Consider the following 112,987-nt stretch of genomic DNA (forward strand, 5'->3'; position numbering starts at 1 on the left):
GCCTCTTCAGGACCGGCTTGTCGGGCTCGTAGCCGACGGCGCCGCCCTGGACAGCGACAATGGGCGAGGCCACCTGCTTTTCCGGGGCCGGGAAGATGAAACCCTGCACATGCTCCTCGATTACCGCCGCGACGGTGCCCATGCGCTCCAGCGCCTTGATGCGGCTTTGGGCCTGGCGTGCCTTCGTCGCCTTTGCTCTGAAGCGGTCGATGAAGCTCTGCAGGTGCTTGCGCGCGGCCTCGTTCTTGGCGCGCGCCTTCATCTGCAATTCGTTGGCCTCCGCCTTCTGCCGTTCGAACTGGTCGTAGGAGCCGCGGTAGAAGGTGAGTTTCTTCTGGTCGAGGTGCACGATCGCGTTGACCGCCGTATTCAGGAGATCGCGGTCGTGGCTGATGATGATGACCGTGTGCGGATAGCGGCGAATGTAGTCCTCGAGCCAGAGCGTGCCTTCGAGGTCGAGATAGTTGGTCGGCTCGTCGAGCAGGAGCAGGTCCGGCTCGGAAAAGAGCACGGACGCGAGTGCCACGCGCATCCGCCAGCCACCGGAGAAGGCTGAGGCCGGGCGCTTCTGTGCCTCGTGATCGAAGCCGAGGCCGGAGAGGATGCTCGCCGCGCGTGCTTCAGCCGAGTGGGCGCCGATATCGGCAAGCCGCGTCTGGATCTCGGCGATCCGATGGGCGTCCGTCGCCGTTTCCGCCTCGGCGAGAAGCGCCGTGCGCTCCCTGTCTGCCTTCAGAACGATCTCGATCAGTGGCTCGTCCGTGCCCGGCGCTTCCTGCGCCACCTGACCGATCCGCGCGTTCTTCGGCAACGAAACATTGCCGGTCTCGGCCGCAAGCTCGCCCGTGATGATGCGGAAAAGTGTCGACTTACCGGCGCCGTTTCGACCGACGAGTCCCGCCTTTGTGCCCGTCGGAAGCGTCACGGAAGCGTTGTCGATGAGAAGACGGCCCGCTATGCGGGCGGAAAGGCCGGTGATCTGGATCATGCCGGCCTTTTGCCCGGACTCTTTGAGGAAGGCAAGGGGCCGCAGATTCCGCTTCAGCGGGGTCCGATATGCCTGCGGCCGGCATTTTCAAGAGGGGATTGTTATCGGATCATGGACAACGTGTTCCGATAATCAATACTTCCAAACCTCATGATGAGGCCCCACATCTAAAACGAAGGGCTAACCGCTCTTCCGACCGCTTGGCATCGGATTGAACGCTACCGGCTCGGCCGCCGCGTTCGATTTGACCGGTCCGACCAATGTGGCCGTGAGAAAACCATCGTTCAAGCGAACGACCGATCTGGAGTGATTGATCATGAGGAATGCAATCCAAACTGCTCTTGCCGCCGCCCTCGTCGCCACCGCGGTCCTCGGCGGGGCCACCGCCGCCTTCGCGGGCGGCAGCTACTACGAAGGCGTCAGCCCGACCCCGCTCTACACCGGACGCACGGCCAAGGCGGGTGGCGAGACTGTCCGTTACAATGCGAACGGCACCATCGACCGGACCGCCACCGGCTCGGTCTACGGCTATGCACCGCAGCCGAAGGCGATCCCGGGCGGCGAAGGCGAATATTACCAGGGCCTTAGCCGCTGAACTGCCGCGGCGCGGGCATTCTGCCCGCGCTCGCCCGATCCTCCCAAGCACCTGGCTTCGCTCAGCGAAGCCGGGTTCGCTTATTCGGCGCATGGACGGCCCTGGTTCGGAGGTCGGGCGTTTTCGACCGCCGGAGAGTAGATGTGGTCGCTGCCGTCCTTTTCGGCATCTGCCAACGCCAAGGCGAGTTCGGCCGGCGCTGGAACTCCGCGCCAGCGGCTGCGCCATCACCATACTTGACTCTCAGAGTCATCAATAATATGCCGCCTCGCCAGAATGGAGGCGATATTGGGGCCTGGGGATACTTCGAATTTTCCGTTTCGCGTTTCGGCACTGGCGGCCAGGGGCGAGAAGCCGGCGCTCCTGTTTCCCGGCGGCCGGGTCGTCACGTATCGGGATTTGGCCGAGCGCGTCGACCGTCTCGCGAGGCTCTGGCGCGGCCGGCGCGGCCTGGTCATGGTCGAGGCGGACCTCTCGGAGCATGCGGTCGTCGGTTATCTGGCCGCGCTCGAGGCCGGTCACGCCGTCGCCATGCAGACGCCCTGCGGCGCAGAGACGGACTGCGCCGTCTTCAGGCCGGAATATCGCTACCGCCGTTTCGACGGGCGCTGGCGTATCGAGCGGCTCGAGGGCGACCCAGTGATGCCCCATCCTGATCTCGCCGTCCTCCTTTCGACATCCGGCAGCACCGGACAAGGCAAGAGCGTCCGCCTTTCCGCGGGCAATATTTGCTCCAATGCACAGGCCATAGCCGAATATCTCGGTCTCACGGCGGCGGACAGAGCCTGCCTTATTCTGCCGCTCCACTATTCCTATGGGCTTTCCGTGCTGAACGCCCATCTCTCTGTTGGCGCCAGTGTCTATTTGCCGGGCGGCTCCATTCTCGACGAGAGCTTCCTAGACGGGCTTGCCGGGAGCGTCAGTACCAATTTTTCGGGCGTTCCCTATTCCTTCGAACTCCTGGAGAAGGTGGGCTTTCGCGAGCGCGCCTTTGCGTCGTTGCGCTTCATGACGGTTGCCGGCGGGCGTTTGGCGTCCGAGACCATTCGCCTCTACAACGAACACCTCACCGCCCGCGACGCTTCCCTGTTCGTGATGTATGGTCAGACGGAGGCGACCGCCCGCGTGGCCTATATGCCGCCGGAGCATCTTCGCGGCCGGGAGGATCGCATCGGCATCGCGGTCCCCGGCGGCAGCCTGGCAATCGAGGATGAAGAAGGCCGGCTGATCTCCGGCGTGGATCAGCCGGGCGAGCTTGTCTATCGCGGTCCAAATGTGATGATGGGCTACGCCCAATCGCGGGAGGATCTCGCGCGCGGCGCCGACCTTCGCGAACTCAGGACCGGCGACCTCGCCATGCGGGATGCGGACGGATTTTTCCGCATCATCGGTCGAACCAGGCGCATGTCGAAAATTGCTGGCCTTCGTATCGGGCATGACAGCCTGGAAGCCGCGCTCGAACGTCACGGAATTGCCGCCGCCGTCACCGGCGACGATGCCGAGATCCATGCCCATTACGTCGGCGAATGCGGCTCGGAGGCCGTCCGCCGGCTCCTAGTCGCCGCAAGCGGCCTGACCCTGCTGCAGGTCAAAGCCTCGCGTGTCGCCGCATTGCCGCGCCTGCCGTCGGGCAAGATCGACTACCAGGCGCTACGCGATCGCGCGGGCAGGGCGGATGCAGTTGCTGAAAGCAAAGACGTACAGGGCCTGTTCGAACAGCTCTTCTTTCCGGCAAGGGTTCGGCCCGGGGACAGCTTTCTGTCGCTGGGCGGCGATTCCCTCCGTTTCGTGCAATTGTCGCTCGGCCTCGAGAAGATCCTCGGCGAAGCGCCGGAAAAATGGGAACGAATGTCGGTCCGGGACCTGGCGGCCATGGACCGAAGCGTGAGCAAACGCCCGCAGGTCGGCATCGATCTGGTCATCCGCGCGTTGGCGATCTTGCTGGTCGTGGTCCATCACGAAACCCTTTGGCCGATCCCGGGTGGGGCGGCCGCAATGGTCATTCTCGTTGGTTTCGGTTTCGCGCGGTTCCAGAGCGGATCGCTTATTTCCGGCTCGCTCAAGCAGCTGTTGCGGCCGCTCGTCCACATTCTCGTCCCCTATTATCTGATCGTCGCGGCCTACGCGCTTGCCTGGGGTGAAGTGCCCTGGGCTTCCGTCTTCCTCGTGGGCAATTTCGGCTTGGCCGACCCGGAGCGCCACAGCATGGTGCCCTATCTCTACTGGTTCATAGAGGCCTATTGCCAGATGCTGCTGGTGTTCGCAGCCCTGTTTGCCCTACCTTTCGCCCGGCGTTCGGCGGCCGCCCGGCCCTTCGAAACCGGCATGGTTTTCCTTGCCGCCGGTCTCGCGGCTCGGCTCGTGCTGCCGCAATTCTGGGATATCGGCAATCGTCAGATCTTCACCCTGCCGTGGATATTCTATCTTGCAGCTGTCGGCTGGTGTGCGGCGGTCGCCGAAACCCCGCGTCAGCGGCTCGCGTTGATGGTGGCAGGCGCGTCGATTTTCCTCTACTTCGGCATCTACAAGGGCGTCTGGGTCGGCACCAAGATCAAATATCTCCTGCAGATCGCCGTGCTCGCGGGGCTCCTGTTCCTGCCTCGCATCCGTCTGCCGCAATGGGGCACGCAACTGATCCTGCCCGTGTCCGCGGCAGGTTTTCATATCTACATCCTTCACCGCTTCGTGCCGGAGCTCCTGCTTCTGCCGGCGCAGCCGCTGCTGCCGCCCGCCGCCTATTCGCTCCTGGCAATTGCCGGCGGCATCCTGCTCGGCCTTGCGGCATGGGCGGCGCAGCGCCAGCTCTACGCATGGCTTTCACGCACCCGAAACCGCCTCCGTCCGATGGAATGGTCGAACGCGACCCGGCGCTGGACGATTTTTACCTCAGGCCGCCCACTTCTCGCCGTCGGTCCGCAGAAAGAAAACCAGGTCCAGCGTCAGTGAAGGGCGGCCGAGCGCGGTGAGGGTGGCGTGCGCCTGGCCGCGATGGTGGGTCTGGTGGTTGAAGAAGTGGGCAAGCGTCGGTCCGAGCTTCTGCCTGATCTCGCCCGGCATGGTGATGGGCGTGTAGGTGAAATGCGCGCCAAGTCGCGCCTCGTCGAGACCGTCGACATAGCTGATGATGCGCTCGTCTTCGATCCGGCGCGCCACCTCCAGGCCGGCGAGATCATCGTGCAGGATCTGGTCGAGCCGTGTTGGTGCGTCGCCTTCTCCGCAAAAGCGCCTCATCCAGATCCGGTCGGCGGCGAGGATATGGTTGAGCGTGGCATGCAGCGATCCGAAAAAGGCTCCCTTGTCCGTGCGGTATTCCGCATCGGATAACTCCGAAGCGGCGGCATAGAGCTGGCGGTTGGCCCAACGATTGTAATCGGCAAACATCCGGTAATGATCGAGCATCGGCTTCTCCGTGGACTGGCCCTGTTGGAGCAGCCTACAGCGAACAGGCATTTCCGTGTGGAATGCAATTCATGAAATTTACTGATTTGATCGGACGGCGTCGTTGACGTCCTATGGGCCGCCTACTGCATGTCCTTTGGCTCGAGGACACAATCGCTGATCTGGAGATGGAATGATCCGCAAACTTTATGCCCTCTGCGGCACCGACCGCACGCGCCCCTTCTCGCCCCATGTGTGGAAGACCAAGCTTTCCCTGATGCATAAGGGGCTCGATTTCGACGTGGCCCCCGTCGGCTTCACGCAGATCCCGAGGATTGAGCAGGGCGCAACGAAGATAGTGCCCCTGCTGCGCGATGGCGACAGGCTCGTCAGCGACAGTTTCGATATCGCTCTCCATCTCGAGGCAACCTATCCCGAACGCCCGCCGCTCTTCGGCGGCGAGGGCGGCAAGGCGGCCGCCCGCTTCGTCGAGGGCTGGTCGCAGATGACGCTGCACCCGATGATCGGGCGCATTGCCATCATGGATATCCACGACCGCCTTGATCCGGTCGACCGGGCCTATTTCCGGCAAAGCCGCGAGCAGCGCTTCGGCAAGCCGCTCGAGGCGGTGGCCGAAGCAGGGCAGGCCGATATCGAAACCTTTTCGGCCAAGCTCGAACCGCTCCGCCACATGCTGAAGTTCCAGCCCTTCCTCGGCGGAGACGGTCCGCTTTTCTCAGACTATATCGTCTTCGGCGCACTGCAATGGGCGCGGATCGTTTCGCGGCAGTGCCTGCTCGCGGACGGTGACTTGGTAACCGCCTGGTTCGAGCGCTGTCTCGACCTGCACGACGGTTTCGGCCGCTCCGTGACAGCGGCGTGAAACTACAGACGGCTGCGGCGAATCATCACCGCGCCCCCTTGTTTTGCGCGGCATTGGCGGCTAAGGGAACCGCCACTTTCTCCAGAAACGAGGATCTGTGCCAATGGCGATTGAACGTACCTTTTCGATGATCAAGCCGGATGCGACGAAGCGCAACCTGACCGGCGCCATCACCAAGATGCTCGAAGACGCCGGCCTGCGGGTCGTCGCTTCGAAGCGCGTGTGGATGAGCCGCCGCGAGGCTGAAGGCTTCTACGCCGTCCACAAGGAGCGCCCGTTCTTCGGCGAACTGGTCGAGTTCATGTCCTCCGGCCCGACGGTCGTTCAGGTTCTCGAAGGCGAGAACGCGATTGCCAAGAACCGCGAAATCATGGGCGCCACCAACCCGGCCAATGCCGACGAAGGCACCATCCGTAAGGTCTTCGCGCTGTCGATCGGCGAAAACTCCGTTCACGGTTCCGACGGTCCGGAAACGGCCGCCGAGGAAATCGCTTACTGGTTCGCCGGCACCGAGATCGTCGGCTGAATCAAAATCTTCGCTTCGGGCCGCAACGGCTTGAAACGATTCCATGAACGGGGCGGCGACGCCCCGTTTGCTTTATGCCGGGCAGGCGGCCATGTCGAACTGCATCGGCGCCAGACCGTCGCGGAAGACCTCCGGATTCTTGTCATAGGCCGGCCCCACCACCAGGGGCCTCGCCGGCAGGACATCCTGATCGACGTCGGACGTCACCGTCGTTTCCAATTTCTGCAGCGTTGCTCCGTCCGGCCCCTTGACCTCGATCGTCACGGCATAGGGCCTCTCTTTCCTGACGCAGGTGACATCGGGGCTTTCCAGCACGATTTTGTCGAGCTTGGGGAAGAGCTTGCGCGTGAGTGTCAGCGGCTCGCCGCCGGCGGGGTTCTCGAAACTCGCCACCACGACACTGCCGTCTGGGACGGGTTCGGTCTTGTTGAGTGTAATCATGTAGGTGGCGTAAGCCAGCCGGTAGTTGAACACGAATATCTTGCCGGTGAGCTTTAACGGGTCGGGCCCGGTCTCGCGCTGGCAGCCGATAAGAGCCACCGCGGCCAGGACGGCGCAAATAGCTATTCTCTTCATGGCTGCGTTTCCTCTCTGCGGCGATAGTGACGCCTGGCCTTGGAGCGGTTGCCGCAAACCGCCATGTCGCACCAGGTGCGGCTCCTGTTGCGGCTGCGGTCGAGAAACAGCCATTCGCAATTGGGGCAGATTTTCAGTCGGTCCGGCTCCGGATTGGAGACGAGGCTGAGCGCCGAATGCGCCGTCGCCGCGTCGAGGGCGATGTTGCCGCCGCGTTGCGGGGTCCGGCGCAGGACGGCGGCGATTGCTTCCAGAAGATCTGCGAGAAGATCGGGCCGGTCCTGGTCCAGTACCTTCGCCCGGAAATGACGGTCCGCTGCCTCGCGCAAGTCCAGAAATGATTTGCGGTGTTCGGGCCGCGCCCGACCGAGCGGCCCGAAGCGCTGCCGCTCGGCGCCGTAGAGATTGGCGGCGTCGGCGAAGGAGTCCATTGCCGCGAAATCGGCGAAACGGTCGATCCTGCGCTGCGGATCGAAGCGCAGGACGACGGAATTGGCGACGTCCAGCGCCAGGGCGCCCCCGGCGAATCGATGTGCAGTCCAGGTGAAGCTCATGTCGGAAATACTAACTGGCAAAACCAGGTTTGCAAGTTATATTGCATCTGTCGACGGGCCGTAATGGCAAAGCTTCGGGCGGGTTCCCGATCCGCCGCCGCAGTTCGCGATGTAAATTGAGCTTCTGTGAACCCGGATCATCTCGGGGGTGCGTTACGGGAGATGCCATGGCCTATTTTCTTCAGCAGATCGCCAACGCCGCACCCGTGGCCGCGCTGTATGCGGCGCTCGCCTTCGGCTATGCCATCGCCTTCGCCGTGACGAGGCGGGCCGATCTGACCTATGGCGCGCTCTTCGCCTTCGCCGGACAGATCTTTGTGCTCTTTGCCGACTTCGGCTGGAACCGCCTTTGGCTCGTGCTGCCTGCCGCCCTTGGGGTCGGGGCTGCTGCGGCCCTTGCATTCGGCCTTGGTGCCGGCCTCGTCGCAGGGCGCTACGTCATGCGTCCGCTCGCCTTTTCATCCGCAAACGCCGTGGTCGTCGCCTCTCTGGGTAGTCTGCTGGTGCTCATGGAAACGGCGCGTCTTGCGTCGGATACGCGCAGCCTCTGGCTGCCGCCGTTCCTGAACGAGGTCATCGTCTTTTGGCCGAACCCGCGGTTTCCCGTGACCCTGACCACCGTTCAACTGGTGAATACCGGGCTGATGACAGCGCTGGTTGCCGGAGGGCACTGGTTGCTCACCCATTCCTATGCCGGCCGTTACTGGCGCGCCGTCTCGGAAGATCGTGAGGCGGCCGCCCTTTGCGGTGTCGATCCATCGGCCGTCTATATCGCCGCCTATGGCGCGGCCGCACTGATTGCCATTGTCTGCGGAGTTCTTGCCGCATCCTACTACGGCAACATGGATTTCGGCATGGGCCTGAGCTTCGGGGTGAAGGTGCTCTTCATCGCCGCGATCGGCGGCCAGACGGCGCCTCTTCTTGCAGCCTGCGGCGCGGCCGGCGTGGGGCTCCTGGAGACGCTATGGAGCGCTTACGGACCGATCCTCTGGCGGGACTTTGCGATCTTCGGTTTTCTGGTCGTCGTCCTGGTCGTGACGCGTCGGGAGAAGACGATCCCATAGAAGCCGCCCACAGCCGAGTCTTCCTCCTCGCAGGGCCGGCTTCGGTGATCGGTGCGGACGTGGTGCGACTGACGCAATGGTGGGGTGAGTGGTGAAACGCGTTCCCCCTGCAACGTGGTCAGTCTTCCCACCGCTCGCGCGCCGCGTCGTCCACGTCCCTGGCGCTGACCCATTCGCCGGCGCTGCCGTCGGCGTGATGCTCTTTCTTCCAGAAGGGGGCCGAGGTCTTGAGGAAGTCCATGATGAAATTCGCGCCGTCGAAGGCCGCTTGCCTGTGCGGCGAGGCGGCAATCACCAGGACGATGTTCTCGCCGGGATTGATCCGGCCGAAGCGGTGAATGGCGGTCGCCGCCTGCAGGCCGAAGCGCGTCGTTGCCTCGTGGCAGATGCGACGGATCTCGGCCTCCGCCATGCCGGGGTAATGTTCGAGTTCAAGTGCATTGAGCGCGCCCGCCTCGTCGCGGCAGAGTCCGGAAAAGCTGACCACCGCGCCAATGTCCGTCCGCCCGCGGCGAAGCGCGGAGAGCTCGGCAGCGAGGTCGAAGTCCTCCAGCTGGACGCGCACGGTGACGGGCGCAGCCATGGTCCTAGCCGCCCGTCATCGGAGGAAAGAGAGCGATCTCGCGGGCGCCGGCGACCGGTTCGCCATGCGCGACATGTTCCCGGTCGATCGCCGCACGGATGACGTTCTCATGCTCCAGCGCCGCCTCATATTCTGCGCCGAGCGTCTTCAGATAAGCCAGCAGATCGGCGATCGTGACGACGTCCGCCGGCAGTTCCAGCGTTTCCTCACCCTTGCCGATCCGCTCGCGGACCCATGAGAAATAGACGAGATTGACGGTGCTCATTCGTTGACCACGTGTTTGAGTCCGGCGCGGAAATAATCATAGCCCGTATAGAGCGTGATCGCCGCCGCGATCCACAGAAGCAGGATACCCGCTTCCGTCGTATAGGGCACGATCTTGTCGCCGGCCGGACCGGCAAGCAGGAAGGCGATCGCCACCATCTGGATCGTCGTCTTCCATTTGGCGACCCGCGTCACCGGCACGCTGACCTTGAGCGCCGCGAGATATTCGCGCAGGCCGGAAACGAGGATCTCCCGGCAAAGAATAATGATCGCCGCCCAGATCGACCAGCCGGCAATCGTGCCGTCGGCGGCCACGAGCAGGAGGATCGAGGCGACCAGCAATTTGTCGGCGATCGGGTCCAGCATTCGGCCGATATTGGAGGTCTGCTTCCAGATGCGGGCGAGATAGCCGTCGAAGAAGTCCGTGATCGAGGCGGTGATGAAGAGCACGAGCGCCGTCCAGCGGGCGAAATCGGAGCTGTGCAGTCGGCCCTCGATGAAGAAGCAGAACACGATCAGCGGCACGATGAGGATGCGGAAATAGGTCAGCAGGTTCGGGATGCTGTAGGCTACGGGCGTTGGCATAGACTCGGTTTCTCTGGACACGACCTCCCCCATTTCCGCGATCTAGGGTTATCGGCGCTGGCTGTTCTGGTTGCGGGGCGAGCGGGACAAGCTTGACGACGGTTTTCCCGTCCCCCCAAGTTTGCACGTGTACAGAATGACTTTGCGACCGCAAGGTCAACAGGTCATTCGAACACCTCTGTCATATTTCCCGGATTCGGCTGAATGCAGGCTGAATTGCGCCACCCGGAAATTCATTTGGTGGCGTCCTCGTGAAAGTGCTCGTAGACGAGGCGGGCGACCGACTCGGAAATGCCGTTCACCGCCATCAGATCGTTGACGCCGGCGCGCGATACCGCCTTGGCGGTGCCGAAGTGGGTGAGAAGCGCGCGCTTGCGGGTCGGGCCGATGCCGGCGATTTCGTCGAGCGGGTTCTTGACCATCTCCTTCTTGCGCCGCGCCCGGTGCGAACCGATGGCAAAGCGGTGCGCCTCGTCGCGAAGCCGCTGGATGAAATAGAGGACCGGATCGCGCGGCGGCAGGGTGAAGCTTTCCCGGCCTTCAGCGAAGAAGCGCTCGCGTCCGGCATCGCGATCGACGCCCTTGGCGACGCCGATCGCCGCCACGCAATCCTCGATCTCGAGTTCCTCCAGAATGGCGCGAACGGCCGTCATCTGTCCCTGGCCGCCGTCGATCAGGATGACGTCGGGCCAGGCCGGAAAGCCGGTCTCCTCGCCTGGATCAGCCGAGCGGTCTGGCTTCCCTTCCTCCTTCAGGAGACGCGAAAAGCGGCGCGTCATAACCTCGCGCATCATGCCGAAATCGTCGCCGGGGGTGATGTCGGTCGATTTGATGTTGAACTTGCGATACTGGCCTTTGACGAAGCCTTCCGGGCCGGCCACCACCATGCCGCCGACCGCATTGGTGCCCATGATGTGCGAGTTGTCGTAGATCTCGATGCGGCGCGGCACGTAAGGGAGCTTGAAGGTGTCCGCAAAGCCCTCGAGCAGCCGCGACTGCGATGCCGTTTCTGCGAGCTTGCGGCCATGTGCCTCGCGCGCGTTGGCGAGGGCGTGGTCGACGAGGTCCTTCTTCTCGCCGCGCTGCGGCACGAGAATCGACACTTTGTAACCGGATTTCTCGGTAAGCGCCTGGGCGAGGAGCTCCTGTTCCGCGACAGCTTCGCAGAGCAGGATCTGCCGCGGGCAGGGCTTGTCGTCATAGAACTGCGCCAGAAAGGCACTGAGCACCTCGCTTGCCGGGAGCGCCGGGTCCGCCTTGGGGAAATAGGCGCGGTTGCCCCAGTTCTGCCCGGTGCGGAAGAAGAACACTTGAATGCAGGAGATCCCGCCTTCATGATGGATGGCGAAGACATCCGCCTCCTCGACGCCCGCCGGGTTGATGCCCTGATGGCTCTGGACGTGGCTGAGTGCTGCCAGCCGGTCGCGATAGAGCGCCGCGCGCTCGAAGTCGAGATTTTCGGAGGCTTCCGCCATGGCGGCGGCGATCGTCTGCTTCACCGCCTGGCTCTTGCCGGAGAGGAAATCCATCGCCTCCCGGACGAGCTCCGCATAATCTTCATCGCTGATCTCGCCCGTGCAGGGCGCCGCGCAGCGCTTGATCTGGTAAAGCAGGCAAGGACGCGTGCGCGTTTCGAAGACGCTGTCGGTGCAGGTCCGGAGCAGGAAGGCGCGCTGCAGCGAATTAATCGTTCGTCCGACGGCGCCGGCCGAGGCGAAGGGGCCGAAATACTCGCCCTTTCGGCTGCGCGCGCCGCGATGCTTGTAGAGTGCAGGGGCGCGGGTGTCGCCGGTGACGACGATATAGGGAAAGGACTTGTCGTCGCGCAGAAGCACGTTGAACCGCGGACGAAGGCGCTTGATCAGGTTCGCCTCGAGCAGCAGCGCCTCGATCTCCGTCCGTGTCGTGACGAATTCCATATTCGCGGTCTCGCGGACCATGCGCGCGATACGGTTGGAGTGGCCGCGCCCCTGCGCGTAGTTGCTCACCCGCTTTTTGAGGCTGCGCGCCTTGCCCACGTAAAGCACGTCGCCGGCCTCGTTGAGCATGCGATAGACACCCGGCCCGTTCGGCAAGCGCTTGACGAAAGCCTGGATCAATTCGGCGCCTTTGAGACCTTCCGTTTCCGGCGGGCCTTCCGCCCACGCGACCGCGCGGACGGGTCGCTCGCTCTCGCTTGCTTCGACGAGGTCTTCGTCGTCGTCCGTCTCGCTGCCGTCATAAAGAATGCCGCCATCCGTGGGCGTTCGCCCGTTCATTCGACTATCTCCCGAATATCCGGCGTCTCCCAGGCGAGGTGTTGCCCGCCGTCGAGCGCGATCATCTGTCCGGTAACCGAGGGCGTCTCGAAAAGGAAGCGGATCGCGCGTCCGAATTCGTCGAGCGTCGGGCCGCGCCTGAGGATCAACGCCTCGACCTGCGCCTCGAAATCCGCTCGGTCCTGCCGGTCGTTGGGCAGCGTCGGGCCCGGTCCAATGCCGTTGACGCGGATGTCGGGGGCAAGCGCCTGCGCCATCGTCCGGGTAGCCGTCCAGAGCGCCGACTTGGACAGCATATAGGAATAAAAGCGGGGATTGGGAGACCAGACACGCTGATCGATCACATTGATGATGAGGCCGGAGACTCCGCCTGGCCGCTGACGGGCGAAATCACCGGCAAGCAGGGACGGGGCCTTCACGTGGAGCGCGAAATGCCGCTCCCACACCGCTTCGTCGAACTGCTCGAGACTGTCCTTGCTGAAGACGGAAGCATTGTTGACGAGAAGATCAAGCGGGCCGATCCGGGCAACGGCCTCCGCAATCAGCCGGGATGCGGCTTCGGCATTGGTTAGGTCCGCCTTCAGCGCGACGGCCCTGACGCCCTCGGCGCCAAGCTCCGCCACCAATGTCTCCGCGTCGGAGAAGGAGCCGTTCGCATGAATGGCGACCGCAAAGCCGTGCGCCGCCAGATCCTTGACTATTGCCCTGCCTATCCGTCGGGCACCGCCCGTGACCAGTGCCGCCTTGAGTGCCCTTTTCAACGTGTCGTCCCGTTCCGCGAATCCTGTTCCAACAGCTCCAAGATATAGGCCGGAAGCAGGCGGCCGAAACACTCCCCGGACGATTCATTTCCAAAAATTTAACGGGATCGGCGCAAATTGAGTTATTTTCTGCGGTTAAAGTATAGTTTTCGTTAATCTCAAGATATAGTTAATAGATACCCTGTTGTGGGAAAGCAACACCGAATTTCCGCCGCGCTGGCGCCACTGAAATTCCATATTTTGGCTCTTGAGAATCCGCATTTGCTGTCCAATTTTCGGTCAACCGGGCGGGTTAATCACAGATGTCCGGAGCCCGCTAAGGGGCACATCGTGCTTGCTTCGGGGCGCCGGTTCGAAAAGGAGAATAGTATGCGTACACTCACCACCACCCTCATGGCTTCGGCCATGGTTCTCGTTGCCTTCCAGGCCGCCCACGCCGCTGATGCGATCTACGAGGTCCCCGCTGCTCCGGCTGCCGAATACACCGAGCCCGCGGTCAAGAACTGGTCGGGCGCCTATGTCGGCGGCACGGCGAACTGGCATCACGGCGAAGCCAATGCTACCGGCGGCAACACCTCGGCCGGTTTCGGCGGCGGCCTCTACGGCGGCTACAACGTCCAGGACGGGCAGATGGTCTATGGCGGTGAAGCCGATATCAACTATGCCGGCAATGATGCCACGCGGGGCGACCGCCGCGTCAAGCAGGGCGTCAACGGCTCGGTTCGCGGTCGCGTCGGCGTCGACGTGAACCCGGTTCTCGTTTATGGCACGGCCGGTGTCGCGCTCGGCAACGCCAAGCTGTCGACCTCGGCAGGCTCGGACGACAAGACGCTGGTCGGCTGGACCGCCGGCGTCGGCGCGGAGACCTTCGTCACCGATAACATCACCGCGCGTGCCGAATACCGCTACACGGACTACGCCTCGAAGGACTTCCGCCCGGGTGGTACGACTGTCTCGTCCGGCTATGACGAGCACAGCGTCCGCCTCGGCATGGGCGTGAAGTTCTGATCCTCCAAGACGGATTGCTAACGAGAAAGGCCGGGGCAACCCGGCCTTTTTAGCATGCGACCTATTCTGTCAGGCCTTGAATCTCGAATAGTCGGGGAAGTGCTTCTCGAATTTGGCGGGCCATTTTTCGAGTTTGCGCCGGCCTTTCTGCCACTCGCCGGTGAAGCGCAGCTCGATGTAGCGCAGCATGGCGGCGAGAGCGAAGTGGCCGGCATGCAGTTTGCCGCCGGTCTTCGGCAGATTGGCCTCGAGGGTGTCGAGGCCGCGCTCCACCTTTTCCCACTGCCGGTCGATCCAGGGCTGATGCACCTTTTCCGGCGGATGCGAGCGCTTTTCGTAGACGATGGCGAGCAGGCTGTCGCAGATGCCGTCACAAAGCGCTTCCAGCACTTCCACCTCCGTGCGTTTTGCGGGCTTCTTGGGGTAGAGCTTGCCTTTGGTCTCTCGGTCGATGAAGTGCATGATCGCGCGGCTGTCGTAAATCGCCTGGCCATCCGCGTCGACCAGGGTCGGAATCTTGCCGAGCGGATTGTTCGCAACGAGTTCCGGCGCATTGGCGTTGGTGTCCGTCAAGACGCTTTCCGCGGCCAGGCCGACGTGATGGGCCGCCATGCGGACCTTGTTCGAATAGGGGGAGGCGGGGGAGTAAAAGATCTTCATACGGCGTCTTTCTGTTTCATTGGGCGGAAGGCAGGACGACCGCGCTTCTTCTGCAGGCACGGCTATCCACTCCCGGGCAAGTCCTGAAGTTCAGCTCCTTGTCGAAGCAAATCCTGACCTCGTCGAGAAGCCGGCCCTCGCAGGTAACGGCGATCATCTGCTGCGTCATCCCCGGGTTTTTCTTTACAAAAGCCGATTCGATCGACGAGACGGACAGATTGCGCGATTGACCTGTGCTCAGAAGGTCGGGGGGAATGGTGAGCCTTTCGCGAGCCATCCGTGTGACGGCGAAATAATCGGCCTGGCCGAGCCCGGAGCAGGTGCCGTGCTTGCGCCACTGATGGCCGATCAGGCCCATGGACGGGATGAGATCGAGATATTGCCGTCCGAGCGCCTCGGGCACGCGCCGCGGCGCCTGGCTTGGGCAATTTTCCGGATAGTCGCGTTCGTATTGCGGCCACAGGCCATGGACGACAAGGCCCCGCCGCCGGCCACCGGTTTCGCATTGATCCGTCTTTCCCTGCGGGTCGTTGGCCTTGCACCAGCTCGGCGACCAGGAAAGTGACAGCACGTAGAAGTCAAAGCCCGTGCCGACTGGAATTGCTTCGGTATTCGCTGCAGGTGACGCCGCCATGCTGCCGTCGTCGCCGCTGCAGCCGGCGATCGCGAAGAGTGCGACGAACGCCGGCAAGAGCCTTTCTGCCGCGATCAACGCAACGAAGCGCAATGGGCGCCGTAGACATACCAGGGATCGAGCCCGCCAATGCAGAACTCGACATTGGAGCCGACGCCGGCAAAGCCCCATGGCCGCTCGATTACATACCACATTGAGCGGCGCAAGCCGTCGGTGGTAACCGCCGTTCCGTAGCAATATTCGCGCTCCACCAGATGGGTGTAATCACGCGGCTCGTACCGCGTGAGACCCATGTCGCGGATCTCGGAAATGGCGATATTCGCGTGGAGATAGTTTGCGGCCTTGTAGTCGAAGCGCCGGGTAATGAAGCCGAGAACGGAGGGATCGCCGCAAGCGCCGATATCGTAAGTCGGCTTGACGACGGGCGCCTCGGCAAAATCGGCAGCGGCGGCATGACCGACTGCTCCGGCGGCAATGGAAAGCGAGGTGAGAAGCATTGCGGCAAGCTTGCAAGTCATGGCTACCTCCCTGAATCACATGGAGAGATTGCGGCCGGCGGCTTGTCTCCGTCAAGTCCCTCGGTTGAGTGGCGTTTCCCCGCGCAGCCAGAAGCAGCGTGCCGAAGCGAACCGATCCTGTGTGAGATGCGCTTTCAGGAAGGGCAGCAGAATGTCGAGTTCGCCCTTGAGCGTGTAGGGCGGATTGACGATGACGAGACCCGATCCGGCGAGCCCCGTCGTGTTCCGGTCGCTTCGGACCGAGAGTTCGGCGACAAGCATTTTCGGGATGTCGAGCGCCTTCAATGCCTCATGAAATTCCTTGATCGGCGCGCCTTTCTTCAGCGGGTACCAGAGGCAGTAGATGCCTCCCGGGAAGCGGCGATAGGCCTTGGCGAGCCCATCGACCAGCCGCTCGTACTCGCCTTCGACCTCGAAGGGCGGATCGACGAGGACGAGACCGCGCTTCTCTTTCGGCGGCAGATGGGCACCGAGCGCTAGCCAGCCGTCGAGCCGCGTGATCCGGCTTTGGAAATCGCCGTCGAACAGCCGGTGCAGCGTTTCATAGTCGTCGGGATGCAATTCCATCGCCGAAAGCCTGTCCTTCGGGCGAAAGAGCATGCGCACGAGCTTCGGCGAACCGGGATAATGGGTGAGCCCGCCTTCCGGATTGAGGTCGCGCACGACCGAGAGGTAGGGCTCCAGGATAGCCGCGACCGTGGCGGGGAGTTCGGCATCGATCAACCGCCCGATGCCCTCGCGCCATTCGCCCGTCTTTTGCGCTTCCTCGCTCGAAAGATCGTAGAGTCCGATGCCGGCATGGGTGTCGAGCACCCGGAAGGCCTTGTCCTTCTGCTTCAGATAGGTGACGAGCCGCGCCAGCACCGCGTGCTTCAGGACATCGGCGAAATTGCCAGCATGGTAGATGTGCCGATAGTTCATGAGAGCCGCCGATGGCTACGATCAAATGTTTCGATGAATGGCGAAAGAGGCTTTGAGCGCCCGGACCCATGCCATATAGAAAAGCCATGAACGTTGCGACCCCCATCAACCCACAAAAATCCGTCCGCCATTCGGTCTGCCCCCACGATTGTCCCTCGGCCTGCGCGCTGGAAGTGGACCTGAGCGCCGACGGACGGATCGGGCGGCTGCGCGGTGCCGCCGACAACAGTTATACGGCCGGTGTTATCTGCGCCAAGGTGGCGCGCTACAGCGAGCGCATCTACCATCCCGGCCGGCTGATGGTGCCGCAGCGCCGCATCGGCGCCAAAGGCGAGGGCAAGTGGCAGGAAATCTCGTGGGAAGCCGCCCTCGACGAGATCGCCGATGAATTCGTGAAGGCCGAGCAGAGGTACGGCGCGGAAGCGGTCTGGCCCTATTTCTATGCCGGAACCATGGGGCAGGTCCAGCGCGACTCGATCGAGCGGCTACGTCACGCGAAGCGCTATTCGGGCTTCTTCGGCTCGATCTGTACCAACATGGCCTGGACAGGCTTCACCATGGCGACCGGAGCCCTGCGAGGTCCCGACCCGCGCGAAATGGCCAAGTCCGATTGCGTGGTGATCTGGGGCACCAATGCGGTGGCGACACAGGTCAATGTGATGACGCATGCCGTCAAGGCGCGGAAGGAGCGCGGCGCAAAGATCGTCGTCATCGACATCTACGACAATCCGACGATGAAGCAGGCCGATATGGGCATCGTGCTGAAACCGGGCACTGACGCTGCACTTGCCTGCGCCGTCATGCACGTGGCCTTCCGCGACGGCTATGCCGATCGGGCCTACATGGCGCAGTTCGCCGACGATCCCGCGGGTCTCGAGGCGCATCTTGAGACGCGAGGGCCGAAATGGGCATCCGGCATCACCGGCCTGTCGGTCGAGGAGATCGAGGCCTTCGCGAAGCTTGTCGGAACGACGCCGAGATCCTATTTTCGCCTCGGCTACGGCTTCACCCGACAGCGCAACGGCTCCGTCGCAATCCATGCGGCCGCCTCGGTCGCGACCGTGCTCGGCTCCTGGAAGCACGAGGGCGGCGGCGCTTTCCATTCGAACAACGACATCTTCAAGCTGGACAAGCGCGAACTTGTCGGCACGGCACTCAACGATCCCGACGTGCGCATGCTCGACCAGTCGCAGATCGGCCGCGTGCTGACGGGCGACGCAGAGGCGTTGCGCCGCCGCGGGCCGGTGACGGCGTTGCTCATCCAGAACACCAATCCGGTGAACGTCGCGCCGGAGCAGCGGCTGGTGAAGCGAGGCTTCCTGCGTAACGACCTGTTCGTCGCCGTGCACGAGCAGTTCATGACCGATACGGCGCAACTGGCCGACATCGTGCTGCCCGCGACCATGTTCCTGGAACACGACGACCTCTATCGTGGCGGCGGTCACCAGCACATCCTGATCGGTCCGAAACTGGTCGAGCCGCCGCCGACGGTGCGCACCAATCTCTTCGTTATCGAGGAACTGGCAAGGCGCCTCGGCGTCGACGACCGCCCCGGCTTCGGCATGTCGGAGCGGCAGCATATCGATCGGCTGCTCGCCAATTACGGGATCGGCTACGAGGAGATGAAAGTGAGGAAATGGCTCGATTGCCAGCCGCCCTTCGACGACGCGCATTTCCTGCACGGCTTCGGGCATCCGGATGGGAAGTTCCGCTTCAAGGCGGACTGGACGGGCACGCCCGCGCCGAACCGGCCGCCGAAATCCATGGGCCCACAGGGCCCGTTCGGCCAATTGCCGCAGTTTCCGGATCAGGTAGATCTGATCGAAATCGCCGACGCGCGCCATCCATTCCGGCTCGCGACCTCGCCGGCCCGCTCATTCCTGAACTCGACCTTCGCGGAAACGCCGTCCTCGATTGCCAAGGAAGGGCGGCCGGAGGTGATGATCCATGGCGGGGATGCCGCCGACCTCGGCATCGGCGATGGTGATATCGTCACGCTCGGCAACGAGCGCGGCGAAATCCGCCTGCATGCCAGGATCGGCGGCGGCGCGCGCCGCGGCGTCGTCATCGCCGAGGGGCTCTGGCCAAACGGCGCCCATCTCGACGGCGAGGGGATCAACGTGTTGACCGGCGCCGACGCGGTCGCGCCCTATGGCGGCGCGGCCTTTCACGACAATCGGGTCTGGTTGCGCCCGGCCTGAACAATATCGGGCCGAACAAGAGCCCGCTTCCGAAGAAGGACAGTCATGAAGGAACATTCCGACTCACGCGTCCGGATCATCGACCGGCGGCCGCTCTGGAACGGCTTCATCAGCCTTGAGCAGGTCACGCTAGAGCAGCAGATGTCCGATGGGACCACTGCGCGTCTTGTGCGCGAGGTGCATGACCACGGCCGTGCGGCGACAATCCTGCTTTTCGACCCGGAGCGGCAGGTGGTGGTGCTCGTGCGTCAACTTCGCATTCCGGTCTTCATGCAAGGTGAGTCGGCCTATCTGATCGAAACGCCGGCTGGCCTTCTCGATGGTGAGGAGCCGGAGGTGGCGATCTGCCGCGAGGCCATGGAAGAGACCGGTTACTGCATCGAAAGCGCCATGCATCTCTTCGACGCCTATATGAGTCCCGGCTCCATAACAGAGCGGACGAGCTTCTTCCTCGGCCGTATCGACACATCCCGGAAAGTGGCGGCAGGCGGAGGGCTTGCGCATGAGGGTGAGGACATCGAGGTCCTGGAAGTCCCTTTCGGAGAGGCCGTCCGGATGATCGGCAGCGGCGAGATCTGCGACGCCAAGACCATCATGCTTCTGCAATGGGCAATGTTGAACGGCGCAGCCCTGTCGGAATGAACGCCTAAAGAGCATACCTCGCCGGGAATTCACTGCCCGGCAGGGCAAAGGGGGTGTTTCGCTACCGCTCGAGCTGAACGGCAGGAGAAATCAGCGCGCCCGTTGCTTCGCTGGGGGCATGGCTGACGGCACAGCCATTCTTCATCTCGACCGTGCCTTCCGCAACCAGCCTCAAGGCCAGTGGATAGATCTGATGCTCGACGGTCAGGACGCGGGAGGCAAGGGTCTCCGGCGTGTCGCCGGCAAGGATCGGAACGGCGGCTTGGGCGATGATCGGGCCGTCATCCATGGCCTCGGTCACGAAATGGACCGTGCAGCCCGCAATCTTCATCCCCGCGTCGATCGCGCGCTGATGCGTATGGAGCCCCGGGAAAAGCGGCAGGAGCGAGGGGTGGATGTTGAGGATTTTGCCTTCATGGCGATGGATGAAGGCCGCCGAAAGCATCCGCATATAGCCGGCAAGGCAGATGACATCCGGCTGCAGCCGATCGAGTTCGGCAAGGATCGCCGCCTCATGTGCCTCCTTGCTGGAGAAGTCCTGTCGGACGAAGGTGGAGGTCCGGATGCCGAGTGCCGCCGCTTTGGCCAGCCCCCCTGCCTCCGCCTTGTCCGATATGACGGCGATGATCTCGGCCGGGAAATCGGGCTCGGCCGCGGCCGTCGCCAGCGACAGCATGTTCGAGCCCCCGCCGGAGATGAAGACAACGGCCTTTTTCTTGGCTGCGGATGGGCTCATAGGGCGAGATTGCCCTTGTAGATCGTGCCGGCGGCGCCTTCCTCGCGCGCGACCATGCGGCCGAGCGTGAAGACCGTTTCGCCTTCGCCGGCGAGCACTGCCGCGACACGGTCGGCTTCCGCCGCCGAGACGACGGCGATCATGCCGACGCCGCAATTGAAGGTACGCAGCATCTCGTTGGCGGCGACGCCGCCGGTCTTGGCGAGCCAGGAGAAGACGGCCGGCGGCTTGACGGCGTCGAGATCGATCTCGGCCGCGAGGTGTTTCGGCAGCACGCGCGGAATGTTTTCCGGAAAGCCGCCGCCGGTGATGTGGGCCAGCGCCTTGATCGCGCCGGTATCGCGGATCGCGCTGAGGAGCGGCTTTACGTAGATACGCGTCGGCGTCATCAGCAGGTCGGCGAGCGTACCCGCGCCGAAGGGCGCCGGCGCGTTCCAGGCGAGGCCCGAGAGCGACACGATCTTGCGCACCAGCGAGTAGCCGTTCGAGTGTACGCCGGAGGAGGAAAGCCCGAGGATGACATCGCCTTCGGCAATGTCGCCCGCCGGGAGAAGCTGCCCGCGCTCGGCGGCACCGACGGCGAAACCGGCAAGGTCGTAGTCGCCGCCGGAATACATGCCCGGCATTTCGGCCGTTTCCCCGCCGATCAGCGCACAGCCTGCCTCGCGGCAGCCGACGGCAATGCCGGCGACGATCGCCGCGCCCTGGTCCGGATCGAGCTTGCCGGTGGCGAAATAGTCGAGGAAGAACAGCGGTTCTGCACCTTGTACCACGAGGTCGTTGACGCACATGGCGACGAGGTCGATGCCGACGGTGTCGTGCTTGTCGGCGTCGATGGCGATCTTGAGCTTGGTCCCGACGCCGTCATTAGCCGCGACTAGGACCGGATCGTTAAAGCCGGCGGCCTTGAGATCGAAGAGCCCGCCGAACCCGCCGATTTCGCCGTCGGCACCCGGCCGCCGGGTCGAGCGCACATGCGGCTTGATTTTCTCGACCATCAGGTTGCCGGCATCGATATCCACCCCCGCGTCGCTATAGGTGAGGCCGTTCTTTCCCGACTGGCTCATGCTCGTTCTCCAAGGCTCGTCGCATTTTGCGGATGCGATTGGCACGGTCGGTCGAGGAGTGCAAGCGCAGAGGCCCACGGGAGCAGTGTTTTTTCACCTTTTTGCCGATCCCTCAACGGATTGAAGGGCGAGAGAGGCGAAACGGCGGGGCCCGGAGGATGCCGGACTTGACCTTGGCGTGCGCAGACCCCTATCTCGTCCTACGTCAAGGCGCGACATGTGCCGGAGGCGCGATGGGGAATATCATGATCAACCGAGTGAGCGGTTTGGGACTGCGGCGCCAGCTTTTCTTCTGGTTGCTCGTGCTCTCCGCGTTCATCCTCTTCCTGATGCTATTCAGGTCTATCCTGCTACCATTCCTCGCCGGCATGGCGCTCGCCTATTTTCTCGATCCGGTGGCGGATGGTTTGGAGCGCCTGGGCCTCAGCCGGCTGATGGCGACGATCGTCATCCTGGTGACCTTTATCTTCATCTTCGCGCTGTCGCTGATGATCATCATCCCGCTGATCTTCACGCAGGCCGCCGATTTCATCCAGAAGATGCCCGGCTATATCTCAAGGCTGCAGGATTTCCTGACAGACTCGCAGTCGACGCTGCTCCCGGACTGGCTCGCCGACGAGATGACGGTGATCAAGCAGAATTCGGCCAAGCTTCTGGAGCAGGGCGCAAGTTTCCTCGGCACGCTGTTCCAGCAGATCTGGAACTCCGGCATGGCGCTTTTGGACATCCTCTCGCTCTTCGTCATTACGCCGGTCGTCGCCTTTTACCTGCTGCTCGACTGGGACCGGATGATCGAGACCGTGGACAGCTGGATACCGCGCGACCATGTCGAGGTCGTCCGCCAGATCGCCCGTGACATGAACACGACGATTGCCGGTTTCGTTCGCGGGCAGGGATCGCTATGCGTCATCCTCGGCCTCTATTATGCCATCGGGCTTTCGCTGGTCGGGCTCAATTTCGGCATGCTGATAGGCCTCTTTGCCGGCATGATCAGTTTCATCCCCTATGTCGGGTCGCTGGTCGGCCTGGTGCTCGCCGTCGGCGTGGCGCTCGTCCAGTTCTGGCCGAACTATTTCTGGATCGTGCTCGTCCTTGTCATTTTCTTCACCGGTCAGTTCCTTGAAGGCAACATTCTCCAGCCGAAGCTGGTCGGCAAGAGCGTCGGTCTCCATCCCGTCTGGCTGATGTTCGCCCTGCTGGCCTTCGGCGCGCTGTTCGGCTTCGTCGGCCTGCTGGTGGCGGTGCCGGCCGCCGCCGCAATCGGCGTCCTTGTTCGCTTCGGAATCCAGCGATACCTTGAAAGCGACCTCTATCACGGGCATAGAACGGCCGCGAACCAGCCGTCGGAGGGCGAGGAGCCCCGCTGACGAAATTGTCCTGGGCCAGAGCATGACGAAACGTCCCTACGAACAACTGCCGCTCGTCTTCAGACACGATCCGGCCTCGGGCAGAGAAGATCTGCTCGTTTCCGACCGTTTGAGCGCGGCCATCGCCATCATCGATCATTGGCCCGACTGGCCGTCGCCTGTCGTCATCATCGCCGGACCGGTCGGTTCCGGGAAGTCGCATCTTGCCAGCATCTGGCGGCAGATGACGGGCGCCGAGGTGATCCACCCGACCGCGGGCTCGAATGCCGCCGACATCGCCTCCGCAGGTCCGGTCCTCTTCGAGGATGTCGATCGGCAGGGATTCGACGACACGGCGCTTTTCCACGTCATCAACAGCGTTCGCCAGAACGGCACGGGCCTTTTGATGACCTCGCGCCTGTGGCCGATGTCCTGGCCCGTGACGCTTCCGGATCTGCGGTCCCGTCTCAAAGCCGCCACGGTCGTCGAGATCGGCGAGCCGGACGACGAATTACTGACGCAGGTGCTCTTCAAGCTTTTTGCCGACCGACAGCTCCTCGTCGATGAGCGCCTCGTCGCCTACATCGTCAATCGGATGGAGCGCTCGCTGGCGACGGCACAGCTCGTCGTCGAACGGCTCGACCATTTGGCACTCTCGCGCGGCACGCGGCTGACCCGCGCGCTGGCGGCGGAAGTCTTGGATGAACTGGCAAATGCCCGTTGCGCCGATTGACTGTCACAGTTCCGTCGTCAAACTGAGATAGCCCGTTCATGCGGAGCAATGGGATTCGATAGGCATGGATAGCGCGACGTCTGCAATAACCGAAAAAAGGGTGGCTATGGAACAGAAGGCGCCGCCCGAGGCTGTCGACCTGTCCACGAGCCCGGAGCGCTTCGTCAATCGCGAATTTTCCTGGCTGCAGTTCAACCGCCGCGTTCTCGAGGAGACGCTGAACACGGCGCATCCGCTCCTTGAACGCGTCCGCTTCCTCTCCATCTCGGCCGCCAACCTCGACGAATTCTTCATGGTGCGCGTCGCCGGCCTCGAGGGCCAGGTCCGTTCGGGCGTTTCGCTGCGCAGCCCCGACGGCAAGACGCCGGCCGAACAGCTCGAGGATATCTTGAAGGAGATCGACAATCTGCAGATGGAGCAGCAGGCATCGCTTGCGGTTCTGCAGCAATATCTCGCCAAGGAAGATATCCTCATCGTCCGCCCGGCCGCCTTATCCGCCCAGGACAGAAGCTGGCTCGCCAACGAATTCGACCAATCGATCTTCCCGGTCCTAACGCCGCTTTCGATCGATCCGGCGCACCCGTTCCCCTTCATTCCGAATCTCGGTTTCTCGATCGGCCTCCAACTCGTCAGCAAGACCGGCCGCGAGCCGATGACGGCGCTCTTACGCCTGCCGGTTGCCCTCGATCGCTTCGTCCGGTTGCCCGACGTCAAGAACGTCATCCGCTACATCACGCTGGAAGACGTCGTAGGCCAGTTCATCGATCGTCTGTTCCCGGGCTACGAAGTCCAGGGCTCGGGAACGTTCCGCATCATCCGCGACAGCGATATCGAAGTCGAGGAAGAGGCCGAAGACCTTGTCCGCCTGTTCGAGACGGCACTGAAGCGCCGCCGCCGCGGTTCCGTGATCCGCATCGAAACCGATTCCGAAATGCCGGCCTCGCTGCGCCAGTTCGTCGTGCATGAACTCGGCGTGCCCGACAATCGCGTCGCCGTCCTGCCGGGGCTGCTGGCACTCAACACCTTTTCCGAAATCACCAAGGCGCCGCGCGAGGACTTGCGTTTCGAGCCCTACAACCCGCGCTTCCCGGAACGCGTCCGCGAACATGGTGGGGATTGCTTCGCAGCGATTCGCGAGAAGGACATGGTGGTCCACCATCCTTACGAGTCCTTCGACGTCGTGGTGCAGTTCCTGCTGCAGGCAGCGCGCGATCCGGACGTGCTCGCCATCAAGCAGACCCTTTACCGCACCTCGAACGACAGTCCGATCGTGCGCGCGCTGATCGACGCGGCGGATGCGGGCAAGTCGGTGACGGCGCTGGTCGAGCTCAAGGCCCGCTTCGACGAGGAGGCGAACATCCGCTGGGCGCGCGACCTCGAGCGCGCGGGCGTCCAGGTCGTCTTCGGCTTCATCGAGCTCAAGACGCATGCGAAAATGTCCATGGTCGTGCGCCGGGAGGAGGGCAAGCTCCGGACCTATTGCCACCTCGGAACCGGCAACTACCATCCTGTGACCGCAAAGATCTATACGGACCTGTCGTTCTTCACCTGTAACGCCGTGATCGCCCACGACATGGCGAACATCTTCAATTTCATCACCGGCTATGGCGAACCGGAGGCGGGCATGAAGCTCGCGGTGTCGCCGCACACGCTGCGCCCGCGCATCCTCCAGCATATCGACGAGGAGATCGCGCATGTGGAGGCCGGTCGGCCGGCGGCGATCTGGATGAAGATGAACTCGCTTGTCGACCCGGAGATTATCGACGCGCTCTACAGGGCAAGCCGCGCCGGCGTCGAGGTCGATCTCGTCGTGCGCGGCATCTGCTGCCTGCGTCCGCAGGTGCCGGGCCTCTCCGACAATATTCGTGTCAAGTCCATCGTCGGCCGTTTCCTCGAGCATTCCCGCATTTTCTGCTTCGGCAACGGCCATGGGCTTCCCTCAGAAAATGCGCTTGTCTATATCGGTTCGGCGGATATGATGCCGCGCAATCTGGACCGGCGGGTCGAGACGCTCGTGCCTCTCATCAACCGGACTGTGCACGAACAGGTTCTTTCGCAGATCATGCTGGGCAATCTCATCGACAACCAGCAGAGCTACGAGATTCTTCCGGACGGCACGTCGCGCCGCATGGAAGTCGGCAAGGATGCCGAGCCGTTCAACGCGCAGCATTATTTTATGACCAATCCCAGTCTTTCGGGCCGGGGTGAGGCCCTGAAGTCCAGTGCACCGAAGCTGATTGCCGGCTGGAAAAGCGGTTGGCGCAAGTAAACTGGAATTAAATGGTCGAGTCTGAAGCGCAGGGGCGTCTGCCCGGCATCCGCCCGGTTTCCGTTGTGGACATCGGCTCCAACTCCATTCGTCTGGTCATCTATGAGGGTCTGAGCCGCGCACCGGCGGTGCTGTTCAATGAAAAAGTGATGTGCGGTCTCGGCAAGGGCATCGACGCGACCGGCCGCATGGAGGAGGACAGCGTTGAACGGGCGCTGAAGGCGCTGCAACGCTTTCGCGCACTGTCGGATCAGGCGCGCGCCACCAGCATGTTCGTGCTGGCCACGGCCGCCGCCCGTGAGGCGTCGAACGGCCCCCCCTTCATCGAGAAGGCCGAAGCCATTCTCGGGCAGAAGGTACGAATCCTCACCGGAGAAGAGGAAGCCTATTTCTCCGCCATGGGCGTCCTCAGCGGATACCACGATCCCGATGGCATCGTTGGCGACCTCGGCGGTGGTTCGCTCGAGTTTGTCGATATCAGGGGCAAGGAGATCGGCAAGGGCATAACGCTACCGCTCGGAGGCATTCGTCTGTTCGAACACTCCGGCGGCTCACTGCCGAAAGCGAGGACTTGGGTTCGCAAGTTCATGAAGGAAGCGGAGGTCCTGAAGAAGGGGGCTGCGCGCACCTTCTACGCCGTCGGCGGCACCTGGCGTGCGATCGCCAAGCTTCACATGGAAATGCGCGACTATCCGCTCCACATGATGCAGGGCTACGAGATTTCATCGGACGAGGCGATGGCGGTCCTGGCGGAGGTGATCGAGCCGAAGCTCCTCAAGCCATCCGCCTTTTCGACGATTTCCAAGAGCCGCCGCAGCCTGCTGCCCTTCGGGGCGGTGACGATGCAGGAGGCAATTTCAAACATGAAGCCCGAACGCATCTCGTTTTCCGCCCTTGGCGTGCGCGAAGGCTATCTTTTCTCGCTGTTGTCGGAGGCGGAGCGCTCGCAGGATCCGTTGCTCACAGCCGCCGACGAGCTTGCGATATTGAGGGCTCGTTCGCCCGAACATGCGCGCGAGCTTGCCGAATGGACCGGCCGCATGGTGCCGTTCTTCGGCGTCGAGGAAACGCAGGAGGAAAGCCGCTACCGCCGGGCGGCATGCCTGCTGGCGGATATCAGCTGGCGCGCGCATCCCGACTATCGCGGCCTTCAGGCACTCAATGTCATCGCCCACTCGGCCTTTTCCGGCATCAGCCATGCGGGCCGCGCCTACATCGCCCTCGCGAATTACTACAGGCTCGAGGGGCTTAACGACGATGGCGCGACGGGGCCGCTCGCCCGGGTGACGACGCCGCGCCTGCTGGAGCTCGCTAAGCTGCTCGGCGGCCTGTTGCGCGTCGCCTATCTCTTCTCCGCGTCCATGCCCGGCGTTGCCCGTCACCTTACATTGCGGCCGTCGTCCCAGCCCGACACCGACCTCGAATTCGTTGTGCCCGCCGCCTATGCGAACTTCGCGGGCGAGCGGCTGGAAGGCCGTCTGCAGCAACTGGCCAAGCTGACGGGCAAGGGGCTCGCTTTCCGGTTCGAGAGCTGATCAGCGACCGCGCGTCCCCGCGGGCCCCACGCCCGCTGCTCGGTGCGCTCCTTCCTCCGCATCTCTTCAGGCGCGCAAGGGTCGCTGCGGCGCGTCGAATACCTGCCCGTCTCTTCGTGAGCCGTGGCCTGTCAGCCTGCCCCTGTGAAGCGCGAGCACTCCGAGCCTTTGGCCCCGGCCCTTGATCTCGTGCTCGCCGAGATCCTCCTCGCGGATGAATTCCGGCAGACGAATGCGCCGCAGCAGGTCGGCCGAGATCAGCACCTGCCGGTCGAGCGAGCGGCACAGGCCTTCGAGGCGCGACGTCGTGTTCACCGTATCTCCGAAATAGGTGATCTTGTGCTTGTCGACGCCGATTTCGGCGGCCACGATCGTTCCGCCGTGGATCGCCGCCCGCAGGCGCGGCACCTCACCATAGTCCTTTTTCCAGCGAGCGGCGTCCGCTTCGACCTCGTCCAGGATGTCGAAGATGCAGCGGATACAGGCGGCATCGGCCACGGCGCGGGCGAAGGGCCAACTGATGATCGCGGAATCGCCGACATAATCGTCGATCGTGCCGCGGTAGCGCAGCACCGGATCGGCCATAGTTGCAAACAGTTTCCCCAGAAATTCCTGCGCCTTGAGATCGCCGAAGCGTTCGGCAAAGGAGGTCGAGCCGACGAGATCGACGAAAAGAAACACGCGCTCTTCCTGTATCGGCTTACGATAGTGGCCAGTCAGCAGGCTTAAGAAAACATCGCGGCCGAGAAGTTCGCGCACGCGCAGCAGGAAGATGATCGGACCCGATACAACGAGTGCGTAGATGAGCGCATTGAAGGAGGGAACCAGCGCGTCGCTCCAGTCCTGTTGCAGCACGCCGGTCAGTTTCAGCGCCATGCCCGCCGCGGCAAAGCCGAAATTCTCTATTGTGAAATAGACGGCGACCGACGATAGCAAAAAGCCGGGAGTCGGAAGACTGTGGATTTTTCTGTAGAGACGCCGGAAAATGATGCGCCGTTCAAAGGCCAGCACCGGCATGCATATGAAAACGGCATAGGTTGCGCCGATGAGCGCGCCATCTCCATAGACGACCCAGGCGTAGGCCACGCCACTGCCCGCGACGACCAGCAACGCCAGGATGAATTCGAGCGTGGAAAACCTCCAGCGCATGCGTAAGGGCCTCGCAATCGGAGAACGCAGAACAGTCCGGCTCGTCCGAACCTATCCGATCCTCTGCGCTTTACCAGGATCCGTTGATCGATTCCCGTTGGCTATAGCATTTCGTAGTCAGGTGGAATCATCCGGTGTCGCACAAATGCCGCAAAAACAAACAGATAGAGCGGCAGCGACATTTATGTGAGCGCATTCCGCTCTAAAATCGGATTCGGGCGGAAAGTTGTTGTCCGGGCACGCTTTCAATCGCCGATCGTCATCGCCTCGATCTTCTTGTCGACGAAACGCAAGGCAACCTCGCCATTGATGAGCTTCAGCGCCATGTCGCCGAAAAGCTCGCGGCGCCAGCCCTTGAGGGCGGCGACATCGGCCTTCTCGCCGTCTGCGGCGATCCGGTCCAGGTCTTCGCTGTTCGCGATGATCTTGGCCGCAACGCCTTCCTTCTCGGAAATGAGCTTCAGCAGCACCTTCAGCATCTCGCCTGCCGCGCCCGCGCCCTCCGGCGCATGATTCTGTCGCGGCAGCCGAGGCAGTTCGGCCTTGGGAATCGCAAGTGCCTCGTTCACCGCCGCGACGACGGCGGCGCCGGCGCTGGAGCGTTCCCAGCCCTTTGGGACGGTCCGGAGCCGGCCGAGCGCCTCCGCGTCTTTCGGCTGCTGCTGGGCGACTTCGTAAATCGCGTCGTCCTTCAAAATCCGGCCGCGCGGCACGTTGCGCGTGCGTGCCTCGCGTTCGCGCCAGGCGGCCACCCTCTGCAGCACCGCAAGCTCGATCGGCTTTCTCACACGCATCTTCAGGCGCTGCCAGGCGTCGTCCGGATGCAGGTCGTAGGTCCCGCGGTTTTCGAGGATAGCCATTTCCTCTGCCAGCCAGGCGGAGCGCCCTTCACGCTCCAGCTCCTTCTTCAGGTACTGGTAGATGTCTCGGAGATGGGTGACGTCGGCCAGCGCATATTCGAGTTGCTTGTCCGTCAGCGGTCTGCGGCTCCAGTCGGTGAAACGCGAGGATTTGTCTATCTGTTCGTTCTTGATACGGTTGACGAGCTGATCGTAGGAGACGCTATCGCCGAAGCCGCACACCATGGCGGCCACCTGGGTGTCGAACAGGGGATGCGGGATGAGGTCGCCGAGATGATGGATGATTTCGATGTCCTGACGCGCGGCATGGAAGACCTTGACGACGTCTGGATTGGCCATCAGCGCGAAGAAGGGCGCGAGATCGATCCCCGGCGCCATCGGGTCGACGATGACCGCCATCTCGGGGTTGGCCATCTGGATCAGGCAGAGTTCCGGCCAGAAGGTGGTTTCACGCAGGAACTCGGTGTCGATTGTAATATAGCTCGAGCGGGCCAGCGCTTGGCAGGCGGCCTCCAAATCTGCGGTTGTTTGTATCATCGGAATTTTATTCACTGTGGCGAAAATGAGGCTTGTGCACCCCGTGTATCGTTTCGTAGCACCTGTCACAATCGAAAATGTCAGACGACCTTGAAATAACCGGTCATGCCGGTCTTTTGATGTTCGATGATATGGCAATGGATAACCCAGGCGCCGGCATTGTCGGCAACCAGTGCTAATTCCGCCCGCTCATCGGGCAGAAGCAGAATCGTATCCGTTGGCGGCGGCAGGACACGCCGTTTGTTGGAGCGCAGGATACGAAAGCTGAGGCCGTGCAGATGGATCGGATGCGCATGCGGTGTGCGGTTCGCGATTTCGAGCACATAGCTTTCGCCGAGCTTCAATTCCTCGATCGGGGCGATCGGGTCCGGCGTATCTCCGGACCACGGCACCTTGTTGAGCGCCCAGAAAGTGTAGCCGAGGGAACCGCAGATCGAAGGCATGGACTTGTGCTCGGCCGTCGCCGTCAGGTCGATCGGGATGCGCTTTGCCGTCGAAAGGTCCGCTTCGGCGATCGTATTGGCGGGGAGGGGCGTGACGTCGCCGAGGTCGCGTTTCAACGAAGCGCCGACCGAGCGGAAGCCGGCGATCGTCCAAGGCTGCGAGCCGCGGAAATTGCCGAGCGTGACCTCGGCGCCCTCGCTTTCTGGCATGCGCAGGACGAGGTCCAGGCGTTGCCCGGGGCCGAGATCGTAGCGTTGGAGCAGGAACGGGCGCTCGACGGAGTTGCCGTCGAGCGCGATGACTTTTGCATTGGCGCCTTCAAGGCCGAGGGTGTAGATGCGCGTGACGTCGGTTGCGGCGATGCGCACCCGAACGAGGCCGCCGGCGGGCGCGTCGTAGATGGGTTCGCGCTGCCAATTGGCCGTCCGGACCGTGCCGTATGTCCCACCGCGAGCGGCGTCGCGCGGCTTGAAGGGAGCGATGAACTTTCCGCCGGCGCCAAGCCGCCAGTCGCGGAGATTGAGGACGATTTCCCCGTCGAATTCGGGGTCTTCGGGATTCTCGACGACGAGCACGCCGGTCAGCCCCCGGCCCATCTGCGTCAGCGTATTGCAATGGGGGTGATACCAAAAGGTGCCGGCGTCCGGCGGCGTGAAGACGTAGTCGAAGTGGTCGTCCGGATAGACATAGGGCTGCGTCAGTTCCGGCACGCCGTCCATCGCATTGGCAATGCGCAAGCCATGCCAGTGGACGGTCGTCGGTTCGTCGAGCCTGTTGACGAGCCTCGCCGCGAAGGTCTCGCCCTTGCGCATCCGCAAGGTCGGCGGCATGCCTGAATGGGGCGCTTGGCCGAGCGCATAGGTCATGACGGGACTGGTGCCCTCGGCCGCGATCTGCGTCTCTGCCGTTTGCGCGGTCAGCATCTGCCGTTCGGGTGCAGCCCCGGCCCGTGCCGAGAGCCCTGCGCCGAGCGCAAAGGCGCCTCCGATCGCGGCCGAGCCGTGAAGAAAGGAGCGGCGGCTGAGCATCGGCGTCATGGTTTTCTAGATCCCGGATTCTGGACGGGAGGTCGCCTCCCTCACTACTCGATCGCTTCTAAAGCTGATTTTTACTTTCAGCAATTCGCAGCATTTGCACATCTTGACGCAGGCGATCACCGATCGCGTTTCGAGTTGCCGCCGACCAGCTTGTTGAAGAAGGAGGAAGTGCGTAGCAGGTTGCGAAACGGCATCGACCGTTCCTCCGCCGGGACCGGGGCGCGGGCCGTCATGCGTCGGATCGTATAGAGCATGAAGAGGGCGAGGATGCCGGCCGTATAGATAAAGAGTGCCTGGGGCCCGAAAAGATCGAGCAGGAAGGACGCGAAGAGCGGCCCGATGATGGCGCCGAGCGACCAGAAGAAGAGCATGCCGGCGGAAACGAGCGCATGCTGACCTTCTGCCGCGTGGTCGTTCGCATGGGCCGAACAGAGCGAGTAAAGCGGCATGGCGAAGGCGCCGAAGGCGAAGATGCCGGCAAAATTCAGCCACTCGTCGCTGCCGGCGCCGAAGGCGAGGAATAGCCCCGCCAACAGGGAGCCGAACGTGGCGATCAGGATGATCAGACGCCGGTCGAACTGGTCGGAATAGTGCCCGAGCGGATATTGCAATACGACGCCGCCGATGATTCCGGCGCTCATGAACGTGGCGATTGCCGTCACGGAAAGGCCGATCCCCTGCGCATAGATCGGCCCGAGCGAGCGGAAGGCGGCATTGGTGAGCCCGACCACGATGCACCCGATCGTGGCGAGCGGCGAGATGTTCCAGAGCGCCTTGACGTCGAAACGGATAGCTTCTGGCGCGATTGGACTGGAGCGATCGGCAAAAGAGATCGGCACCAGCGAAAGCGTCAGCGCCATGGAAATGATGGCGAAGAGCTCGAAACCGCCGATTCCGACGGCCGGTATCAGGTATTGCGCAGCGGTAACCGAACCGAGGTCGACGACACGATAGATCGACAGCGTACGCGCTCGGTTGGCATTGGTGACGCTGGCATTGAGCCAGCTTTCGACCGTCGCAAAGAGACTTGCGAAGCATATGCCGGCGACGAGCCGCATCAGGAACCAGAACCCCGGCTCGACGACGAGCACCATCGCGATCGCTGCGGCCGAGGCGATCGCCGCCATGGCGGAGAATGTGCGGATATGGCCGATCGAACGCAGGATGCGGGTTACGTAGACGCAGCCGATCGCGAAACCGACATTGTAGCCTGCGCCGATCACGCCGATGAGCGAGGTCGAAAACCCTTCTTCCAGTGCCCGAAGCGAAATGAAAGTGCCCTGCAGCCCGTTGCCGCCGATGAGGATGCCGGCGGTGGCGAGGAGGGGGATGAGCGGACGGATATTTGACATGGGTCGCATCCGGACCTGCAGTCGCGGCTTGAGAGGACGGGAGAGGCTCGGTCTATCTAGCGGTAGCAGGCGCTCGGGGACAGTAGCGATTTGTAGCCTCCCATCCGCTTTGTGTCGGTTCAGGCAGAATCGCGGCGGGAGGGGCACTCGCCGAGCCGATCTTGCCGGGATGGCGTCGCGGCCTTGACAAAAGCGGCGCATCATGCGCTTTTCCGCCCGATTTCGACCAGTGCCGCCGCGCGCCGCCTTTGCGAGCCTCACGCGGTCCTCTGCAATTTCCAGGACTAGACGATGCACCGTTACCGCAGCCACACCTGTGCCGCCCTCCGCAAGTCGGATGTCGGCTCCACCGTTCGCCTCTCCGGCTGGGTTCACCGCGTCCGCGACCATGGCGGCGTGCTCTTCATCGATCTGCGCGACCATTATGGCGTGACCCAGGTCGTCGCCGATCCCGATTCCCCGGCCTTCAAGATGGCGGAGACGGTGCGCGGCGAATGGGTGATCCGCGTCGATGGCACGGTCAAGGCCCGCACCGAGGATACGATCAACAGGAACATGCCGACCGGCGAGATCGAGCTCTATGCCGGCGAGATAGAGGTGTTGTCGGCCGCCAAGGAATTGCCGCTGCCGGTATTCGGCGAGCCGGATTATCCGGAAGACGTGCGCCTTAGGTACCGCTTTCTCGATCTGCGTCGCGAAACGCTGCACAAGAACATCGTCAAGCGCACCGAGATCATCGGTGCCATGCGCCGGCGCATGAACGAGATCGGCTTTACCGAATACACGACACCGATCCTGACCGCTTCCTCGCCTGAGGGCGCGCGCGACTTCCTGGTGCCGAGCCGTCTTCACCCCGGCAGCTTCTACGCGCTGCCGCAGGCGCCGCAGCAGTACAAGCAGCTACTGATGGTCGCCGGCTTCGACCGCTACTTCCAGATCGCCCCCTGTTTCCGCGATGAGGATCCGCGCGCCGACCGCCTGCCCGGCGAATTCTACCAACTCGACCTGGAGATGAGCTTCGTCGAGCAGGAGGACGTCTGGGACACGATGGAGCCGATGATCCGCTCGATCTTCGCGGATTTCGCAGGCGGCAAGCCGGTCACGGAGAAGTTCCCGCGCATCCCCTATGACACGGCGATCCGTAAATACGGCTCCGACAAGCCGGATCTCCGCAACCCGATCGAAATGCAGGAGGTCACCGAACACTTCGCCGGCTCCGGCTTCAAGGTCTTCGCCAATATGATCGCCTCCAACCCGAAGGTGGAGATCTGGGCCATTCCGGCAAAGACCGGCGGCAGCCGCGCCTTCTGCGACCGCATGAACGGCTGGGCGCAGAGCCAGGGCCAGCCAGGCCTCGGCTACATCTTCTGGCGCAAGGAAGGGGAGAAGCTGGAAGGCGCCGGCCCGCTTGCCAAGAATATCGGCGAGGAGCGCACGGACGCGATCCGCACGCAACTCGGGCTTGAGGATGGGGACGCGTGCTTCTTCGTCGCCGGTGAACCCGCCAAGTTCTACAAGTTCGCCGGAGAAGCCCGCAGCCGCGCCGGCGAGGAACTGAACCTCGTCGACCGCGACCGCTTCGAACTGTGCTGGATCGTCGACTTCCCGTTCTATGAATGGAACGAAGACGAAAAGCGCGTCGACTTCGCCCACAATCCTTTCTCTATGCCGCAGGGCGGCCTCGAGGCACTCTCTGGCGACGACCTGCTCTCGATCAAGGCGTTCCAGTACGACATGGTCTGCAACGGCTTTGAAATCGCGTCGGGCTCGATCCGTAACCAGTCGCCGGAGCTCATGGTCAAGGCTTTCGAAAACGTCGGCCTCAGTCAGGCGGATGTCGAAGAGCAGTTCGGCGGCCTCTACCGCGCTTTCCAGTACGGCGCGCCTCCGCATGGCGGCATGGCGTTTGGCATCGACCGCATCGTCATGCTGCTGGTCGGCGCCAAGAACCTGCGCGAAATCTCCCTCTTCCCGATGAACCAGCAGGCGGTCGACCTTCTCATGGGCGCGCCGTCGCCGGCGACGCCCGCGCAATTGCGTGAACTGGCGATCCGGCCGATCCCGCAGAAGAAGGACTGAGTTCCTTCCTTTAAAACAAAAAGGCCCGGCGATCGCCTCGCCGGGCTTTTCTTCGCGGCGCGCGCGTTCTCAGATATTGGCGAGCAACTCGTTGATGCGCGATTCCATGTCTGCCAGCGCCGCGTCGATTTCCTTCTGTCCGGTGATCGCTGCATTCATCTCCTGGCCGATGATGTCTTGAATGGCGAACTGGCGTTGCACGGTCGAGGGGAGCGGCGTGCCGAGCGTTGCGACGGCCGCGATCGTGTCGCGATGCGGCAGCGCCTTGAACTCCTCCGATTCCAGCACCGCCTTCACAGCCGGAAGATGGCCGGTGCGCGACCACTCGAAATCGTTGTCGTTGAAGAACTTCAGGAATTTGCCGATCGCCGCTTCTTCCTCTGGTGTGCGCTGCTTCTGCGAGACGGCCCAGCTGTGCCCGTCCGCATATTGCGCCTTTGTGCCGGGGAAGAGCTGCGGATAGGGATAGACGGCGTAGCCGCCTGCATTGAGCGCCGTTCCTGATGTTTCCGATGAGGCGGTGTAGTCGCCGATCACCCATGTGCCGTTCAAATGAACGCCGCCTTCGCCTGCGAGGAAGGCGTTGATGCCGGCGGCGTAATCCATGTCCTTCGTCGTGTAATCGTTGTCGTAGATCGCTTTGTACATTTCGAGCACGCGTCTTGCTTCCGGCGTATTGAGCTTCACCTGCTCGGGGTCGGCGAAGAAGTCGGAATCCTGCTGGAAGAGATAGGTGTAGAGGTTGCGCGTATAGAGTGCCACCTCATTGGCGAGGTTCTGAACGAAATAGGGTTTGCCGGTTTTCTCCTTGAACTGCTTGGCCTGTGCCATAAGCTCGTCGACGCTGGTCGGCAACTTCGGCGTGCCATCGGCATTGACGAGCCCGGCCTTCTTGAAGAGGTCCATGTTGATGTGGAACAGCATGGTCCAGTTGTCGATCGGCAGGCCATAGATACTACCGTCCTTGGTGACGCCGCTGAGGCTTGCTTCGGTGAAGTCGGAGGGCGCGATGCCGACTGATTTGAGGAGATCATCGAGCGGCATCAAGAGCCCCCTCGACTGGTAGTCTCCGAGTACGGAATGGTGGATGGTGACGATGTCCGGCGGATCGCCGGCCGCAAACTGCGCCGTCAGCTGGTCGTAACCCGGCCATTCGACCGTGGACACGCTTACGTGCACGTCCGGATTGTCGGCATTGAACTTGTTGATCAGCGACGTGATGATGCCGCATTCTCCGACGGCCTTGCCGACGTCGGTGTTGGTGCCGAACTCCGCGTCGCAGGCGCCGAAAAAGCGTTGCACGGTGAGCTCCGTTGCCGCAAGGGTAGGCGTCGCCGTTGCCAAGGCAAACGCAGAGGCGGCTGCCAGCATGTATTTGCGCAGGGTAAGCGTCATTTCCATCTCCTCCTCATCGGGTCGTCGACCCTTGCTGACTCTCCTCCCGAGAGCCGATTGCCAACGTTCATCGATGGGCTGCCTTCAGCGCACGGCGGCGCCGGAGACGGCCGTCACGATGTATTTCTGGAAGAACAGGTAGAGAATGAGGATCGGCGCGCCTGCGAAGACCGCCTGCGACATCAGGAAGCCAAGCCCCTCCGATTGCGCGAAGTTCGTCTGCGTCGAGGCGATGCCGATCGTCAGCGTGTACATTTCCTTCTTCGTGCCGGAGATCAATGGCCAGAAGTAGTCGTTCCAGGAAGACAGGAAGGTGAAGATGCCGAGCGTTGCCTGGGCAGGCAGTGTCAGCGGCAGCAGCACTTTCCAGAAGATCTTGAAGCGGCTGGCATTGTCGAGCAATGCGGCCTCGTCGAGCTCCTTCGGGATGGCGCGGAAATATTGCGTCATCAGGAACACGCCGAAGGGGGCGGCCAGGCCTGGCAGGATCAGCCCATGATAGGTGTTGTGGAATTTCAGCCAGCTGAAGAGCTGGTGGCGGGCGATCAGCACCGCCTGCTCCGGAACGGCGAGTCCGAGCAGAACAATGACGAACAGCGTATTCCGGAACGGAAAGTTCAATCGCGCAAAACCGTAGCCGGCGAGTGATGAGAGGACCAGCGTGAAGATCGTCAGCGTGCCCGAGACGATCATACTGTTCAGAATCCAGCGGAAGACCGAGGACGTCGCCAGGATATTGATGTAGTTGACGATCGTATACGGCGCATGGAAGACGGAGTTCATATCCGTCATCAGTTCCTTGTTGTCCTTGAGCGACATCGCGACGACCCACGCGATCGGCGCCATCATCAGAAGCGCAAGGCTGATCGCCAGGATAAGGATGATGCGATCGCCGGTCGAGCGCCCGACCATGCCGGAAGAAATGGAGCTCATCCTTCTACTCCCTTTCGACGCGAGATGAAGTACTGCGTGAGCGCTGCGATCATGATCAGAATGAAAAGGATTTCGGATGCTGCGGCGCCAAGCCCGAGATCCCATTTGGTGAAAGCCGCCTCGTAGATATAGAGCACGATCGGCTTCGAGACGTTGTTGGGACCGCCCTGCGTCATTAGCCGCGCCTGCCCGAAGAGCTGGAACTGCAGGACGATCTCGATGATTATCACCAGGACAAAGGTGCGCCGGATTGAGGGCAGGGTAATGTGCCAGAGGGTGCGCCAGCGGCTCGCATTGTCGAGCGCCGCAGCCTCGTAGATATCCTGAGGCACCTGCTGCAGGGCCGAGAGAAACAGCATCATCGGCAGACCGATGCACCACCAGACGGTCGCGATTGCAATCCCGATCATTGTCAGCTTCGGATCGGAGAGGAAAACGGGCGCGGTTGCGCCGAACCAGCCATAGATCGTGGCGAGCAGGCCGAAATTGCCGATGAAGACGATGCGCCAGATCAGCGTGACGATCGTCACCGACAGGACGGACGACGAGAAGTAGACGGTGCGCAACGCGGCGGCTGTTCTCGTCTTGCGATTGAGTGCCAGCGCCAGCAAGAGCCCGATGAGGGCAAGCGCGGGAACGGTTAGGAAAACGAAATAGAAGGTATTGCCGACCGCCTGGAGGAAGATCTTGTCCCTGAAGAGCCGAAGATAATTGTCGAGGCCGACGAACCGCCCGGTGCCGAAGGCATCGGCCTTGTGCAGGCTGAGCCAGACGCCCCAGAAGAGCGGTACGACGAGCAGCGTCACGAAAAAGATGAGGTAGGGCGCGACGAAAAGCGCGTTGCGCCAGAGCGGCGCGTTGATGTTCTGCGCCGCCTGCCGAGCGGCTGGCCTGGCGGTCGAGTTGCTGCCGGGGAGGGCCGCCTCAGCCATGGGCCGTCTCCTCATTGTGCCAGGCCCGGCCTGCGGCGTCGAAAAGGTGGGTGCGAGCGCCGTCGAGTGTCAGGGCAATTTCGTCGCCGATCGCGATGCGGCTGTTGCCGATATCCTCGGCGACGATGGCGCTTCCGTCCTTGAGGCGAGCATAGAGCAGCGTTCGGTCGCCGAGCCGTTCGATCACATCGACCTTGCCCGTGGTCGTCGCCGTCCCGCCATGCGCGAGCTTGACCGCCTCGGCGCGAATGCCGAGCGCGTGCTCGCTACCGTTGATCCCGGCAAGAGGGATCGCCGTCTGCAGTTCGGTCCCGTCCGGCAATCTTGCTCGAACAAAACCTCCCTGGATCGAAAGGCTGACGGGCAGGAAGTTCATCGTCGGCGAGCCGACGAAGGTCGCAACGAAGCGGCTTGCCGGGCGCGAATAGATCTCCATCGGCGTGCCGATCTGCTCGATCTTGCGATTGTTCATGACGACGATGCGATCGGCGAGCGTCATCGCCTCGATCTGGTCATGGGTGACGAAGACCATCGTCGATTTGACGCGGTTGCGAAGCTGGGCGAGTTCGACGCGGGTGCGCACACGCAGCGCCGCATCGAGATTGGAGAGCGGTTCATCGAACAGGAAGGCCTTCGGTTCCTTGACGATGGCCCGGCCGATCGCGACGCGCTGACGCTGGCCGCCGGAAAGCTGGCCGGGCTTGCGTTCGAGCAGGTGGCCGATTTCCAGCAGGCGCGCGGCTTCCGCGACGCGGGCGGAAATGACATCGGCCGGCACGTTGATGTTGCGCAGTCCAAACGCCATGTTATCGGCGACGGTCATGTGCGGATAGAGCGCATAGCTCTGGAACACCATGGCGATGTCGCGCTTGCCCGGTGGCAGGTTGTCGATGCGCTGGCCGTTGATCGCGATCGTTCCCTCGTCGACGCTTTCGAGGCCGGCGATCATGCGCAGAAGCGTTGACTTGCCGCAACCCGAGGGCCCCAGGAACACCATGAACTCATTGGCCTTGATCGACAGCGACAGGCCGTCGAGGACGGTCAGCGAGCCGTAGCGCTTGCTGACACTCTGAATGTCGATATGGGCGGTCATGCGGCTGCTCCGATCGGGCAGTCAGAATGGGGAAAGCTGATATACACATTTGGTCGGAACGCGCCGGACGCCATGGTTCTCGGGTGGCTCGGCGAGCCTCGACCGGTCAACGATAGTGCCAAAACAGAAGCGCTTGCTCCCATCTTCTCCTCCCAGCGGCACGTCGAGCCTGTGCCTAAACGATAAATCATACAATTGGAATGTCAACAATATTACGATATGTATCGGTTATCATGATATTAATCAACGCAGCCGGATCATGCGGTAGGAGAGGGGCGGAATCCTGGCGCCGAGTCTTCCATCCGAAGCCACAGCACCGTCTCCCTTCCTCGGGACCACATTGTCCGGTCTTTCGGCCGTGTTGGTGGCGTTGATGTCCGAATGAGCGAGCACCTGGTCATCGACAATCGTCAGCGCGCCGAAGTCGATCAGGCGGACGTTGAGATCGAGCGTTTCCGTGCCATGCCGGTTGACGATGAAGAAGGTGACGGCTTTTTGGTCGGTGTCATGGACGGCCGATACATCGAGATACGGCACGTCGCCGAGGCCCTCGACCCGATAGGTCGGGCTGTCGACATGCAGCTTGAGAGCCGTCCCGCGACCATAGGCCGAGGCGAAATAATAGGGATAGAAAATCGTCTGGCGCCAGGCCGGCCCGCCCGGCACCGTCATGATCGGGGCGATGACATTCACGAGTTGCGCCAGGCAGGCGATCTTCACGACGTCGGCGCGGTTGATAAAGGTGTTAAGGATGCAGCCGACCTGAAGCACGTCCTCGAAATTGTAATCGTCCTCGAGCAGGGCAGGCGCGTGCGGCCATCCATGGGCGCCCGCAAGTGTCTCCTTGTCGCGTTCCTTCGAATGATACCAGACATTCCATTCATCGAACGAGATATAGACGCTCTTGTCCGAGCGCTTCTTGGCCTTGACGTAAGCGATCACGCCGGCGACTGTGCCGATATAGTTGTCGAGTTCGATGCTGCGGGCGAGATAGTTGGCGGTGTTCTTGGCGCGGTTCTCGAAATACATGTGCAGCGAGATGTAGTCGACCTCGTTGTAGGTGTGATCGAGAACCGTCGCTTCCCACTCTGGATAGGTCGGCATGTGCGCATTGGAGGAACCGCAGACGACCAGCTCGAGCGAGCTGTCGAAGGCGCGCATTGCCTTGGCGGTCTCGTGCGCCAGCCTGCCATATTCATCAGCGGTCTTGTGGCCGATCTGCCAGGGGCCGTCCATCTCGTTGCCGAGGCACCAGACCTTGACGCCCCAAGGCTCGGCGCGGCCGTTGGCGCGGCGCTTATCGCTCCATACGCTGCCGCCTGGGTGATTGACGTATTCTAGGAAGTTGCGGGCCTCGTCGAGTCCGCGCGAGCCGAGATTCACGGCGAGCATCATCTCCGTGTCGACGGCCGCACACCATTCGGCGAATTCATGGATGCCGACCTGATTGCTTTCTGAGGTGTGCCAGGCGAGATCGAGGCGGACCGGCCGGCTCTCTTTCGGACCAATGCCGTCTTCCCAATTGTAGGCGGACACGAAATTCCCGCCCGGATAGCGGACGATCGGAACCTTGAGTTTCCTGACAAGATCGATCACATCCCGGCGCATGCCGTTCTCGTCGGCGGTTGGATGGTCGGGTTCGTAGATGCCGGTATAAACGGCGCGCCCGAGGTGTTCGATGAAGGAGCCGTAAAGGCGGGGATCGATATCCGAGATCGTATACTTGCTGTGTACCGTGACCGCAGCCTTCATGCATTCCTCCACTACATCATAATTCATGATTTATATCATAAATCAGGATGAATAAAGCGGAAGCCGCGGCGATGGTCAAGAGGCGATATTTGCCCCGCACAAGTCTCAGCGCGTTTTGAGGCGCAAGAGGATATCCTGGTCGTAGTTGCCGAAACCACGGCCGAAGATGTTGACCCCGCCGGGGTGGCGGGCATTGTCGCGCACGCCGACGCGAAGCCGGATCGAGTGATGCTCTTCGACCTTCAGGTCTGCGAGCTTGACATTGGAGATACGCAGGCCATCGACGAAGGCGCCGTCATCATTGACCCTGAAACTCTTGAGCTTGCCGTATTGCGAGCCCTTGAGCTTCCACCAATCCGGCGTGAAAACCCCGCGTTTGTCGCCGAAATCACCCGGAGACGTCCAGGTTCCGATGTCGACGCCATTGACCGTCAGCGTGATGTCGGAAGGCCAGTCGGCGCTGGTTCCAGGCACTTCCGAGCTCAACTCCATGACGAATTCGACCTCGCGAATAATGGTATTCGTCAGCCGCGCATTATTGGGAAACTGATACTCGACGTAGCCGCGCGTGAACCAGATGAGCGCCGCCTTCATGCGGTCGGGATCGAGGAACGTGTCGGGGACGTCGAGCAGGCCGATGATGCCGTCGACCGAGCAAAGCCCGCAAGGGGCGGTCACCTCGAAGCTCGTATAGAGCCCGAGCGGCATCGACACTTCGATCGCGTCCGGTTCGGTTTCCTTGATTTCATTCTTGAAGACGACGAGGACTTCGTCATAGACGCTATGGCAAACCTTCTGGTTTCCCTTGCGCGCCTTCTGCGTTTCGGTGCGGATGAGCCCGGCCTCCTCCAGCATCTGAACGTTGGTCGAGACGCTCGACTGCGGCAGCTTGAGGATGTCCGCAATTTCGTTGACGTTCAGCGGCCCCTTTTTGTGCAGGAGCTTCAACACAGAGACCCTTGCCGGTGAAGCGAGCCCCTTCAGAATGGGCATGCCTTCCTCCGGGTCGACGACAAGAAAATTGCGGCTCATGGGGCTCCGATAGACAGGGATGAAAATGCGTATCGATGTTCTATATCAAAGAAAGTGATTTATTCAATCGCGTCTTCGCTCGACAAGCGCTCGAAATGACAAGAAGAGATGGCCGGCGTTTCGCTCCGCCCCGCTGCGATTCGAGCTGACAATACGGGGTCGTACGACCGCCCTGCCAACGTGCGGGGCACACAACAGCCGCGCTGTGATCTGCGCTTGTTTCAGGGCTCGTTCCGTCGTTCTTAGAAATCCATGCCCGGTGCCGGCGGCATCGGTGACTGCCCGTCCTTCTTCGGTTTCTCGGCGATCATCGCTTCGGTCGTCACCAAAAGGCCGGCAACGGAGGCTGCATCCTGTAGCGCCGCGCGCACGACCTTGGCCGGGTCGATCACGCCCATTTCGAAGAGATCGCCGAATTCGTTCGTCTGGGCATTCCAGCCGTAGGAGAAGTCCGACTTCTCGCGCAGCTGCCCGACAATGATCGATCCTTCGGAACCGGCATTCTCGGCGATCTGGCGGACCGGCGCCTCGACCGCCCGGCGAACGATCTCGACGCCGACGCGCTGGTCGTCATTGGCCGTGGGCACGCTGCCGAGCGCCTTGACCACCCTGAGCAGCGCGACGCCGCCACCCGGCAGGATACCTTCTTCGACCGCCGCGCGTGTCGCGTGCAGCGCGTCGTCTACGCGGTCTTTCTTTTCCTTCACCTCGACCTCGGTCGAGCCGCCGACACGGATGACGGCAACGCCGCCGGCGAGCTTTGCCAGCCGCTCCTGCAGCTTTTCGCGATCGTAGTCGGAGGTCGTCTCCTCGATCTGTGCCTTGATCTGCGCGACGCGGCCGCTGATATCCTCCCTGCTGCCGGCGCCGTCGACGATGGTCGTGGTCTCCTTCTCGACCATGATGCGCTTCGCCCGTCCGAGCGTGTCCATGGTGACGTTCTCAAGTTTGATGCCGAGATCTTCGGAGACGACGGTGCCGCCGGTGAGAACCGCGATATCCTCCAGCATCGCCTTGCGGCGATCGCCGAATCCGGGTGCTTTGACGGCGGCGATCTTCAGTCCGCCGCGAAGCTTGTTGACGACGAGCGTGGCGAGCGCTTCGCCCTCGACGTCTTCAGCGATGATCAGGAGCGGCTTGCCGGCCTGGATGACCCCTTCGAGGATGGGGATCATCGCCTGCAGGTTCGAGAGCTTCTTCTCGTGAATCAGGATATAGGCATCTTCGAGTTCCGCCCGCATCTTCTCCTGATTGGTGATGAAGTAGGGCGAGAGATAGCCCCTATCGAATTGCATGCCCTCGACCACTTCGAGCTCGATCTCGGCGGTCTTGGCTTCCTCGACGGTGATCACCCCCTCATTGCCGACCTTTTCCATCGCTTCGGCGAGATAGCGGCCGATCTCCGCATCCCCATTGGCCGAGATCGTCGCGACTTGAGCGATTTCCTCGTTCTTCGAGACTTTGCGGGCGTGCCCCTGGAGTTCCTTGACGATCGCGTCGACGGCGAGGTCGATGCCGCGCTTCAAATCCATCGGGTTCATGCCGGAGGCTACGGCCTTGGCGCCTTCCCGAACGATCGCCTGGGCGAGCACGGTCGCCGTCGTCGTACCGTCGCCGGCGACATCGCTCGTCCGCGAGGCGACCTCACGCAGCATCTGCGCCCCCATGTTCTCGAACTTGTCCTCAAGCTCGATTTCCTTGGCGACGGAGACGCCGTCCTTGGTGATCCGCGGTGCGCCGAATGATTTGTCGATCACCACGTTTCGACCCTTGGGGCCAAGCGTCACCCGGACGGCATTGGCCATGATATCGACGCCGCGTAACATGCGGTCGCGAGCGTCGGTATTGAACTTGACGTCTTTGGCAGCCATGTGCGCCTCCTCCCTCAGCACGGAAATCTTTGTTCCTCCGCGTCCGGCCTCATAGGCAGCCGGTCCGCACTCATTTTTGGCATTCTCGCACCGCCCCGGAAGCGACGCGCTCCCGAGGCCTGCACTTGCCTCACTCTTCGACGTCGTCAGGCGTCAGGATGTCGATCAATGCCGCGACGCGGCCGGCGGGAAGATGGCGGCCCTCGCCGATCAGGGCCTCGTCATTGTTGACCCAGGCGATTGCCTCGGCAAGCTCGCTTGCGGTTGCGCCCGTTGCAAGAAGTTCGGCCATCAGAGTCTCGTCGACCGGGCCGAGGATAGCGGTGATATCCGACTGCTTCAGTCCCATGGCGTACTCCTTCCGTTTCATCGGTCGGGCGATGCACGACTGTCGGCAACCCAGATAATAGATAGGCAGCCGCCTTCATCCATCAAGCACACCATCATAGCATCAATCGGAGGGATAAAAAAAAGCCCGGCGCCAGGGCTGCGCATGTCTCCTTGAAACGACCTCGTTTCAAGGAGACATGCAGCAACTCAAGAATGCTACAGCGTCGCGCGTCTGAAAAAGACGCGCGACGCTGGAGATTTTGGCTGCCGTACGGGTCGGCGGCAGCGGCAATCAATCGTTCGCCGCCACCGTCACGCCCAGAACCGACGGAAGCGTATTGGGCGCGCCCATGGCCGCGCCCATGATCATCGGAAACGGCACCGGCTTCTCCGGTTCGGCGCTGATGGTCAAGCTCTTCGGGCTGTCGAGATAGGCATTGACGGCAGCAGTCACCTGGTTCTGCAGTTCCGGCAGGTTGAACTGAGCCATCATGATCGGCACCAGGCCCTTCAGCGACTGCGCCAGTTGCTCGCCGGTGACCCCCTGTTGGCTGCCAGCGAAATCGAGCGCCTTTTTCGTGATCGACGCGTCGTCGAAGCGGATCGAGGCGCTGTTGAACGTCAGTTGCTGCATCAGGCCGAGCATGGCGAGGCCCATTGCCTGCTCTGCCTCTTTCTTGTTCGGGTTTGCCTCGGCCGCCTTGACTGCTTCCTGCATCGATTTCAGGAACTCGAGCGTATAGCCGGAAAAGTCCATCGTGATATTCAGCCGTCCGATGTTCTGGAAATCCAGGGCGTATTCCTCGAGTGCGAGATTACCGCTCTTGAGTTCCCAACTTCCTTTCATGGTGATCTTGCCGTCGATCTGCTGCAGGCCGAGCTTCTCGATCGCTTCCTTCGCCTTGGCGTCGTCCATTTCGGAGAGGTCCGCCTGCACGCCGGCGATGATGGCATCGAAGTCGAATCCGGCGTCGTTCTCCTGTCGCGTCAGATTGCCTTCCATGCTGGAAATGGTGAAGGCCTCCTTGCCTTTCACCGTGAGCACCAGCGGTCCGGTGCTGAAGGATTCATAGAGCAGGATGTCGTTGATCGTATCGCCCGACGGATCGCCGGGGATATCGAGACCGCCAATGGCAATATCCTTCAGGGAGATTGCATCCTTTCCGTCCTTCGCATCGACGTCCGGGAAGGAGACCGTCTCGGCGTAGTAGCCGCCGTCGTCCGCTTCCTCGACGCCCTCGAACGTCACCTGACCGATATCGAAGGATTGGCCGGGCTTGGCTGCCACCTGCAGCTTGACGCCCGTGACGGTCACGGTATCGCCGTCGGCCTCCGCCTTGTCGAAGCTAAGCTTGGACCCGTTGAGCTCGAGGGCGGCGCTCAGCTTCCTCACCATGTCCGCGCCGTCTAGGGCAAAGGCCGGGCCGGCAAGCGTGAGAAAGGCGGCGCCGGCCATCATCAGGCGGATCTTGCGCGCGTTCATCATATTGGATTTCCTTTGAAAAAAAATTCGTCGTTAAGTGGTATCCGGAGTCGCCCGTTGCAATCTGAGCGATGTTGGTGCCCTCCGTCAAATCGGCACGGCAATGGCTGCGGAAACGCCGCCGGCGAACATCCCGCCGGCCTTTCCACGCGGGCGCATTCCGATGCATGCGTTGCGGTTGCGGCACTCGCTCTCCCTCAGTCCCAAATCGGTCACGCCAGACCCTAATACGAAACTCGGCAAATTTATATTGCCGCCTGCAATCGCGCGTCATGCCTGATGGATCATGCTTTCCGGAAGGTTAGCCGCAGTGCGTTCAAAACGTCGGAAAGGCAAGCGGAGGGTGCAGGTTCTCCACAAGGTTGCGCAAAAGCGTTCTACGGTTTTGCGATCGGAACCTGCGGCAAACCCATGGATATCTGCTTTGGAATCCTTGCCGTGGCGGACCCGGTGCGCTAGCAAGAGCATATGGGACAGAGCCTTTTGCCGCCATCTGGCGGAGACGACAACATTCTGCCGGTTGACCTCAAGGCAGCGCTGGAAGAGCGCTATCTCGCCTACGCACTGTCGACCATCATGCACCGCGCGCTGCCGGATGTCCGAGACGGGCTGAAGCCGGTTCATCGCCGCATCATCCACGCCATGAGCGAGATGGGGCTCAGGCCCAACTCCTCGTTCAAGAAATGCGCGCGCATCGTCGGCGACGTCATCGGTAAGTTCCATCCACACGGAGACCAGTCCGTCTATGACGCGCTGGTGCGCCTCGCGCAGGATTTCTCGCAACGCTATCCGGTCGTCGACGGCCAGGGCAATTTCGGCAATATCGATGGCGACAACGCTGCCGCCTATCGATACACCGAAGCCAAGATGACCGAGGTTGCGGCCCTCCTCCTGGAGGGAATCGACCAGGACGCGGTCGACTTCCGTCCGACATACAACGAGGAAGATCAGGAGCCGACGGTGCTTCCCGGCGCCTTCCCCAACCTGCTCGCCAACGGCGCCTCGGGCATCGCCGTTGGCATGGCGACGTCGATCCCGCCGCACAATGCGCATGAGCTCTGCGACGCGGCGCTCCATCTCATCCGCCACCCGAATGCGACGGTGGAGGAGCTTCTGTTCGATCCGGCCAATCCTCAGCGGGGCGGGATCGAGGGGCCGGATTTCCCGACCGGCGGCGTCATCGTCGAGAGCCGCGCCAGCATGATCGAGTCCTACCGCACGGGCCGCGGCGGGTTTCGCGTGCGCGCCCGCTGGGGTGTGGAGGATCTGGGCCGCGGCGGCTATCAGATCGTCGTGACGGAAATTCCATACCAGGTGCAGAAGTCGCGGCTGATCGAAAAGATCGCCGAACTGCTCGTGGCCCGAAAGCTGCCGCTGCTCGAGGATATTCGCGACGAATCGGCCGAGGATGTGCGCGTCGTCCTGGTGCCGAAGAACCGCACCGTCGACGCCAATATCCTGATGGAATCGCTCTTCAAGCTGACTGAACTCGAAAGCCGCATTCCGCTCAACATGAATGTCCTGTCGATGGGCCGCGTGCCGCGCGTCATGGCGTTGAACGAGGTGCTGAGCGAATGGCTGGCGCACCGCCGCGAGGTGCTGCAGCGACGTTCCCGCCACCGGCTTGCCGCAATCGACCGGCGGCTGGAGATCCTCGGCGGCTATCTTGTCGCCTATTTGAATATCGACGAGGTCATCCGCATCATCCGCGAGGAGGATGAGCCGAAGGCGGTGATGATCGAGCGCTTCGGCCTGACGGACGTCCAAGCCGAAGCGATCCTCAATATGCGGCTGCGCTCGCTGCGCAAGCTTGAGGAATTCGAAATCCGCACCGAATTCGACGCGCTCTCCAAGGAAAAGGCCGAGATCGAGGCGCTGCTCGCATCGGATGACAAGCAATGGCAGACCGTCGCCTGGGAGATCGGCGAGGTCAAGAAGAAGTTCGCCAAGGCGACCGAGATCGGCAGGCGGCGCAGCACCTTCGCCAACGCGCCCGAGGCCGATATCGAAGCCATCCAGCAGGCGATGATCGAGAAGGAGCCGATCACTGTCGTCATTTCGGAGAAGGGTTGGATCCGGGCCCTCAAGGGGCACATTTCCGACACGTCCTCGCTGCAGTTCAAGGACGGCGACGCGCTGAAGGTCGCGTTCCCGGCGCAGACGACGGACAAGATCCTTGTCTTCACCACCGGTGGCAAGGTCTATACGCTCGGCGGCGACAAGCTGCCGGGCGGGCGCGGCCACGGCGAACCGCTGCGCATCATGGTCGACATGGAAACCGATCAGGATGTGCTGACGGCGCTCGTGCACGATCCAGCGCGCAAACTCATCGTCGCGTCCGCCGCCGGCAACGGCTTCGTCGTCACAGAGAGCGATATTGTTGCCAATACCCGCAAGGGCAAGCAGGTGATGAATGTCGCCATGCCGGACGAGGCGAAACTCGTGGTTGCCGTGAAGGGCGATCACGTCGCGGTCGTCGGCGAAAACCGCAAGATGCTCGTCTTTCCGCTGGTGCAGATCCCGGAAATGGCCCGCGGCAAGGGCGTGCGCCTGCAACGCTACAAGGATGGTGGCATTTCCGACATTCGCTGCTTCGCCATCGCGGACGGCCTCACCTGGGAAGACAGCGCCGGCCGGGTCTTCACCAAGTCCAAGGACGAACTGATCGAGTGGCTCGGCGATCGTGCCGGGGCCGGCCGTGTCGTCCCCAAGGGCTTCCCGCGCAGCGGCCGCTTCAGCGGCTGACCGCAAGATTCGGCATCTTGAAATTACAGGTTGCTGCATCATCTTGAATAGGCGCCCCCGCCTTTTCTCCAGGCGGGACTTTCCGCTGGGGGCGCCATCACTCTTTGACCCATGATTCCTGAAGTCCGACGAGACGCGGGGGAATCCTGCGCCCGGAGAGAGGAACGCGATGATTTCGGCCCTTGACGACACCTTGCTGGCGCTCGCCGACCCGACGCGCCGCCGCATACTCGAAGTCCTGCTCGCTGGCGAGGCCTCCGCCGCGGATATCGCCATCGCTGTCGGCGTTCGACGGGACGAGCTTTTAAGGCATATGACGGTTCTCGAAGAGGCGGAGCTGATTTCCCGGCGATCGCAGGGCGAGGGCGAACTGATCGCCGCCAATCCGGCGCCGCTGGAGATCGCGGCCGAATGGATCAACACCAATCGCGAACTCTGGGCGATGCGCTCTCAGATGCAGGAAACATAGAGCAGCCGCCCTGAACCGATTTTCGGAAAGCTCGATGCGCAGATTCAAAGCGTGACGGCGATGTTTGCGCGTCCAATGCGTCTGAAAAGACGCGCGGCGCCACAAGGCACTCAACCGGCAAGCGGTTGCTCCGGGCAGGAATGCTGTGGCTTTGCCATCTTATGGCGCATCTGCCGGAGCGAATGGCCGACCAAGGCCAGGATCAGGATCGCGCCACCCAGAAGGGTCTGGGCCGTGGGCGTTTCGGAAAAGATGATCCAGACCCAGATCGGTGCCAGCACCGTCTCCAGAAGATAGAACATGCCGACTTCAGGCGCCGAGAGATAGCGCGGCCCCGTCGCCAGACAGAAGAAGGCGAGGGGGATCACCACGAGCCCGTTGACGAGAATGTAGCCGGGCTCGGCGATGGAGAAGCCGTCGGATGGCAGGAGCAGGAGCGCGGCGAGTGCCGGAAAAATCGCGGTCGTCAGTGGCACCAGCGCCATGTCCCGGCCACTGGCGCGGCTGACGGTGATCGCACTTGCCAGCAGGAAAGCGGAGCACGCGGCCATGGCGTCCCCGAAGAAATGACCGCTTTCCAGGCCATCCGCGACGATCACTCCGACGCCCAGAAGCATGAACGCCATCGTCAGGAGCGTGGCGCGGGAAGGCCGCTCCTTCAGGAATATCCAGGAGAGAATCGCCGCGAACATCGACGTGAATGCAAGGATGAAGACCACATTCGCGGTCGAGGTATTGAATACCGCAAGCAGGAAGGTGAAGGAATTGATGCCGTAGAAGAGACCGGCCATGAGACCGGCCTTGCCGGGGATCAGCGCGGTCGGCCGGCGCAGCACGCGATTGATAACGAACCAGGCGAGGATCGCGACGGCGAAGGTCGACAGGCTGCGCAAGGCGAGCAGCGACCAGACCTCGCCGTTCGCCGAGCGGATCAGCGGAATGTCGAAGGAAAGTGCAAGGCCGCCGAGGCCGGTGATGGCAAGACCACGCCGGTGGCGGGCGGCGTCAGGAGAGTGGCGCAAGATTAGTCCGTGGAGGTGTGTCTGGATTCGGGATCGCCAGCATAGCGCTCCCAGCCGCGCGCCATAAGATGCTCCTGCGGCAAGAATTTCGTCTTGTAGCCCATTTTCCGGGAGCCCTTGACCCAATAGCCGAGATAAACATGCGGCAGGCTGCGTTCCTTCGCCCTGCGGATGTGGTCGAGGATCATGAAGGTGCCGAGCGAACGGTTCGAAAGAGCCGGATCGAAGAAGGAATAGACCATCGACAGCCCGTCGCCCATACGGTCGGTCAGCGCCGTGGCAACGAGCGGACCGCGGGCCCTTTCGCTGATCCCGTCGCCCTCGGCCCGCAGCCGGTATTCGATGATGTGGGTATGGACATGGGTGTCCTCGACCATCATCGCGTAATCGAGCACGGACATGTCGGACATGCCGCCCTTCTGGTGGCGGTTGTCCAGGTATCGGCGGAAGAGGTTGTATTGCTCGCTGGACGGTTCGGCCGGATATTCGGCGGACATGATGTCAAGGTTGGCCGCGAGCACGCGGCGCATCGATCGGGTCGGCGCAAATTCGTTGGCGAGAATGCGCACGGAGACGCAGGCGCGGCAGGTTTCGCAGGCCGGGCGATAGGCGATGTTCTGCGACCGGCGAAAACCGCCCTGAGTCAAGAGATCGTTGAGCTCGGGGGCTCGTTCACCCACCATGTGGGTGAAGACCTTCCGTTCCATTTCGTTCGGCAGGTATGGGCACGCTGCCGGCGCGGTCAGGTAGAATTGTGGAGACGGTGTGGTCTGTGTGTTCATCGAGCGTGGCGGTCACTCTTCGTGCGGCTCATCGCCATAGGATGGCCGAAGAATGGAAAACGTCAACACACTCGTTCGGCAAGACACCAGCAAATTCAGGTGGGCTTGGCCGGGGCTGTCAGTACATGTCGCGCCGGACGACGACGGTGCCGATCAGAAGGTCGTGCAGCAGCCTCCCGCGATCAGTGAAGAGGCCGAGCAGCAGGATGAGCGGCGTCAGCAGTGCATTGGCGATCCAGAAGATAGCCAGGTGCACGATGGCCGTCAGGAAATCCATCGGCCGCCCGTCGGTGCGGGCGATTGCCACGCCCATGACTTTCATCCCCGGCGATGCCTGATCGCGTCCGCCGACGGTGAGCCCGAAATAGAGCATCGCCACCAGCGCAAACAGAATCGGATAGAGGAAAAAGCCGAGGCCGAGCGTAAGGATGCCGATGAAGAAAACGACCACCGCCGCCGGGATCCAGAGAAGCGCGACAATAACGTAATCGAGGATGAAGGCAAACACCCGGCGCGACAGGACGCCCTGATAGGCGCGCCAATCCTGGCTCGGAAGTCGGAGTTCTTGGTCGTGCATGCTCATTTCGGCCCTCGCGTCGTTCCCGAATCATATGGGGAGCGATTCCGACAAAACAATGCGGGCTGCCGCAAGCGTCAGGGATTTTGAAGGAGCTTTGCCGCCTCGACGGCAAAATAGGTGAGGATGCCGTCGCAGCCCGCCCGCTTGAAGGCAAGCAAGGTTTCGAGCATCACCCGTTCGCCGTCGATCCAGCCATTGGCGGCGGCCGCCTTGACCTGCGTGTATTCGCCCGACACCTGATAGGCGAAGACGGGCAGGCCGAAGGCCTCCTTCATTCGCCAGCAGATGTCGAGATAGGCCAGTCCGGGCTTCACCATCAGCATGTCGGCGCCTTCTTCGACGTCGAGTGCGGCATCGCGAATTGCCTCGGTGCCGTTGGCCGGGTCGATATAGTAAGTCTTCTTGTCGCCCTTGAGCAGTCCGCCGGTGCCGATCGCCTCGCGATAGGGGCCATAGAAGGCGGAGGCGAATTTCGTCGCATAGGACATGATGCCGACAGTCTGGTGACCGCTCGCATCAAGCGCTTCGCGGATTGCGCCGATCCGCCCGTCCATCATGTCGGAAGGAGCGATGATGTCAGAGCCGGCATTCGCCTGGATCACGGCCGCCCTGGCAATCGCCTCCACCGTCTCGTCATTGACGATCTCGCCGTCGCGCAGGATGCCGTCGTGGCCGTGACTGGTGAAGGGGTCAAGCGCCACGTCGGTGATGACGCCGATATGGGGAACTGCTTTCTTGATCGCTCGGGTCGCCTGGTTGATGAGGTTGTCGGGCGCGAGGCTGTGCGAGCCGGTCTCGTCGCGCAGCGCCACGTCGATATTGGGGAAGGTGGCGATGGCTGGAATGCCGAGATCGGCCGCTTCCTTTGCCGCCTCGACCGCCTTGTCGACGCTCATGCGGTTGACACCTGGCATCGCTTCGATCGGGTCGACGATGCCATTGCCGGGGACAATGAAGATCGGCCAGATCAGGTCGTCGACGGTGAGGCGGTTTTCCTGGACCAGCCGACGCGTCCAGTCCGCCTTGCGGTTGCGGCGCATGCGGCGGTGTCCGGTTATCCTGTCCACAAGATTTGTGCTGCCGTTCATCGCGCCTGGCGCCTTTCCTTCGTCTCTATCCTGAACGCGGTTTATCACGCGCCTCACCGGGTTGAAAACAGTCTTGCGAGGCGCGTGCCTGCGGCATTTTTCGCTCGACGAGAGGTGTGATCGAGATCGCCTTCCCGTCCTTCGTGCTGGTGCGCCGAATGCGCACGGCCTATCTTGCGACCTATGCTTCATGATTCTCAGCATGTGCCGAAGCCGTCGCTTGTCGAAATTCTCTTCGGCTGGTTTCTGCGGCTGGTGTCCATCGCCTGTTTCTGGTTCGCGCTCGAATACTGGGCGATGCTGATCGGTTTTTCCCATGGCGGCGCCGGCCGGTTCGATCTCTTGCCGCCTCAATGGCGCGCGGCCGCGACGGCGCTTGCCGTCGTCTACCCGGTTGCGGCGATCGGTCTGTGGCTGCTCGTCTCCTGGGGTCCGGTGGTCTGGGTCGTCGCCGCTGCAATCGAAATCGCGATGTACGAGTCCTATCCGGGCATTCTCGGCGCACGTCCGTTCCTGCTCCTGCTGCACGGGAGCGTCGCCGTCACCTTCGTCCTCTTTCGTGCCGTGCTCTATTTTCAGCGGCTGCGCCAGGCGCGGAAGGTAAGGGTTGATTCACCCTGAGACAGGCTCCGGCAGTGGTAAGTACATGTTAAGGCTGCGGTTTAAGTAGAATTTTATACGTATTCGATAGGGTCTCACTCAAGGCGGGAAAACAAAGAGACACCGCCAAGCGAAACAGTGAGGCACGAAGAAAATGAACACGAAAATGAAGCCGCAGGCCGCAGCGCCCCAATACACCCAAGGTAATCTCCAGGAAGAGACGATCCGTGGTCTCTATCTCGAATCCCTTCACCTCGTCGAGCGTTTGCATCGGCGCCTGCTGGACGTCATCAAAGACGAATTCGACCGTCAGGGCCGCAGCGACGTCAATGCCGTCCAGGCGCTCTTGCTCTTCAACATCGGCAACTCCGAACTGACCGCCGGCGAGCTTCGCTCACGGGGTTACTATCTCGGCTCGAACGTTTCCTACAATGTCAAGAAGCTGGTCGATCTCGGTCTAATAAACCACCAACGCTCCCGCGTCGATCGCCGTTCGGTTCGCATCAGCCTGACCGAGGAAGGCCAGGAGATCGCCGAAACGGTCGCCAGGCTCTATGAGCGCCACATCGTCTCGATCGACAAGGTCGGCGGCATCGGCTCCGAGGAGTTCACGCAGATGAACAAGCTCTTGCAGCGCCTCGATCGCTTTTGGAACGACAGCATCATGTATCGCCTTTAGTTGGGCGGCGGTCACCTCCAGCACCAGAGGTCGGGCGCAATCCCTGCGTGTCCGGCCTTTGCTGATATTGTCCGCGGTGATTGTGGGCGCTCCTCCGCCGGCGGTCGGCCGTTTTGGCCGCCGAGACACGAATCGGCCATATTGCTGTGACAGCGACGCAGGCACGCGGCAGGTTCTCGTGTGCGGTTGCGTTTCGTCGCCGTCCGCCTGCCGGTATGGCTCTCGCTTGCATGACCGTGTAGGTATGTGTGGGGCGGGTGGGCATGCGAGTTAACCTTTGTTAACCACGTTCGTGCTACTGCTTGTCTCCTTGAATCGACCTCTGGTGAGGGAGGCATGCAGCAGTTCAAAGAGCTGTAGCGACCCCTGCGCGTCTGATGGGACGCGTGGGCGCTGCAGGGCTCGGGCAGCGCGTTTCGACGCATTGAGATGGTAGGGACTATGTCGAAAAAGAACGGAATTGATGCTAACTCGCGTCGCGCATTTCTGCGCTCGGCCGCAGCGTTTGGCGCCGCGGCATGGGCCGGGTCTGCGTATGCTCAGACGGCGCTGGATGAGCTCATCAATTCGCCGCGTCGCGGCTCCTGGGACGACCAGTTCGACGCAAAGGCCTCGCGCACCGCAACGGCAGTCCTCTCCAACACGCCGGTCTTCGGACCCGAGACGATCGCGCATGTGCAGCAGGCGATTTTCGACTACCAGCAGATCGTCGCCGCCGGCGGATGGCCGATGGTAACGGCGCCATCGACCGTGCGGCTGGAACTCGGGGTGAACGACCCAGCCGTCCAGCAGTTGCGTCAACGGCTGATGGTCTCCGGCGACCTGCCTCGCGCGGCCGGCATTTCCTCCGCCTTCGATTCCTATGTCGACGGCGCGGTCAAGCGATTCCAGGCCCGCCACGGGCTGCCGACGGACGGCGTGATCGGCGAGTTCACGCTGAAGGCGCTCAATGTCGACGCCGCCACCCGACTGGCTCAGCTCGAAACCAACCTCGTGCGGTTGCAGTCGATGTCCGGCGATCTCGGCCGCCGCTATGTCATGGTCAACATTCCCGCAGCCTATATCGAGGCGGTCGAGAACGGTCGCGTCGTGCTGCGCCACACCGCCATTGTCGGCAAGATCGACCGCCAGTCGCCGATCCTCAACTCCAAGATCTACGAGGTCATCCTCAATCCCTATTGGACCGCGCCGCGCTCGATCGTTCAGAAGGACATCATGCCGCTGATGCGCAAGGACCCGACCTATCTGGAGCGCAACGCCATCCGCCTCTTCGATGCCAGCGGCAACGAAGTTTCGCCAGAAACGGTGGACTGGAATGCGGAAAAGGCGCCGAACCTGATGTTCCGGCAGGATCCGGGCAAGATCAATGCGATGTCCTCGACGAAGATCAACTTCCACAACGAGCACGCGGTCTACATGCACGACACCCCGCAGCAGGGCCTGTTCAACAAGCTGATGCGCTTCGAATCCTCCGGCTGCGTACGCGTGCAGAACGTGCGTGACCTTTCGACCTGGCTGCTCAAGGAGACGCCCGGCTGGTCGCGCCAGCAGATCGAGGCGACGATCAAGTCGGGAGTCAACACGCCGATCGAGCTCGCCGAAGAGGTGCCGGTCTATTTCACTTACGTCACCGCATGGTCGGCGAAGGATCGCGTAGTCCAGTTCCGCGACGATATCTACCAGCGCGACGGCGCGGCCGAACTCGCGCTGCAGACCACGACCGGAATCGAGCAATCGGCCGGACCGATCGACGCCGACGCCCTGCCGCAATAAGCAAGGTGCCGTATTCTTCGACAAAGGCCGCGCATCTCCATGGAATGCGCGGCCTTTCACGTGATTGCGGTCTCGATATTTGGGCGCCCCGGATGGTGGAAATGGCGCAATCCGCATAGCGGATATTGCCCTCGGCGTGCGAGGAAGATAAAGGAACACCCACCTTTGAGAGGAGCCTCGAGCCGATGCTTGCACAGACCAACGACGCCTTTTTCACCCGCTCTCTCGCCGATAGCGATCCGGAGATCTCCGGTGCGATCGAGAAGGAGCTCGGTCGCCAGCGCCATGAGATCGAGCTGATCGCTTCCGAAAACATCGTTTCGCGCGCCGTGCTCGAGGCCCAGGGCTCGATCATGACGAACAAATATGCCGAGGGCTATCCGGGCAAGCGCTATTACGGCGGCTGCCAGTTCGTCGACATCGCCGAGGAACTGGCGATCGAGCGCGCCAAGAAGCTCTTCGGTGTCAATTTCGCCAACGTGCAGCCGAATTCGGGCTCACAGATGAACCAGGCGGTGTTCCTGGCGCTGCTGCAGCCGGGCGACACCTTCATGGGTCTCGACCTCAATTCCGGCGGTCACCTGACCCACGGTTCCCCGGTCAACATGTCGGGTAAGTGGTTCAACGTCGTTTCCTACGGGGTGCGTGAAGACGACCATCTGCTCGACATGGATGACGTTGCCGAGAAGGCGCGCAGGCACAAGCCGAAACTGATCATCGCCGGCGGCACCGCCTATTCGCGCATCTGGGACTGGAAGCGCTTCCGCGAAATCGCCGACGAGATCGGCGCCTGGCTGATGGTCGACATGGCGCATATCGCGGGCCTCGTTGCCGGCGGCCAGCATCCTTCGCCGTTCCCCCATTGCCATGTCGCGACGACGACCACGCACAAGTCGCTGCGCGGTCCCCGCGGCGGCATGGTTCTCACCAATGACGAAGAGATTGCCAAGAAGATCAACTCGGCCGTCTTCCCGGGTCTGCAGGGCGGTCCTCTGATGCATGTGATCGCCGCCAAGGCTGTCGCTTTCGGTGAGGCTCTGCAGCCCTCCTTCAAGGATTATGCGGCACAAATCGTCAAGAACGCCCGCACCCTTGCGGAAACGCTGAAGGCCAACGGTCTCGATATTGTCTCGGGCGGTACCGACAACCACCTGATGCTGGTGGATCTGCGCAAGAAGAATGCGACCGGCAAGCGTGCCGAGGCCGCGCTCGGACGCGCCTTCATCACCTGCAACAAGAACGGCATCCCCTTCGATCCGGAAAAGCCCTTCGTCACCTCGGGCGTGCGCCTCGGCGCGCCGGCCGGCACCACGCGCGGCTTCAAGGAAGCGGAATTCAAGGAAATCGGCGAGCTCATCGTCGAAGTCCTCGATGGCCTCAAGGCCGCGAATTCCGACGAGGGCAATGCCGCGGTCGAAGCGGCGGTCCGCGAGAAGGTGGTGAAGCTCACCGATCGCTTCCCCATGTACAGCTACATGTAATCGGAAGGCCGCATGCGCTGCCCCTATTGTGGTTCTGAAGACAGCCAGGTGAAGGATTCCCGTCCAGCCGAGGACGGGAACGCCATTCGCCGTCGCCGCATCTGCCCGGACTGCGGCGGCCGGTTCACGACTTTCGAGAGGGTGCAGCTGCGTGAGCTGATGATCATCAAGAAGACCGGCCGAAAGGTGCCTTTCGACCGGGACAAGCTGTTGCGATCCTTCGAGATCGCGCTCAGGAAACGCCCGGTCGACCGTGATCGGATCGAGCGGGCAGTCTCCGGCATCGTCCGCCGCCTGGAGAGCTCCGGAGAGACGGAGATCCACTCGGAGGAAATCGGCCTCCAGGTGCTCGAGGCGCTGAAGAGTCTCGACGACGTCGCCTTCGTCCGCTACGCCTCCGTCTATCGCGATTTCTCCCACGCCGACGATTTCGAGAAGGTGATCGCCGAAATCAGCGCCAAGATCGCGCGCGATCCCGGAGAATAGCCAGAGCAGATATTCGTGGTCCCTCCCGAGCTGTCTGCCCCGGTTCCTTTATTGCCACAGGTCTGGTCGCGAAACGGTGGGACACTTTCGCGGAACCTGCATTGGGAGACTGGGAGGCGCATGAGCGAGCCGATACATGAAGACGAGAGATTCATGGCTGCGGCGTTGCGTCTCGCCCGGCATAATCTCGGTCTCACCTCTACCAATCCTTCCGTCGGCTGCGTGATCGTCAAGGATGGGGCGATCGTCGGTCGCGCCGCGACGGCGCCGGGCGGCCGCCCGCATGCCGAGACGCAGGCGCTTGCCGAGGCCGGTGAAAGGGCGAGGGGGGCAACGGCCTATGTCACCCTCGAACCCTGTTCGCATCACGGCAAAACGCCGCCCTGTGCCGACGCGCTCGTTGCCGCGGGCGTGGCCCGTGTGGTCGTGTGCATTCTCGACCCCGATGAGCGCGTAGCCGGACGCGGCGTGGTGAGGCTGCGCGAGGCTGGCATCGATGTCGATCTCGGCATTCTCGGCGAGGCCGGCGAGCGCGTGCTGGAGGGCTACCTCATGCGTCAGCGCAACAAACGCCCGCACGTGATTCTGAAACTTGCCGTTTCCTCCGACGGCATGATCGGCAAGGAAGGGGAGGGGCAGGTCAGGATCACCGGCGCGATCTCCCGTGCGCAGGTACAGGTCCTGCGGGCCGAAACCGACGCGATCCTTGTCGGCGTCGGCACGGCCAGTGCCGATGATCCGGAACTGACGGTGCGGCTCGCCGGCCTCGAGGAACGCTCCCCCATTCGCATCGTGCTCGACCGCCGCCTGGAACTGCCGATCGAGTCGAAATTGGTGCGCACGGCGCGCGACATTCCGCTGATAGTCGTGGCGGGCGGCGCGGATATTCCTTCTCCCCGCCCGCGGGGAGAAGGTCCCAGAAGGGCGGATGAGGGGCCAGGCGGCAGCGATTCGCCCCTCTCCTCGGGTTTAACCCGAGGACCGGCCCTCTCCCCGCACGCGGGGAGAGGGGGCGACTACGCTAACCGCCGTGCAGCCCTTGAGGCCGCCGGCGTCGAGGTCCTGTGCACGGACACAATCTCCGACCTTTTGACGGCACTCGCGTCGCGCGGCATCTCTTCGCTCCTGGTCGAGGGCGGCGCCCGTGCCGCCCGCGACTTTTTTGATGCGGATCTCATCGACCGCATCCTGCTGTTCACCGGTCCGGCAGCCATTGGCGAGAGCGGCATCAGATCCCCATTTGAACGGACGTCCGTTCCGCCCCGCTTCACACTCCGGCGCATCGCGCGCTACGGTGACGACATTTTCGAGGAATACGAGAGAGATACCGGATGTTCACAGGCATAATCACCGACATTGGCAAGGTTGAGAAGGTCGCGCCGCTCAGCGAAGGGATCAAGCTTCGCATCGCCAGCAATTACGATCCGAAGACGATCGACATGGGCGCCTCAATCGCCCATGCAGGCGTGTGTCTGACGGTGACGGGGCTGCCGGAGACCGGCAGCAATGAGCGCTGGTTCGAAGCGGAGGCATGGGAGGAGGCGCTGAGGCTCACGACCATCGGCGCCTGGCGAGAGGGCACCCGCATCAATCTCGAACGGTCGCTGAAAATCGGCGACGAGCTTGGTGGCCATATCGTCTCGGGTCACGTAGACGGAGTCGCGGAGATCCTCGCCGTGGAACCGGAAGGCGACGCCGTGCGCTTCCGCCTGCGGGTGCCAGATCATCTCGCCCGTTTCGTCGCTCCGAAGGGGTCAGTGGCGCTCGACGGCACGTCGCTCACCGTCAACAAGGTCGACGGCGCCGAGTTCGATGTGCTTTTGATCCGCCATTCGCTCGAAGTCACGACCTGGGGAGAGCGCAAGGCCGGGGATCTCGTTAATCTCGAAGTCGACACGATGGCGCGCTATGCGGCGCGACTGGCGCAGTTTCCCGCTCCGAAGCCGGAGTGATTGCTCGCCACCGCGGCCAAGGGTGCAGTTCGCCCCGGGGGAGGGCGGACTGCAGGACTTTATGGGCTCAGCGGAGATAAATCGTCAGCCCGCCGTCGGCGGCTTGCTCGGCCGCGGCGATATTGTTCAACTCGACATCATGCGCCTTCAGCTCGGCGACAAGAGGCCGGTTGGCCTCGACCGCAGATTGCAATGCGACACGCTGCTGCGGCGTGGCCTCGTCAATCCAGCTCCGGGTCTGGTCTTGCCGGCTTAGCGTGTCGACATTGACAATCCTGAGATTGTTGCCTTTGAAACCGCGCACCGTCTGCTCGATCTGCTTTGGCCAGTTCATCTCGACGCTTGCCGCTTGCGCGGTGCCGCCGAAGGTCAGGGCGGAGCGGCGATGATGGTTGCCCTTGCGATGCGGTTCATTGTCGTGCTCCTTTGGTTTGGGATGCCCGCTCGGCCGGCCATCGCGTTCGCGATGGCGCGCCGGGCAGGGCGCCGCAGGCCAGCGCCGGCCGTTTGCGGAGGGAGGTCCCGCAGCGAGAGGCGTCTGGCTGTTTCGAACTGCCGGGGCGGCGTTTCCTCATTCAGAAGGGCTCGCGCCGTGCCGACGGTTGCAAAGCTGGGCGCGAATTTGGCCGAATCCGTGGCTAACTCTCTGAAAAATAATTAAAAAAAAATCGTGTTTGAAACCTGTCGGAGCGGCGGCCGTCGCTAATGCGGTCGGCCGCATCGGTTCAGGCGATATTAGCCGAACGTCGTTCGAACATGATCATCGGCCTCCCGTGATAATTCGTGCGCCAGAATTCCGTGAAGCCGTGCTTCAGCGCGACCCGGATCGAAGCCTGGTTGCCCGGTTCGATGATGCAGGTCTTTCTCAGGCCAGGAAAGACGCGGTCGCCCCAGGCGAGAGCGGCGGCGACCGCTTCCGTCGCAAGGCCGCGACCATGGCTTTTCGGCGAGATTGCCCATCCCATTTCCATCGTTCCATCGAGCGAAGGCGTGATCTGGCGATGAGCATCGTGAAAGCCCGCCTCGCCGACGAATGCGCCGCTTTCCTTCTCCTGGATCGCGAAAAAACCGAAACCGAAATAATGCCACATGCCGACCTGGCGCAGGAAGCGCGTCCAGGATTGTTCCCGCGTATAGGGCGCCCCGCCCACATAGCGGGTCACCTCTTCGTCCGCGAAGAGTGCACAGTAGAGGGGGAAGTCGTCTCGCCGATAGGGGCGCAGAAGAAGCCGCTCGGTCTCGATGACGGGAACGCGGTGCATTTTCGCTCCAATAGTTCGGTCGATGCCATGAATTTCAGCCCCCGCTCGCCGTCTCCAAGATCGGCCGTCGAGGGCGAGCGGCCGGTCAGGGACGGAAAGATACTTGAGGTTTCGAGTATGTTATACATCCCATGGGTGGTGTTGCTTGTTCATGGATTCAACGTTGAATTGCCGTTGCCGCGACCGAAGGCCTGATCGAAATATTTCGGCTCCCGGATGCGGCAAGGGCCATCGGGCTGCAAATGGCTCCGCGTCGCGGAATTTACTTGCCATTCCGCGCGGGGCGTGGTTTGACCCCCGCCTGCACCGGCCAAGTCCGGTCCCGGATTTTTCAAGACAGGTGACCCATGGCGAAGACCGAGCCTCTCCGCATCCTGATTGTGGAAGCGCGCTTCTATGACGATATGGCCGATGCGATGCTCGACGGAGCGAAACACGCGCTCGATGCGGCCGGCGCTACCTACGACATCGTTACGGTACCGGGAGCCCTGGAAGTTCCCGCGGCGATCGCCATGGCGCTCGATGCAGCGGACGAAGGCGGCACTGACTATGACGGCTTCGTCGCGCTCGGCATGGTGATCCGCGGTGAAACCTATCATTTCGATATTGTGGCCAACGAGTCCGCCCGCGCATTGATGGATCTCGCCGTCAGCGAAAGCCTGGCGCTCGGCAATGGTATCCTGACTGTCGACAGCGAGGAACAGGCATGGGCGCGTGCCCGCAGGTCGGAGGGCGACAAGGGTGGTTTTGCCGCGCGCGCCGCCCTGACCATGATCGAACTGAAGAACAAGTTAGGCGCAGAAAAGTGACGAATACCCCCTCGGATCAACCGCTGAAGCAGGTTAATCAGCGTGGTGCTGCCCGCCTTGCGGCCGTGCAGGCGCTTTACCAGATGGATATCGGCGGAACCGGCGTACTGGAGATCGTCGCCGAATTCGAGGCGCATCGTCTCGGCAGGGAGCTCGACGGCGACACCTATCTGAAGGCGGACCCGTCCTGGTTCCGCTCGATCGTTTCCGGCGTCGTGCGCGACCAGCGCAAGCTCGATCCGCTGATCGGCTCCGCCCTGCAGGACGATTGGGCGCTCTCCCGGCTCGATTCCACCGTCCGTGCCATCCTGCGCGCCGGCACTTTCGAGCTCCTGGAGCGCAAGGACGTGCCGATTCCGGTGATCGTCACCGAATATGTCGAGATCGCCAAAGCCTTCTTCGAGGAGGAGGAGCCGAAGCTCGTCAACGCCGTCCTGGACCGGATCGCCAAGCAGGTCCGCGGCGAGCGTCGGAAGTAACGCGATGGTTACTGCGGCGGTCGGCGACATCGGGGCGGTTCTTCGCGAAGCGCGCCGCAATGTCCTGCTGCTCGCCATTGCCCAGGCGCTTCTGGGCGTCGTGGGGCCGATCAGCTTCGCCGTGGGCGGCGTGGCCGGTCACCAATTGCTCGGCGACGACAAGTCGTTAGCGACCGCGCCTCTGACAGCCTTCAATATCGGCATGGCGCTCGGCGTCGTTCTGGTGGCGATGCTGTCACGCCTTACGGGCAGGCGCTTGGCCTTCATGATCGGCGCCTCAATCGCGGCAGCCGGTGGCGTTATCGCCGCCGCTGCCCTGTTCCGTGAAAGCTTTTGGCTTTTTGCAGGTGGCCTTGCCGTGCTCGGCGCCTCCAACGGCTTCACCCAAAAACTGCGCTTTGCCGCGGCCGATGCGTCGCCGTCCTTCTTCAAGCCCAAGGCAATCTCCTGGATCCTCGGCGGCGGCATCGTCTCGGCGGTTCTCGGACCACAGATCGTCATCTTTGCCGGCGATTATTTTGCGCCCGTCTGGTTTGCCGGCGCCTTCGTTGCCCTCTTGCCCGTCTGCCTTGTCGCACTTTTCTTCTTTGCCCCGCTACGATTGCCCGACGGTGTTCCGGCATCCGCCGCGCGCCCGGAAGCGCCCGCACGGCCGCTGGGCGAGATCGTCGGCAATCAGCGCTTCCTGACCGGCATGGTTTGCGGCATTTCCGCCTATGCGCTGATGACCTTCATGATGACCGGTGCCCCCGTCGCCATGGTCGTCGGCTGCGGGTTCTCGAGCGATCTCGCGACGCTCGGCATCCAGTGGCACGTGCTGGCCATGTTCGCTCCGAGCTTCGTCACGGGCTGGCTGATCAGCCGCTTCGGTGCGGAGCGCATCGTCGCCTCGGGATTTCTGCTGCTGATGGCCTGCGCGGCGATCGCGCATCTTGGCGTCGAGCTCTGGAACTTCTGGGCCGCTCTGGTTCTTCTCGGCCTCGGCTGGAACTTCGCCTTCATCGGTGCAACGGCGATCGTCGCCCAGAGCTACCGGCCTCACGAGGCCGACAAGGTCCAGGCGTTCCACGACATCGTGCTCTTCACTGCCGTTGCCGTTTCGTCCTTCGCCTCCGGCAAGGTGCTGACCGCCTATGGCTGGGACATGCTCAACTCCGTTGTGTGGCCAGTCGCAGGCCTGTGCCTCCTTCTCCTCTTCCTACTGATGCGAGCGAGCAGGAAAACCGCCGCAGCCTGAGCTTCGTGCAAGGGCTTGCCGGAAAACTCCCTGTCCCGGAGATGCGGGTATTTTCAGGGGCTTGACGTTCCCTGTTCGCACCCGCACTCTTGCCGCGCCGTGAGGACGTGCCGCTCGAGGAGGCGGCGCGCGAGTCGCGGTTTGAGGGGTCTGCGGCAGGGAGTGAGCCCGCAGGTTGTAACGGAGGATAGTGCGAATGACCATATTACTGGCCGTTATCGCATGCGGGTTGCTTTCGGTGGCTTACGCCGTCTGGGCGGCACAGTCGGTGCTTGCTGCCGATCAGGGGAATGCCCGCATGCAGGAGATTGCAGGCTTTATCAGAGAGGGGGCTCAGGCCTACCTCATGCGTCAGTACAAAACCATCGCCATCGTCGGTGTCGTCGTCTTCATCGGCGCATGGCTTCTTCTCTCGGGTACGGCCGCGATCGGTTTCCTGATCGGTGCGATCCTCTCGGGCGCGGCCGGTTTCATCGGCATGCATGTCTCCGTAAGGGCCAATGTTCGCACGGCCCAGGCCGCATCGGTCAGCCTTGCCTCCGGCCTCGATATCGCCTTCAAGTCAGGCGCCATCACCGGCCTCCTCGTGGCGGGTCTCGCGCTGCTGGGTGTCGCTGTCTACTATTCCGTCCTCACCGTCGGCCTCGGGCATGATCCTGCCTCGCGCGAGGTGATCGATGCATTGGTGGCGCTCGGTTTCGGCGGCTCGCTGATCTCGATCTTCGCCCGTCTCGGCGGCGGCATCTTTACCAAGGGCGCGGATGTCGGCGGCGACCTCGTCGGCAAGGTCGAGGCGGGCATTCCGGAAGACGACCCGCGCAATCCCGCGACGATCGCCGACAATGTGGGCGACAATGTCGGCGACTGCGCCGGCATGGCCGCCGACCTTTTCGAAACCTATGCGGTTTCTGTCGTCGCGACCATGGTTCTGGCGGCGATCTTCTTCGCCGGCACTCCGATGTTTTCGAGCATCATGGTCTACCCGCTGGCAATCTGCGCCGTCTGCATCATCACATCGATCATCGGCACCTTCTTCGTCAAGCTCGGAGCCAATGGCTCGATCATGGGCGCTCTCTATCGCGGGCTGATCATGACCGGCGTGTTGTCGATTCTCGGTCTCGGCGCAGCCACGTCGCTGACGATCGGCTGGGGGTCCATCGGTGTGGTCGCCGGCAAGGACATCACTGGCTGGGGCCTGTTCTTCTGCGGCATCATCGGTCTCATCGTCACGGCCCTGATCGTCGTGATCACCGAATACTACACCGGCACCAACAAGCGGCCGGTGAATTCCATCGCGCAGGCCTCCGTCACCGGCCACGGCACCAACGTGATCCAGGGGTTGGCGGTATCGCTCGAATCGACCGCGCTTCCGGCGATCGTCATCGTCGGCGGCATCATCGCCACCTATCAGTTCGCCGGCCTCTTCGGTACCGGCATCGCCGTCACCACCATGCTCGGCCTCGCCGGCATGATCGTGGCGCTCGACGCCTTTGGCCCCGTGACGGACAATGCCGGGGGCATCGCGGAGATGTCGAATCTGCCGCCGGAAGTGCGAAAGGCGACCGACGCGCTCGATGCGGTCGGCAACACCACCAAGGCGGTCACCAAGGGCTATGCGATCGGCTCCGCCGGCCTCGGCGCTCTCGTCCTCTTCGCGGCCTATTCCAACGACCTCGCCTATTTCGCCGCCCATGGCGAACAGTATCCCTATTTCGCTGACGTCGGGCCGATCTCTTTCGACCTGTCGAACCCCTATGTCGTCGCCGGCCTCATCTTCGGCGGCCTGATCCCCTATCTCTTCGGCGGCATTGCGATGACCGCCGTCGGTCGGGCAGGCGGTGCCGTCGTCGAGGAGGTGCGGCGACAATTCAAGGAAAAGCCGGGCATCATGGAAGGCAAGGACCGGCCGGACTATGGCCGCGCCGTCGACATGCTGACCAAGGCGGCGATCCGCGAAATGATCATTCCCTCGCTCCTGCCGGTGCTGGCGCCGATCGTCGTCTATTTCGGCGTGCTGCTCCTTTCGGGCTCGAAGGCCTCCGCCTTCGCGGCATTGGGCGCTTCGCTTCTCGGCGTCATCGTGAATGGCCTGTTCGTGGCGGTTTCCATGACCTCCGGGGGCGGTGCCTGGGATAACGCCAAGAAGAGCTTCGAGGACGGGTTCGTGGACAAGAACGGCACGCGCCACATGAAGGGTTCGGACGCGCACAAGGCATCCGTGACCGGTGACACGGTGGGCGATCCCTACAAGGACACGGCCGGGCCGGCGGTCAATCCGGCGATCAAGATCACGAACATCGTGGCCTTGCTGCTGCTCGCCGTGCTTGCCTGAGACAATCCTTGAGTAAAAAGGGCCCGCGGAACCAGTGTTCCGCGGGCTGTTTCTTGGCACCTGCCATGCCGATTCGTCACATGTCGCCGAAATTCTTGAAGAGGTTGCGCGCTGCGCCCTGTCCGACGCCGGGGCCTGTCAGCAGCTGCCCGAGGAAACTCGTCTCCTTGCCGCCGGTCGGGGTCGTGCTCGACAGCATGTCGAAGACCTTGCCGTCCTTGAGCGTGTAATGGGCGAGTTGGCTGACGACGCCTTCCTTGTCGAAATAGACGGCGAGGACCGACTGGTCGATGATCTTCGGCTTCATGAAGGCCACCGGCCGTTTGCGAGTCTGGGAAATGTAGTAGAATACCTCGTTGTCGAATGTCGCGGTCGTCGACGGCGTGCCGAGCGACAGGAGGACCTGTTCACGGCTCGATCCGACAGGCACGAGGTTCAGCGTTTCCTGGTCGACGACATAGCCCTGATGCAGGACTTCGCCGACATCGAGGGCCTGACAGCCGGCAAGGGCTGCAGTGGAGAGCGAAGCCACGACCACGGCGCGGGCCAGTACGTCCAGGTTCGATGTCAAATACCGCTTCGTCAACAACTGCTCCTCTTGGAGTAACGATGGCAGATCCGCCATTGCAATTCGTGCCTGCTTCGGTAAACCAGCTTCGGCTATCATGCAACAACGTGATGGGCGCTTGCCCATCGATTTCGAAAAGCCACGACTGGGCTTTGTGATGATTTTTGGACTGTTCAAGAGAAAAAGCGGCAACATTGCGATAGTGGAGCGCCAATATGCGCATCTCACCGCCGCGGCGCGCCAGCCATTTCTCTATACCGACCTCGATGTGCCCGACACGGTGATGGGGCGTTTCGAGATGCTCTCGGCAATGTTGATCCTCTATTTCCGACGTACTCGCAGTTCGCCGCGAACCGGCCAGGAGATCGCGCAGGAGATCGTCGACGCCTTTTTCGAAGACGTCGATCACTCGATCCGGGAGTTGGGCATCGGCGATGCGGGCGTGCCGAAGAAGATGAAGAAGCTTGCCGGCATGTTCTATGGACGGCTCGAATCCTACGCGGCCGCTCTCGACGGGAGCGACCGCGAGATGCTGGCCGCAGCACTCAGGCGCAACTTCCATCCCGAGAGGGAGGGCGCGCCATCGATGGCGGGACTTGCCGCCTATCTCTTCCTCGTCGAAGAGGTGCTGTCGGGCATCCCCGAGGACGCGGTCGAAGTCGGCCAGTTGCGCATTCCGCCGGCAGGGCCGCGGACCTGACAGGCGGGCGAAGCAGGGATCAGAATCTGCGGCAAACCTAAGGAATCCGAGCAGGTAATCGTGGTAAACCCATGAATATCTGCTTGGCGCATCGGTCCGAGAACCGGAGCCGATTTTCGGAAAGCTCGATGCGCAGAGGCAAAGAGTTACGGCGACCTTTGCGCGTCTGAAAAGACACGCGGCGCTGTCAAAGGCCGCGCCCGCCTTCTCGCGGCGCGGCAGGAAGGAACGATCATGAAGCACGAAAGCAACCCGACATTCTCCTACCCGGTGAAGGTGGGGCATATTTCGGCAAATCCCGTCAAGGTGCATGTGTCGGCAAACGAGGCGGAACGCCGCGCGCTTGCCGAGCTCTGGAAGGTCGACGAGGTGCAGTCGCTCGATGCCGACCTCGAGATCGGGCGATGGAAGAAGGACGGCGTGAAGATCAAGGGCGAGGTGCGCGCGCTTGTCGTCCAGACCTGCGTGGTGACGCTCGACCCCGTGGAGGCGAATATCCGCGAGCCGGTCGAGGCGATCTTCGTACCGGAAGGGTCACGGCTGGCACGCCAGGCCGACAATGATGGCGGCGAGGTGATTCTCGATCCGGGCGGCCCCGACATCCCCGACACCTTTGCCGGTGACACGATCGACGCCGGCGCTGTCGTTAGCGAGCACGTCGCTCTGGCAATCGACCCCTATCCGCGCAAGGAGGGGGTCGCCTTCGGCGAGCGCATCGAGAGTTCCGCCGGGGATGACGAGCGGCCCAATCCGTTTGCGGTGCTCAAGGATTGGAAAAAGAAATGAAGCGGCGCGAGTGCGGACTACAATTCGGTTGTCACGCAAGCGAAAAGCAGTATTTTGGCCCGGCTCCGGCCAAGGGGTCGCAGTGCCGGGACGTTGCATGCTGGCGCGAGTGTCAGAAGGAACGCGGGATCGCTGCCGCTTGAAGAATGCGCCGCGGCCAGACGCGTCGCATAGCGGGAAAAAGGGATAAGACACGCGTGGTCAGAATTTCACTTGACGTGATGGGCGGCGACTATGGTCCTGAAGTCGTCATCCCGGGCGCAGCAAGGGCGCTCGAACGTCATCCGGACATCCGTTTCGTTCTGTTCGGACAGGAATCTCGGTGCGCCGAATTGTTGGCGAAACATCCAAAGCTCCAGGCCGCAAGCACCTTCCATGATTGCGAGATCGCCGTCGGCATGGATGAAAAGCCGAGCCAAGCGCTCAGGCGCGGGCGCGGCAAGTCGAGCATGTGGAAGGCAATCGACGCGATCAATGCCGATGAGGCGGATGTCGTGGTCTCGGCGGGCAATACCGGCGCGCTGATGGCGATGTCGGTCTTCTGTCTAAGGACCATGCAGGGCATTCAGCGTCCGGCGATTGCCGCCATCTGGCCGACGCTCAAGGGCGAAAGCATCGTCCTCGACGTCGGCGCGACGATCGGCGCAGATGCGCAGCAGCTCATGGATTTCGCGCTGATGGGCGGGGCGATGGCCCGTGCTCTCTTCGAGGTCGAGCGTCCGTCCGTCGGCCTGTTGAATGTCGGCGTCGAGGAGATCAAGGGGCAGGAAGAGGTCAAGGAAGCCGGTCGGCTTATCCGCGAAGCCAATATCGAGGGCATCGACTATTACGGCTTCGTCGAGGGTGACGATATCGGCCGCGGCACCGTGGACGTGGTCGTGACGGAAGGGTTCTCGGGCAATATCGCGCTCAAGGCGGCGGAAGGCACCGCGCGCCAGATCGCCGAATATCTCCGCGCTGCCATGTCGCGCACGCTCCTTGCCAGGGTCGGCTATGTCTTCGCCAAGGGAGCCTTCGATCGGCTGCGCGAGAAGATGGACCCCCGCAAGGTCAATGGCGGCGTCTTCCTGGGGCTGAACGGCATCGTCATCAAGAGCCATGGCGGCACGGATGCCGAGGGTTTCGCCGCGGCGATCGATGTCGGCTACGACATGGTCAAGAACGGCCTGAAGGCAAAGATCGAGGCCGACCTGGCGCGCTATCACGGCACCCAGACGCCGGAGGCCCTTCCGCGGGCTTGAATGAAAGGTTTTAGCAGATGATCCGTTCTGTCGTTCGCGGTTTCGGCGCAGCGCTGCCGAAGCGGGTGATGACCAACAAGGAAATGGAATCCCGGGTCGACACGTCCGATGATTGGATCGTGCAGCGGACCGGCATTCGCCAGCGCTACATCGCCGGCGAGGGCGAGACGACGGCGTCGCTGGGCGAGGGAGCCGCCCGCGCCGCCCTTCAGAGGGCCGGGCTGACACCGGACGATCTCGACCTGATCATCGTCGCGACCTCGACCCCCGACAACACCTTCCCGGCGACGGCGGTCAACATCCAGAACCGTCTCGGCATGCGCCATGGGGCGGCGTTCGACCTGCAGGCGGTCTGCTCCGGTTTCGTCTATGCGGTTGCGACCGCGGATGCCTATATCCGCGGCGGCCTTGCCAGGCGTGCCCTGGTGATTGGCGCCGAGACCTTCTCGCGCATTCTCGACTGGTCCGACCGCACGACCTGCGTGCTCTTCGGAGACGGCGCCGGCGCCCTCATCCTTGAAGCCGGGAAAGGCGAGGGCACCAATGCCGATCGCGGCGTGCTGACTGCGCAGCTGCGCTCCGACGGCGTCCATGGCGACAAACTCTATGTCGACGGAGGCCCGTCGACGACCGGTACGGTGGGCCATCTCCGGATGGAAGGACGCGAGGTCTTCAAGCACGCGGTCGGCATGATCACCGATGTGATCGAAGCCGCTTTCGAGGCGACGGGGACGACGGCGGACGACGTCGACTGGCTCGTTCCCCACCAGGCCAATCGCCGCATCATCGACGGCTCTGCCAGGAAGCTCGGCATCCCACTCGAAAAGGTTGTCGTGACGGTGGACCAGCATGGCAATACGTCAGCAGCCTCTATTCCGCTCGCGCTCAACACCGCAGCTGCCGATGGGCGGATCAAGAGGGGTGACCTTGTGATGCTCGAGGCCATGGGCGGCGGGTTCACCTGGGGCTCGGTTCTGCTCCGCTGGTAAGGCAGAAAGAAAATAATTGAAGTAAGGCAGGCGCTTGACCGGAAAAGGCAAGGGCAATAGTCTTCTTCCGCTGATCGGCATGCCAGATATCGGTGGGGGAAGATGAGCGGGAAAACAGTAACACGAGCGGACTTGGCTGAGTCGGTTTTTCGCAAGGTCGGATTGTCTCGGACGGAGTCCGCCGAACTTGTGGAGACCGTCATCGACGAGATCTGCAACGCTATCGTGCGGGGCGAGAGCGTGAAGCTGTCTTCTTTCGCAACTTTTCAGGTGCGCGACAAGAACGAGCGCATCGGGCGAAACCCCAAGACGGGTGAGGAAGTGCCGATCTCCCCGCGTCGCGTCATGACCTTCAAGGCTTCGAACGTCTTGAAGCAGCGGGTGCTGAAGGCGCATCTGACCCGCAAGGCCAAGCAGAAGCATGCCGATGCGGCTTCCTGATCGGCTGCCGCAACCGTAAATGCGGTTGAAAACCCCTTCATAAACCATTGAAATTGGTCTGATTCGTGCGATCATCGCGCAATTGATCCGTTCACTGCGCCGGTCGATCGTGCGCTGCTGCAGCATTCCTTGAGCCGATGCGCCCGAGGAATGACGCAGCGATTCAAGCTGTTGCAGCGGCCGGCGATGCGCTCGCCGCCGCTTGGAGATTGGGACGATATGGAAAAGAGCCCGGATGCCTTCCGTACCATCAGCGAGGTCGCAGACGAACTTGATCTGCCACAGCACGTGCTGAGGTTCTGGGAAACGCGCTTCCAGCAGATCAAGCCGATGAAGCGCGGCGGTGGCCGGCGCTATTACCGCCCCGAGGACGTCGACCTGCTCAAGGGCATCCGACATCTGCTCTATGATCACGGCTATACGATCAAGGGCGTGCAGAAGCTCCTCAAGGCCAATGGCAACAAATTCGTCGCCGCCATCGCCAGCGGCGACTTGGCGGCCGTCGAGGCCCTTGCCGCGTCCAGCCACGAGGAACCGGCGCCGCCGAAGGCGGGCATTGCCGAGGAGGACCAGATCGTCGGCCGCGCCAAGGCGCCGCCAAGTCGTCGCTTCTTCTCCTTCGGCGGCGGTAGCGACGACGCGGAAATCTCGCTCGGCAAGGCATCCGTCAGCAAGGAAGACCGGGCGCTGCTGCAGGAGGCGCTTTACGATCTGCTCGAATGCAAGCGGTTGCTCGACCAGGTGCGGTGAACCCGGTCGACCGACTCACTGTCGTCGATTGGGAAGCCCGAAGACGAGTGCCGTCAGGAAGGGTTCAAGGCCCAATGACGGTCTGCCGGAGCTCGAATCCCCCCACGATCGCGACGTCATGGTTGCCGCCTGCGGCCGCATCTGCATGCATCGCAAGAAGATCAACATCTCGACCGTCATGGCCGGCCAGAGGCTTGGCATCAAGGAAATATCGACTTCGAGCAGAGGACTTTGCAACCATCGACAACCCGTTCGGCACGAGGTTGTCACCCATGTCTTAGGTGCAAACTGTTACCTATGTCTCCGGGCTGTACAAGGGCTTAAATGGTCGGAGCGGCGGGATTCGAACCCACGACCCCTTGACCCCCAGTCAAGTGCGCTACCGGGCTGCGCTACGCTCCGACCCGCTTTGTTACAAGCCCGCTCTCATTAGTCGGAACGCTCAGTCGGCGCAAGGGAAAAATGGAGATCCTTGTCCCGATCTGCCACCGTTGAAAAAGCGCGTTTTGTGATTTGGATCACGGCCCTGCCGCGGATACACTACGCCGGCAACAACAGGAGAAGCCCGATGAAGAGCATCCTCGTATTTGCGGCCGCCTTCGTCCTGTCGACGACGGCGGCGTCCGCCGCATGCCTTGGCCACGACAAGACGGCCTCGACCAGCACGGTGGACAAGGAGATCACGACGGCGAGCGTGACCAAAGCCGAACAGTCCACCCCGAGCGATGACCTCCTCCTGCAGCGGAAGCTGCAGCAAGACGAAATGGCCGCTGAAGAATAGACGGCAGCGTTCATCAGAGGGCCTCGCAGCGCGCCCGCCGCGCTGTGAGGTCCTGTCGTTTCAACAAACACGCAATCCGCTCCGCGTGCCGCCGCACCGCGCCACTTCGGACGGCGTCAGCGCCGCCGTCGTGCCGCCAGACGCAGATAGATTTCCTCCGTCCGGTCGAGCATTTGCTCAAGCGTGAAGCGGTTCCTGCGGGCTTCTGCCGCGTCGGCGAGCTCTGCATATCTCTCCGGATCGGCGGCGGCGATCATCGCCTTGGCGAGTTGCGAGACGTCGTCGCTATTGCCGACGATGAAGCCGTTTTCACCGTGGTCGACAGCGGTGCGCGCGCCGCCGACGTTCGAAATGATGATCGGCCGGGCCGCGGCGACGGCCTCGAGCATCACATAGGACATCGCCTCGTAGCGGCTCGGCATGACGATGAGGTCGAAGGCGCAGACGGCTTGCGGACCTGTAAATGCCGAGGTGAGGTGGATGCGGTCCTTCAATCCACTTTCGTCGATGCATTGCCGGAGTTCTTCTTCCGCATCGCCGGAGCCGATCATTACCAGGTGGCTGTTGCCGACCGACCGGGCGGCGCGCTGAAAGGCTTCGAGCAGGCGCTCCGGCGCCTTCTGGGCTGCCAGCCGGCCGATGAAGCCGTAAACGAACGCATCGGCTGGAATGCCGAGGCTCGCGCGCACGGTCTTGGCCAGGCCGGGGGAGGGGGCGAGAACGCCGTTGACGATGATCGAAATCCGCGCTTCCGGAAGGCCGAGAGTGAGGGCATGGGCGCGTTCATCGTCGGAAACCGTTATCAGGTGATCGGTGAAGAACCAGGCGAGCGCCGCTTCGATTGCGCCATAGATGAACCTGCCGCCGCGACCCAGCGTCGGGTCCATGGTGCGGAATGCGTGCGGCGTGTAGACCCGCGGCACGTGCCGGCCCGGAAGCCTCAGCCGCGTCAGGGCTCCCGCTTTGGAACTGTGGCCGTGAATGACATCGAATGGTCCGGCCTCGCGAATGATCCGCTGTATGGCGCGAAAGGCGGGCAGGTCGGAGGGCCCGGGCGCACGATGCATATCGACCGCGTGCATGGCGGGAAGACCGATCTCCTTCAATTCGCGCAGGAAATCGTCTTCGGCGCGCCGGGGCGAATAGACGGCCTCGACATGGTGGCCGCGCGCATGCATGCCGCGGCAGAGATCGAGGAAGTGCCTTCCGGATCCGCCGCCACTCGGCTCGAGGACTTCAAGGAGCCGCAATGGCTTGGCTGCCGGTCTGACGGTCAGAGACATGCTCATGCAAGCCTATGGGCGCGCGCTTGCCGCCGGCTGCGATATTCGAGGGCGGCGCATCCCCAGATGACGCCGAGCAGCATGTAGAAATGGCGCCAGTGATCGGTGTCGATGACGTTGCCGATGCCGACATGGCCGATCAGCGTGATCCAGCTGATCATCAGGTGGGGCTGCCAAGGCCGGTCGAGCAGCAGGAAACGGAACCCGAGCGAAAGCGTCCAGAGAATCAGCGTCACGTAAGCCGCAAAGCCCAGCCAGCCATAGGATGTCAGGCACTTCAGCCAGATATTGTGCTCGTCTTCCGGAAAGATCGTGCTGAATACCATGGGGCCGATGCCGAGCGGCTTTTCCATGGACATGAGAAAGCCGATACGGTGGCGCTCGAAGCGGCCGAGATGTCCGCCGTCATAGTCCTGCACGAGCTGGGTACGGTTTGAGAAGAGTGACGAAACCTGCTCCGACTGCAGCGCGACCGCCAGGGCCGCCGCAATGAAGAGGATGCCGCAGAGCGCCAGCACGAGAATTCTGAGGCGGAAGAGGCCGCTTCGCTCCTTTAGAAGCATGATGAAAACGAGGGCGAGGACGCCGAAGAGATTGAGTGCCCAGGCCGCCCGCGAAAAGGAGAGGAAAACGCCGAGCGTCAGCACGACGAGCCCGGCAACCTTCAGCGGCGCGCGGCGGATCGGTTGCGTAAGGAGCCCGTGGAGCAGGTAGAGCACCGGCGCGGCGAGATAGGGCCCGAAGACGTTCGGATCCTGAAATGCGCCCTTTGCCCGATCGTAGAGCGTGAAGCTGCTCGCCCCGGGAATTGCATCGAAATAGCCGAGAATGCCGAGGAGGGCGGTGACGACCGCCGCCGCCGCCCATGCATCGAAGATCAACCGCAAACGCCGGTGGCGTTCCTCGATGATGGCGGCGAAGAAGACGGCCGAAAGCGCGAGAAAGCCGGAGACGGCCATATAGATCGGCCCGTCCGAGAGGTCGGCCATCACCGTTAACGATAGAACGCCGCCGACCATGAAGAGGATGAGTAAGGCGAGCAGGGGGGCAGTGGCGCGCGAAATCCTCAGGCCAAACAGGGCCCAGAGGCCGATCAGGCCGGTCAGGAACACTTCATAGGGTGCCGGCTCTGCGAGGACGAAGCCAGAGCCGAATACGGCCAGTGCCACCAGGCCGGAGCCGAGGATCGAAATCGCCGCAAGCTGCGGCCGGAGCACGGCGGGACGGAGAATGCTGGCGGTACTCAATACGCGTTTTCCGTGTTGAGCAGGCGCATCGGCGTCAGAAATAGGATCTTCAGGTCGAGGAAGAGCGACCAGTTCTCGATGTAATAGAGGTCGAAGGCCGTGCGAAAGCGGATCTTCTCGTCATTGTCGACTTCGCCGCGCCAGCCGTTGATCTGCGCCCAACCGGTCACGCCGGGTTTGACGCGATGGCGGGCAAAATAGCCTTCGACGACATCCGAATAGATGCGGTCCTGCGTCTGCGCGTGAACTGCATGCGGGCGCGGGCCGACCAGCGAGAGCTCGCCTTTCAGCACGTTGAAGATCTGCGGCAGCTCGTCGATCGAGGATTTGCGCAGAAAGCGGCCCACCGGCGTCACGCGCGGATCGCCCTTGGTGACGGCGTTGCGCGCGGTCGGATCGCTCAGATGCGTGTACATCGAGCGGAACTTATAGACTTCGATGATCTCGTTGTTGAAGCCGTGTCGCTTCTGCTTGAAGATGATCGGGCCCGGCGAGGTGAGCTTCACGGCGACGGCCGCCCCGAGCATTACCGGCCAGAGCATCGCGAGCGCGACCAGGCTGAAGAAGACATCGAAGCATCGCTTGGCGACGGAATCCCAATCGGCGATCGGCTTGTCGAAGATGTCGAGCATCGGCACCTTTCCGACATGGGAATAGCTGCGGGGGCGGAAGCGCAGATTGTTGGCATGGGCGGCAAGGCGTATGTCGACCGGCAGCACCCAAAGTTTCCTCAGCAGCGTGAGGATGCGGTCTTCCGCCGTCAGCGGCAGCGAGAAGATCAGCATGTCGATGCGGGCCATCCGTGCGAACTCGACGAGTTCGTCGACGGTGCCAAGCTTCGGATAGCCGGCGATGACATTCGGCGAGCGGCGCTCGTCCCGGTCGTCGAAAATGCCGCAAATTCGGATGTCGTTATCGGGCTGATGCTCGATCGTGCGGATCAGTTCCTTTGCCGGTGCACCGCCGCCGATGATGACGGCGCGGCGTTCCATCGTGCCGTTACGAGACCAATGCTTGACCGAATAGGCGATGAAGGCGCGTTCGGCGACGAGGAACAGCACGCCTGCGGCGAACCAGCCGCCGACCCAGACACGGGAATAGAGATGGCCCGATTTCAGGAAGAACAGAGTCAATGCGATTACGCCGAAGGCGCCGGTCCAGGCGCCAAGGATGCGGGGCATCATCCGCAGCCATGCCCTGAGGGCAGGCACCTGATAGGCATCGGCGAGTTGCATGGTGATGACCGCAAAGGCCGAGCCGCCGGTCAGAATAGCAATATACACCGGCAGGTCTGCAAGCGATGGGCCGACATATTGCGTATTGATCGCATAGCCAATGGCGAAGAGGGCGCAAAAGTCCAGGAGCCGAATCAGGCCAATCATCATGGCGGGCGAATAGGTGTCGGCGCGAAACTGAAGCGCTATCCGACGGGCCAGCGGATTGAGCCCGGCTGGAGCCTTTTCCGCCTGTGTCGCTTCGCGGTCGATCGTGGCGATCGTTGACACCTTTTTGCGAAGCGCTTCTGCGTCGAAGCTTTCGGTCCCGTCAAACTGATTCATAGTCTCTATCCGGCGCTTACTCCTGCTGCATGTCTCCTTAAATCGATCTCGATCTTGGGATGAAGACACGCAGCACTTCCAGGTGCTGCAGCGATCTTTATGGATGCGCGGCGCTGGGTTTCGGGATAGCAGAAAGCCACTAAGAAACGCTTACGTCGTGCGAAGCCGCGCGTCTGCGTAGAGGGCTTCTTCCGTAAGCTCGCGATAGAGCTGCATAATGCGGTGGGCCATGGTCGAGGCCGAGAAGCGCATCCTGATCCGCTCGGAGTCCGGCATCGTCCGGTCGGCCCAACCCTCGTCGTCGGCAATTTCGGCCATAAGCTGGCCGAGTGCATGCGCGTCGCCCGGCTCGACAAGCGCCGGACTGTCGGCGCCCAGAACCTCCGGAATTCCCCCGACGCGAGTCGCGACCACCGGCCGTCGCGCCGCAAGGGCCTCGAGAAGAAGATAGGGCATAGCCTCCGCGCGCGAGGGAATGACGACGGTCCGGGCGAGCGACAACGCCGTGCGGGTTGCCATTGCGGGAAGCAGCCTGAGGCGATCCCCAAGCCCCATGCGCGATGCCATTTCCTCATATTGCCGCTGCTGCGGACCATCGCCGATCATCAGCGCCGAGAGGCGCCGTCCCGTCAGGCGTTCGGCCCGTTCAAAGGCCGCTATAAACAGATCGGGACCCTTGAGGTCCCGCATCATGCCGATAAAGACGAAGTCGGCCATGTCCGGCCTCGTCTCGACCGGCACGAATTCAGCGTCGTCGACGCCGTTGTGGACAAGTTCGCTGCGGCCCTGCGGGCGGCCAATCTTCGCGAAATAAGTCTGGCGTTCGAAGTCGCAGACGAAGACCAAGGCGTCAGTCAGGCGCTCCTGCAAGCGCTCCAGCCGGAAGATCGCGGCACCCGTCAGCGACTTCCGGGGGTAGTGCAGGGTGCCGCCATGCGGCGAATAGAGGCGGGCTACGCGATACTTGTTGACCCGCAGGGCTGAACCGATGATGCGTGCGAGCGCGCCACCCTTGGCGCCGTGCCCGTGCAGCACATCCGGTTGCAAACGTCTGATTTCCTTGTAACTGCGCCATAGGAGCCGGACATCCGAGAGTCCCACGGCGCGATCTATCGGTGTGCGGATGATGCCGAGAGCCAGATGCGGACGCACCGCCTCGAAGAGAGCGTCCTCATGGGCACCGCCGGTGGTGCTGTCGCAGAAGATTCCGACTTCATGGCCGGCGCGCGCATGGGCTTCCGCGAGATCGCGCACGTGGCGGAAAATCCCGCCGATCGGCGACCTGAAACAATGGATGATGCGCAGGGGGCGTTCGCTCCGCATCGGTTTCAGAACAGCCGTTCGCGAACATAGATCGTGTCGCCCGCCAGCACCGGATCGGTGATCGGCACCCGGCCAGTGATGATGCGGCCGTTGATCTTGCGGGTGATATCGGCACTCCCCTGGTTGGCGCGCGGCGTGAAGCCGCCGGCAACCGCGATTGCGTTCTGCACCGTCATGCCCGGCACATAGGCATATTGGCCGGCCTGGCCCACCTCGCCCATGATAAAGACGGAACGGTACCGGTCGACCTCGATCGTCACGTCCGGATCGCGTAGGTATCCCTGACGCAACTTGGCGGCGATCATGCCCTCGAGCTCCGGCAGCGTATGGCCGCGCGTGGGCACCGCGCCGATCAGCGGGAAGGCGACGTAGCCGGCCTGATCGACCGTATAGGTGCCGCTGAGTGCCGCCTGCTCGAAGACATTGATGCGCAGCCGGTCGCCGCTGTCCAGCCGGTAGGGCTGGATGGTCGCCTCGCTGAAGGCTTTGGGTGCCGGCTGATAGCTCGTGCATGCGCTTGCGAGCACCGACAAGAGTGCCACGGCGAAAGCGCGCGCTGTCTTTTTACCTGCGGTCGACATGCGGGTTTGAGCTCCAGGGAAATCACCTCTCTGGCGCCGTTATCGATCCGTTAGGGTTAATAGCCGGTAAACTCGTGACGGAAATCGCCTGTCCTGGCAGCGCCGAGCCGCAGGGGGTACACTGCCTGGTTGCGCGCGGCATTAACCGTTGCGTTACCATGTCCCTTTACCTTCGCGGCGGAATGAAAAACTCGTGGAGTTGGGACATGTCGGGCATCGGCGGCGGACATGAGGATGTGGATATCGACCTCGGCGGCCTGTTCCGCGCCGTGTGGCAGCGTCGCTCCCGTGTTGTCCTAGCAACCTTAGGCGCGGCGGCCGTCGCCTTTGCCGCCGCGAAGATGATCGCTCCCCAATATGAAAGCGAAACGCGCGTCCTGATCGAGTCGCGCGAACCCGAGTTCAGCGGTGCGGGGCAGCTCCCCCAGAGTGGTTCGGACAGGATCTTCGACGAGTCCGGCATTGCGAGCCAGGTTCAGGTCCTTCGCTCCGCCGACCTGATCAAGCAGGTCGCACGCAACATGAAGCTGCACGAGTTGGAAGAGTTCGATCCCTCAGCGCACCCGTCGGCACTTTCCGATCTGCTGGTCATGCTCCGGATGAAGAAAAATCCCCTCGAGTTACCGCCCGAAGAGCGGATTCTAAGGGAGTTCAATTCCAAGCTGCAGGTCTATCAGGTGGAAAAATCCCGTGTGATCGCGATCGCCTTCACGTCGAAGGACCCGAAGCTCGCCGCAGCCATTCCGAACGAGATGGCGAAGGTCTACCTGTCGCTGCAGAGCGGTGCGAAACTCGATTCCAATTCGGAGGCGAGCCGCTGGCTGGAGCCGGAAATCGCCAATCTGCGCGAAAAAGTGCGCGAGGCGGAGGCGAAGGTTGCCGCCTATCGTGCCGAGTCCGGCCTGCTGCCGACCAGTGAGACGGAGAATTTTGCAACGCGCCAGCTGAGCGATATTTCCGCCGAGCTTGCGCGTGTACGCGGCGAGAGAGCCAACGCCGCCGCCCGCGCGGAAGGGGTGCGCGCGGCGCTCGCCGACGGCCGCGCTGTCGACACGCTTGCCGATATCGTCGGGTCGCCGATGATCCAGCGGCTGAAGGAAAGCAAGGCCGCCCTTGAGGCGCAGATCGCAGACGTCTCCACATCGCTGCTTGATGGCCACCCGCGGCTCAAGGGGCTGAGGTCGCAGCTCGAAGGCATCGAAGCGCAGATTCGTTCTGAAACGCGCAAGATCCTCGCCAGCCTCGATAACGAAGCGAAGGTCGGGCAATTGCGCGAACAGCAATTGGTGCAGCAGCTGAATTCGCTGAAAGCCCAATCGGCTCAGGCCGGCGAGGAGGAAGTGGGCCTGCGCGCCCTGGAGCGCGAGGCCGCCGCGCAGCGGCAGCTGCTCGAGACCTATCTGGTTCGCTACCGCGAAGCGACCTCGCGCAGCGTCGCCAATGCGACCCCCGCCGATGCGCGGGTGATCTCGAACGCCGTCATTCCCGCCCTCGCGAGTTTCCCAAAGGTCATTCCGATCACCATTGTTGCGGCTTTTGCGAGTTTTCTGGTGAGCTGTGTCGTGATTATGCTCGCCGAGCTCTTCAGCGGCCGGGCCCTAAGGCCGACGTCGGTCGCCACCCCGACGGTTGCAGAGCCTGCACCGGTAAGCGCGGCACCCGAAAGCGCAAGCAACGTCCCCTACGAGGCATCCGTTGCCGCGGTTGAGCCGCAGTCGGGAAAAGAAAGCGAGGTTCGGGAGCCAAATGCAGCAGAGCAGGATTTCTCGATCGAATCCGTTGCCGATCATCTTCTCGGCCATGGCGTCAGGGTTGCGGTTTCGGTCTCGCCGGGTGGCGACGAGGGGTCGATGGCCGCGGTGATGCTGGTGCGCCTGCTGGCGGAAGCGGAACAGAAGGTCGTGCTGATCGACTTTTCCGGTTCGGTCTGCCCGACTCGGCTGATGGCGCAATCACCGCATCTGCCCGGCATTACCGACCTGCTTGCGGGCGAGGTCGCCTTCAGCGAGACGATCCATGCGGACCGCTTCTCGGATGCGCATGTCATCCCGCGCGGCGAGGCGGATCCTCGGATGGCCATGCGCGGCATCGAGCGCCTGCAAATGATCGTCGATGCGCTTACCAACGCCTACGACCTGGTGCTCATCGAATGCGGCCAGGCAGATGCGGAGGCTGTCGCCAAGGTGGCTCGCCGCGAGGGCACCGAGATCATTCTCTCCGCTCCCTCCGTCAGCGAAGAGAAGATCGTCGAAGAGCTCACCCGCTTTGGCCAGGCCGGCTATCGCGACATCGTGCTGATGACCGGGGCCGGCCGGCCGGGGCCGGACTTCCCCGACCGCCGGGCGGCGTGAGCGTGCCCGGGCCAGGGCCCGCGGGCAGCTTCAATCCTCTGCGCCTGGGCCCTGTTGCCAGCGGCGACGCTGCCGCTGCAGGAACGCGTAAGCCCTCTCATTGGCCTTGACGGTTCGTTTGGCGCGGGTCATCGCCCGGTACAGGCTGGCTGCCAGAAAACCGCGCGGCGTTAGGGGTACGACGATGTCGCGGAGCGAGGTCTTGATCGTGCACCATGACCGCTTGTAGCGCTGGTCGCCGATGCCGAAATCGAAGAGCTTCACCCCTTCGCCACAAAGACGCTCGATCGTGCGGTAGAACAGCAACTCTCCGGGGCTGCTGTCGGCCGCGACCCCATCGTCGATCGAGCCGAACTGGCAGATGACGTGGTCGCCTTTGCGCAGCAGGCCGGAGATGGCGATGATCTTGCCCTGGTACTCGCCTTTCAGGCCTATCGCATCGAGCTCGAAGAGGCCGCCGGTCTGGCGATCGACCAGGGCGTGGAAGAAGGCGCGCGTCGCCGCATCGCTGAACACGTCCGGCAGGCCCAGCGCGGCGAAGCGCGAGGCCTTCTGCTGGAAGAATGTTTCCAGAAGGGCGTGCGCTTGCGGTGACTGGCGGGCGGTGATGTAGTCGTAGCCACCCATTTCGGCGAGACGCTTTTCAGAGGTGCGCATCTTCTTGCGGCGGCGCTTCGCATTGAGTTGCGTGAGCGTGGCCTCCATGCCGTGAAGGAGAGGCAACTGAAAGGATGCGTTCGGATGGGTGATGCCAGGCAATGCCGAGAAGGGATTGAGTACGCCGCGCCACTTCGCAGGCATTCTTTCGAGCCTCACGACGTCGGCAAATGGACGGAGCTGGCGCATGCCGTCGGTCAGAGCGCGGACCAGTTCGACGCGCGGCACGGGCTCGAGGTCTGCGAACACACCGGTGTTCAGATTGCTGTGTTCGGAACCGATCAGACGGGCTGTGCGAACGAGACCCCGCTCAACGGCGAAGGGCAGAATGAACATGGGCTTCTGGCCGCAGGCGCCGCGGATCACCACGACGCGGTGAGTGTGTGTCCTACTCCAGGCCACGCACCAGTCGAAGCTCTGGTGCAGCGAATTGCGGCTGTTCTCATCCAGCGCTCGCCACTCCGCCTCGAGCTCGTCCAGCTCAAGATGCAGCGAGACCGTGATCCGGACCATATTGGGGGATTCGATCGCCTGGTGTGGCCTGCAGGGCTGGGCGTCGTTCGGCGGGGGGAGGGTGAGATCGAGATTGGCCATGTCTTCAACGTGATCCGCATACGGGGGTGATGCCATTCAAACGCAAAATCCTCCTATGCCGGATTAATCTCGCGGGCGGGCGGGGGCTGATCGCGCAATGCGGTTAGCAAAGGGTGAAATGTGGCTGTTTAAAAAGCATCTCGCCGCGTTACATGGGACTACGATTGCGGGGGAGCGAGAAACCAGTGATGCGATCCAGCCACCTGGCGCCGGACTCCGGTGCCAAATTTCCCATTGCCGAATTTCCGCGCGTCGGATTCCTGAAGAATCTCGTGCGTTCGCCTCTGATCGAGATCGGCGAATACAGCTACTACGACGATCCCGAGGGGCCCGAGTGCTTCGAAGAGAAGTGTGTCCTCTATCACTACGACTTCATCGGCGATCGCCTGGTGATCGGCCGCTTCTGTGCCCTTGCGACCGGCGTGCAATTCATCATGAACGGCGCCAATCACGCGCTGGACGGCTTCTCGACCTTTCCATTCGGCATTTTCCCCGGGTCATGGCGTGAAGCCTCCGATCCTGCGGCCCATACGGCCGGCCATCGCGGCGACACCATCATCGGCAATGACGTGTGGATCGGCATGGAGGCGACGATCATGCCGGGTGTCAGGATTGGAGACGGCGCCATCATCGCGGCCAAATCGGTCGTGGCGAAAGACGTGCCGCCCTATGCCGTCGTGGCGGGAAACCCGGCGCGAATCGTCAGAACGCGCTTTCCGGCCGAAGCCATAGAGCGGCTGCTGGAAATCGCCTGGTGGCACTGGCCGATCGACAAGGTGACGCGCAACATCGCGGCGATCACCGGTGCCGACCTCAAGGCGCTCGAGGGCGCGCGGTAACTCAGTCCAGAAAGCCGGTGGCGAGCACGCTTGCCCAATCCGGGCGGTTGCGATCGGCGGCCAGTCTCGCCATCGCCATGTGATCGTAGGGAATGCAGCGGAAGGTCACGCTCCATCCCTTCGCCGTGTGATCGAGAATGGCATAGCGCGCGTCCGGCGAACCGGTCTCCACCCTGTGGGCAATGGGGTGATCGTCGGTATAGCCGGGGCAACCGACGCTTCCTGGATTGACGAGGAGTCGCCCGTCCCGAAGCCGCACCGCACGCGGTATATGCGTGTGAGCGCAGAGAATCACCGGATAGGCGATGTTTTGCGCGAAATCTTCGATCGCCTCCCGGTTCGACATATGGGCGATGCCGTCGGGGGTCAGGGACTCCATCCAATAGGTCTCGTCGCCCTGCGGCGTGCCATGGCAGAGAAAGAGCGTGTCACGATAGACGAACGTCTCCGGCAGCGTCGCCAGCCATTCCAGATGCCGCGTCTCAAGCTGGTCATGGGCCGCCCGGTCGGAAAGACTCATCTCGCTTGGATCCTGCGTGAGCAGATAGCGGTCATGGTTGCCGCGGATCGCCGCCATGCCCCGGGAGATCAGGATATCGGCCGTCCGGGCTGCGTCGAGAGGGCCGCTCAGATGATCGCCGAGGTTGACGATCTCGCCGATGCCCTGCGCATCGATATCCGCGAGGACCGCCTCCAGCGCGAGATGGTTCCCGTGAATATCGGAAATGACGGCGATCCTCATATGCGCTCCTGTGTCAGCGTCTTGCGGGTTTTTCCATCCACTTGATGATCAGCATGGCTGGAAGGATCCACAGGAGCCCGGTAAAGAAGAAATAGAGGAGATGCGCCCACCACGCTGACGCGCCGAGCAGGAGGGAGGCGAAGGTTACGGCCGCCAGCGCATAGGTGATGACGAGAATGATGATCAGGATTGTGCCGATCAGTTTTCTAAGGCGTACGGGCATTTGACTTCTTTCGGATAGCAGCGCCGGATGCGGGGTCCGCAATATTCCGCGTGCCGCGCACCCACGTCTCGAACTTGGCCGCGACGGCATGCCGCAAAGGCTCTGGACTTGTTTTGCACGGCCGTCTGGTGCAAATCAACGGCTTTCGGACCGGCTATGGCGGCAAGCTGCACGAGGGCCGTGTCCGCCGACGAATGAGGACAGGCTGATGGCCCACGCCGACGCGGCAACAGAACGGACGCTTCTCACCGAGATCGACAGGACCGGGCGCAATCGCCGGCAGATCCGCGGCTGGCTCGCCGTGGTCCTCTTCACGCTCTTTGCGCTGGTGCTTGTCGGCGGCGCGACACGGTTGACTGAATCCGGCCTCTCGATCACCGAGTGGAAGCCGATCCATGGCGCCATTCCGCCTCTGTCGGCGGAGGAGTGGGAAGAGGAATTCCGTCTCTACCAGCGCATTCCCCAATATGAGCAGCTCAACAAGGGCATGTCCGTCGATGAGTTCAAAACGATCTTCTGGTGGGAATGGGCACACCGGCTGCTTGCCCGTTCCATCGGCGCGATCTTCGCCTTGCCGCTCCTCTTCTTCTGGCTGACGGGGCGGATCGAAAGGCGCCTGAAGCTGCCGCTTGTGGGCCTTCTGGCGCTTGGCGGCTTCCAGGGCTTTATCGGCTGGTGGATGGTCTCGTCCGGTCTGGTCGAGAGAACCGAAGTCAGCCAGTACCGGCTTGCCACCCATCTTGTCATTGCCTGCCTGATCTTTGCCGCCTGCATGTGGATCTTCCGCGCCCTTTCTCCGCATTCCGGCGACGCGGCACCGACGAAAAAGGCAAGGACCATGGCGGCTGTCATTGCCGGCATGAGCCTCTTTCAGATCTATCTCGGTGCGCTCGTCGCCGGCCTCGACGCGGGCTTGACCTATAATACCTGGCCGCTGATGGACGGCGCGATCGTGCCGGGAGGGCTGTTCGCGCAGGATCCGGCCTGGATCAATCTCTTCGAGAATCCGAAGACCGGCCAGTTCTTCCACCGTGTGGGAGCCTATCTGCTTTTTGTCCTTGCGCTCGTGCACATGATTTCGTCGCTGCGTGCCGCGCCGGAGACGACGCATGCCCGCCGTTCGGTGGTTCTTTTCGCGCTGGTGACGGTGCAGGCGGCGATCGGCATCACTACGCTTCTCCTGCAGGTGCCGGTCGGCTGGGGTGTGCTGCATCAAGCGGGCGCGCTCGGGGTGCTCGGCTTCGCGATCGCCCACTGGCGCGGCTTTATCGGCGAGTATCCGAGGGAAACGGCGATCGAACGGCGCGATTGATCCGCTACGTCAGCGAGTGGGTTACGGGGGGGCCAGTTCTGCCAGCATTCCCGCAAGCTCGGTCGTGTTGCGGGCGCCCAGTTTCTCGAGGACCCGGCTGCGATGCACCTCCACGGTGCGTATCGAGATGCCGAGCTCATGGGCGATCTGTTTGTTGAGCTTCGCCTGCAGCATCAAGTGCATGACCTCCGTCTCGCGATTCGAGAGCGTCTGGACCCGGCGTTGCAGAGCCTGCTGATGCCCCAGGAGCGCACGTCTGTTCTCGTGCGTGGCGACGGCTTTCAGGACGAGATCGACCAGAAGGTTGTCGTTGAAGGGCTTCTCGACGAAATCGAAAGCCCCCGCCTTCAGCGTTTGCACCGCAACGGGCACGTCCGCGTGACCCGTCAGGAAGATGACCGGCGCCGTCCAGCCTCTGGCGCGCAGCCGATCGAACACCTCCGGACCGGACAGGCCTTCCATGCGCACATCGAGAACAACGCAGGCGCAGTCCTCGTCCGGCAGGGCCTCCAAAAACGCCTCGCCGGACGACCAGCCTTGTGCGGAAAGTCCACGCGATGCGAAGAGGAAGGCGAGCGCGTCGCGGATGCTCTCCTCGTCGTCGACAATATGGATCGTGCTCGTCATGAGTAGCCCACCGCCTTTTCCATTTCGTCTGCCAGCGGAAGGGTAACGGTGAACACCGTTCCCCCTCCGGCGCCGGGCCGATGCGCAAGATGGCCGCGATGCAGTTCCACGATCGACCGGCAGATGTTCAGTCCCATTCCCATTCCCTGCTCCTTCGTGGAGGTGAAAGCGTCGAAAAGCCGTCCCGCCACTTCGGGCGCAATGCCTCCGCCCTGATCCTCCACCTCGATTAGCGCATGGCCGTCCGCGCCTTTCAGGAGACGGAGGACGAGTCGGTCGCCCGTGCGGCGGTCCTCGGCCATGGCCTCCATGCCGTTGCGGATCAGGTTCACGAGAACCTGCTCAAGAAGAATGCGATCGGCCATGACCGTCCCGACATCCGTCAGTTCGGTGACGACCCGGACGCGGTTTTCGCGGGCATCCGCCAGCATGAAGCCGATAGTGTCGGTCACCACATCGCGCAGGCGTAGCCTGCCGAAATGCGGTTCGCGCTTCCTTGCGAAATCCTGGATGCGCCGGATGATCTGCCCGGCACGATTGGCCTGGAGCGAGAGCTTTTCGACGGCCGGCCCCAGAACGGCCGGCTCGGCCTTGCCCTGTTGCAACAAATTGGCAAGTCCCGCGGAATAGCTCGCAATCGCCGAGAGCGGCTGGTTCAGTTCGTGCGCCAGCGTCGAAGCCATCTCTCCCAGCGTGACAAGGCGGCCGGTGCGGGCCATGCTCTCGTCCTGGGCTCGGGCCAGCCGGGCCGCCCGTTTGCTATCGGTGATGTCGATGACGGAGCCCATCCAGCCGCGATGGCTGCCTGCGGCGTCGATGAGCGGGGCCTCATAGACCTGCACGTCGATTTCGGTGCCGTCGGCCCGGCGAAACCGGGTCTCGAACGCTTGGGAAACGGCGCCGCCCTCCGTCAGCGCGCGCTGGCGGGCGAGGGTCTCCTCCAGCCGGTCCGGCGACCAATAGGGCATAGGCGGGGAACGCCCGACGAGTTCGGCGGCCGGCCAACCGACGAGCTTGCAGAAGGCCGTGTTCACGTAGAGCACGCGCCCCTGATGGTCCTTTGCTCTCAGCCCCACCGTGAGACTCTCTTCCATAGACCGGCGAAACGCCATTTCGCCCTCGAGGCGCTGCTCGGCACGCCGCCGGCGTTGTGCACTTCGGTATAGCGTGAGCAAGGCGAGAATGGCGAAAGCCGCCAGACCCGCGATCACGGCGACGAGCAGCGTGTTCACGAAGGCCATCGGCGGATCATAGGACCCTATCCGCAGAACGGTGCCGGGCAGCGGCGGGTCGAAACTGATCGTGTGGGTCGGGTTTTGCGGATCGGGGCTGCGTTTCGCTCGTCTGGCGATCACGCTTCCGCCTGCGTCGGCGAGTTCGACACCATATTGCTCGGCGATCCACCATGGAATGTGTCGCTCGAGCATCAGCGGGACGGAGATCGTCGCCGTGACGATGCCGGTACCGCCCTGCAGCCAGACGCCCATGCTGAAGCGCTGCGACGTGACCTCGCCGAAAACCGGCCGGGCGGAGACCGTGCGTGACTGCACCATGCGCTCGACGAGCCGCCGGTCCGGCGTGCTGTCGAGTCCCGGCACGGCCCTGGTCACGTTCCCTGCCGCATCATGCCATACGATCGAGAGCACTTCCGGGTTGTTGGCGATATGGAGCCGCGCTCGCGCGTCGAGTACCTCGGCCTGCGTGCCGCCGGAGGCATCGAGCGCCAGTCGCGCCAGCATGTCCTCGTCAACCGAAAGCTGGAATCGCAAGGTCTGTTCCACCCACAGCGCGTCGGTGGCAAGCTTCGTTCGCGCCTGCTCGGCCTCGCTGCGGCTGACGATCCAGACCAGCGCAGCCACAAGCGCCACCAGCGCCACGATGGCCGCAAGGGGTACCAGTGACAGAAGATCGGTCCGACCGCCCTGTTCCCTCACGTTCGCCGACCACGGATCCTCCCCTGGCCGCGTCCCGTCCCGCTCTTTCAGTGCGCCCACCTCCCTCGGTCGCAAAGCCCACTTCTTGAATTTTTCCTGGTTGGGCCTGTCGATTGTGGAAACCCACAATAGCCGTCAGGCGCAAAGGCTGGCAAGGAGAGGCATCATGCAAGCAGGAGCATTCCACGGTTTGCGACCAGCGCCTGCACGGGAGGCATGATTAGAGGAGGAGAAAATATGCTGACACGTCGCACTTTCGCCCGCTTGGCCGGGGCTGCTGCCCTTGCGCTCACCGTTGCAATGCCCGCCTGGGCCGAGCCGGTCGTCATCAAATTCAGTCACGTCGTCGCGCCGGATACGCCGAAGGGCAAGGGGGCGGAGAAGTTCAAGGAGCTGGCCGAGAAATATACCGACGGCGCGGTGAAGGTGGAGGTCTACCCGAACAGCCAGCTTTACAAGGACAAGGAGGAGCTGGAGGCGTTGCAACTCGGCGCCGTGCAGATGCTCGCCCCTTCGCTTGCCAAATTCGGGCCGCTCGGCGTGCAGCAGTTCGAGATTTTCGATCTGCCCTTCTTGATGAACGGCTATGACGATCTTCGCAAGATCACCGATGGAGAGATCGGTAAGTCGCTGCTGTCGAAGCTGGAGGACAAGGGCATTACGGGGCTTGCCTATTGGGACAATGGCTTCAAGGTCATGTCAGCTAACTCGCCGCTGCACACGCCCGACGACTTCCTCGGTCTCAAGATGCGCATCCAGTCCTCGAAGATTCTCGAGGCGCAGATGCAGGCGCTCGGCGCCGTTCCGCAGGTGATGGCGTTCTCGGAAGTCTACCAGGCGCTGCAGACGGGTGTCGTCGACGGCACGGAAAACCCGCCATCGAACATGTATACCCAGAAGATGCATGAGGTGCAGAAGCACGCCACGATTTCCAATCACGGCTATCTCGGCTATGCGGTCATCGTCAACAAGGCCTTCTGGGACGGCCTCGATCCGGCGATCCGGGAGAAGCTGTCGCAGGCAATGGCAGAGTCGACGGAATATGCGAACTCCATCGCCAAGCAGGAAAACGAGGCTGCGCTCGCTGCCATGAAGGCAGCCGGGACGACGGAATTCCACGAATTGACCGAGGACGAGCGTGCCGAATGGGTCGAGGCCCTGAAGCCGGTCTATGAAGAGATGTCCGGACGTGTCGGCGCCGATCTGATCGAGCAGGTCCGCACTACTCTCGGCAGCACCAACTGATCACCACTCGGCCTGCGGGGGCGTGGCTGGCGCCGCGTCCCCTTTTTTTTTCGAGGTTCGCCATGACTCTGCGCATCCTCGACCGCCTCGAAGAGATTCTGATTTCCGTGCTCATGGCTGTGGCCGTGGCGCTGATCTTCGTCGCGGTCCTGCACCGTTTTTCCATCGGATTTGCAGCCGACATAGTCGGCTTCGCCCGCACCAACGACATGCCCGCCCTGATGGACTTCGCGCGCTCCTTCTTCAAGACAGTGAACGCGATCAAGCTTACCTGGGCGCAGGAGGCCTGTATCTACCTGTTCGTCTGGATGGCCAAGTTTGGCGCGGCCTACGGCGTGCGCGTTGGTATCCACGTCGGCGTCGATATCCTCGTCGAGCGCCTTACCGGGGCGGCTCGCCGGCTCGTTACCATAGTCGCCATGTCCGGCGGGGTTCTGTTCACCGCAATCATCGCCTGGATCGGCAGCGACTTCGTCTATCATGTCGCAAAGGGCGGTCAGACCTCGCCAGATCTCGAGATCCAGATGTGGATCGTCTATCTCGCGGTTCCGCTTGGGTCGGCACTGATGTGTTTCCGTTTCGTCCAGGCGCTCTGGCTCTACGTGACCACGGGCTTCATTGCGCATCATGACCATGGTGCCGTGGAAGGACTGGAAGAAGAGGCCGAGGATCTTTCCAAGGGAGCTCACGCATGACCGCGCTTCTGATCTTTGCGATTCTTGCGATCCTGCTCGTCACCGGCATGCCCGTCTCCATCGCGCTGGGGTTGACGGTCTTCGCCTTCCTCTTCGGTTTCACCGGCATCCCGATGGACTCGATCGCGTTGAAGCTGTTCACGGGTATCGAGAAATTCGAGATCATGGCGATCCCGTTCTTCATCCTGGCCGGCAATTTCCTTACCCATGGCGGGGTCGCCAAGCGGATGATCCGGTTCGCGACCTCGATGGTGGGGCACTGGTATGGCGGCATGGGACTTGCGTCGGTGCTGGCCTGCGCCCTGTTCGCAGCAATCTCCGGCTCGTCGCCGGCAACGGTGATGGCCGTCGGTTCGATCCTGATCCCCGCCATGGTCCGGCAGGGTTATCCGCCGCAGTTCGGCGTCGGCGCGGTGGCGACGGCCGGCGGTCTCGGTATCCTGATTCCGCCGTCCATCGTGATGGTCATGTATGCCGTCGCCACATCCGGCATGGTGGTGACCGGTCCGAATGGCGAACAGGTCATGTCCGCCTCCATCGGCACCCTGTTCATGGCCGGCGTCGTTCCCGGGCTGATGCTTGCTACGATGCTCGGCGCCACGACCACCTATCGAGCTTGGAAGAACGACTATCCGCGCATGCCGCGGGCGCCGTGGAGCGAGCGCATCAAGGCGTTCCGCGAAAGCGTCTGGGGCCTGATGCTGATCGTGATCATCATGGGTGGCATCTACGGCGGCATCTTCACGCCGACCGAGGCGGCCGCGGTCTCGGCCGTTTACGCCTTCGTCATCGCGGTTTGGGTCTACAAGGACATCACGCTGCGCGAGGTGCCGAAGGTGCTGCTGGCCTCGGCGGCCATGTCGGCGATGCTGCTCTACATCATCACCAATGCCGTCATGTTCGCCTTCATCCTGACCTCGGAACAGATACCGCAGATGCTGTCGTCGTGGATCGTCGATTTCGGCTTCGGCAAGATCGGCTTCCTGCTGATGGTCAACGTGATCCTGCTTATGATCGGCATGGTGATGGAGCCCTCGGCGATCGTTCTGATCATGGCGCCGATACTTTATCCGGTCGCCGTCAAGCTCGGTGTCGACCCGGTTCATTTCGGCATCATGCTGGTGGTCAATATGGAGATCGGGCTTTGCACGCCCCCGGTCGGGCTCAATCTCTATGTCGCCTCTGCGCTATCGAAGCTGGGTCTGACGGAAGTGACGCGAGCAAGCTGGCCATGGCTGCTGACGGCGCTCTGTTTCCTGGCGGCGTTGACCTATGTCCCGGAAATCTCGCTTGCCCTGCCGCGGTTCCTAGGCTTGAACTGAATGCAGGCCGGACACCGAATGGCCGCGACCCGGAACGGGGTCGCGGCCTTGTCGCGTTCGACGCGGCGTGGCAGGTCAGATCGGTCAGGATCTACTGCCGTTGGTCAGGCCGAGAGCATCAGATCCATATTCTGGACGGCCGCCCCCGAAGCGCCCTTGCCGAGGTTGTCGAGCAGGGCGACGAGGTTCACATGCGCGCCGCCGCTGGTGCCGAAGACGAAGAGCTTCATAGTATCTTGGCCGGCGAGCTCGGCGGCATCAATGCGAGCCAGCTGGGCACTTTCTTCGAGCGGCACGACTTCGACGATCGACTGACCGGCATAGTGCTCGACGAGCGCGGCGTGAATGCTTTCGAGCGTCGCGCCGGCCGCAAGCTCGTCGAGATAAAGCGGAACCTGCACGATCATGCCCTGTGGGAAGTTCCCGACGGAGGGCGAGAAGACCGGCGCGCGCTCGAGCAAGCCATGCATCTTCATCTCCGGCACGTGCTTGTGCTTCAGGGGGAGGCTATAGAGGAAGTGCGGTGCGCCGATATGCTCGGGATGCTGCTTGTCCTCCATCTGCGCGATCATCTGCTTGCCGCCGCCCGTATAACCGGAGACGGCATTGACGGTGACGGGATATCCGTCCGGCAGGATGCCCGCCTGGCGCAGCGGCCGGATGGCGCCGATGGCGCCAGTCGGATAGCAGCCGGGATTGGCGACGTGCCGGGCGCCGCGGATCTTCTCGGGCTGCGCCCGGTCCATCTCGGCAAAGCCATAGGCCCAGTCGGGCGCCACGCGATGCGCGGTCGACGTATCGATGATGCGCACGCTGTTGTTGCCGGCGACCATGGCGACCGCCTCCCGCGAGGCATCGTCCGGCAGGCAGAGAATGGCGATATCGGCGCCGTTCAAAAGGTCCTCGCGCATCGCCGCGTTACGACGCTCCGCTTCCGGAATCGACAGGAGTTCGACATCGGAGCGGCCGGCCATGCGCGCGCGGATCTGCAGCCCAGTCGTGCCATGCTCGCCATCGATGAAGATCTTCGGTTTCATGATTTATCCCGCTCCTGCAGACCTTTACGGGGATTTCCGGAATCGGTCTGACATCGAATTGAATCTTTTTGTTAACGCAACGTCAGCCGCGTCGCTCCGCAAGCCATTCGGCGCGCAGGCCCAGCATATACATGGCGATCGTCGACCCAGCAATGGCGGTCATATCCGCATGGTCGTAGGCAGGCGCCACTTCGACGACATCGCTGCCAGCGACATGAAGCGCGCCGAGCTTGCTGAGGACGGAAAGGATCTTCGCGCTGGATGGGCCGCCGGCGACCGGGGTGCCGGTGCCCGGTGCAAAGGCCGGATCGAGGCAGTCGATGTCGAAGGTGAGATAGGCAGCGTGGCTGCCGACGTGGCGGACGATCGTCTCGGCGATTTCCCCCGTACGCATCTCCTCGACCTCATGGCCGTAGACGATGCGGATGCCGCAATCCTCCGGCGCATGCGTGCGGATGCCGATCTGGATCGAGCGCTCCGCGTCGATCAGCCCTTCGCGTGCGGCGCGGCCGACGAAGGAGCCATGATCGATACGACCCCCGGCGTCGGGCCAGGTGTCCTGATGAGCGTCGAAATGGACGAGGGCAAGGGGACCATGGAGCGCCACATGCGCCTTGAGCACGGGATAGGTGACGAAATGGTCACCGCCGAGCGTCAGGAGATAGGCGCCCGACCTCAGGATCTTCCCCGCCTCGCGTTCGATGGTCGCCGGCGTCTCGGCGTGGTTGCCGTAGTCGAGCAGGCAGTCGCCATAGTCGATCGTCGCCATGTCCGCGAAGAGATCGCGCTGGAACGGATATTGCGGATCGTTGTCGAAGATCGCAGACGCCCGGCGGATCGCCTGCGGTCCGAAACGGGCACCGGGGCGGTTCGACGTGGCCGCATCGAAGGGAATACCCCAGACGACGGCGTCGACGCCATTAAGGACCTTGGTGTATTTGCGCCGCATGAAGGAGAGGACGCCCGCATGCGTCGGATCCGTTGCCGCGCCGTAGAGCGAGCGGGCCGTGATGGCGTGATCGATGGTTTTTTCCGGCATGCTCAAGCCTCCGTTCTATCGAGCCATAGGCGCGCTCCGCCCGCGCCACACGCACTTCATAATGGCAGTACCATTTTTCCCGGTCCCGCCGTTGCGCAACAAGATGGTCGACGTGCTTTTTCCACGCGAGACTCCGACAATGGATACCGAAAAGAAAAAGGCGGAGCCGAGCCCCGCCTTTTTCGAATTCGCAATTCCGTGCAGCGGTTAACGCTTGGAGAACTGGAACGAACGGCGTGCCTTTGCACGGCCGTACTTCTTGCGCTCGACCACGCGGCTGTCGCGGGTGAGGAAGCCGCCGCGCTTCAGAACGGAGCGCAGGCCCGGTTCGAAGTAGGTCAGCGCCTTGGCGATGCCGTGACGAACGGCACCGGCCTGACCGGAGAGGCCGCCGCCGGCAACCGTCGCGTCGACGTCGAACTGACCATCACGGGCAGCGGCGACGATCGGCTGCTGCAGGATCATCTGCAGGACCGGACGGGCGAAGTAAGCCGAGAAAGGCTTGCCGTTGACGGTGATCTTGCCGGAGCCGGCCTTGACCCAAACGCGGGCGACGGCGTCCTTGCGCTTGCCGGTCGCGTAGGAACGACCCTGCGCGTCGACCTTCTTCACGTGAACCGGAGCGGCCGGTTCCGCCGTCGTGGCGATTTCCTTGAGAGCGGAAAGGTCAGCCATTATCAGGCGCTCCTTATGTTCTTGCTATTCAGCTTGGCGACGTCGAGGACGGTCGGCTGCTGTGCTTCGTGCGGATGGTTCGCGCCTGCATAGACGCGCAGGTTCTTCATTTGGCGACGGCCGAGCGGGCCGCGCGGAACCATGCGCTCAACCGCCTTCTCGATGACCCGCTCCGGGAAGCGGCCTTCGATGATCTGGCGAGCGGTACGCTCCTTGATGCCACCCGGATAGCCGGTGTGCCAGTAGTACTTCTTGTCGGAGTACTTCTTGCCGGTGAGGGCGACCTTCTCGGCATTGATGACGATGACATTGTCGCCGTCATCGACATGCGGGGTGAAGGTGGCCTTATGCTTGCCGCGCAGTCGGTTTGCGATAATGGTGGCGAGGCGGCCGACAACGAGCCCTTCGGCGTCGATGAGGATCCACTTCTTCTCCACCCCTGCAGGCTTCTGAACGAAGGTTGCCATATCTAAACTCTTTCGTTGGACCCGGAAACGAGCCGGGCGTTTCTTGTTGCTTGCTTTGGCCCCGATGAAGCCAAAAAAGAAGGCGGCCCGAGAGGGACCGCGATCTTCGGCAGCTTATACGGAAGGGCGAGGGAGAGGTCAAGAGCGGCATTTTCCGCCTCAACAAAGAAGAGGAAGCAAAAACAATTAGTTATGTAAATGGTATCATAATACCACACAGTTTTTGACCAGGGACGCTCGCGCGAGCGGCCTGCCGGGGTTGAAAGACCTGTGGCTGCGGCGTACGACGTGTTCCTTCGTGATAATGGGAGAAAACCATGGCTGACGTCGTTGCCTTCAGGAAGGAAGAGCCGGGCGGCCTGCTTTTGCGGGAGGCAAACGGCCCCGTGCTGCGGCTGACGTTGAACAACCCTCCGGCCAATGCCCTCTCGCTCGCGCTTCTGGAGGCGCTGGCGTCGGAACTCGACGCCGTCGCCTCGTCGAAGGAGACCAAGGTCGTCGTCATTGCCGCTTCGGGCAAGGTCTTCTCCGCCGGCCACGATCTGAAGGAACTGACGCTTCATCGCGCCGACAGCGATGGCGGCCGGGCTTTTTTCGAGCGCGCCGTCCGCCTTGCGGCCGATATCATGCTGAAGATCACCAGGCTGCCGCAGGCGGTCATAGCCGAGATCGACGGGCTTGCCACCGCGGCGGGTTGCCAGTTCGTTGCAAGCTGTGATCTTGCGGTCTGCACCGACAGCTCGACGTTCTGCACGCCCGGGGTCAATATCGGCCTCTTCTGCTCGACGCCGATGGTGGCGCTGACGCGCACAGCGCATCGGAAGCAGGCGCTGGAGATGCTGCTCACGGGCGAGACGATCGATGCGTCCACCGCCAAGGACTTCGGCATCGTCAACCGCATCGTGCCGCAGCAATATCTGCGTCAGGTGGTCGACAAATATGCCTCGGTCATTGCCTCCAAATCGCCGCAGGCGCTTAAGATCGGCAAGGAAGCCTGCTATCGGCAGGCCGAAATGCCGCTCGATGCCGCCTATGACTACGCTGTCGGCGTCATGGTCGAGAACATGCTCGCACGGGATGCGGAGGAGGGGATCGGTGCCTTTCTCGGTAAGCGCATGCCCGAGTGGAATGAGGACTAGCAGGTCCACGAGAGTGCCTGCGGCAAACCTGAAGAATCCAGGCCCCTAAGCGAGCCGGAGCAGCAGGGCGCCGAGCGCAATCACGCAGGCCGCGGCGATGCGCCAGATGCTGACGCGTTCCTTCAGGAACACGACGGAAATCACCACTGCAAAGAGGATGGCGGTCTCGCGCAGCGCCGCGACGGTCGCAACCGGAGCCCTGGTCATCGCCCAGAGCGCCAGCCCGTAGGAGCCGAGCGAGCCGGCGCCGCCGACAAGGCCGCGCAACCAATGGTGACGGACGTGGCCCAGCACGGACCTGACGCCGCGCGTCATGAAAGCCCAGGCGAAAAGCAGGACCGGGGGCAGCGGTGCCATCCAGAGCGTATAGGAGATGGCGTTGCCGGAAACACGCGCGCCGATACCGTCGATGAAGGTGTAGCTCGCAATCACGCAGGCGTTCAGAAGGGCGAGAGCAATGGCGCGCCGGCCGCCCTTGCGCGATTCCAGCGCGAGCGTCAGCACCCCCGCCGAGATCGTCAGGATTCCGGCGAGCGCGCCGTCGGTCAGATGCTCGCCGACGACGATGCTGCTCGTCGCCGCGACGATTAGTGGCGCCGTGCCGCGCATGAGCGGGTAGACGAGGCCGATATCACCGGCGCGATAGGAGGCGGCCACCAGTTGGAAATAGGCGAACTGGAAGATTGCCGAGACCAGGATGAAGGGCCATGCCTCCGGCCGCGGCAGCGGCAGGAGGGGGAGAAACGGCAGCGCCACGACGGCGGCGCCGAGCGCAACCATGGCGGCGTCCAGCGACTTCTCCGCGCCGGCTTTGACGAGCGCATTCCAGGTCGCATGCAGAAGCGCCCCGAAGAGCACGAGCGCAATGACATCAAGCGGCAAGATGAACCTCGGTTGGCGCTTCGGAAGGAGGGTCGGGAACTTGTCGCCTTGCATTCGGGGAAATGCAACCGGATTCCAGTATCCGAGTTGAAATTCGGCGCGACGACAACGAATCGGTGCAAAGTCGGCCGAAAGAACCGCGATTTGGTTGACTCGTCGCGGGGCGGCGCCAACTATCGGCGCAATTGGCATTCGATGGGCGACTGGAAGCATGAAACACGATTCTTATCCGGATGGTTACCTCGCCGATATCCTGCGCGAGACGAAGACAGTCGCCCTCGTCGGCGCCTCGCCGAAGCCCGAAAGGCCGAGCCATCGGGTAATGGCTTTCCTGCTGCGTAAGGGATACCGCGTCATCCCGGTCAATCCCGGCCAGGCGGGCAGAACGATCCTCGATCAGCCTGTCGTTGCAAGGCTCGCCGACATCGCCGAGCCGATCGACATGGTCGACGTTTTCCGAGCCCCGGCGGCCTTGCCGGGGCTCGTCGACGAAATCCTGGCTCTCCCCCGTTTGCCCAAGGCAATCTGGGGCCAATTGTCGGTGCGCGACGACGAAGCCGCGGCCAAGGCCGAAGCCGCGGGCCTAAAGGTCGTGATGGATCGCTGCCCGGCCATCGAGTATCCGCGTCTGATCGGCTAGGCGAATAGGGAGAACATGATGACGAAAGCCGGACCCGGCTTCAGCACGCTGGCCATACACGCGGGAGCCCAGCCCGACCCGACGACCGGCGCGCGCGCGACGCCGATCTACCAGACGACGAGTTTCGTCTTCAACGACGCGGATCACGCCGCGGCACTCTTCGGGCTGCAGCAATTCGGCAATATCTACACCCGTATCATGAATCCGACGCAGGCGGTACTGGAGGAGCGGATTGCCGCGCTCGAAGGCGGCACGGCGGCGCTTGCCGTGGCTTCGGGCCATGCAGCCCAGCTTCTCGCATTTCATACGATCATGAGCCCGGGCGACAACTTCATCGCGGCACGGCAGCTCTATGGCGGTTCCGTCAACCAGTTCGGCCAGGCCTTCAAGTCCTTCGCCTGGCAGGTGCGTTGGGCCGATTGCGCCGATCCGGAAAGCTTCGGGGCAGAGATCGACGGGCGCACGAAGGCGATCTTCATCGAGAGCCTCGCCAATCCGGGCGGCATCTTCGTCGATATCGCAGCGGTTGCCGAAGTCGCCCGCCGGCACGGCCTGCCGCTGATCGTCGACAATACGATGGCGACACCCTATCTCGTGCGGCCGCTGGAGCACGGGGCGGATATCGTCGTCCATTCGCTGACCAAGTTCATCGGCGGCCATGGCAATTCGATGGGCGGCATTCTGGTCGACGGCGGCACGTTCGATTGGTCGAAATCAGGCAAGTATCCGCTTCTTTCCGAGCCACGGCCTGAATACGCGGGCATCGTGCTGCACCAGGCCTTCGGCAATTTCGCCTTCGCCGTTGCGGCCCGCGTCCTGGGGCTCCGGGATTTCGGACCGGCGATCTCGCCCATGAACGCCTTCCTGATCCAGACGGGCGTCGAGACGCTGCCGCTGAGGATGCAGCGCCATTGCGATAACGCACATGCCGTGGCCAAATGGCTGGCGGCGCAGGAAAAGGTCTCCTGGGTCCGCTATGCCGGGCTCGATGGCGACCCGAACCATGCGCTCCAGCAGCGTTACTCTCCGAAGGGGGCAGGCGCTGTCTTCACCTTCGGGCTCAAGGACGGATACGAGGCGGGCAAGCGTTTCGTCGAAGCGCTCGAGATGTTCTCGCATCTCGCGAATATCGGCGACACCCGCTCGCTCGTCATTCACCCGGCCTCGACCACTCACCGGCAACTCACGCTGGAACAGCAGGTTTCTGCCGGTGCCGGGCCGGACGTCGTCCGTCTGTCGATCGGCATCGAGGACGTCGAGGACATCATTGCCGACCTGGATCAGGCGCTGGCGAAGGTCTGATGTTGTTCATCACAAACGTCTGTTTTTTCCGCGCATACCTCTGACACGTTTCAACCGTCGATGGTGGGTGTATTCTGAGGAAAACAAACAGAAATCCCCCGCATGTGAAACTTGTGGCAGGGGATTTGGCAGGTCCATCTGGATGTTTGCAGGATTGTGATCCAGCCACTTTTCGGCTACCCAGCCCCAGCCGATTTCCTGAACCAGACGGTAGATGCGTTGGGGCAGCTAAAAAGCCTTCCCCCTCCAGCCACTAACCTCAGTGTGGAGTCGTTGGGCTAACCTTCTCCAACCATATAACGCGTGTTATCGGGCTATTGCGTATGCCGTCTGGGCACATCCTATATTCAATGGCAAAAAGCCGGTGGCTGCAATTTCGGGTCTGGATCGTGCTCGGCACGAGCTAGGCCACCACTTCGTGGGCTACCATCTCAAGTTTGAGATGGGCGACGTTTCGATCGAACCTCCGCTAGGCAATCTGGTCTTCATCGGCGGCACTTCGGAACTCGACACGTCAAGGCCGATAACTTCGATGCTTGAGTTGGAAAAGTGGTGCGAGGACCGGGTGAAGGTCTTGTACGCAGGCGTAATAGCCCAAGCTCTAAAGGGAGGCGTGGTCGACAACCAAGCGGCTATCTGTCTTACCACCGAAGTCAGCGGCCATATGGATCACAAGATGGTCTCGCAGCTAATGAACCTCCTTCGCAACGTCCGCTACAGTGATCGCCCCCGAGCCGACGCGGAAATCTCCATGCAGGCCGACGAGCTCGAGCTTTGGAGTGAAACGTCCGACTTGGTCGCGAGCTAAGAACCGACCAACAATTGGCCCGCCGCCGACAAAGGCTGAGTGAAATTGAGAATGAGCACGGACCCATACTGGGCGTCGCCGGTCAGAACGGGATTATAGAGCCGCGCCGGGCTGGAAACCGAAGAGGCAGATGGCGGCAGCGACGGCCAACTCGAAGGAGTTTGATGCTTCACGCCAGCGAGCGGAGCAAGGTCCAGGGCGCGAATGACTTCCTCGTCTTCGGCACGGTCCCCTGCGCATTGTCACTTCTTCACAGCTCGGTTTCCGGCCATCCAAGACACGGGCGTTCGGGATTTCGTGGTGGGCGTCTTCCACCGGGAGAACTGGACCGTCGAGGGAGCCTCGGATGAAATTGATGGGTATGAGCCGCATGATCTCGTGGACTCCGGGCCGCCCTGCACACCGGGAGTGACGTCCTATGCCTTCACGAACGCATATCCGCTCCCGCGACGCTCCGCATACCCGATGCCTGGATATGCCCAGTGGTAGCCGAGCATCCGCAACTTCTCGGACGCAGCCCGATCCAAGAGCATTTGCCTGCTTTTGAGAGCGGTCTCCGCGTCGGTATCGAAGCCGAAATGCCATGAAGGATGCTCGAAGAAGATGACATCATTGGTGCAGGCGTCCCCTGTGACGAGGAGGTTCTCGTCGCCGGCGAGTTCGATTGACATGTGACCTGGCGTATGGCCTGGGGTGTCAACGACCAGCATGCCAGGTACGATCTCCTCGCCCGGTTTGACGAGTGTCAGTCGATCCCGTACGGCGAACAGGTCGCGCTGGGCCCCCTGCGCGAAACCGTGCAGGACTGGAGGCATCTTGGCTTCGAAGTTCTTGTCGGTCCAGAAATCCCATTCGGCCCGGCTGACGAAGTAATGGGCATTGGGATACAGAACCTTGCCGTTGGAGGTGATCGTCGCGCCCGAGTGATCGGGATGGGCATGGGTGAAGACGACCTTCGTGATCTTCGCGGGGTCCACGCCCAAGGCGCTGAGGTTGACCGCGAGCTTTCCGGCCGTGGACTGGAAATTCGACCCGGAGCCGTTGTCAATCAGAATGAGGTCGTTGCCGTGGCGGATGAGTGGAATATTGGCCTGCACAGGTGCGCCTTGGTCGTTGCCGCCGAGCCTTGCCATTATCATCTGCCGTTCCTCGGGCGTGGCGTCTGGCAGGAGTATTTCGGCTGGCAGTGTAATGAAGCCGTCACTGACGACGGTGATGTCGAACGCGCCGTGCTTGAACCGGTGGAAATCGGAGGCGTACAAGGCTGGCGGAAGTACTGCGGCCGAAGCCGCCGCGGCGGTGACTGAGAGAAAGTCGCGACGCGTGAATAGCACTGCTCTTGGATCGCTCATCTCATCTCTCCTCTCGGCCGATACCGTGCGGCCGCATGTTTCAGCGAGAGGTGCGGCCCGAGGTCGCGTCTTGTCCTTTCATGCTGCTCCCAGAGGTCGCTGTCGGCGAGGGAGGGGATCGTCACCACCTCCCCGCGATCGAAACCAGCCAGGGCTGCGTCCACCATTTCGCCCGCGTCCATCATCATGTCCGCGGGGATCACGCCGATGTCGATGCCGGCTCTGTCGAATATCTCGGTTCGCGTGAAGCCCGGAAGCACGGTTTGCATCCGGACGCCGTGTGGCTCCAGTTCTGCGGACAACGCCTGCGTCAGAGCAAGAACGAACGCCTTAGTCGCGACGTAGGTCGCGTTGAAACGCTCGGGCATCAGCGCCACCGCGGAAGCTATGTTTATGATCGTTCCATTGCGGCGGTGCGCAAAGGTGTGCGCCGCCGTCGCGGTCAGGGAATGCAGGACGTCGACATTGAGCTGGACCATCTTGCTGAGACTGTCGGGGTCCGATCCCAGCAAAGGGCCGTTCGGGCCGATGCCGGCACAGTTCACAAGCAGGGATATCTCGGCGTCCTCGCGAAGCTTCACAATTACCCGTTCCAGATCGGCCACGCTGGTGAGGTCTGCGATCAGAGGAGTGACGACCACGCGGTGGTCGCCCGACAGACGGTTGGATAGTGATTTCAGGCGGTCGAAGTCACGGGCGACGAGAATGAGATCGTGACCCCGGCGGGCCAGCCGTTCGGCGTAAACCGCGCCGATGCCTGATGAGGCTCCGGTGATAAGGGCTGTTCCTTGTGTCATTTTGCTTTCCTGTTCGCTTGAGTAGCGTTGAGAGCGGTCATGGTACGGACGCCACGATGAGGAGAGCGCCGCCGACAGCAGCGGCGTCCTCAATGAGGGCGGCCGGAGTGTCGTGTCGGAACGCTGCGGCGAGTTTGCCTCGCGCGGCAGCACCCCCAATCGTCCCGGCAATCGCACCGAAGGTGCCGGCGAGTAAGCCTCCGGCGAGCGACCCTCCAGCCGCGCCCACCGTGGCCCCGGCGAGCGCCCCCATGAGAATGCGAGCGCCGAATTGCGTCGGCACTTTGCGCGACGGAGTGTTCGGGAGCTGGTCGGTGACGAGCTCGACGAGCGCCAGCGCGGTGAAAATCCAGGGCGTCCACCTGTATCCCATGAAGGCGAGCGGCGTCCCGGAGACATCAAACCAGCCGAGTTGGGCCGCCCAGGCGACGGCCGCCGGGGCTGTCATTGCACGGAGGCCCGCGATGATGCCGATGAGCAGTGCGAGGACGGTTGTCACCCGTGTTCCCTTTCTCGATGCGTTGTTGCCTTGTCAGCCAAACAGGCTGGGGAGCCGCACCGAAACGATAGTCGGGGCACAGCTCTCCTCGCGAAGGCGGCGGGTCAGTCGCGGATGAAGTCCAGGAGGTCCGCGTTAATGATCTCGGGGTGGGTGGTGCACATGCCGTGAGGCAGGCCTTCGTAGGTCTTGAGCGTGCCGTTCTTCAGGAGCTTGACCGAAAGCGGAGCGGAGTCGGCGTAGGGGACGATCTGGTCGTCGTCGCCGTGCATAACCAGCGTCGGCACCGTTATCCGCTCGAGGTCTTCGGTGAAGTCCGTCTCGGAGAAAGCCTTGATGCAGTCGTAATGCGCCTTCGCGCCACCCATCATGCCCTGACGCCACCAGTTGTCGATGACGCCCTGGCTTATTTTTGCGCCGGGACGGTTGAAGCCGTAGAACGGCCCGGCAGGAACGTCGAGGAAGAACTGGGCGCGGTTGGCGACGAGCGCGGCGCGGAAGCCGTCGAAGACCTCGATCGGCAGGCCGCCGGGGTTCTTGTCCGATTTCACCATGACGGGCGGAACCGCGCCGATCAGCACGGCTTTCGAGACGCGGCCAGGCTTCGCCCGCGCAACGTAATGCGCGACCTCGCCGCCGCCCGTCGAGTGGCCGACATGGACCGCGTCCCTGAGATCGAGCGCATCCGTCAGAGCCGCGACATCGGCCGCATAGGTGTCCATCTCGTTGCCGGACCACGTCTGCGTGGAGCGGCCGTGGCCGCGGCGGTCATGCGCGATGACGCGATGACCCTTGTCGAGGAAGAACATCATCTGGGCGTCCCAGTCGTCGGCGCTCAGCGGCCACCCGTGATGGAAGACGATGGGCTGGGCGTCGCGTTGTCCCCAGTCCTTGTAGAAAATTTCCGTTCCGTCCGCGGTCCTGATAAACGACATGTCCTCACTCCTCTTCTCGGTTGAAGTCGCTGGAGGGGCGGCCGACGTTTTGCCGGGCAATACGATTGCGGCGAGGGCGAAACCTCCCGCAAGCAGCACGTCCCTCCGTGTGGCCTCCGCCGTGAATACGACTGATTGTTCATCCATTTTGCATCTCCCTTGCGGTGTCCGCCTGAACGATTACAACCTCTTCCAGAAAGGGCGTTTTCGCGAGTTAAGTGTCGTAAATCCGTGCAAAGGAGCGGTGTAGACAGTGAGTTACGCCGTCGTCGCGAACTGCCTGCGAAGTTCGATCACGTTGAGGAGTGCATGTGCCGCGAGCGCCGCAGACTGCCCACTGTCACCGACGACCAGCAACCCGCTCCCCGCGCCTTCGGCAGCGATGTCGAGGCCTCGGCCGGGGATGATCGCCACGGGCTTCATGTCTCCGAGGAAGGCCCGGATCATGGGCGCGACGCCCAGGCCGTCCGCCCCCCAGATCGAGCCTGAAAATCCGAAACAGAACGCTGCGTCGAAATCGTCGATGACGATCTGATCGAGGCTCAGAGTATCGGCAAAGTCATCCCTCGCGTCGCGATCCGAGAGAAAGCGCTGAACGCATGGCTCCTCGCTTGGGAACTGGCGCAGATCGGGGGCAAGCGCGGCATACCCGCCCGTCGGCGTGGCGAGAACGACGTCCGCCTCTACGTCCTTGAACATGTAGTAAACGGGTGCAATTCGCTCGATGCGTATTTCATCGTTCGAGGACTCTCCGACCATATCCGCCGACAGAATGACCAAAAGGCGGATCGGTGTGGCATGGTCCATTTGCACTCTCCTCTTCCTGGCATTTGTGCACGGATCGGGGAGGGCGGACGAGTTGAGAGTTGTAAATCGGTGTAAACGGAACGCTCTATCCGCATCTCACGAAGGCACGGAAGGATCGCCCGCGGGAATGATTGGCGGTGCCTGCATCCCCCCATCACCTCGCCGCTCGATGACAAACTCGTCGGCTTGGGCAGCGGCCAGCGCGGCGCGACACTGGGCGATGTCCTCCACGATGAGACGTTTCCATCCCTCCGCCTTGTCGACGAGCGCGCTTTCGAGAGCGGCTTCGAACGCGGCCAGTGCCGACGGTCCACCGCCCGCCGCCTGGGCTTCTATATGGCCCTTGACTCGATGAAGCTCGGGCAGGCACCAGCGCTCGCCAGAAGAGGCGCAGCGGCCGAGCGCGGCATTTATTGCCGCCAGTGCCTCTTCCAGGCAGCCTGAGGCGGCAAGAGCCTTGGCCTCCGTCGTCTGGAAGATCGTCTGGAAGAGCGTGAAGCCTGCCCCGACGAGCACGCCCATGCTCGAGCGTATTTGTGTCAGGCACTCGCCCGGCTTTCCCGTTCTGAGCTGAAGTTCGGCCTCGAAGCAGTCCGCATAGGTGTTCCAGACGTCGAGTGACAGCGCCTTCGTGTGCTCGCGCAGGAGCTCGATGTATTCTGCTGCAAGGTCGTTGCGGCCAGCAAGCAAAGCTATGGGGCATGCCGCCTCCGCCAGGACGTTGCTGAGCGAAAGGTGGTGGCGGATGTCCAGCGCGTGCCTGATGGTCTCGGCGATCTCGCGGAGGGCGGCGTCCTCTTCCCCCAGGACCCAAAGGCACCGCGCCAGAATGATCCTCGCGGTCACTCGCTGGTCGAACTGGAAACGGACGGAATGTCGCCCGTCGGGAACGGTCTCGTACTCGGCCAGCATCATCCGGAGCTCGTCCACCGCTTCCGCGTGTCGGCCGAGCCAGTGCAGTGTTGCTCCATGCATGCGGCGTCCGATGATGACGTCCGCCCGATCGGGTGAGGATGGCGCGACTGCCAGATAACGACCGACCAGCTCGAGGGCGGGTCTCGGCTCCCCTCGGTTTATCGCGTCTACCCACAACGCCCACATGGCGCGCAGCTGGTAGTCGACATCGCCCAGCTTTTCCGCGATGTGCAAGGCCGTCGTCCATGCGCCTATGCCATGCTTCGACGCATCGGTGGATCGCATCTGCGGCCATCCAAGCGCAGCATACAGCTTCATCCTGCTCCGCTCGTCGAGATCGGGTCGCGCATCGAGGTGGCCGAGTGCCTTGGTTACGGCGACCAGACATTCGTCGAGTAGGGAAAGGCGGAAGAGGAGGGGCAGAGCGGCCACGGTCAATCGTACCGCTCGGAGGATGTCGCCCGAATTGCCGAAGCTCCACTCGAGCGCAGCGCGAAGGCCAGGCACCTGCTGCGCGAAATCCTGCGACCACTCGTCCATCGAGACGGAATAAATCTCCCCTTCCGCCGCCTCGAGCAACGCGATGAGGTGTTCGGAAAAACTGGACATGACAACGGAGAACTCTCCGGCGTCGGCCAATTTCTCCGAGGCGTAGAGGCGGGTGGTGTCGAGCAGGCGATAGACCGGCTCACCGTAATGGGTGTCCGCGACCAGCAGCGATTTCGAGACGAGTGCCGCAAGAAGGTCATCGGCTTCGCCGCCGGAGATAACGGCGCGCGCGGCTCCTCCCGTGAAGCCGCCTGGCAGGACCGAAAGTTCTTTCAGGGCCTGCTGCTCCGGCGGCGGGAGACGCAGATAGCTCCAGTCGATCGTTGCACGAAGCGTCTGATGCCGGGGAAGCGCCGTCCTGCGGCCGCGCGACAGCACGCGGAAGCAATCGGAGAGGGAGCGTGACAGCGCGGCCACGCCAAGGGACTCAAGGCGGCCCGCGGCAAGCTCGATTGCCAGGGCGATGCCGCCGAGCCTCGAGCAGATTTCCGCGACGTAGGGCGCGTCGGCATCCGAAAGTTCGTACCCGCCGAGACAGGCGTCGGCGCGATCCACGAACAGCTGGACCGCTGGGGAAACCAAGGCGGCCGCGGCGGTGGCGGCAGAAGGAGGAAGACCCAAGGGCTGCAGGCGGTAGACGCGTTCGCCGCGTGCGCGGAGAGGCTCGCGGCTCGTTGTGAGTACTCGCGGAGATATTGTCTGATCCAGCAGCGCTTCAGCGAATTCGGCCGCGTGCTCCACAACGTGCTCACAACTGTCGAGGACGACCACCACATTACGCGCATCGAGATGTGCGCTTATGTCCCTCACTATGTTGTCGGTGCGGATCAGGATGCCCAGCTCCGACGCGACCACGGTGGGGACCAGAACTCCATTCCCGATTTCCGAGAGATCGATCCAGACAGCGTCAAGGTCTGCCGCACACCTCGACAAGACGGCTTTCGCGAGGGTTGACTTACCAATGCCGCCCGGTCCGCAGATCGTGACCAGCCGCTCCTTGGCCAGTTGGCCCGCAATTCCGGCGATGCTTTCCTCTCGGCCGAAAATGCGCGCGGGAAAGCGTCCGGAGTGCGAATTCGCAAGCGGAGCGACACGTACGGACGCTGCCCGGTTGTCCCGTTCCAGAGGGGCGATGAACGCGTATCCGCGTCCCGGAACGTTACTTATGAACCGCGGAGAGCCCTGGCTATCCCCAAGTGCCTTTCGGAGCGCCGATAGATGCACCCTGAGATTCGCCTCGTCGACGAACGTATTGGGCCAGACCTGCTTGATGATCTCGTCGTTGGTCTTCAATTCGCCGGGATGCGATGCGAGGAATGACAGGATGTCGAGCGCCCGGCTTCCCAGCGGCACCGCTGTTCCCTCCTTCAACAGGCTGCGCCTGGCGGGGATTAACCGAAATGGCCCGAAGCGTATTTCCTCTTCCAAAGCGCCGCCCTCATGGAACTACCGAAGATTGAGCCGGCGACGCGCTAGTTGTCAATCAAACCGTAAAGACGCGGATCACGTCTCACCGCGACTTGCCTACAGGGCGATTGCAGCTGTCTAGGACATTGATATTCCCCTAGAGCGGGAAGAGTGTTCGGGGGCGAGGCATGCGTATTGGGCTGGGCGTCTGCAGTGGTCATCCGACGGACTGTTCGACGAACGCTAAGGCAAGCGCGCAATTAGCTACGCATTAGGCGTTCGGCGAAACCTCACGATAATCGCTCACCGGATGCCTCGCAGACAGATCGCAGAATTCAGACGAAATGGTGCTGACGATCTATGTTCACGCCGCCGCTTCAGTTGTAAGTTGAGGCGATATGCGTGCGTCAATCGAATGAAAGGCAGCCGTCTTCTTAAATGCGGCGAAGAGTTCGTTGCGGAACTTCCTAATTGCAGCTTGGCTTCCTTCGTTTACCAGCCAAGCCTTTCTGACAAGGTCGTAGAAAGCACGATGCTCTTTAAAGTGAGCCTTGCTCAAAATCCGCTGAAGACCGTGAGTCGATCTACCCGCGGACTTTTCCTCAGCGATCTTCTCGGCAATACTGTCGAAGTCCTTCAATACGTCGCTTGCCGTGAGCTTCGAATAACCGAAGGCCTGTACCTCGTGCCAGAAGGCGTTATGCGCCTCGCCCGTCATCAGTTCTCGCAGAAAAATGGAAAACATGCGATCGGGTGGCGACCCGCCCGGCAAGGCTATTATGTGGTGCTTTGGATCGGACATTTGGTCGCCGTCGAGTATGCATATCGACCGCATCGATGACTGATTCATCTTCAAATCGCGGAAGAGGCTGGTCAGAGCGTCTGAACCGATGTTCGCCTCAACGAAGTGCAGAAGGTTCTTCGCCGACGCAAATCCGGTGTCCAACGTCTTGCTTATGTAGTCGAGGAGGTGTTGCAAGAAAAACCGAGCCTCGTCATCCTCCGTGTACACGGGGATGAAAATGTTTCGGTACAGGGACGAAGCCTGAAGACCGCTTAGATGCATTTCAATGTGCGAGGGACCAGGATCAGGCATGGTGCTCACACTGTCCATCTGATCAACCAGATAGACGATGCGGTGGTCTACGTGTTCCTGAGTTTCAACTTTCATATACCATCCCGCCGCGAATCTTCGCGCTAAAGTAACGTAAGTCGCTCAGGAATATTCCACAACACCAGAGCTAAACGCTTATCAGTTCATCCATAACAACTGTCGCGGCAACAATCGCATTTGTCACCCCCCGGTGTTGGACGCTGATGTTTGAGGCCGGACCCGGCTAGCCCACGGGAGCCTCGGCCTAATGGCGAGCCCGAGGAAACGAAGCTATCCGCCCCAGTGCGATCGCCGGCAGATAGCTGCGGATCAGTCCGACGGAGCGGGGGACAGGAAACTGACTGGAGTTAGATGGGAAGGGGAGGCCCGGCCTCGTTCTTCAGGTCCAGCGCGGCGTAAGCCACATCTGTCATGAATTCCCTTGGAAATGCAGGGGCTTGCCGTACGGTTGCAGAGTTGGTCAATGGTATGCGATGTAGATGCCGCACCTGATCACGGGTATCTGAGGAATCGACCAATGGTATCTGAAGCCGGTTTCAGAAAAACTGAATGTTTTCAATTCGGCGCTTGTCAGAGGTATGTGACGAGCCACATCTGAAGCCAAGGGCCAAGGAATTGCAGCAAGGAGGTGCCTCATGAGCCACATGCTGAGATTTGATCCGGTTGCGGCCGAAGCGGAGATCGGCGCTCCGGCGCCCGATCGGCTGATTTCAGGAACGCCTGAATTCCGCACCTGGAACATCGAGGAAGCGCCCGGGGGGCTTTATGCCGGCATCTGGGAATCGACGCCCGGAAAATGGCGGGTCATCTATGAAGAATGGGAGTATTTCCACATCCTCTCCGGCTATTCGATCGTGACTGAGGAAGGCGGCGAGGCCGTTCATCTGCGGCCCGGCCACCGCATGGTCCTGCGGCCCGGCTTCAACGGAACATGGGAAGTCGTGGAAACGACCCGCAAGGACTACGTCGTCCGGCTTTAGGCAGAGCCTACCAACGCTCGCGTTTTTGCCCAGCTCACCAGCCGCCGCTCCCGATATTGCCGCTGACCTCGTTGCTCGGATCATCGTTCCGGATCAGGCTTGCCGAGCCACCGTCCAGCCGGTTGTTGCGCACCACATTATTCTCGGCGAAATCGAGATTGCTAGCGCTGCTTCCGAAGGGATAGGCGGGATCCTTGAAGCAATAGCTGCTCGAGCCATTGCGCGAGTTCAGCCATACGGCCGGCCTTGCGAGGAACGATGAGCGGTAGCGGAACGTATTACCGACGATCTGGTTGAATTGCGGCTTCTGATGCCGGATCACGCCCCCTTCGCCGCAATTGCGATAGACGAAGACGCCACCATTGTCTGTGTGCTCGAATGTGTTGTTGGTGATCCTGTTCCCGGCCGAACCGTCGATGGCGATCAGTTCTCGCTTCTCCGTGGTCAAGCCGAAGACGTTGTTGCTGATCGTGTTATTGGCGGACTCGGCGTCCAGGTAGACGGCGACGGCCGTCGAACGGCCATTGACCTTGGAATTCACGAGCGCCGCATTGGTTACACCGGGTCCGACATAAAAGGGAATGCCGTCCGGCGCGTCGAAGGTCACGTTCTCCAGGCGCACATTCCTTGGCGCCGAGGCCTGGGCGAAGGCCGTGTGGTCACGGTTGCGGGACGACAGCTTCATCGTCTCACCATTGGCGTTCTCGCCAAGCCCGTAAAGCCGCACGAAGCCCTTGATCCGGCAGTTGCGAATGGTCACGGAGGACGGTGCGTCCCACGCGCCGGCCGCCGACTTCCTGGAGCGGACCGCAATGGCGGTCTTCTCCTTACGCGATTGGCCGGCACTCACGTCAAGCAGTCCGCCGCCGCAGTCGAGAACGGAACCGGAGGCAGCACTGCCTTCGAAGACGACCGGATGTGTGATGACGTCTGATGAGGACAGGCGAAGGCTGCAGGCAAGCGTGACGGCGTCGGTACCCGGCGTCTTGAGCTTAGCCTGCATGTCCGCATCGCAGGCCGGCTTCTCCACCACGTCTTCGACCGGTGGCGCTGTGGGAGGCGTAGGTCTGGACGGCTCCGTCGGCTGGGAGGGCGTGTTTGGCTGGGACTGGTCCGGCCGTTGCTGGACGGGGTATCCGGGCGCGCCCCTGAGAGCCGTGTCGGCAACCGTGGCGAGGTCGCTCTGGCAGCCGCTGAGGGCGAGGCCGACGGCGATCAGGCTCGTGAACATCGTTGGCTGCATTGGCAGGGCTCTCCTCGCGATTCCATCAAGAAGGCATAGGACGCCATGCTTAACGGATTGTGAAGCGCTTCCGGGCCTATTGCATTACCAGACGAGATCCAGCCGTTCCAAGCCGTGGAAGTGGAAGCTGTCCTTGACCGGCGGCTCATCTTTCAGCCGAATGCCCGGCAGCCGCCGAAAGAGGATCGGCAGCGCAATGTTGAGTTCCAGCCGGGCGAGCGGCGCACCGATGCAGAAGTGCAGGCCCGCGCCGAAGGAGACGTTGGCGCCTTCATCGCGGTCGGGCTTGAACGTGTCGGGTGCGGAGAATTTGCGCGGGTCGACGTTCGCAGCGCCGAGCATCAGCCCGATCCTGTCGCCCTTCTTCAGCGCAATGCCGTCCTCGAGCTCGATGTCGCAGAGCGCATAACGCTGAAAGATGTGCAGGGGGGCTGCGAAACGCAGGCACTCCTCGACGGTGCGCTGCGTCGTTTCCTCACTAACGAAAAGCTCGGTGGCGGAAAGGCCGGACTTGAGGATGGTGCGCACGGCGTTGCCGATCTGGTGCACCGTCGCCTCGTGGCCTGCATTCAGAAGCAGGACGGTCGTCGAGACCAATTCGGCCTCGGAGAGTCGCTCGCCGTCCTTCTCGGAGGTGATCATATGGGTGAGCAGATCGTCCGCCGGCGCTGCACGTTTCCCGGCGATGATGCCCTTGAGGTATTCGGCGAATTCCGCGGAAGCACGGTTGGCGTCAAGCTCCGTCTCGACGCTCGGATTGAACACATACATCTTTACCATCCGGTGCGACCAGTCGAGCAGCCGAGGGGCCGCCTCGAAGGGGATCCCGAGCATTCGTGCGATGATGGTGACTGGGATCGTTTCCGCATAGGTCTTCAGCAGTTCGACCTCGCCATCCTTTTCGAATGTGTCGATGACCGCATGCGAGAGCGCTTCGATCTCCGGTCTCAGCTGCTCGATCTGACGGGAAACGAAGGCGCGGTTGACCAGCGTTCGCAGTCGGGTATGCGCCGGCGGTTCCAATTCGAGCAGCGAATGCGCCTCCAGCGCATCGAAATCCTTGAGATGCGGCTTCGGCTCGGCAAGGCCGAGTTCCTCGCGCGTCGCGACATGAAGGATCTGGCGGCCGAAGCGGCGGTCGCGCAGCAGCGCGTTCACCTGCTCGTAGCCCGCAAAGCACCACTGCCGCGGCTCCTCCCAGAAAAAGGCGGGGCATTCCGCATGGAGCGCGGCATAGGCGGGAAGCGGATTGCGGTAGAAATCGGGATCGCGAACGTCGAGGCGAACGCGCCGGGCGGCGCCGTCTATGGAGATTGGTGTCATGATTTCGTCTCTTGATGCATGTCATAGATCTCTATTGCGCCGGACGACGTTGCCGCAAGAGCAATCGGCGAGCAGCGTTGGTAGAAGCGAGGCGGGCACAAAGTCGACTTTTTTGGGTGGCACTGACCAACTTATTTGCGCATGATGCGGCAGCAAGCAAGGAACGCCATGGCGAGATCGCAAGGTACACTGTCCGCGGGGATCATGGCAGCGATCCGCAAGCGGCGGCCGACCGTCGTCAATCGCGACGCGGCGGTGAGCCGCGGCGACATCGTAATTGCATCCTACAACATCCATAAATGCGTCGGCATCGACGGCCGCTTCGATCCGACGCGGACCGCCCAGGTCATCGCCGAACTTGGAGCGGATATCGTGGCCCTGCAGGAGGCCGATCAGAGATTCGGCGAACGCGCCGGCCTACTCGATCTCGATCACCTGCGTCGGGAAGCACATCTCGTTTCGGTGCCGATCTCTCCATTTTCTGAAAAAGGCCATGGCTGGCATGGCAATGTCCTTTTGCTCAGGGAAGGGGCCGTTTCCGCTGTGCGGCAGCTGAACCTCCCCGGCGTCGAGCCGCGCGGCGCGCTCGTCGTCGATCTTGACCTCCAGGTCGGACCGTTGAGGGTGATCGCCGCCCATCTCGGCCTGCTCCGCCACTCCCGTGCGCGACAGGCCGAAACGATCATGCAGGTCGCCGCCGACGGCGGCGATCGGCCGACCCTCCTGATCGGCGATCTCAACGAGTGGCGGATGGGCAAGCGCTCGTCCTTACGATTCCTGCACCCCCTCTTCGACCCCTCCCACGGGACCGTCGCAAGCTTTCCGTCGCGTTTCCCGCTCTTTCCGCTCGACCGGGTCCTCGGCAACCCCCACCAACTCGTGACCTCCGTGGCGGTGCACGACACGCCGCTTGCGCGGGTGGCCTCCGATCACCTGCCGGTCAAGGCATCCATCGACCTGAAGGCCGCCATCAAGGACGAGGACGGACGCCACGCGGGGCTCCTCGGCGTGGAGCCCGTGTAAAGAATGCCACCACGTCTGTGCGCAGATCGGAGAGGGTTCAGGGGTAAACTCGCGGGATGGAGTCCCATGGTGGCACTTGCATGTCTCCTTCGATCAAGGTCGATTAATGGAGACATGTGGTAGGCGGCAGGCATGTTGTCGTGGATTGCGCTCTTCCTCACCGTCCTTTTCGCGCTGCTCGCGGCGGCGACAGTCTACGTGTACGGTGTGTTCGGCCGTCGCCCCCATGCGCTGCCTTCCTTTGCCCTGCCGATTGCCGGCGAGGAGACGGAAATCGACAGGGGCGTTGCCTCGCTCATGTCCGACGGCTTGCCTCAAAGCGCGATAGCCCTGGTGTCTGACAATATCGAAGCCTTTGTCGTACGGGCCCATTCGGCCCGCCGGGCCGGGCGCAGCCTCGACCTGCAATATTATTACTGGAAGGACGATCTGACCGGTCTCCTGCTGACGCGCGAGATCATCGAGGCGGCGGATCGTGGTGTGCGCGTTCGCCTGCTGCTCGACGATATCAATGCCGGGATCCATGACCGCCTCTGCATCTCGCTCGACGCTCACCCGAATGTCGAGGTACGCCTCTTCAATCCGAGCCGCGCAAGGGTTGACCGCTTCCGTCGCGGCTTCGAAATGGCGGTTCGTGCATTCAGCGCGACGCGGCGGATGCATAACAAGCTGTGGCTAGCGGATGGGCGCCTGGCGATTTCCGGCGGCCGAAACATCGGCGACGCCTATTTCGACGCGGCGGAACTCTCCAATTTCCGCGATCTGGATGTCTGGATGACGGGGGCAGTGGTCGACCAGGTGACGGAAATGTTCGACCAATACTGGAACAGCTCTTCCGTTCTGCCGATCGCAGCGCTGAGAACGCCGCGCAAAGCTTATCTGCCGGCGCTCCGCGAGACGCTCGAAGCGCTGGCGCGCACCGCTGGCGCCCGCTTCTACCTGGAAAAGGTCGACAATGCGGAGGCCGGTCCGGGTCTCTATTGCGGCAGTCGAACTCTCCACCGCTGCGAAGGCGTTCGCGTGGCCTTCGATCCGCCGGAAAAGGCGCTGATGCAGAAGCGGCAGAATTGGCTCCTGCGGGAGCTCTTTCCGCTGATAAAGGCGGCCGAGCGCGACCTGCGCATCATATCGCCCTACTTCATTCCGGGTGCTGAGGGTACGCGCGAACTGACTGCGCTCGCGGCGAAGGGCGTGAAGGTGGCGGTCCTGACCAATTCGCTTGCGGCGACCGATGTAGCGGCCGTTCATGGCGGATACATGAAATACCGCATTGGCGTGCTTCGCGGCGGCGCCGATATTTACGAACTCAAGGCGTCCGGCGATTTTCTCGACCATCACCGCATGTCGCTGTTCGGCGCGCGCAATGCGAGCCTCCACACCAAGGCGTTTCTCGTCGACGGCTTGACGGGCTATGTGGGCTCGATGAATTTCGACCCGCGATCCGCGTCCCTCAACACGGAGATGGGGGTCATCTTCTCGGACCGGGCGCTTGCCGCCGAACTAGAAACGATCTTCGACGAAGAGACATCGCCGGAGCGCAGCTACAGGCTGCTTCTGGAAGGCGGACGGCCCGTTTGGCGCGACCGCACGAATGGTGTGGCTCGGCTGCTCAGGCACGAGCCCGAGGCATCCCTGTTCCGCCGGCTCATCGCGGGCGCGATCCGTTATCTGCCGTTGGAATCACAGCTTTGAGGTGCGCCATGCTCTGGCCGTTGATCGCCCCTGCTGCCGGTCGAATTTACGGGTCGTTTACCGCACAATCGCGAATGCCTGTGCGCAAGGCGCCAATGGATGCGCGTGCCGAGGCAGCCGTTGGAAAAATGTTCTATCGGCAGGGGCGCGCGGCCAATGAAAAGCTTTGGGCCCGGCAGCCGCGACCTTTAAGCTTATCGAGCGCTCGCGACTTGAAGTGAAGGGCATTGAC

105 protein-coding genes and 1 tRNA gene (1 of these 106 only partly in view) are annotated in these 112,987 nt (G+C 62.4%); 46 read left to right on the forward strand and 60 right to left on the reverse strand.

What is annotated here, in order from left to right:
• Positions 1-988 carry the 5' portion of an ABC-F family ATP-binding cassette domain-containing protein gene (locus AC4P1R_RS03780; RefSeq protein ID WP_069460613.1) on the reverse strand. 902 nt of this gene lie to the left of the window's left edge, so 988 of the gene's 1,890 nt are visible here — the first part of the coding sequence; its start codon is at positions 986-988; the stop codon falls past the left edge of the window.
• Positions 989-1,304: 316 nt separating this feature from the next.
• Between AC4P1R_RS03780 and AC4P1R_RS03785 the strand changes: the two genes are divergently transcribed.
• Together AC4P1R_RS03785 and AC4P1R_RS03790 are read left to right on the forward strand one after the other, a co-directional pair.
• Positions 1,305-1,583 (forward strand): hypothetical protein, encoded by a 279-nt coding sequence (locus AC4P1R_RS03785; RefSeq protein WP_192803742.1) that lies wholly within the window; start codon positions 1,305-1,307, stop codon positions 1,581-1,583.
• 276 nt (positions 1,584-1,859) lie between these two features.
• Positions 1,860-4,529: an AMP-binding protein gene (locus AC4P1R_RS03790; RefSeq protein WP_151610997.1), complete on the forward strand. Its 2,670-nt coding sequence runs from the start codon at positions 1,860-1,862 to the stop codon at positions 4,527-4,529.
• Here the strand turns inward: AC4P1R_RS03790 and AC4P1R_RS03795 are convergent.
• Positions 4,470-4,982 carry a DinB family protein gene (locus AC4P1R_RS03795; protein WP_069460615.1) on the reverse strand — a complete coding sequence of 171 codons (513 nt, stop codon included), beginning with the start codon at positions 4,980-4,982 and terminating at the stop codon, positions 4,470-4,472. The two genes, AC4P1R_RS03790 and AC4P1R_RS03795, sit on opposite strands and share 60 nt — an antisense overlap.
• A 172-nt stretch (positions 4,983-5,154) precedes the next feature.
• On the opposite strand from AC4P1R_RS03795, the gene AC4P1R_RS03800 reads away from it, so the two are divergent.
• Both AC4P1R_RS03800 and ndk read left to right on the forward strand, forming a co-directional pair.
• A complete protein-coding gene (locus tag AC4P1R_RS03800) occupies positions 5,155-5,844 on the forward strand; it encodes a glutathione S-transferase family protein (protein ID WP_069460616.1) in 690 nt (229 codons plus the stop codon).
• A gap of 103 nt (positions 5,845-5,947) precedes the next feature.
• The gene (ndk, locus tag AC4P1R_RS03805; RefSeq protein WP_034854226.1) at positions 5,948-6,370 is read left to right on the forward strand and encodes a nucleoside-diphosphate kinase; all 423 of its coding nucleotides are present in this window, start codon (positions 5,948-5,950) and stop codon (positions 6,368-6,370) included.
• Positions 6,371-6,442: 72 nt separating this feature from the next.
• Here ndk and AC4P1R_RS03810 read toward each other — a convergent pair whose 3' ends face one another.
• Together AC4P1R_RS03810 and AC4P1R_RS03815 are read right to left on the reverse strand one after the other, a co-directional pair.
• Positions 6,443-6,946 (reverse strand): hypothetical protein, encoded by a 504-nt coding sequence (locus AC4P1R_RS03810; protein WP_069460618.1) that lies wholly within the window; start codon positions 6,944-6,946, stop codon positions 6,443-6,445.
• A complete protein-coding gene (locus AC4P1R_RS03815) occupies positions 6,943-7,500 on the reverse strand; it encodes a CGNR zinc finger domain-containing protein (RefSeq protein WP_069460619.1) in 558 nt (185 codons plus the stop codon). The genes AC4P1R_RS03810 and AC4P1R_RS03815 overlap by 4 nt, the downstream gene beginning before the upstream one ends.
• Positions 7,501-7,667: 167 nt before the next feature.
• On the opposite strand from AC4P1R_RS03815, the gene AC4P1R_RS03820 reads away from it, so the two are divergent.
• Complete coding sequence (locus AC4P1R_RS03820) at positions 7,668-8,564, forward strand: branched-chain amino acid ABC transporter permease (RefSeq protein WP_151610998.1); 897 nt, start codon at positions 7,668-7,670, stop codon at positions 8,562-8,564.
• Between the two features lie 118 nt (positions 8,565-8,682).
• On the opposite strand, the gene AC4P1R_RS03825 is transcribed toward AC4P1R_RS03820, so the two are convergent.
• From AC4P1R_RS03825 to AC4P1R_RS03845, 5 genes are all read right to left on the reverse strand, one after another.
• A complete protein-coding gene (locus AC4P1R_RS03825; RefSeq protein WP_069460621.1) occupies positions 8,683-9,147 on the reverse strand; it encodes a molybdenum cofactor biosynthesis protein MoaE in 465 nt (154 codons plus the stop codon).
• A gap of 4 nt (positions 9,148-9,151) precedes the next feature.
• Positions 9,152-9,412: a molybdopterin converting factor subunit 1 gene (moaD, locus tag AC4P1R_RS03830; protein ID WP_069460622.1), complete on the reverse strand. Its 261-nt coding sequence runs from the start codon at positions 9,410-9,412 to the stop codon at positions 9,152-9,154.
• Positions 9,409-9,996, reverse strand: a complete 588-nt coding sequence (gene pgsA, locus AC4P1R_RS03835; protein ID WP_069460623.1) for a CDP-diacylglycerol--glycerol-3-phosphate 3-phosphatidyltransferase — start codon at positions 9,994-9,996, stop codon at positions 9,409-9,411. Before pgsA ends, moaD begins: the two co-directional genes overlap by 4 nt.
• A gap of 233 nt (positions 9,997-10,229) precedes the next feature.
• Positions 10,230-12,044 carry an excinuclease ABC subunit UvrC gene (gene uvrC / locus AC4P1R_RS03840; protein ID WP_427915840.1) on the reverse strand — a complete coding sequence of 605 codons (1,815 nt, stop codon included), beginning with the start codon at positions 12,042-12,044 and terminating at the stop codon, positions 10,230-10,232.
• Positions 12,045-12,250: 206 nt separating this feature from the next.
• Complete coding sequence (locus AC4P1R_RS03845) at positions 12,251-13,015, reverse strand: SDR family oxidoreductase (RefSeq protein WP_069460625.1); 765 nt, start codon at positions 13,013-13,015, stop codon at positions 12,251-12,253.
• A gap of 369 nt (positions 13,016-13,384) precedes the next feature.
• On the opposite strand from AC4P1R_RS03845, the gene AC4P1R_RS03850 reads away from it, so the two are divergent.
• Positions 13,385-14,023 (forward strand): outer membrane protein, encoded by a 639-nt coding sequence (locus tag AC4P1R_RS03850; RefSeq protein ID WP_069460626.1) that lies wholly within the window; start codon positions 13,385-13,387, stop codon positions 14,021-14,023.
• A 69-nt stretch (positions 14,024-14,092) separates the two neighbouring features.
• On the opposite strand, the gene AC4P1R_RS03855 is transcribed toward AC4P1R_RS03850, so the two are convergent.
• From AC4P1R_RS03855 to AC4P1R_RS03870, 4 genes are all read right to left on the reverse strand, one after another.
• Positions 14,093-14,683: a glutathione S-transferase gene (locus tag AC4P1R_RS03855; protein WP_069460627.1), complete on the reverse strand. Its 591-nt coding sequence runs from the start codon at positions 14,681-14,683 to the stop codon at positions 14,093-14,095.
• Positions 14,684-14,699: 16 nt separating this feature from the next.
• A complete protein-coding gene (locus tag AC4P1R_RS03860) occupies positions 14,700-15,317 on the reverse strand; it encodes a ribonuclease T2 family protein (protein WP_425353250.1) in 618 nt (205 codons plus the stop codon).
• Between the two features lie 74 nt (positions 15,318-15,391).
• Positions 15,392-15,835 (reverse strand): hypothetical protein, encoded by a 444-nt coding sequence (locus tag AC4P1R_RS03865; RefSeq protein WP_069460629.1) that lies wholly within the window; start codon positions 15,833-15,835, stop codon positions 15,392-15,394.
• Positions 15,836-15,886: 51 nt separating this feature from the next.
• Positions 15,887-16,756 carry a 23S rRNA (adenine(2030)-N(6))-methyltransferase RlmJ gene (locus AC4P1R_RS03870; RefSeq protein ID WP_151611001.1) on the reverse strand — a complete coding sequence of 290 codons (870 nt, stop codon included), beginning with the start codon at positions 16,754-16,756 and terminating at the stop codon, positions 15,887-15,889.
• Positions 16,757-16,824: 68 nt separating this feature from the next.
• Between AC4P1R_RS03870 and AC4P1R_RS03875 the strand changes: the two genes are divergently transcribed.
• Both AC4P1R_RS03875 and AC4P1R_RS03880 read left to right on the forward strand, forming a co-directional pair.
• Positions 16,825-18,957, forward strand: a complete 2,133-nt coding sequence (locus AC4P1R_RS03875; protein ID WP_492177449.1) for a molybdopterin-containing oxidoreductase family protein — start codon at positions 16,825-16,827, stop codon at positions 18,955-18,957.
• Between the two features lie 45 nt (positions 18,958-19,002).
• Positions 19,003-19,599 carry an NUDIX domain-containing protein gene (locus AC4P1R_RS03880; RefSeq protein ID WP_069460632.1) on the forward strand — a complete coding sequence of 199 codons (597 nt, stop codon included), beginning with the start codon at positions 19,003-19,005 and terminating at the stop codon, positions 19,597-19,599.
• A 61-nt stretch (positions 19,600-19,660) separates the two neighbouring features.
• On the opposite strand, the gene purN is transcribed toward AC4P1R_RS03880, so the two are convergent.
• Together purN and purM are read right to left on the reverse strand one after the other, a co-directional pair.
• Positions 19,661-20,335, reverse strand: a complete 675-nt coding sequence (gene purN, locus AC4P1R_RS03885) for a phosphoribosylglycinamide formyltransferase (RefSeq protein ID WP_069460633.1) — start codon at positions 20,333-20,335, stop codon at positions 19,661-19,663.
• Positions 20,332-21,402 carry a phosphoribosylformylglycinamidine cyclo-ligase gene (gene purM / locus AC4P1R_RS03890; protein WP_069460634.1) on the reverse strand — a complete coding sequence of 357 codons (1,071 nt, stop codon included), beginning with the start codon at positions 21,400-21,402 and terminating at the stop codon, positions 20,332-20,334. Before purM ends, purN begins: the two co-directional genes overlap by 4 nt.
• 245 nt (positions 21,403-21,647) lie before the next feature.
• Between purM and AC4P1R_RS03895 the strand changes: the two genes are divergently transcribed.
• The 4 genes from AC4P1R_RS03895 (at position 21,648) to ppx (ending at position 27,285) form a co-directional block, all read left to right on the forward strand.
• Entirely contained in the window at positions 21,648-22,769 is a 1,122-nt protein-coding gene (locus tag AC4P1R_RS03895) for an AI-2E family transporter (protein ID WP_069460850.1), read from the forward strand.
• Between the two features lie 22 nt (positions 22,770-22,791).
• Positions 22,792-23,481 carry a DnaA regulatory inactivator HdaA gene (gene hdaA, locus AC4P1R_RS03900; RefSeq protein WP_069460635.1) on the forward strand — a complete coding sequence of 230 codons (690 nt, stop codon included), beginning with the start codon at positions 22,792-22,794 and terminating at the stop codon, positions 23,479-23,481.
• Between the two features lie 106 nt (positions 23,482-23,587).
• Positions 23,588-25,750, forward strand: a complete 2,163-nt coding sequence (locus tag AC4P1R_RS03905) for an RNA degradosome polyphosphate kinase (RefSeq protein ID WP_225190759.1) — start codon at positions 23,588-23,590, stop codon at positions 25,748-25,750.
• 11 nt (positions 25,751-25,761) lie between these two features.
• Positions 25,762-27,285 carry an exopolyphosphatase gene (gene ppx / locus AC4P1R_RS03910; protein WP_069460637.1) on the forward strand — a complete coding sequence of 508 codons (1,524 nt, stop codon included), beginning with the start codon at positions 25,762-25,764 and terminating at the stop codon, positions 27,283-27,285.
• A gap of 66 nt (positions 27,286-27,351) precedes the next feature.
• Here ppx and AC4P1R_RS03915 read toward each other — a convergent pair whose 3' ends face one another.
• The 4 genes from AC4P1R_RS03915 to AC4P1R_RS03930 all read right to left on the reverse strand — a co-directional run bounded on the left by AC4P1R_RS03915 (position 27,352) and on the right by AC4P1R_RS03930 (position 32,664).
• Positions 27,352-28,434, reverse strand: a complete 1,083-nt coding sequence (locus AC4P1R_RS03915) for an adenylate/guanylate cyclase domain-containing protein (protein ID WP_492177450.1) — start codon at positions 28,432-28,434, stop codon at positions 27,352-27,354.
• 245 nt (positions 28,435-28,679) lie between these two features.
• Complete coding sequence (gene rnd / locus AC4P1R_RS03920) at positions 28,680-29,831, reverse strand: ribonuclease D (RefSeq protein ID WP_069460639.1); 1,152 nt, start codon at positions 29,829-29,831, stop codon at positions 28,680-28,682.
• Positions 29,832-29,911: 80 nt separating this feature from the next.
• Positions 29,912-31,312, reverse strand: coding sequence for a multicopper oxidase family protein (locus AC4P1R_RS03925; RefSeq protein ID WP_069460640.1), 1,401 nt, complete (start codon positions 31,310-31,312; stop codon positions 29,912-29,914).
• A 116-nt stretch (positions 31,313-31,428) separates the two neighbouring features.
• On the reverse strand, positions 31,429-32,664 hold the full coding sequence (locus AC4P1R_RS03930) for an MFS transporter (protein ID WP_069460641.1): 1,236 nt from the start codon (positions 32,662-32,664) through the stop codon (positions 31,429-31,431).
• A 291-nt stretch (positions 32,665-32,955) separates the two neighbouring features.
• Between AC4P1R_RS03930 and aspS the strand changes: the two genes are divergently transcribed.
• Positions 32,956-34,743: an aspartate--tRNA ligase gene (gene aspS / locus AC4P1R_RS03935; RefSeq protein ID WP_069460642.1), complete on the forward strand. Its 1,788-nt coding sequence runs from the start codon at positions 32,956-32,958 to the stop codon at positions 34,741-34,743.
• 69 nt (positions 34,744-34,812) lie between these two features.
• Here the strand turns inward: aspS and AC4P1R_RS03940 are convergent, their stop codons facing one another.
• From AC4P1R_RS03940 to AC4P1R_RS03980, 9 genes are all read right to left on the reverse strand, one after another.
• Positions 34,813-36,138 (reverse strand): extracellular solute-binding protein, encoded by a 1,326-nt coding sequence (locus tag AC4P1R_RS03940; protein WP_069460851.1) that lies wholly within the window; start codon positions 36,136-36,138, stop codon positions 34,813-34,815.
• A gap of 84 nt (positions 36,139-36,222) precedes the next feature.
• Positions 36,223-37,071 carry a carbohydrate ABC transporter permease gene (locus AC4P1R_RS03945; RefSeq protein ID WP_069460643.1) on the reverse strand — a complete coding sequence of 283 codons (849 nt, stop codon included), beginning with the start codon at positions 37,069-37,071 and terminating at the stop codon, positions 36,223-36,225.
• Positions 37,068-38,003 (reverse strand): carbohydrate ABC transporter permease, encoded by a 936-nt coding sequence (locus tag AC4P1R_RS03950; protein ID WP_492177451.1) that lies wholly within the window; start codon positions 38,001-38,003, stop codon positions 37,068-37,070. Before AC4P1R_RS03950 ends, AC4P1R_RS03945 begins: the two co-directional genes overlap by 4 nt.
• On the reverse strand, positions 37,996-39,096 hold the full coding sequence (locus AC4P1R_RS03955; RefSeq protein WP_151611007.1) for an ABC transporter ATP-binding protein: 1,101 nt from the start codon (positions 39,094-39,096) through the stop codon (positions 37,996-37,998). The genes AC4P1R_RS03950 and AC4P1R_RS03955 overlap by 8 nt, the downstream gene beginning before the upstream one ends.
• Before the next feature lie 243 nt (positions 39,097-39,339).
• A complete protein-coding gene (arfA, locus tag AC4P1R_RS03960) occupies positions 39,340-40,848 on the reverse strand; it encodes an arabinosylfuranosidase ArfA (RefSeq protein ID WP_151611938.1) in 1,509 nt (502 codons plus the stop codon).
• A 105-nt stretch (positions 40,849-40,953) separates the two neighbouring features.
• Entirely contained in the window at positions 40,954-41,880 is a 927-nt protein-coding gene (locus AC4P1R_RS03965) for an ArsR/SmtB family transcription factor (protein ID WP_069460647.1), read from the reverse strand.
• A gap of 242 nt (positions 41,881-42,122) precedes the next feature.
• Positions 42,123-43,751, reverse strand: a complete 1,629-nt coding sequence (gene groL, locus AC4P1R_RS03970) for a chaperonin GroEL (RefSeq protein WP_069460648.1) — start codon at positions 43,749-43,751, stop codon at positions 42,123-42,125.
• 130 nt (positions 43,752-43,881) lie between these two features.
• Positions 43,882-44,100: a hypothetical protein gene (locus tag AC4P1R_RS03975; RefSeq protein ID WP_034854195.1), complete on the reverse strand. Its 219-nt coding sequence runs from the start codon at positions 44,098-44,100 to the stop codon at positions 43,882-43,884.
• 273 nt (positions 44,101-44,373) lie between these two features.
• The gene (locus AC4P1R_RS03980; protein WP_069460649.1) at positions 44,374-45,567 is read right to left on the reverse strand and encodes an aq_1923 C-terminal domain; all 1,194 of its coding nucleotides are present in this window, start codon (positions 45,565-45,567) and stop codon (positions 44,374-44,376) included.
• A 465-nt stretch (positions 45,568-46,032) separates the two neighbouring features.
• Between AC4P1R_RS03980 and parC the strand changes: the two genes are divergently transcribed.
• Together parC and AC4P1R_RS03990 are read left to right on the forward strand one after the other, a co-directional pair.
• A complete protein-coding gene (gene parC / locus AC4P1R_RS03985) occupies positions 46,033-48,309 on the forward strand; it encodes a DNA topoisomerase IV subunit A (RefSeq protein ID WP_069460650.1) in 2,277 nt (758 codons plus the stop codon).
• A 169-nt stretch (positions 48,310-48,478) separates the two neighbouring features.
• Positions 48,479-48,778 carry a metalloregulator ArsR/SmtB family transcription factor gene (locus AC4P1R_RS03990; protein WP_069460651.1) on the forward strand — a complete coding sequence of 100 codons (300 nt, stop codon included), beginning with the start codon at positions 48,479-48,481 and terminating at the stop codon, positions 48,776-48,778.
• Positions 48,779-48,888: 110 nt separating this feature from the next.
• Here AC4P1R_RS03990 and AC4P1R_RS03995 read toward each other — a convergent pair whose 3' ends face one another.
• From AC4P1R_RS03995 to hemB, 4 genes are all read right to left on the reverse strand, one after another.
• Positions 48,889-49,800 carry a DMT family transporter gene (locus AC4P1R_RS03995; protein ID WP_069460652.1) on the reverse strand — a complete coding sequence of 304 codons (912 nt, stop codon included), beginning with the start codon at positions 49,798-49,800 and terminating at the stop codon, positions 48,889-48,891.
• A 2-nt stretch (positions 49,801-49,802) separates the two neighbouring features.
• Positions 49,803-50,582 carry an arginyltransferase gene (locus AC4P1R_RS04000; RefSeq protein ID WP_069460653.1) on the reverse strand — a complete coding sequence of 260 codons (780 nt, stop codon included), beginning with the start codon at positions 50,580-50,582 and terminating at the stop codon, positions 49,803-49,805.
• Between the two features lie 118 nt (positions 50,583-50,700).
• Positions 50,701-51,165 (reverse strand): RDD family protein, encoded by a 465-nt coding sequence (locus AC4P1R_RS04005; protein WP_069460654.1) that lies wholly within the window; start codon positions 51,163-51,165, stop codon positions 50,701-50,703.
• Between the two features lie 71 nt (positions 51,166-51,236).
• On the reverse strand, positions 51,237-52,250 hold the full coding sequence (gene hemB, locus AC4P1R_RS04010) for a porphobilinogen synthase (protein WP_069460655.1): 1,014 nt from the start codon (positions 52,248-52,250) through the stop codon (positions 51,237-51,239).
• 183 nt (positions 52,251-52,433) lie between these two features.
• Between hemB and AC4P1R_RS04015 the strand changes: the two genes are divergently transcribed.
• The 7 genes from AC4P1R_RS04015 to AC4P1R_RS04045 all read left to right on the forward strand — a co-directional run bounded on the left by AC4P1R_RS04015 (position 52,434) and on the right by AC4P1R_RS04045 (position 59,221).
• Positions 52,434-52,871, forward strand: coding sequence for a DUF6163 family protein (locus tag AC4P1R_RS04015; RefSeq protein WP_069460656.1), 438 nt, complete (start codon positions 52,434-52,436; stop codon positions 52,869-52,871).
• Between the two features lie 133 nt (positions 52,872-53,004).
• Complete coding sequence (gene ldtR / locus AC4P1R_RS04020; protein WP_069460657.1) at positions 53,005-53,529, forward strand: transcriptional regulator LdtR; 525 nt, start codon at positions 53,005-53,007, stop codon at positions 53,527-53,529.
• Positions 53,530-53,970: 441 nt separating this feature from the next.
• Positions 53,971-55,302 carry a L,D-transpeptidase family protein gene (locus AC4P1R_RS04025; protein ID WP_069460658.1) on the forward strand — a complete coding sequence of 444 codons (1,332 nt, stop codon included), beginning with the start codon at positions 53,971-53,973 and terminating at the stop codon, positions 55,300-55,302.
• 185 nt (positions 55,303-55,487) lie between these two features.
• Positions 55,488-56,783, forward strand: a complete 1,296-nt coding sequence (gene glyA / locus AC4P1R_RS04030; protein WP_069460659.1) for a serine hydroxymethyltransferase — start codon at positions 55,488-55,490, stop codon at positions 56,781-56,783.
• 12 nt (positions 56,784-56,795) lie between these two features.
• Positions 56,796-57,269 (forward strand): transcriptional regulator NrdR, encoded by a 474-nt coding sequence (nrdR, locus tag AC4P1R_RS04035; protein ID WP_069460660.1) that lies wholly within the window; start codon positions 56,796-56,798, stop codon positions 57,267-57,269.
• A gap of 120 nt (positions 57,270-57,389) precedes the next feature.
• Entirely contained in the window at positions 57,390-58,616 is a 1,227-nt protein-coding gene (gene ribD, locus AC4P1R_RS04040) for a bifunctional diaminohydroxyphosphoribosylaminopyrimidine deaminase/5-amino-6-(5-phosphoribosylamino)uracil reductase RibD (RefSeq protein ID WP_069460661.1), read from the forward strand.
• Entirely contained in the window at positions 58,601-59,221 is a 621-nt protein-coding gene (locus AC4P1R_RS04045) for a riboflavin synthase (protein WP_069460662.1), read from the forward strand. The genes ribD and AC4P1R_RS04045 overlap by 16 nt, the downstream gene beginning before the upstream one ends.
• 67 nt (positions 59,222-59,288) lie before the next feature.
• Here the strand turns inward: AC4P1R_RS04045 and AC4P1R_RS04050 are convergent, their stop codons facing one another.
• Entirely contained in the window at positions 59,289-59,555 is a 267-nt protein-coding gene (locus AC4P1R_RS04050) for a hypothetical protein (RefSeq protein ID WP_225190744.1), read from the reverse strand.
• Between the two features lie 391 nt (positions 59,556-59,946).
• Positions 59,947-60,483, reverse strand: coding sequence for a GNAT family N-acetyltransferase (locus AC4P1R_RS04055; RefSeq protein WP_069460663.1), 537 nt, complete (start codon positions 60,481-60,483; stop codon positions 59,947-59,949).
• A 347-nt stretch (positions 60,484-60,830) separates the two neighbouring features.
• Between AC4P1R_RS04055 and ribH the strand changes: the two genes are divergently transcribed.
• From ribH to AC4P1R_RS04075, 4 genes are all read left to right on the forward strand, one after another.
• A complete protein-coding gene (ribH, locus tag AC4P1R_RS04060; RefSeq protein WP_069460664.1) occupies positions 60,831-61,292 on the forward strand; it encodes a 6,7-dimethyl-8-ribityllumazine synthase in 462 nt (153 codons plus the stop codon).
• Positions 61,289-61,771, forward strand: a complete 483-nt coding sequence (gene nusB / locus AC4P1R_RS04065; protein WP_069460665.1) for a transcription antitermination factor NusB — start codon at positions 61,289-61,291, stop codon at positions 61,769-61,771. Before ribH ends, nusB begins: the two co-directional genes overlap by 4 nt.
• 4 nt (positions 61,772-61,775) lie before the next feature.
• Entirely contained in the window at positions 61,776-63,008 is a 1,233-nt protein-coding gene (locus AC4P1R_RS04070) for an MFS transporter (protein WP_069460666.1), read from the forward strand.
• Between the two features lie 196 nt (positions 63,009-63,204).
• Positions 63,205-65,340: a sodium-translocating pyrophosphatase gene (locus tag AC4P1R_RS04075; RefSeq protein ID WP_069460667.1), complete on the forward strand. Its 2,136-nt coding sequence runs from the start codon at positions 63,205-63,207 to the stop codon at positions 65,338-65,340.
• 76 nt (positions 65,341-65,416) lie between these two features.
• Here AC4P1R_RS04075 and AC4P1R_RS04080 read toward each other — a convergent pair whose 3' ends face one another.
• The gene (locus AC4P1R_RS04080; protein WP_083265426.1) at positions 65,417-65,926 is read right to left on the reverse strand and encodes an outer membrane protein assembly factor BamE; all 510 of its coding nucleotides are present in this window, start codon (positions 65,924-65,926) and stop codon (positions 65,417-65,419) included.
• 139 nt (positions 65,927-66,065) lie between these two features.
• On the opposite strand from AC4P1R_RS04080, the gene AC4P1R_RS04085 reads away from it, so the two are divergent.
• From AC4P1R_RS04085 to AC4P1R_RS04110, 6 genes are all read left to right on the forward strand, one after another.
• Positions 66,066-66,608 (forward strand): ubiquinol-cytochrome C chaperone family protein, encoded by a 543-nt coding sequence (locus AC4P1R_RS04085; RefSeq protein WP_069460852.1) that lies wholly within the window; start codon positions 66,066-66,068, stop codon positions 66,606-66,608.
• Positions 66,609-66,842: 234 nt separating this feature from the next.
• Positions 66,843-67,394 carry a YceD family protein gene (locus tag AC4P1R_RS04090; RefSeq protein ID WP_069460669.1) on the forward strand — a complete coding sequence of 184 codons (552 nt, stop codon included), beginning with the start codon at positions 66,843-66,845 and terminating at the stop codon, positions 67,392-67,394.
• 197 nt (positions 67,395-67,591) lie between these two features.
• A complete protein-coding gene (gene plsX / locus AC4P1R_RS04095; RefSeq protein ID WP_069460853.1) occupies positions 67,592-68,635 on the forward strand; it encodes a phosphate acyltransferase PlsX in 1,044 nt (347 codons plus the stop codon).
• 17 nt (positions 68,636-68,652) lie between these two features.
• Complete coding sequence (locus AC4P1R_RS04100) at positions 68,653-69,624, forward strand: beta-ketoacyl-ACP synthase III (RefSeq protein ID WP_069460670.1); 972 nt, start codon at positions 68,653-68,655, stop codon at positions 69,622-69,624.
• Positions 69,625-69,726: 102 nt separating this feature from the next.
• Positions 69,727-70,065, forward strand: a complete 339-nt coding sequence (locus tag AC4P1R_RS04105; RefSeq protein WP_069460671.1) for an integration host factor subunit alpha — start codon at positions 69,727-69,729, stop codon at positions 70,063-70,065.
• A gap of 219 nt (positions 70,066-70,284) precedes the next feature.
• Positions 70,285-70,815 (forward strand): MerR family transcriptional regulator, encoded by a 531-nt coding sequence (locus tag AC4P1R_RS04110; RefSeq protein WP_069460854.1) that lies wholly within the window; start codon positions 70,285-70,287, stop codon positions 70,813-70,815.
• 325 nt (positions 70,816-71,140) lie between these two features.
• Here the strand turns inward: AC4P1R_RS04110 and AC4P1R_RS04115 are convergent.
• Positions 71,141-71,217, reverse strand: a tRNA-Pro gene (locus tag AC4P1R_RS04115).
• A 166-nt stretch (positions 71,218-71,383) separates the two neighbouring features.
• Between AC4P1R_RS04115 and AC4P1R_RS04120 the strand changes: the two genes are divergently transcribed.
• Positions 71,384-71,596: a hypothetical protein gene (locus tag AC4P1R_RS04120; protein ID WP_069460673.1), complete on the forward strand. Its 213-nt coding sequence runs from the start codon at positions 71,384-71,386 to the stop codon at positions 71,594-71,596.
• 116 nt (positions 71,597-71,712) lie between these two features.
• Here the strand turns inward: AC4P1R_RS04120 and AC4P1R_RS04125 are convergent, their stop codons facing one another.
• The 5 genes from AC4P1R_RS04125 to AC4P1R_RS04145 form a co-directional block, all read right to left on the reverse strand.
• On the reverse strand, positions 71,713-72,879 hold the full coding sequence (locus AC4P1R_RS04125; RefSeq protein ID WP_069460674.1) for a glycosyltransferase: 1,167 nt from the start codon (positions 72,877-72,879) through the stop codon (positions 71,713-71,715).
• A gap of 2 nt (positions 72,880-72,881) precedes the next feature.
• Positions 72,882-74,126 carry an O-antigen ligase family protein gene (locus AC4P1R_RS04130; RefSeq protein ID WP_069460675.1) on the reverse strand — a complete coding sequence of 415 codons (1,245 nt, stop codon included), beginning with the start codon at positions 74,124-74,126 and terminating at the stop codon, positions 72,882-72,884.
• Positions 74,123-75,685: an undecaprenyl-phosphate glucose phosphotransferase gene (locus AC4P1R_RS04135; RefSeq protein WP_069460676.1), complete on the reverse strand. Its 1,563-nt coding sequence runs from the start codon at positions 75,683-75,685 to the stop codon at positions 74,123-74,125. The genes AC4P1R_RS04130 and AC4P1R_RS04135 overlap by 4 nt, the downstream gene beginning before the upstream one ends.
• A gap of 150 nt (positions 75,686-75,835) precedes the next feature.
• Positions 75,836-77,008 (reverse strand): glycosyltransferase family 4 protein, encoded by a 1,173-nt coding sequence (locus AC4P1R_RS04140; RefSeq protein WP_069460677.1) that lies wholly within the window; start codon positions 77,006-77,008, stop codon positions 75,836-75,838.
• Between the two features lie 5 nt (positions 77,009-77,013).
• Positions 77,014-77,589 carry a polysaccharide biosynthesis/export family protein gene (locus AC4P1R_RS04145; RefSeq protein ID WP_069460678.1) on the reverse strand — a complete coding sequence of 192 codons (576 nt, stop codon included), beginning with the start codon at positions 77,587-77,589 and terminating at the stop codon, positions 77,014-77,016.
• Between the two features lie 206 nt (positions 77,590-77,795).
• Between AC4P1R_RS04145 and AC4P1R_RS04150 the strand changes: the two genes are divergently transcribed.
• Complete coding sequence (locus tag AC4P1R_RS04150) at positions 77,796-79,940, forward strand: GumC family protein (protein WP_069460679.1); 2,145 nt, start codon at positions 77,796-77,798, stop codon at positions 79,938-79,940.
• A gap of 30 nt (positions 79,941-79,970) precedes the next feature.
• Here the strand turns inward: AC4P1R_RS04150 and AC4P1R_RS04155 are convergent, their stop codons facing one another.
• Positions 79,971-81,191 (reverse strand): GNAT family N-acetyltransferase, encoded by a 1,221-nt coding sequence (locus AC4P1R_RS04155; protein ID WP_492177452.1) that lies wholly within the window; start codon positions 81,189-81,191, stop codon positions 79,971-79,973.
• A gap of 188 nt (positions 81,192-81,379) precedes the next feature.
• Between AC4P1R_RS04155 and AC4P1R_RS04160 the strand changes: the two genes are divergently transcribed.
• Complete coding sequence (locus AC4P1R_RS04160) at positions 81,380-82,030, forward strand: CatB-related O-acetyltransferase (RefSeq protein ID WP_069460681.1); 651 nt, start codon at positions 81,380-81,382, stop codon at positions 82,028-82,030.
• 1 nt (position 82,031) lies between these two features.
• Here AC4P1R_RS04160 and AC4P1R_RS04165 read toward each other — a convergent pair whose 3' ends face one another.
• Together AC4P1R_RS04165 and AC4P1R_RS04170 are read right to left on the reverse strand one after the other, a co-directional pair.
• Complete coding sequence (locus tag AC4P1R_RS04165) at positions 82,032-82,772, reverse strand: metallophosphoesterase family protein (protein WP_069460682.1); 741 nt, start codon at positions 82,770-82,772, stop codon at positions 82,032-82,034.
• 13 nt (positions 82,773-82,785) lie between these two features.
• Positions 82,786-82,995: a DUF2842 domain-containing protein gene (locus AC4P1R_RS04170; RefSeq protein ID WP_069460683.1), complete on the reverse strand. Its 210-nt coding sequence runs from the start codon at positions 82,993-82,995 to the stop codon at positions 82,786-82,788.
• A gap of 208 nt (positions 82,996-83,203) precedes the next feature.
• Here AC4P1R_RS04170 and AC4P1R_RS04175 point away from each other — a divergent pair, with 208 nt between their 5' ends.
• Entirely contained in the window at positions 83,204-84,307 is a 1,104-nt protein-coding gene (locus AC4P1R_RS04175; protein WP_069460684.1) for a COX15/CtaA family protein, read from the forward strand.
• Positions 84,308-84,328: 21 nt separating this feature from the next.
• On the opposite strand, the gene AC4P1R_RS04180 is transcribed toward AC4P1R_RS04175, so the two are convergent.
• Both AC4P1R_RS04180 and AC4P1R_RS04185 read right to left on the reverse strand, forming a co-directional pair.
• Positions 84,329-84,934, reverse strand: coding sequence for a response regulator transcription factor (locus AC4P1R_RS04180; RefSeq protein WP_069460685.1), 606 nt, complete (start codon positions 84,932-84,934; stop codon positions 84,329-84,331).
• Positions 84,931-86,928, reverse strand: coding sequence for a two-component system sensor histidine kinase NtrB (locus tag AC4P1R_RS04185; protein WP_207544041.1), 1,998 nt, complete (start codon positions 86,926-86,928; stop codon positions 84,931-84,933). Before AC4P1R_RS04185 ends, AC4P1R_RS04180 begins: the two co-directional genes overlap by 4 nt.
• 177 nt (positions 86,929-87,105) lie before the next feature.
• On the opposite strand from AC4P1R_RS04185, the gene AC4P1R_RS04190 reads away from it, so the two are divergent.
• The 3 genes from AC4P1R_RS04190 to AC4P1R_RS04200 all read left to right on the forward strand — a co-directional run bounded on the left by AC4P1R_RS04190 (position 87,106) and on the right by AC4P1R_RS04200 (position 90,130).
• The gene (locus tag AC4P1R_RS04190; protein WP_069460686.1) at positions 87,106-88,113 is read left to right on the forward strand and encodes a TRAP transporter substrate-binding protein; all 1,008 of its coding nucleotides are present in this window, start codon (positions 87,106-87,108) and stop codon (positions 88,111-88,113) included.
• Between the two features lie 62 nt (positions 88,114-88,175).
• Entirely contained in the window at positions 88,176-88,808 is a 633-nt protein-coding gene (locus AC4P1R_RS04195; protein ID WP_069460687.1) for a TRAP transporter small permease, read from the forward strand.
• Entirely contained in the window at positions 88,805-90,130 is a 1,326-nt protein-coding gene (locus AC4P1R_RS04200) for a TRAP transporter large permease (protein WP_069460688.1), read from the forward strand. The genes AC4P1R_RS04195 and AC4P1R_RS04200 overlap by 4 nt, the downstream gene beginning before the upstream one ends.
• 104 nt (positions 90,131-90,234) lie before the next feature.
• On the opposite strand, the gene argC is transcribed toward AC4P1R_RS04200, so the two are convergent.
• The 4 genes from argC to rplM form a co-directional block, all read right to left on the reverse strand.
• The gene (gene argC, locus AC4P1R_RS04205) at positions 90,235-91,167 is read right to left on the reverse strand and encodes an N-acetyl-gamma-glutamyl-phosphate reductase (RefSeq protein WP_069460689.1); all 933 of its coding nucleotides are present in this window, start codon (positions 91,165-91,167) and stop codon (positions 90,235-90,237) included.
• Between the two features lie 82 nt (positions 91,168-91,249).
• Positions 91,250-92,206, reverse strand: a complete 957-nt coding sequence (gene speB / locus AC4P1R_RS04210) for an agmatinase (RefSeq protein WP_069460690.1) — start codon at positions 92,204-92,206, stop codon at positions 91,250-91,252.
• A 207-nt stretch (positions 92,207-92,413) separates the two neighbouring features.
• Positions 92,414-92,881 carry a 30S ribosomal protein S9 gene (rpsI, locus tag AC4P1R_RS04215; protein WP_012707595.1) on the reverse strand — a complete coding sequence of 156 codons (468 nt, stop codon included), beginning with the start codon at positions 92,879-92,881 and terminating at the stop codon, positions 92,414-92,416.
• Positions 92,882-92,883: 2 nt separating this feature from the next.
• On the reverse strand, positions 92,884-93,348 hold the full coding sequence (rplM, locus tag AC4P1R_RS04220; protein ID WP_492177453.1) for a 50S ribosomal protein L13: 465 nt from the start codon (positions 93,346-93,348) through the stop codon (positions 92,884-92,886).
• 317 nt (positions 93,349-93,665) lie between these two features.
• Here rplM and AC4P1R_RS04225 point away from each other — a divergent pair, with 317 nt between their 5' ends.
• Positions 93,666-94,487 carry an enoyl-CoA hydratase gene (locus AC4P1R_RS04225; protein ID WP_069460693.1) on the forward strand — a complete coding sequence of 274 codons (822 nt, stop codon included), beginning with the start codon at positions 93,666-93,668 and terminating at the stop codon, positions 94,485-94,487.
• Positions 94,488-94,532: 45 nt separating this feature from the next.
• Here AC4P1R_RS04225 and AC4P1R_RS04230 read toward each other — a convergent pair whose 3' ends face one another.
• The gene (locus AC4P1R_RS04230; RefSeq protein ID WP_069460856.1) at positions 94,533-95,369 is read right to left on the reverse strand and encodes an EamA family transporter; all 837 of its coding nucleotides are present in this window, start codon (positions 95,367-95,369) and stop codon (positions 94,533-94,535) included.
• Positions 95,370-95,580: 211 nt separating this feature from the next.
• On the opposite strand from AC4P1R_RS04230, the gene AC4P1R_RS04235 reads away from it, so the two are divergent.
• The 3 genes from AC4P1R_RS04235 to AC4P1R_RS04245 all read left to right on the forward strand — a co-directional run bounded on the left by AC4P1R_RS04235 (position 95,581) and on the right by AC4P1R_RS04245 (position 98,119).
• The gene (locus tag AC4P1R_RS04235) at positions 95,581-96,009 is read left to right on the forward strand and encodes a CoA-binding protein (RefSeq protein WP_069460694.1); all 429 of its coding nucleotides are present in this window, start codon (positions 95,581-95,583) and stop codon (positions 96,007-96,009) included.
• An 18-nt stretch (positions 96,010-96,027) separates the two neighbouring features.
• On the forward strand, positions 96,028-97,311 hold the full coding sequence (locus AC4P1R_RS04240) for an O-acetylhomoserine aminocarboxypropyltransferase (RefSeq protein WP_225190730.1): 1,284 nt from the start codon (positions 96,028-96,030) through the stop codon (positions 97,309-97,311).
• A gap of 418 nt (positions 97,312-97,729) precedes the next feature.
• A complete protein-coding gene (locus tag AC4P1R_RS04245) occupies positions 97,730-98,119 on the forward strand; it encodes a hypothetical protein (protein ID WP_131820501.1) in 390 nt (129 codons plus the stop codon).
• Positions 98,120-98,535: 416 nt separating this feature from the next.
• On the opposite strand, the gene AC4P1R_RS04250 is transcribed toward AC4P1R_RS04245, so the two are convergent.
• The 7 genes from AC4P1R_RS04250 to AC4P1R_RS04280 form a co-directional block, all read right to left on the reverse strand.
• Positions 98,536-99,471, reverse strand: coding sequence for an MBL fold metallo-hydrolase (locus tag AC4P1R_RS04250; RefSeq protein ID WP_069460697.1), 936 nt, complete (start codon positions 99,469-99,471; stop codon positions 98,536-98,538).
• Entirely contained in the window at positions 99,468-100,268 is an 801-nt protein-coding gene (locus AC4P1R_RS04255; protein ID WP_069460698.1) for an SDR family NAD(P)-dependent oxidoreductase, read from the reverse strand. The genes AC4P1R_RS04250 and AC4P1R_RS04255 overlap by 4 nt, the downstream gene beginning before the upstream one ends.
• Before the next feature lie 37 nt (positions 100,269-100,305).
• Positions 100,306-100,767 (reverse strand): DUF4126 domain-containing protein, encoded by a 462-nt coding sequence (locus tag AC4P1R_RS04260; protein ID WP_106407938.1) that lies wholly within the window; start codon positions 100,765-100,767, stop codon positions 100,306-100,308.
• Between the two features lie 104 nt (positions 100,768-100,871).
• The gene (locus AC4P1R_RS04265; protein WP_069460699.1) at positions 100,872-101,702 is read right to left on the reverse strand and encodes an alpha/beta fold hydrolase; all 831 of its coding nucleotides are present in this window, start codon (positions 101,700-101,702) and stop codon (positions 100,872-100,874) included.
• A gap of 258 nt (positions 101,703-101,960) precedes the next feature.
• The gene (locus AC4P1R_RS04270) at positions 101,961-102,509 is read right to left on the reverse strand and encodes a type 1 glutamine amidotransferase family protein (RefSeq protein WP_069460700.1); all 549 of its coding nucleotides are present in this window, start codon (positions 102,507-102,509) and stop codon (positions 101,961-101,963) included.
• A 96-nt stretch (positions 102,510-102,605) separates the two neighbouring features.
• A complete protein-coding gene (locus tag AC4P1R_RS04275) occupies positions 102,606-105,401 on the reverse strand; it encodes an ATP-binding protein (protein WP_492177454.1) in 2,796 nt (931 codons plus the stop codon).
• A 343-nt stretch (positions 105,402-105,744) separates the two neighbouring features.
• On the reverse strand, positions 105,745-106,551 hold the full coding sequence (locus tag AC4P1R_RS04280; protein ID WP_492177455.1) for a hypothetical protein: 807 nt from the start codon (positions 106,549-106,551) through the stop codon (positions 105,745-105,747).
• 578 nt (positions 106,552-107,129) lie between these two features.
• Between AC4P1R_RS04280 and AC4P1R_RS04285 the strand changes: the two genes are divergently transcribed.
• Complete coding sequence (locus AC4P1R_RS04285; RefSeq protein ID WP_069460703.1) at positions 107,130-107,474, forward strand: cupin domain-containing protein; 345 nt, start codon at positions 107,130-107,132, stop codon at positions 107,472-107,474.
• A gap of 34 nt (positions 107,475-107,508) precedes the next feature.
• Here the strand turns inward: AC4P1R_RS04285 and AC4P1R_RS04290 are convergent, their stop codons facing one another.
• Complete coding sequence (locus tag AC4P1R_RS04290; RefSeq protein ID WP_069460704.1) at positions 107,509-108,717, reverse strand: right-handed parallel beta-helix repeat-containing protein; 1,209 nt, start codon at positions 108,715-108,717, stop codon at positions 107,509-107,511.
• 84 nt (positions 108,718-108,801) lie between these two features.
• A complete protein-coding gene (locus AC4P1R_RS04295; protein ID WP_069460705.1) occupies positions 108,802-110,040 on the reverse strand; it encodes a cytochrome P450 in 1,239 nt (412 codons plus the stop codon).
• Between the two features lie 168 nt (positions 110,041-110,208).
• On the opposite strand from AC4P1R_RS04295, the gene AC4P1R_RS04300 reads away from it, so the two are divergent.
• Together AC4P1R_RS04300 and AC4P1R_RS04305 are read left to right on the forward strand one after the other, a co-directional pair.
• A complete protein-coding gene (locus AC4P1R_RS04300; protein WP_069460706.1) occupies positions 110,209-111,063 on the forward strand; it encodes an endonuclease/exonuclease/phosphatase family protein in 855 nt (284 codons plus the stop codon).
• 132 nt (positions 111,064-111,195) lie between these two features.
• A complete protein-coding gene (locus AC4P1R_RS04305) occupies positions 111,196-112,755 on the forward strand; it encodes a phospholipase D family protein (RefSeq protein WP_069460707.1) in 1,560 nt (519 codons plus the stop codon).
• Positions 112,756-112,987: the final 232 nt, after the last annotated feature.

The organism is Sinorhizobium sp. Y406 (assembly GCF_058732025.1).

Bases quoted from the DNA above. Each gene is read 5' to 3' on its own strand.
- arfA (WP_151611938.1), bottom strand. From the start codon at position 40,848: ATGAAGGCTGCGGTCACGGTACACAGCAAGTATACGATCTCGGATATC.
- AC4P1R_RS04140 (WP_069460677.1), bottom strand. From the start codon at position 77,008: ATGCGGAGCGAACGCCCCCTGCGCATCATCCATTGTTTCAGGTCGCCG.
- AC4P1R_RS04280 (WP_492177455.1), bottom strand. From the start codon at position 106,551: ATGAAAGTTGAAACTCAGGAACACGTAGACCACCGCATCGTCTATCTG.
- AC4P1R_RS04135 (WP_069460676.1), bottom strand. From the start codon at position 75,685: ATGAATCAGTTTGACGGGACCGAAAGCTTCGACGCAGAAGCGCTTCGC.
- purM (WP_069460634.1), bottom strand. From the start codon at position 21,402: ATGAGCCAGTCGGGAAAGAACGGCCTCACCTATAGCGACGCGGGGGTG.
- AC4P1R_RS04305 (WP_069460707.1), top strand. From the start codon at position 111,196: ATGTTGTCGTGGATTGCGCTCTTCCTCACCGTCCTTTTCGCGCTGCTC.
- AC4P1R_RS04290 (WP_069460704.1), bottom strand. From the start codon at position 108,717: ATGCAGCCAACGATGTTCACGAGCCTGATCGCCGTCGGCCTCGCCCTC.
- ppx (WP_069460637.1), top strand. From the start codon at position 25,762: ATGGTCGAGTCTGAAGCGCAGGGGCGTCTGCCCGGCATCCGCCCGGTT.
- hemB (WP_069460655.1), bottom strand. From the start codon at position 52,250: ATGAACGGCAGCACAAATCTTGTGGACAGGATAACCGGACACCGCCGC.
- AC4P1R_RS03915 (WP_492177450.1), bottom strand. From the start codon at position 28,434: ATGCGCTGGAGGTTTTCCACGCTCGAATTCATCCTGGCGTTGCTGGTC.
- AC4P1R_RS04270 (WP_069460700.1), bottom strand. From the start codon at position 102,509: ATGGACCATGCCACACCGATCCGCCTTTTGGTCATTCTGTCGGCGGAT.
- AC4P1R_RS04165 (WP_069460682.1), bottom strand. From the start codon at position 82,772: ATGAGGATCGCCGTCATTTCCGATATTCACGGGAACCATCTCGCGCTG.
- AC4P1R_RS04155 (WP_492177452.1), bottom strand. From the start codon at position 81,191: ATGGCCAATCTCGATCTCACCCTCCCCCCGCCGAACGACGCCCAGCCC.
- AC4P1R_RS04235 (WP_069460694.1), top strand. From the start codon at position 95,581: ATGAAACACGATTCTTATCCGGATGGTTACCTCGCCGATATCCTGCGC.
- AC4P1R_RS04160 (WP_069460681.1), top strand. From the start codon at position 81,380: ATGCGATCCAGCCACCTGGCGCCGGACTCCGGTGCCAAATTTCCCATT.
- AC4P1R_RS04150 (WP_069460679.1), top strand. From the start codon at position 77,796: ATGTCGGGCATCGGCGGCGGACATGAGGATGTGGATATCGACCTCGGC.
- AC4P1R_RS04085 (WP_069460852.1), top strand. From the start codon at position 66,066: ATGATTTTTGGACTGTTCAAGAGAAAAAGCGGCAACATTGCGATAGTG.
- ldtR (WP_069460657.1), top strand. From the start codon at position 53,005: ATGAACACGAAAATGAAGCCGCAGGCCGCAGCGCCCCAATACACCCAA.
- AC4P1R_RS04265 (WP_069460699.1), bottom strand. From the start codon at position 101,702: ATGTCGTTTATCAGGACCGCGGACGGAACGGAAATTTTCTACAAGGAC.
- AC4P1R_RS03990 (WP_069460651.1), top strand. From the start codon at position 48,479: ATGATTTCGGCCCTTGACGACACCTTGCTGGCGCTCGCCGACCCGACG.
- AC4P1R_RS04055 (WP_069460663.1), bottom strand. From the start codon at position 60,483: ATGCACCGCGTTCCCGTCATCGAGACCGAGCGGCTTCTTCTGCGCCCC.
- AC4P1R_RS03880 (WP_069460632.1), top strand. From the start codon at position 19,003: ATGAAGGAACATTCCGACTCACGCGTCCGGATCATCGACCGGCGGCCG.
- ribD (WP_069460661.1), top strand. From the start codon at position 57,390: ATGAGCGAGCCGATACATGAAGACGAGAGATTCATGGCTGCGGCGTTG.
- AC4P1R_RS04240 (WP_225190730.1), top strand. From the start codon at position 96,028: ATGACGAAAGCCGGACCCGGCTTCAGCACGCTGGCCATACACGCGGGA.
- AC4P1R_RS03865 (WP_069460629.1), bottom strand. From the start codon at position 15,835: ATGACTTGCAAGCTTGCCGCAATGCTTCTCACCTCGCTTTCCATTGCC.
- hdaA (WP_069460635.1), top strand. From the start codon at position 22,792: ATGACGAAACGTCCCTACGAACAACTGCCGCTCGTCTTCAGACACGAT.
- AC4P1R_RS04170 (WP_069460683.1), bottom strand. From the start codon at position 82,995: ATGCCCGTACGCCTTAGAAAACTGATCGGCACAATCCTGATCATCATT.
- AC4P1R_RS04105 (WP_069460671.1), top strand. From the start codon at position 69,727: ATGAGCGGGAAAACAGTAACACGAGCGGACTTGGCTGAGTCGGTTTTT.
- pgsA (WP_069460623.1), bottom strand. From the start codon at position 9,996: ATGCCAACGCCCGTAGCCTACAGCATCCCGAACCTGCTGACCTATTTC.
- AC4P1R_RS03785 (WP_192803742.1), top strand. From the start codon at position 1,305: ATGAGGAATGCAATCCAAACTGCTCTTGCCGCCGCCCTCGTCGCCACC.
- AC4P1R_RS03870 (WP_151611001.1), bottom strand. From the start codon at position 16,756: ATGAACTATCGGCACATCTACCATGCTGGCAATTTCGCCGATGTCCTG.
- AC4P1R_RS03975 (WP_034854195.1), bottom strand. From the start codon at position 44,100: ATGGGACTGAAGCAGTCGGATATCACCGCTATCCTCGGCCCGGTCGAC.
- AC4P1R_RS04015 (WP_069460656.1), top strand. From the start codon at position 52,434: ATGCTTCATGATTCTCAGCATGTGCCGAAGCCGTCGCTTGTCGAAATT.
- uvrC (WP_427915840.1), bottom strand. From the start codon at position 12,044: ATGCTCAACGAGGCCGGCGACGTGCTTTACGTGGGCAAGGCGCGCAGC.
- AC4P1R_RS04250 (WP_069460697.1), bottom strand. From the start codon at position 99,471: ATGAGCGATCCAAGAGCAGTGCTATTCACGCGTCGCGACTTTCTCTCA.
- AC4P1R_RS04075 (WP_069460667.1), top strand. From the start codon at position 63,205: ATGACCATATTACTGGCCGTTATCGCATGCGGGTTGCTTTCGGTGGCT.
- AC4P1R_RS03810 (WP_069460618.1), bottom strand. From the start codon at position 6,946: ATGAAGAGAATAGCTATTTGCGCCGTCCTGGCCGCGGTGGCTCTTATC.
- AC4P1R_RS04285 (WP_069460703.1), top strand. From the start codon at position 107,130: ATGAGCCACATGCTGAGATTTGATCCGGTTGCGGCCGAAGCGGAGATC.
- AC4P1R_RS04070 (WP_069460666.1), top strand. From the start codon at position 61,776: ATGGTTACTGCGGCGGTCGGCGACATCGGGGCGGTTCTTCGCGAAGCG.
- AC4P1R_RS03930 (WP_069460641.1), bottom strand. From the start codon at position 32,664: ATGTCAAATATCCGTCCGCTCATCCCCCTCCTCGCCACCGCCGGCATC.
- AC4P1R_RS04025 (WP_069460658.1), top strand. From the start codon at position 53,971: ATGTCGAAAAAGAACGGAATTGATGCTAACTCGCGTCGCGCATTTCTG.
- AC4P1R_RS03820 (WP_151610998.1), top strand. From the start codon at position 7,668: ATGGCCTATTTTCTTCAGCAGATCGCCAACGCCGCACCCGTGGCCGCG.
- speB (WP_069460690.1), bottom strand. From the start codon at position 92,206: ATGCCGGAAAAAACCATCGATCACGCCATCACGGCCCGCTCGCTCTAC.
- AC4P1R_RS04000 (WP_069460653.1), bottom strand. From the start codon at position 50,582: ATGAACACACAGACCACACCGTCTCCACAATTCTACCTGACCGCGCCG.
- AC4P1R_RS04195 (WP_069460687.1), top strand. From the start codon at position 88,176: ATGACTCTGCGCATCCTCGACCGCCTCGAAGAGATTCTGATTTCCGTG.
- AC4P1R_RS03965 (WP_069460647.1), bottom strand. From the start codon at position 41,880: ATGAGCCGCAATTTTCTTGTCGTCGACCCGGAGGAAGGCATGCCCATT.
- AC4P1R_RS03825 (WP_069460621.1), bottom strand. From the start codon at position 9,147: ATGGCTGCGCCCGTCACCGTGCGCGTCCAGCTGGAGGACTTCGACCTC.
- aspS (WP_069460642.1), top strand. From the start codon at position 32,956: ATGCACCGTTACCGCAGCCACACCTGTGCCGCCCTCCGCAAGTCGGAT.
- moaD (WP_069460622.1), bottom strand. From the start codon at position 9,412: ATGAGCACCGTCAATCTCGTCTATTTCTCATGGGTCCGCGAGCGGATC.
- AC4P1R_RS04200 (WP_069460688.1), top strand. From the start codon at position 88,805: ATGACCGCGCTTCTGATCTTTGCGATTCTTGCGATCCTGCTCGTCACC.
- purN (WP_069460633.1), bottom strand. From the start codon at position 20,335: ATGAGCCCATCCGCAGCCAAGAAAAAGGCCGTTGTCTTCATCTCCGGC.
- AC4P1R_RS03905 (WP_225190759.1), top strand. From the start codon at position 23,588: ATGGAACAGAAGGCGCCGCCCGAGGCTGTCGACCTGTCCACGAGCCCG.
- rpsI (WP_012707595.1), bottom strand. From the start codon at position 92,881: ATGGCTGACCTTTCCGCTCTCAAGGAAATCGCCACGACGGCGGAACCG.
- AC4P1R_RS04255 (WP_069460698.1), bottom strand. From the start codon at position 100,268: ATGACACAAGGAACAGCCCTTATCACCGGAGCCTCATCAGGCATCGGC.
- AC4P1R_RS03895 (WP_069460850.1), top strand. From the start codon at position 21,648: ATGATCAACCGAGTGAGCGGTTTGGGACTGCGGCGCCAGCTTTTCTTC.
- AC4P1R_RS04180 (WP_069460685.1), bottom strand. From the start codon at position 84,934: ATGACGAGCACGATCCATATTGTCGACGACGAGGAGAGCATCCGCGAC.
- AC4P1R_RS03795 (WP_069460615.1), bottom strand. From the start codon at position 4,982: ATGCTCGATCATTACCGGATGTTTGCCGATTACAATCGTTGGGCCAAC.
- AC4P1R_RS03980 (WP_069460649.1), bottom strand. From the start codon at position 45,567: ATGATGAACGCGCGCAAGATCCGCCTGATGATGGCCGGCGCCGCCTTT.
- AC4P1R_RS03815 (WP_069460619.1), bottom strand. From the start codon at position 7,500: ATGAGCTTCACCTGGACTGCACATCGATTCGCCGGGGGCGCCCTGGCG.
- AC4P1R_RS03790 (WP_151610997.1), top strand. From the start codon at position 1,860: ATGGAGGCGATATTGGGGCCTGGGGATACTTCGAATTTTCCGTTTCGC.
- ribH (WP_069460664.1), top strand. From the start codon at position 60,831: ATGGCGAAGACCGAGCCTCTCCGCATCCTGATTGTGGAAGCGCGCTTC.
- AC4P1R_RS03950 (WP_492177451.1), bottom strand. From the start codon at position 38,003: ATGGCTGAGGCGGCCCTCCCCGGCAGCAACTCGACCGCCAGGCCAGCC.
- AC4P1R_RS03945 (WP_069460643.1), bottom strand. From the start codon at position 37,071: ATGAGCTCCATTTCTTCCGGCATGGTCGGGCGCTCGACCGGCGATCGC.
- rplM (WP_492177453.1), bottom strand. From the start codon at position 93,348: ATGGCAACCTTCGTTCAGAAGCCTGCAGGGGTGGAGAAGAAGTGGATC.
- AC4P1R_RS04225 (WP_069460693.1), top strand. From the start codon at position 93,666: ATGGCTGACGTCGTTGCCTTCAGGAAGGAAGAGCCGGGCGGCCTGCTT.
- AC4P1R_RS04295 (WP_069460705.1), bottom strand. From the start codon at position 110,040: ATGACACCAATCTCCATAGACGGCGCCGCCCGGCGCGTTCGCCTCGAC.
- argC (WP_069460689.1), bottom strand. From the start codon at position 91,167: ATGAAACCGAAGATCTTCATCGATGGCGAGCATGGCACGACTGGGCTG.
- AC4P1R_RS03850 (WP_069460626.1), top strand. From the start codon at position 13,385: ATGCGTACACTCACCACCACCCTCATGGCTTCGGCCATGGTTCTCGTT.
- AC4P1R_RS04045 (WP_069460662.1), top strand. From the start codon at position 58,601: ATGTTCACAGGCATAATCACCGACATTGGCAAGGTTGAGAAGGTCGCG.
- AC4P1R_RS04090 (WP_069460669.1), top strand. From the start codon at position 66,843: ATGAAGCACGAAAGCAACCCGACATTCTCCTACCCGGTGAAGGTGGGG.
- AC4P1R_RS04125 (WP_069460674.1), bottom strand. From the start codon at position 72,879: ATGTCTCTGACCGTCAGACCGGCAGCCAAGCCATTGCGGCTCCTTGAA.
- AC4P1R_RS04300 (WP_069460706.1), top strand. From the start codon at position 110,209: ATGGCGAGATCGCAAGGTACACTGTCCGCGGGGATCATGGCAGCGATC.
- ndk (WP_034854226.1), top strand. From the start codon at position 5,948: ATGGCGATTGAACGTACCTTTTCGATGATCAAGCCGGATGCGACGAAG.
- parC (WP_069460650.1), top strand. From the start codon at position 46,033: ATGGGACAGAGCCTTTTGCCGCCATCTGGCGGAGACGACAACATTCTG.
- nrdR (WP_069460660.1), top strand. From the start codon at position 56,796: ATGCGCTGCCCCTATTGTGGTTCTGAAGACAGCCAGGTGAAGGATTCC.
- AC4P1R_RS04050 (WP_225190744.1), bottom strand. From the start codon at position 59,555: ATGAACTGGCCAAAGCAGATCGAGCAGACGGTGCGCGGTTTCAAAGGC.
- AC4P1R_RS03925 (WP_069460640.1), bottom strand. From the start codon at position 31,312: ATGACGCCGATGCTCAGCCGCCGCTCCTTTCTTCACGGCTCGGCCGCG.
- AC4P1R_RS03855 (WP_069460627.1), bottom strand. From the start codon at position 14,683: ATGAAGATCTTTTACTCCCCCGCCTCCCCCTATTCGAACAAGGTCCGC.
- AC4P1R_RS04100 (WP_069460670.1), top strand. From the start codon at position 68,653: ATGATCCGTTCTGTCGTTCGCGGTTTCGGCGCAGCGCTGCCGAAGCGG.
- AC4P1R_RS03955 (WP_151611007.1), bottom strand. From the start codon at position 39,096: ATGACCGCCCATATCGACATTCAGAGTGTCAGCAAGCGCTACGGCTCG.
- AC4P1R_RS03860 (WP_425353250.1), bottom strand. From the start codon at position 15,317: ATGGCGGCGTCACCTGCAGCGAATACCGAAGCAATTCCAGTCGGCACG.
- AC4P1R_RS03875 (WP_492177449.1), top strand. From the start codon at position 16,825: ATGCCATATAGAAAAGCCATGAACGTTGCGACCCCCATCAACCCACAA.
- AC4P1R_RS04110 (WP_069460854.1), top strand. From the start codon at position 70,285: ATGGAAAAGAGCCCGGATGCCTTCCGTACCATCAGCGAGGTCGCAGAC.
- AC4P1R_RS04145 (WP_069460678.1), bottom strand. From the start codon at position 77,589: ATGTCGACCGCAGGTAAAAAGACAGCGCGCGCTTTCGCCGTGGCACTC.
- AC4P1R_RS04120 (WP_069460673.1), top strand. From the start codon at position 71,384: ATGAAGAGCATCCTCGTATTTGCGGCCGCCTTCGTCCTGTCGACGACG.
- groL (WP_069460648.1), bottom strand. From the start codon at position 43,751: ATGGCTGCCAAAGACGTCAAGTTCAATACCGACGCTCGCGACCGCATG.
- AC4P1R_RS03800 (WP_069460616.1), top strand. From the start codon at position 5,155: ATGATCCGCAAACTTTATGCCCTCTGCGGCACCGACCGCACGCGCCCC.
- AC4P1R_RS03940 (WP_069460851.1), bottom strand. From the start codon at position 36,138: ATGACGCTTACCCTGCGCAAATACATGCTGGCAGCCGCCTCTGCGTTT.
- rnd (WP_069460639.1), bottom strand. From the start codon at position 29,831: ATGATACAAACAACCGCAGATTTGGAGGCCGCCTGCCAAGCGCTGGCC.
- AC4P1R_RS04175 (WP_069460684.1), top strand. From the start codon at position 83,204: ATGGCCCACGCCGACGCGGCAACAGAACGGACGCTTCTCACCGAGATC.
- AC4P1R_RS04190 (WP_069460686.1), top strand. From the start codon at position 87,106: ATGCTGACACGTCGCACTTTCGCCCGCTTGGCCGGGGCTGCTGCCCTT.
- AC4P1R_RS04005 (WP_069460654.1), bottom strand. From the start codon at position 51,165: ATGAGCATGCACGACCAAGAACTCCGACTTCCGAGCCAGGATTGGCGC.
- glyA (WP_069460659.1), top strand. From the start codon at position 55,488: ATGCTTGCACAGACCAACGACGCCTTTTTCACCCGCTCTCTCGCCGAT.